This is a genomic window from Microbacterium lacus, from assembly GCF_039531105.1.
In the GTDB taxonomy this organism is placed as follows: domain Bacteria; phylum Actinomycetota; class Actinomycetes; order Actinomycetales; family Microbacteriaceae; genus Microbacterium; species Microbacterium lacus.
In genome coordinates this window covers 1-114665 of sequence record NZ_BAAAPK010000002.1, presented here as the reverse complement: position 1 = coordinate 114665, position 114665 = coordinate 1, and the positions used below count along the sequence as shown (strand labels likewise).

Below are 114665 nucleotides of genomic sequence, written 5' to 3'. Positions count from 1 at the left end.
CCGCCGTCTCCCGCGTCGCCGGTTCGATGGAGCTCTGGTGGGTCGGCGCCCGCGGGTCGATCGAGAGTGCCTTCTGGTACGAGGGCGGCTCGTGGTCGCGGTACCAGCTCGCACCCGACGGATCAGCGGATGCCGCGACCGGCGTCGCGGCGGTGTCGCGCATCCCGAACTCGATGGAGCTGTGGTGGGCGGGTCCGGCCGGTTCGGTGGAGGCAGCGTTCTGGTACGAGGGCGGCTCGTGGTCGCGGTATCAACTCGCACCCGAGGGTTCGGCGGGCCGCGGCTCGGAGTTCGCGGCGGTGTCGCGCATCCCGGGCTCGATGGAGCTGTGGTGGACGGGGCCCGCCGGTTCGGTGGAGGCGGCGTTCTGGTATGACGGCGGAGCGTGGGGGCGGTATCAGCTGGCGCCGGCCGGGTCTGCCGCCGTCGGAGGGGGGATCGCCGCGGTGTCGCGTATCGAGAACTCGATGGAGCTGTGGTGGACCGGGCCTGCCGGTTCGGTGGAGGCGGCGTTCTGGTACGAGGGCGGCGAGTGGTCGCGGTATCAGCTCGCCGGCCCCGGCGCCGCGCTCCCCTCGAGCGGGATCGCCGCCGTCTCGCGGATTCCTGGATCGATGGAGCTGTGGTTCGCCGGGGCCGACCAGTCGGTCCAGGGTGCGTACTGGTACGAGGGCGGTTCCTGGTCCCGGTACACGCTGGAGGGCCCGCAGCAGTCGGCGAACCCGTTCGCGGTGGCGGCTGTCAGCCGTGTCCCGGGGTCGATGGAGCTGTGGTGGAGCGCCGCGGGCGGCGCGATCCGCGACTCGTTCTTCTACGAGCTCTGACCCCCGGCCTCTCCCGTGCAGAACTCCTCAAACTCGGTGCGCGTGGGGCCGTATTCCGCGCCGTGGGTGTGCGGACCGGGCAGATCTGAGGAGTTCTGCACACGCGTCGCTGCGGCCCCGGGTCGATAGCCTCGCATCATGCCCTTCGCCCTCGGCCTGACGGTCGTCCTCGCCCTGCTCGCCGCCTTCCAGATCGCGCTCGCGCTCGGAGCGCCGCTCGGCCGGTTCGCGTGGGGTGGACAGCACCGGGTGCTGCCGCCCCGGCTCCGGGTCGGCAGCGCGGTCTCGGTCCTGATCTATGTGCTGATCGACCTCATCGCCTGGGACCGCGTGGGTGCGATCGCCCTGTTCCCCGCGGGCTTCGCCGAGGTCGCGATGTGGGTGATCTTCGCCTACTTCATGCTCGGCATCCTGATGAATGCGGTTTCGCGCAGCAAGCCTGAGAGGTTCACGATGGTCCCGGTGACGATCGTGCTCGCCGTGCTCAGCTTGTTCATCGCGCTGGGTTACGGCGCGCTCGCCGCCCCGGCCTGATCGACGCGAAGGGAAGCGCCCATGGACATGAAGCTCGAACTCGTACCCCTGCCGGTCGCCGATATCGATCGTGCCGTGGCGTTCTACCGCGACCGGCTCGGCTTCGTGCTGGACGTCGACGTGTCCCCGGCGCCGGGCGTGCGCTTCGTGCAGCTCACCCCGCCGGGATCGGCGTGTTCGATCTCGCTCAGCCGCGGCGCGCTCGGCATGGATCGGATGCCGCCCGGCAGTGTCCACGGCGTCCACCTGGTCGTCGCCGACATCGTCCGCGCCCGCGCTCAGCTGCAGGAGGCGGGTGTGGACGTGTCGGAGATCATGGAGGTCGGCGGTGGCGTGCGCTATGCCGGGATCACGGACCCGGATGGCAACACCCTCCTGCTCCAGGAGATGGCCTGGCGCACGGGCGAGGACTTCTGACCGCCGGTACGCCGAGAACGCGGAGCGGTTCAGGCGCCCTTCGCGGCCGCCTTCATCGCGCGCTTGTGCTCACGGACCTTCGCGAGGGACTCCGGTGAGACGATGTCGGCGACGGAGCGGAACGAGCCCTCCTCGCCGTACGCGCCGGCCGCTTCGCGCCACCCGGCGCCCGTGAAGCCGTACTGCTTGCCCAGGAGCGCGAGGAAGATCTTCGCCTTCTGCTCGCCGAACCCCGGCAGCGCCTTCAGGCGCTTGAGGACGGTCGCGCCGTCCGGGTCGTCCTGCGTCCAGATCGCGGCCGCGTCGCCGCCCCAGTCCTGCTCGATCGCGGCGCACAGCGACTGCACGCGTCCCGCCATCGAGCCCGGATAGCGGTGCACGGCGGGCGTCTCCTTGAACACCTCCACCAGCGCGTCGGCGTCGTAGGACGCCAGGGTCGCGGCATCCACCGATCCGACCCGCTCCCGGATCTTCAGCGGCCCGGCGAACGCGGTCTCCATCGCGACCTGCTGGTCCAGCAGCATGCCGATCAGCAGGGCGAGAGGGTCGTCGGTGAGCAGGCGGTCGGCATCCGAGTCGCCGGTGATGTGCAGCGTCATCCCGCCAGTCTCCCACTCCCTTCGGGGCTCGGGCAGAGGGCCGGGTTAGGTTGAGATGGCCGCACCCGACCCCCCGGAGGACGCCCATGCCTGCTCGCGCGCTCAGCACGGGACGGCTCGTCCGTGCCCGCGCGGGTGCCCGGCGCGGCTTGCTGCTCACCACGACCGCGACGCTGTCGGTGGCGGTCGCGACGGTGTACGCGATCCTCGCGTCCCTGACGGTCGCCGTCGAGCGTTCGGGGGATGCCGCTCCTCCGGGCGTGCCGCGCGATGAGGTCGCCGCGCAGGTGGCTGCCGGCGTCGTCGCCCTGCTCTCCGCCGCGCCCGCGCTCATCGTGCTCGTTCTGCTCCTGGCCTCCACCGCGGTGCTCCAACTCGGGCGGCTGCTGGCCGCCGCCCGCGAGCAGGACATGGCGAACCTGCGGGCGCGGGGCTTGTCCGGACGCCAGGCGACGGCGCTCGGCGCGATCGAGGCCGCCGCGATCGCGGTGACCGCCAGCGTGTTCGGCCTCGTGTCCGGCGTCGCGCTCACCGTGCTGCTCTTCGGTGCGCAGGCGGCGCTCGAGGCGCTCCCGCTCGGCTGGACGGCGCCGCTCACGGCCCTCGTCCTCGCCGCGGTCCTCGTCGCCGCGCAGCGCCGCCGCTCGGACTCCCGCCGTCGCGGCGCGCGCATCGCGACGGCCGCCGCGATCGGGGTCGTCGCGCTCACCGGCGCCTTCGCGGTCTGGCAGCTGCCTCAGGCGCGTCCCGGGGGTTTCGATCCGATCGTCGCGATCGCGCCGAGCGCGGTACTCCTGGCCGCGGCGCTCCTCGTACTCGCGGTCTTCGCCGCCGGCGCGGCCGCGGTCGCCCGCGCCGGCGCCGCAGGACCCGGCCCGGCGCTCGCACCGCGCCAGGTCGCCCGGCGGCTCCCGGTGTACGCGGTGGCCGTGCTGCTGGTCGCACTCACCTTCGCGCAGGCGCTCTTCGCCGCGGCGTACAGCGCCACCTGGACCGCCGCGGCGACCGACTCCGCCGCCGTCCGGGCGGGCGCCGATCTGCGCGTCGACCTCCCACCGCAGACCGCGAGCCCCGCGACGGTGGCGGACGCCGCAGCCGTCGAGGGTGTGGATGCCGCCGCCGGTGTGCTCGTGGCCCCCATCGAGATCGGCAGCACGGTCGCGGAGATCATCGCGGTGCCCTCCGTCGCGATCCCCACGGTCCTCTCCCCGGCCGGTGGGGCGGTCGATCCGGAGGCCCTCGCGGCCACCGTGACCCCGACCCCCGACTCCGTCGCCGGCGCGCCCGTCGCCCTGGGACAGGAGGCGACCGGCATCCGCGTCACCGTCGAGATCGCGTCGTCGCGCCCGAACGTGGCCGCCGCGTTCCAGCTGAGCGCGACGTTCGTCGACGCGCTCGGTACGCCGACCTCGGCCCGTCTCGCGCTCGATGAGGTCCTGGCGGGCACGACCGCGGTCACCGCGACCGCCGATGTCCCCGCCGGCACCGGCCCCTGGAGCCTTTCCGCGCTGACCGCGGCGATCCCGCCGGCATTCTCGACGGCCGACGTCGGTGTCCGGATCGACACGGTCCAGCCGCTCGCCGGTGACGCGGCCGGCGAGGCCCTCGCCGTCACCGGGGAGGCCGTCCTCGGGGAGAGTGCCGAGGCGGTCCTGTGGGTCGGTGCGGAGCCGGGCGACCCCGCTCCCGTCCGCGCGGCGATCGGGTCGGCCCTCGCGGCGCGCCTCGGCATCGGCCCGGGCGACGGGGTCGAGTTCCGCTACGCCGGCACCGGCCGTCGCGGTGAGCTCGAGGTAGCCGCCGTGGTCGACGCCGTCCCGGGGGCGCAGTCCGGGCTCGCCGTCTTCGTCCCGCTCGATGCGCTCACGGCGTCCGCGCTGCAGCGGGGGACGTCCTTCGTGCCGCCGAACGCGGTCTGGGCCGCCGGTGATCCGGATGCCGATCGCGCGTTCAGCGAAGCACTGGGCGATCGCCCGGTCACGACCGCGGCGCCCGGCGTGACGGCATCCGTCGTCGGCTCCCTCGTCTCCGGCTGGTGGATCGCGGCGGGCGGCTCCGGCGCGCTCGCGCTGCTGGCCGCATTCGCGATCATCCAGACCCTGAGCCTGGACCGGCGCCGCGACCTCGGCGTGCTCCGGGCTCTCGGCCTCACCCCCGGCGCGCAGGCGCGCTCCCGGGCGGGCGAGGTCGCTGCGGTGTTCGCCGCGTCCGCGGTCCTCGGCACGGTCGCCGGAATCGCGGTCTCGTGGCTGGTCGCCCCCGCGCTCGTGCAGGCGGTGACCCCCGGAATCCTCGCCCTCGGCGCGGGGGTCGCGATCGCGTGGCCGCCGTTCGCGATAGCGGCCGCCCTGCAGCTGATCGGTCTGAGCGTCGTCACCGGGATCGCCGCCGTCGGTGTCCGCCGCGCCGCGATCGGCGCGACCGTCGGGGAGGAGGCGCGGTGAGCGCGCGCAGCATCCCGGCGCTCGTGACCCGGCACGTGCGCGCCCGCTCCGGCGGGTCGACCGTCGCTGCTCTCGTGCTCGTGCTGGCCCTCGTGGCAACGCTCGCACCGCTCGCACTCGCGACGCTCGCCGACTCCGCGATGCGCGACCGGCTGGCCGGCCTCGGCGCGCTGGACCGCGACGTCGAGGCGACCGTCGCGGGGCTCCCGCAGGCGGCCGCGCGTGCGGTCGATCCGGCGCTCACCGTCGACGACGTGTGGGGCGGCTTCGAGGCGAGCCTAGAGCAGATCCGTACGCAGGCCGACGCGCCGCTCCCCACACTCCTCGGCCCTGCGCGTGCCGTCGGGATGAGCCTGGACCTGCCTCTGATCGAGACCCCGCGGACCGGATTCGTCACGATCGCGTTCGACCCCGGGTACGCCGAGGAGATCCGCATCGTCCAGGGGCGCGCCCCGGCGCCGGCGACGGACGGCCTCGTCGAGATCGTGCTCTCCGAAGACACGGCCACCGAGATGGACTGGCCGATCGGGCAGACCCGCACGACCGTGGCGGGCGACCTCCGCACATCGATCGTCCTGGTCGGCACGTTCGAGGCGGTGGATGCCGGCAGCGACTACTGGCAGCACGTGCCCTCGGTCCTCCAGCCCAACGTGTTCGACGACGGCAATCAGCCGCGCCGTGTCACGGGCATCGGCTACGCCGATCCTGCGTCGGCCCCGATCTCGTTCTCGCTCCCCGGACCCCAGCGGAGCACGGTCTGGTACCCGTTCGACACGAGTTCGATCGACGCGGGCACGGCGCCGCAGACCGCGGCCGCGCTGCGCAAGCTCACGGCGGTCTCGCACACGATCGGCTCCTCCGCCGACGGCGTCGGCATCCTGAGTCTGCGCTTCACCGCCGACGTCACCGCCACGATCGAGCGCGCACTCGCGCAGGAGCGGGCGACCGCGGCCCTCCTCGCGATGATCGTCGCGGGACCGGTCGGCGTGGCGGCGGCGGTACTGGTGCTCGGATGCCGGCTCGTGCTCGAGCGACGCCGTTCCGCCCTCCGCCTCCTGTCGGCGCGGGGCTCGTCTCCGGGGCAGCTGCGCGCGATCCTCGGCCTCGAGGGGGTGCTGCTGGGCCTCGTTCCGGCGGTGATCGGCGCCCTGCTGGCGGTGGCGATCGGCGCGGCGGTGTGGTCCGCGCCGGTCACGCCCGCGATCTTCGTCCCGGCGCTCCTGCTCGCCCTCGCCCCGCCCGTCATCCTCGCGGTGCTCGCGGGAACGGCATCCGAGCGTCCCTCACGCGCCGACCTCGGGCGGCGCGGCTCCCGCGTGCGGCTCATCGTCGAAGGCGTCGTGCTCGCGCTCGCCGCGGCCGCGGTGGCGCTGCTGTTCCTGCGTGGCACGGAAGCCGCGCAGGGGGTCGATCTGCTGCAGGCCGCCACGCCGCTCCTGCTCGCGCTCGTCGCGTGTCTGATCACCCTGCGCGTCTACCCGCTGCCGCTGCGTCGCGTGTTCGATGCGGCGCGCCGCCGCTCGGCGCTCGGGCCGTTCCTCGGCGCAGCGCGGGCGCTGCGTGAACCGGCGATCGGGCTGACCCCCGTGCTCGCCCTCGTCGTGGGGGTGTCCGTCGCGGTGTCCTCCGGTGTCCTCCTCTCTTCGCTGCAAGAGGGGGTCGCCCGCTCGGCGCAGGCCCAGATCGGTGCGGACCTGAAGATCACCGGCGGCTCCTTCACGGCCGAGCAGCTCGAGGGCGTGCGCGGGATCGAGGGGGTGGATGCCGCGACCGGCGTCTCGGGAGCCGAGACCGCGACGCTCGATGTGGGCGGCCAGAAGCGCCCGACGTCGGTGTTCGTCGTCGACGCCGCCGACCTGCGCACCGTGCAGGGAGACGGACCGGGACTGCTGCCCGCCGGCACCGATCTGACGCCCGGGAGTGCGGCGACGCCGGTCGTCGTCGCCGCGGCGACCGCGGACCTGATCGGCGATTCGACCGAGGTGCGGGTGAACGCGGTCCCCGTCCAGGTCGCCGGGGTCTCCAGCGGTCCGAGCCCGATCGGATCCCGAGAGAACTGGGTCGCGATCGACTCGTCCGCGGCCGTCGAGGTCACCGGACGCGACCCGGCGGATCGCACTCTCCTGCTGAGGCTGGAATCTGCGGCATCCGTCGACGAGGTCTCCGCGGCGGTGCGGGCGCAGCTGGGGGATGCCGTCCGCATCGAGTCGGTCGACCGGATCGTCGCCGGCATCCAGTCCAGCCCCTCCGTGCAGGGCGTGCGCATCGCGCTGTTCGCCGCGACGACGCTCGCGGCGCTGCTGAGCGCGCTCGCGATCGTGATGACCCTCACGCTCGCCGCGCGGCCCCGCGCCCGGGTCCTCGCGCTCCTGCGGACGCTCGGCGCTCCGCCGCGGTCGGCCACCGCGCTGGCCTTGTGGGAAGTCGGCCCACCGGCGATCGCGGCGATCGTCGCCGGGACGCTCTTCGGGGCGCTCGTGCCGGTCGTCGTCCTCGCGGGGGTCGACCTCCGCTCGTTCACGGGATCGACGATTCAGCCCGGCTATCACGTGGATGCCGTCACCCTCGCGATCACGCTCGGCGGCTTCGTCCTGCTGGCGGCGCTGTTCACCGCGATCGCCCTGTGGGTGTCGCGCCGGGCCCGCGCCGCGAGCGCCCTGCGCACCGTGGAGGAAGGATAGGACCATGGCACACGCCGTCACCGATTCGGGAGCCGACATCCTGTGCGTCGATCTGGTGCGCATCTTCAAGGTGCTCACCGGGACGGGCCAGGGCGTCGAGGTGCAGGCGCTGCAGGGACTCAACCTGCGGGTCGACCCGGGCGAGCTCGTCGCGGTCGTCGGCGCCTCGGGGTCGGGCAAGTCGACGCTCCTGTCGATCCTCTCGAGCCTCGACCAGCCCACCGCGGGCGTCGCGTGGGTCGCCGGACACGATCTGCTCACGATGACGGATAAGGAGCGGGTCGTCTTCCGCCGCCGGAGCGTCGGATTCGTGTGGCAGCAGACCTCGCGCAACCTCCTGCCGTATCTGGACGCGAGCGAGAACGTCGCCGCGGCGCTGGCGATCACGGGCGCGCCGAAGGGCGCCGCCGCGCGCCGCGCGCGCGTGGCCGAGCTCCTCGACCTCCTCGAGGTCACGCACTGCGCCGGGCGCCGGCCGGCCGAGATGTCCGGCGGCGAGCAGCAGCGCGTCGCGATCGCTGTCGGGATCGCGAACAATCCGCGCGTCCTGCTCGCGGACGAGCCGACCGGCGAGCTCGACGACGCCACGACCGCGCACGTGCTCGAGTCGATGCGGGCGGTCAACCGCGAACTGGGGGTGACGACGCTCATCGTCACGCACGACCCGAGCGTGTCCGAGCACGTCGCACGCACCGTGCAGATCCGCGACGGGCGCACTTCGACCGAAGTCCTGCGCTCGACCCGGGTCGACGCGGACGGTGCGGAGGAGCACGTGGCCGAGGAGTACGCCGTGCTCGATCGCGTGGGCCGGCTGCAGCTGCCCGACGACTTCGTACAGGCCCTCGACCTCCGCGAGCGTGTCCGCCTCGCGCTCGAACCCGACCACGTCGCCGTCCGGCCGGCACCGCGGACGAGCGACGACGAGGACGCGTCATGACCGCTGTGCGCGCGGAGGCGCTCACCCGCACGTTCTCGACGTCGGCCGGCGAGGTGCACGCGTGCGTCGACATCGACATCGCGGCAGATCCCGGCGAGCTCGTCGTGATCCGCGGGGCCTCCGGCGCCGGCAAGACCACTCTGCTGAACCTTCTCGGCGGCCTGGACCGGCCGACCTCGGGCCGGGTCTGGATCGGTGGGACCGAGGCGACGGCGCTCGACGAGGACGCCCTCGCGTTGCTGCGCCGCGAGCAGCTCGGCTTCGTCTTCCAGTCCTTCGGGCTCATCCCGGTCCTGTCGGCTTCCGAGAACGTCGAGCTCCCGCTGCGGATCGCCCGCGTCGCGGCCGCGGAGCGCGACGCGCGGGTCGCGGAGGCCCTCGCGCTGGTCGGGCTCGCCGATCACGCCGCCCAGCGCCCAGGGGAGCTCTCCGGAGGTCAGCAGCAGCGCGTCGGCATCGCCCGCGCGATCGTCGCGCGGCCCCGCGTGCTGATCGCCGACGAGCCGACCGGGCAGCTGGATTCCCGGACCGCGGCGACCGTGATGGACCTGATCGGCGACCTCGTCCACAGCCAGGGCATCGCCGCCGTGGTCTCCACGCACGATCCGCTGCTCGTGCAGCGCGCCGATCGGGTGGTCGAGCTGCACGACGGCCGCGTCGCCTGACGCTGAGACGACTTCTGCACGTCGAGACCATGGGTGAACCCCACCGTCTCGACGTGCAGATGTCGTTTCACGGAGGAGAGGCCAGCGTCGAAGATAGAGGGGTGGATGCCGACACCTCAGCCCTGGACGACCTCGCCGCGCACGCGCACGACTCCCACGTCGTCGTGATCGGCGGCGGGATCGGCGGACTCGTCGCCGCGCTCGAATGCGCGAAGGTCGGCATCCGCGTCACGCTCCTCGAGGAGGACACGGCGCTCGGCGGCGCGATCCGCACGCACGAGCTCGCGGGTGTCCGCGTCGACCTGGGCGCCGAGGGGTGGGCCACCCGCGGCGGAGCCGTCCGCCGCCTCGTCGACGAGCTCGGTCTCGGCGGGGCCGTCGTGCCCACCGCCCCGCGCGCGGAGTGGATCGCGGGACTGCCGGACGGCGCCGCCCCGGTGCCGGGGGCGACGCTGCGCGGCATCCCGGAGAACCCGTGGGACGAGAGCGTCCGCCGCATCATCGGGTGGCGCGGAGCGTGGCGCGCCTACCTCGACCGCGTCCGGCCCCCGCTGACGATCGGGCAGGAGCGCAGCCTCGGGAAGCTCGTGCGCACCCGCATGGGCGAGGCCGTCCTGGAGCGGATCGTCGCGCCGTTGAGCGTCGGCGGGTTCGCGATCGACCCCGACGACGTCGACGTCGAAGCGGTCGTCCCGGGCCTGAACGCCGCCCTCACCCGCACGGGATCCCTCGCCGGTGCCGTGATGCAGCTGCGCGCCGACCGGGCGAGCGCTGCGAAGAAGGGCCGGCCCGCGGATGCCGGGCTCGAGAGCCTGGACGGGGGCATGAGCCGGCTCGTGGACGCCCTGGAGGAGCGGTTGCGCGCCCTCGAGGTGCGCATCGGCACGGGCACCCGGGTGCTCGGCGTGCAGCGCGCTGCCGGGCAGTGGATCATCGAGACCGACGCGGGAGAGGACGACGATCCCGTCGGGCCCGCCGACCAGATCGTGGTCGCCACGGGCGCCGCCGACGCGCACCGCCTCCTCGGCGCGCTCGTCCCGGAGCTCGCCGAGCCGGCCACGACCGAGCTCGAGGTCGTCACGCTCGTGGTCCGCTCGCCCGCCCTGACAGCTGCTCCGATCGCGACGGCGGTCTACTCGGTTCCGGGTCGCGAGGGTGCGGCATCCGTCACCGATTCGACCGCGCGCTGGCCGTGGATGCAGACCGGCCCCGACGTCCACGTGCTCAAGGTCTCGTTCGGCGGGCCCGGTACGCGTCCGGCGACGGCGGACCTCGATGACCGCGCCGCGGCCGCCCTCGCCCTCGCGCAGGTCTCGGCCGCGCGCGGCGTCGCACTGGACGGCGACGCGCTCCTGGCGTCGCATCGCGGGCGCTACCGCCAGCCCGACCCTGTCTCCGCGCTCGGGCACGCCGAGCGCACCGAGGCGGCGCGTTCGGCGATCCACGGGGTGGACGGACTCGCCGTCGTCGGCGCGTGGCTCGCGGGGACGGGGCTCGCGCAGGTCGTTCCGGATGCCGCGCACGAAGCGGAGCGCGTGCGGCGCACCGCGCTGTGGGGATCCCCGGACGAGCGACCCCTCACCTGACGCCGGTCAGGCCTCGCCGGGCCGGGGAAGCCGCACCGACCAGCCGACCCGCTCGAGCGCTTCGGCCAGCCGCGCGGCCGCTGCGGCCGCGTGCGCGGGTGAGACGTCCGAGCACACGTCGACGGCGAACGGCGGCGGATCGCCGAACTTCGGGATCTGCACCTCCGCCCACGCGTTCGGCTCGAGCGGCACCCGCGGGAAGGCCGTCTGTGCGTTCTCGACCGTGCTGTCGGCGACGAACGCGATGACGTCGAGGGCGTCGAGCTTGGCGATCGGCAGGTCGACGACGAGCATGGCCGAGAACGGCCCGCTCGCGGTGTCGCGCCCGTCGATGCTCACGCGTCCAGTCTGGCAAACGGCGAGACGCCCGGGGCCGCCGACCTATCACAGGGCCCTTCGGATGACCACCGGATGTCGGAATCGGCATACGGCGATAGCCTGGTCGCAGTCATCCAAGGATCCATCCACCGTGAGGAGACCCCATGAGGGGCAAAGTAGGGCTGGTCATCGGACTCGCCGCAGGCTACGTGCTCGGCACTCGCGCGGGTCGCGAGCGCTACGAGCAGATCAAGGCGCAGGCCGAGAAGGTCTGGAACCTCGATCCCGTGCAGGAACAGGTCACGAAGGTGAAGGAGTTCACCAAGTCCACGGCGATGGCGCTGCCGAGCACTCTCTGGGACAGCGCGGTCAAGGTCACGAAGGCGGCCACCTCGAAGGGCACGCCCGGCCAGAAGCTCGATTCGGCGATCAAGACCGGTCGCGCACAGGTCGACGATGTCAGCCGAGCCGCCGAGAAGAGCACGAAAGCGGTGAAGGACGCCGCCGACGACGCGTTCGACGACATCGCGAAGGCCGCAGGCGACTCCCGCAGCGGAGCCTGATCATGACGACTCCGCGGGGTTACCGCGACCGGAACGACGACAGCCTGTTCACCCTGATCGGCGAGATCCCGGAGCTCATCCGCAATCTCGTGATCGCCGAGGTCGACGCCGGCAAGGCGTGGGTGCGCCGGACGTCGAAAGACGCGGGCATCGGCGCGGCCTGGCTCGCCGTCGCGATCTTCCTCCTGTTCTGGGCGCTCGGCGTCATGGTCGCCTTCGCGATCATCGGCCTCGGCAGCTGGATGCCGTACTGGCTGTCCGCCCTCATCGTGCTCGTGTCGCTGCTGCTCGGGACGGCGCTGTTCGTGCTGCTCGGCATCCGGCGCTTCCGCAAGGTCGCGCGCTCGCAGAACCCGGTGCAATCCATCGTCCAGGACGTCCAGGAGGTGCGCGATGAGCTCTGACTCTCCCGTTCCCGTATCGCGCGCGACGGTCGCCGTGCCGCGCACCGCAGTCCCGATCGGCATCACCGACCCGGTCGAACAGGCCCGCGCCGAGCTGAAGGCCGCGCTCGCCGCGATCGAGGAGAAGGCCAACGTCCCCAAGCGGGTCGCGCTGGCCACGGATCGCGGTGTCGTGAAGGCCCGGGCGTTCTCGCGCAAGAATCCGGGTGCCGCGACGGCCGCGGTCGTGGCCGGAGCCGCGGCGGTCGGCCTGATCGTCTGGGCAGCCGTACGCCTCTACGCCCGCTGATCAGGCCCTTCGCGTCGTGCGCCGGCGCGGCCGACCACCGCCCGGAGTATGCTCGAACGGTCAGGCAGTGCAATGGTGCGAATGCTGCCGACGGCGTTGACCACAAGACCCGAGGTCTGAATTCGTCTGTCGGTTGCTCGATCTTGGGGCGGCTGACCGCGCACCACGAGAGCCCAACACCATGAACCACGTTCCACAGCAGCCCAAGCCCCTCGCGGGATGGCGCGTGCTGGTGCCGCGCGGGGGCCCGTGGGGCGACGGTGTCGCGGCGAGTCTGCGCAACCAGGGGGCCATTCCCGTCGTCGCGCCGCTCATCAACTTCGCGCCGACGAACGACCAGGAGTCGCTCGACCGGGCGCTCGCCGATCTCGAAGCCGGCGCGTTCGACTGGCTCACGGTGACCAGCGCCACCACCGTCGACGTCCTGTTCGCGCACCGGGCGTCGATCCCGGCCCAGACGAAGGTCGCCGCGGTGGGCGAGACGACCGCCGCCGCGCTCCAGGCGGTCGGGTATCGCGTCGATCTCGTCCCCGAGCGCGACAACTCCGCCGCGGGCATGGCCGAGCAGATGATCGCGATCGAGCCGGAGGCGCGCGACATCCTGACGCTCCGCAGCGAGATCGCCAAGCCTGTCCTGACCCGTCTCCTCGTCGAGGCCGGCCACCGCGTCCGCAGCGTCGTCGCCTATCGCACGGTGGGTGTCCCGGTGACCGAGCGCATCGGGCACGACGTCCGCAGCGGCCGCATCAACGCGATCCTCGTCACGAGCGGCTCGGTCGCCGAGCAGGTGCGCCTGCAGTTCCCCGAGATCCCCGATTCGACAGTCATCGCCGCGATCGGACCCCGCACTGCGAAGGACGCCCGTCGCGCCGGGCTCTCCGTGGACGTGATCGCCGCCACGCAGACCGTCGACGCCCTGATCGATGCGGTCGCCCGCTTCACCCTTCCGCACGCCGCGGACGAATTCGCGCCTTGACCCGCGTCGTCGTCCTCGCCGGCGGTGTCGGGGGCTCGCGGTTCTGCCTCGGCATGCGTGCCGCGCTGCAGGGGCGAGCGGATGCCGGGAGTGCAGCATCCGCCCCGTTCACGATCGTGGTGAACACCGGTGACGACCTGTGGCTGTCGGGCGTGCGCCTGCAGCCCGACGTGGACTCGATCGTGTACGCGCTCGCCGGCGTGAACGACACCGAGCGCGGGTGGGGCCGCGCGGGCGACAGCGAGCGGGTCAATCACGAGCTGCAGGCCTGGGGCGCCGGGTGGCCGTGGTTCACGCTCGGCGACCTGGACCTCGGCACGCACCTCGCCCGCACCGGGTGGCTGCGCGACGGACTCACCCCGACCGAGGTCGTCGCCCGCCTGTCGGCGCGCTGGCCGCTCGGAGCCCGGCTGCTGCCGATGACCGACGCCGAGGTCGACACGTACGTGACGGTCGCCGATCCCGGCGAGCGCACGATGCACTTCCAGGAGTGGTGGACCCGGCATCGGGCCGCGCTGGCGCCTGTGCGGTTCGAGAACCCCGGAATCGCCGCGGCGGTGCCGGCACCGGGCGTCGCCGAGGCGATCGCCGAGGCCGACGTCGTGGTCCTCGCGCCGTCGAATCCGGTCGTCTCGATCGGCCCGATCCTCGCCGTCCCCGGCATCCGCGAGGCGCTGCGGTCCACCGCCGCCCGCGTCGTCGGGGTCTCGCCGATCATCGGCGGCCGGGTGGTTCGCGGCATGGCGGACGTGTGCCTGACCGCGATCGGGGTCGAGACCTCCGCGTCCGCGGTCGCCGCGCACTACGGCGCGCGCGCCGCGGGCGGCGTTCTGGATGCGTGGCTCCTCGCCGAGGAGGACGCGGCCGACGCCGATGCGGTGCGGGGGCTCGGCATCCACCCCGTCGTCACGCCGCTCTGGATGCGCGATCTCCCCACGTCGGCGGCCCTCGCGGATGCCGCCCTCGCGGCCGCGCGCGCGACGAGCTGATCGAGCCGATGTTCGAGCTGACCTGGTTCGCGTGGGCGCTGCTCGGCGTCGCGGCGGTCGTGATCGGCCTCTCCAAGACCGCCGTCCCGGGAGCGGGGACCGTCGCGGTGGCGATCTTCGCGGCGATGCTCCCGGCGAAGCAGTCCACCGGGACGATCCTGCTGCTGCTGATCCTCGCCGACCTCTTCGCCGTCTTCACGTATCGGAAGCACACGAACTGGCGGGCACTGCTGCGCCTCGCGCCCGCCGTGGTCGCCGGCATCCTGCTCGGCGTCGTGTTCCTGTTCTTCGCCGATGACGTATGGGTGAAGAAGACGATCGGGGTCATCCTGCTCGTCGTGATCGCGATCACGCTGCTGCGCCGGCGCATGGGCGCGCAGGTGTCGGATGCCGGTCCGCACCGCGTCGCGGCGGCGACCTACGGCACGATCGGGGGGTTCACCACGATGGTCGCGAACGCCGCCGGACCGGTGATGTCGATGTACTTCCTCGCCGCGCGCTTCCCGGTGAAGGAGTTCCTCGGCACGGCCGCGTGGTTCTTCGCGATCGTGAACATCGGCAAGGTGCCCTTCTCGATCGGGCTCGGCCTGATCACGGTGCCGGGGCTCGTGGTCGACCTCGTGCTCGCCCCGCTCGTGATCGGCGGTGCCCTGTTCGGCCGCTGGCTCGCCGGTCGCCTGAATCAGACGGTGTTCGAACGGCTCGTGATCGCCTTCACGGTGATCGGCGCGGTCTACCTGCTGATCTGATCATCGGCCCGACAGCACCCGGGCGGTGCGGGGACCGAGGCCGAGGGTCATCGCGTCCAGCAGCTGGTCGGCGGTGTCGACGTCGCGGCGGAGCGTCGAGGTCTCGTCGACGTCCAGGGGCGTGCATCCGAGGCCGACGTGGCGCACGAAGGACCCTTCGCCGAACGACGAGCGGAACGGGACGCCGGCCGCTGCCGTCACGAGGGTGGTCCCGGTGCCCTCCTCATCGGCGACGACGGCGCGGGGTACCGCCGAGGAGTCGCGGAGGGCCGTCGCGAGATCCTCGGCGCGCAGGGCGGGGAGGTCTCCGAGAAGCGCGGCGCGCGGCATCCCCTCTCCGGCCGCGGCCGCTCCCGCGGCGACCGCCGCATCGATGCCGCGCAGCGCTCCGTTCCCCTCCGGCACGAACCGCAGGCCGGGGATGTCGAAGGCGAGCGCCGGGAGGGCGCCGTCATCGGTCACGACGAACACCTGCGCGACCTCGGAGCAGGACGCTGCGGCCGCGATCGTGTCCAGCGCGATCGCGCGCGCGAGGGTGACCCGGTCGACATCGGCCAGACGCAGGCGGGACTTGCCGACCGCGCCGGGCTTGACCGGGATGACGACCGCCCAGCCGGAGCCGGGCCCGGTCACTCCCCGAACCGCGCCCGCAGCCGCGGAAGCACCTCGGTGCCGTACATCCGGAGGAACTCCTCCTGGTCGTGCCCCGGGTCGTGGAAGACCAGGTGACGGAAGCCCAGGTCGACGTACTGCGCGATGCGCTCGACGTGCTCCTCGGGGTCGGTCGAGACGATGAAGCGCGACGCGGCGCGCTCGATCGGCAGCTCCGCCGCGCGGCGCTGCATCTCGATCGGGTCGTGGATCCCCATCTTCTCCTCCGCCGACAGCGCGAGCGGGGCCCAGAAGCGGGTCTTCTCCAGCGCCACCTCCGGGTCGGGGTGCAGCGAGACCTTCACCTCGATCAGCGTGTCGACCGCGCCCTCCTCGCGCCCGGCCTTCTGCAGGCCCTCCGCGAGTGCCGGCAGCAGCGTGTCGGTGTACAGCGCCGGGTCCTTTCCGCTCGTCGTGATGTAGCCGTCCGCGATGCGTCCGGCGAGACGGGTCGCGGCGGGGCCGGAGGCGCCGATGTAGATCGGCACCTTCTGGTCCGCGGGCGGGCGGTCGTAGATCGTCGCGTCGTGCGTGGAGTAGTAGGTGCCGTCGAACGTGACCCGCTCCTCGGCCCACAGCTTCTCGATCAGGCCGATCGACTCCTTGAGACGCTGGAAGCGCTCCGGCGGGTCGGGCCAGTCCAGTCCGAGGGTCACTTCGTTCAGGGCCTCGCCGGTGCCGACGCCCAGGATGATCCGGCCCGGGTACATCACGCCGAGCGTCGCGAACGCCTGGGCGACGACGCCCGGGTGATAGCGGAACGTCGGGGTCAGCACCGAGGTGCCCAGCACGATGCGCGACGTCCGCGCACCGACCGCCCCCATCCACGGGATCGCCGCGGGGGCGTGCCCGCCGTCGTGCATCCACGGCTGCAGGTGGTCGGAGACGAACACCGAGTCGAAGCCGACCTCTTCGGCCAGCACGGCGAAATCGGCGAGCTCGTTGGGTCCGAACTGCTCGGCGGAAGCCTTGTAGCCCAGACGCAGGGGGAAGGTCATGATGCTCCTCTCGGCGCGCCCGATGCGGGGGCGTGCACCTCTCGGGGGTCGGCGGTGATGAATTCGGAGCCGTCGGCGCGCGCGAGCCGGGCGCGGAACGCGTCGACGGTGCCCGGCCACAGCAGGGTGAGGCGACCGGAGCGGTCGTCGACGTACCAGTTGCGGCATCCGCCGGTCATCCACCGCGTGGACGCCGCCGCCTCGGCGATCTCGGCGGTGTACGTCCGCTCGGCTGCGGGGTCCACGTGCAGGGTGCGTCCCGCGCGCCCGTCCAGTACCCGGCTGACGTAGGCCGCCTGCTCCTCGATCATCAGGACCGACGACGAATGGCCGAGCGAGGCGTTCGGGCCGTTGAGGACGAACATGTTGGGGAACCCGGCCACGACGGTGGAGGCGAAGGAGGTCATCCCCTCCGACCAGTGGGCCGCGAGCGTCCGGCCGCCCGTCCCGCGCACGAGGTCTGCGTACGGCTGGCGGGTCGAAGCGAACCCCGTCGCGAGCACGAGTGCATCGACGTCGTGCCGGGAGCCGTCCGAAGCGACCAGCGTCGACCCCTCGACGGCGGACAGCGCTCCCCGCACGAGTGTCACGGCGTCCGATGCCACTGCCGGATAGAAGTCATCCGAGAGCAGCACGCGCTTGCAGCCGAATGCGTAGTCGGGTGTGAGCGCGGCGCGCAGCGCGGGGTCGGCGACCTGCCGTTCGAGGTGCGCGCGTGCCACGGCCTCGGCCTCGGCCGCGGCTGCGGAGTCGCCGGAGCGAGAGGCGAAGCGCGCCTCGCCCTCGGCGTAGAGGTCGGCCCTCAGCGCTTCGAGCGCCTGCGGGGTGGCAGCGAACCGTGCGCGATCGGCGTCCGAGTAGGAATCGCCGCCGCGCGGCACGATCCACGCCGGGGTGCGTTGGAGGAGCGTGACATGCGCCGCCGTGCGGGCGAGCTCGGGCAGGATCTGGATCGCACTGGCACCCGTGCCCACGAGAGCCACGCGCGCGTCGGCGAGATCGGCCGTGTGATCCCAGCGGGCCGAGTGGAAGAGGGGTCCGGGGAAGCTCTCGAGCCCGTCCACGTGCGGGATCGACGGCTCGGTGAGGCGCCCGCACGCGAGGACGAGGACGTCGGCGGTGAACGACTCCTGCGCGCCACCGGTGCGGATCCGCCAGAGCGATGCCTCGGCATCCCAGCGGGCGTCGAGCACCGGCGTCTGCAGGCGGAGGCGCTCGCCGAGGTGCTCGCGCTCGGCCACGTCCTCCAGGTAGCGGCGGATCTCGGGGCCGGTCGCGAAGACCTCGGACCAGTCCGGGTTCGGGTGCGCGGCGAATCCGTACAGGTGCGACGGCACGTCGCACGCGACGCCCGGATACGTGTTGTCGCGCCAGGTGCCGCCGACCGAGGCGCCGCGCTCGAGGAGGACGAAGTCCTCGCGACCGGCGCGGCGCAGCGCGATCGCCATGCCGAGACCGGCGAAGCCCGCCCCGACGATCGCGACCTCGACCCGGGTGGCGGTCATCGCAGCCCCGGTTCGCGGTAGTCGGTCGTGCGCACGCGGAACGGGCGGAACATGCCGGCGGCCAGGCGGGCGGCATCCGCCACCGGCAGTTCGAGCCCGTGCTCGATGCCCGCTTCGGGCAGCACGCGGCCGTCCAGCAGCGTGCCGCCGAGGTCGTCGCCGCCGGAGCGCAGCAGCGTGGTCGCAACGTCACGCCCGACGCGCGTCCACGGGATCTGGACGTGCGGGATGCTGCCGCTCAGCAGCAGGCGCGACACGGCGACCATCGCGCGGTGCTCGTCCAACGCGGAGCGGCCGGCGACGAGCGGTGTGCCGCCGAACGGACCGGGCAGCGGAATCGGGACGAACTCGGTGAATCCGCGCGTCTCCTCCTGGATCCCGCGCAGGCGCCGCAGGTGCGCGATGCGCTCCTCGGCGCTCTCGACGTGTCCGTAGAACAGGACGCTCGTCGAGCGGAAGCCCGCCCGGTGGGCGGCCGTGACGCCCTCGACCCAGCGGTCGATCTCGAGGTCCGTCGGCGCGATCAGGGCGCGGACGCGCTCGCTCAGGACCTTGACGCCCGTCCCCGGGACGGTGTTCACCCCGGCCTCGCGCAGGGCGTCCAGAGCGCCCGCCAGACCCAGGCCGCCGCGGTCGGCGAGGTCGCGCACGTCCTGCGGGCGGTAGGCGTGGAGGTGGATGCCGGGGACGGCGTCGCGGATCGCGCGGGCGATCTGCAGGTAGGCCGCCGGGTCCTCGGTGTCGGGGAGGAGGCCCTGCACGCAGATCTCGGTGGCACCGAGGTCTGCGGCATCCGTCGCGATCGCCGCGACGTCGTCGAGTCCGAACGTGCCGGGTTCGCCCGTCGGAGTGCTGCGGAAGCCGCTGGAGGTCAGGTTGCGGTTGACCACGAGCGTCACCGCCTCGCCGACGGTGTAGCGCCGCACGTCATCGGCCGTGGCGGTCAACGCGTCGAGCTCGGCGCCCGTCGCACCGAGCAGCCGCGCCCATTCCTCGTCGTCCAGGCCGAGCGGGTCGGCCGCCGCGCGCTCCGCGTCCCGGCTCCCGCGACTGCTCCCGCGAGAGGGCACAAATGTACGCGACACGCCGGGAGAACCGGTCGTTTCTGCCCTCTCGCGAGCGGCAGGGGCGGCCAGACCCGTCGCGGGGTCGGCGACGGCGGCGACCGCGGGGTGCAGGGCCTCGTCGATCCAGGTCTGCGCGCCGAGCACGAACTCCGGCTGCGCGGTCAGCCGCTCGCGCAGCGCGAACCCGAGCTCGGCGGTCCGCGCCTCGAGGTCGGACAGGTGCGGCCAGGGCCGCTCGGGGTTCACATGATCGGCCGTGAGCGGCGAGACGCCGCCCCAGTCATCGGCTCCGGCGCGGACGAGGAGCGCGAACTCGGCGGGATCCGACAGGTTCGGCGGCACCTGCACGCGCATGCGGGGACCCAGGACGAGCCGGGCGACCGCGACCGCGGCGACATACTCCCGCACGGAGGCGTCGGGGGCGGACTGCATCGCGGTGCGGGGCTTCGCGCGGAAGTTCTGCACGATCACCTCCTGCACATGCCCCTGCCCTTGGACGGCATGACGCTCGTGCGCGTCGCGGATCGCGACGAGCGATTCGGCGCGGTCGCGGAGGGTCTCGCCGATGCCGACCAGGATGCCGGTCGTGAACGGCACGCGCTCCCGTCCGGCGTCCTCGATCACGGCGAGCCGCACGTCGGGGTCCTTGTCCGGCGAGCCGAAGTGCACCTGGCCCGGCTCCTCGTACAGCCGACGCGACGTCGTCTCGAGCATCATGCCCATCGACGGCGCGGTGGGGCGCAGCATCCGCAGCTCGTCCCGCGTCATGACACCGGGGTTGAGGTGGGCGAGCAAGCCGGTCTCGGCCGTGATGAGCCGCGCCATCGCGCCGACGTAATCCAGCGTCGAGGCGTACCCGTGCTCGTCGAGCCAGGCGCGGGCCTCGGGCCACCGGTCCTCGGGCCGGTCGCCGAGGGTGAGGAGGGCCTCCTTGCATCCGAGCGCCGCGCCCTGCCGGGCGACCGTGAGCACCTGCTCCGCCGACATGTACGTGGGCTTGTGCAGCTTCTGCAGCTGCGCGGGCGTGTCCACGAAGATGCAGTAGTGGCAGCGGTCGCGGCACAGCGTCGTGAGGGGGATGAAGACCTTGCGCGAGTAGGTGATCACGCCGGGCCGATCGGATGCCGCCAGCCCGGCGTCGCGGACGGACCCGGCGATCTGCAGCAGGCGCTCGAACTCCGCGCCCCCCGCGCCGAGGAGCGCTTCGGCGTCATCGGCGGTCAGGGCGATTCCCGCGGAGGCTCGGTCGAGGGCGGCGCGGACCTGGGAGCGGTCTGCGGCTCGCGCGGGTTCGAGCAAGGTCACCGGTCCAGTCTTGCACCGCGCGCCGTCGACGGGCTCCGCGATCGTTGCCGGTCCGTAAGCAAAACCCTCTGTGAGCGCCGGGAGCCGCTGGCAGACTAGAGGCCATGGTGACGCTCCTGCTCGACTCGACGCAGCTCGAGATCGTGCTGTCGGGCGCTGAGAAGGCACTCTCATTCCGCCGTGGGAATGTGCGGATCGACCGCTCCACCATCGCGAAGGTGCAGCTCACCGACGACGCGTGGACGTGGCTGCGAGGCGTGCCCAGCCCCGGAACGCACGTCCGCGGCGTCATCGCGATGGGCACGTGGCGCTCTGCGGGCGGCGACGACTTCGCGATCATCCGCCGGCACCGGCCGAGCGTGGTGATCGACCTGAGCGGCGGCGCCGAGTATCAGCGCATCATCCTGACGACGCGCCACGGACTCGCGCTCGTGCAGGCGCTCAACCTCGACGTGGGCGACGGTGCGCCGACCGACGTGGTCGACATCGCGACCGGCACGATCCCGGTGCTGCCCGAGCCCGAGAGCGGCGTGGCCGCACCGGCGAAGAAGCGCCGGCCGCGGGCTGCGCCCGCGCTCTGATCCGGTCAGGTGACGTCGCGGCGCCAGCTCACGAGGTGTCCGAGCACGACGAGCACCACGGCGTAGCCCAGCAGGACGAGCCCGCCGACCCACCACTCCAGTGTCCCGCCACCCGCGGCACCGGGGGTCGCGGCGGTGAAGACGCTCGCGCCGACCAGCGCGTCGCTCGCGGCTCCCGGCAGGAACCGGGTCACGTCCGACAGCCCTTCCACGAAGGCCGCCGCGGCGCGTCCGACGGGTTCGAGGAACTGCGTGAACACGAGGACGCCCACGATCGCACCGACCTGGTTGCGTACGAGCGCGCCGACGCCGATGCCGACGAGGACCCAGAGCGCGAACGCGATGATCATGCGGCCGAACAGCGCCCACGTGGCGGCGGAGCCCAGTTCGGTCGGCACGCCGTATGCGGCGAGCAGCCCTGCCGCCGGTACGACCGACGCGAGGACGCCCAGTGCCCCGAACAGCACGCCGACGCCGATGCCGACGATCACCTTCGCGACGAGCACCGACCCGCGTCGCGGGGTGGCCAGGAACGTCGGAGTCAGGGTCTTGTGCCGGAACTCGGTCGTGACCATGAGCGTCCCGATCAAGAGGGGGAACACGTAGCCCACTGACGTGGCCGTGCTGTAGAGCACGCTCGCGAGTCCGTCCGCGGGGATCGCCGGTGCGTTCCCCGGAAGGCTGCCGCTGGAGGACGCCGCGAAGACGAACCCGAGGATCGCCGCGGTGAAACCCACGTACGCGACGAGCACGATCGCAAGGATCCACCACAGTGACGTGGAGAACTGCTTCGTCGTCTCCGACCGCACCAGAGCCGACACGCTCATCGCTGCGCACCGCCTTCGTCGTCCGGGCGCGGATCGTCGCCGGCCTCCGCATGAGGATCGAACGCCGCGAAGAACGCGTCGGCTTCGCGGTCGGCATCCGTCTTCACGTACGTCTCCCACGGTCGATCGTTCGGGGCGGCCTCGAGCTCGTCGTCGATCTCGCCGAGGGCCTCCACATCGGCATCCGCGTCGAGGGGGCGGTCGTCGGCGAACGCGTCGGTCGCCGGGTTCCCGGCCGCCGGGATGATGTCGATCACGCCCGTCGCCGCGACCTGGTACACCGGGGGCGGAGCCGCCTCTTCCGCTCCGGCGGGATCGAGGTCGTCGGGATCGGGCCCGGCCGGTGCCGGTGCCGCCGGGATCACGGCGATCGCGGTCGACACCGGTGCGGGCTCGGCGGAGGCGGCGGACTCGGGCTCGGCGACCGGCGGAACTCCGGCCTCCGGCTCGGCGACCGGCGGAAGCTCGGGCTCGGGCTCGGCGACCGCCGGAGCGGCAGCGACGGCCACGGCCTCCGGCGCGGCATCCGCCATCGTCGCGTGCACGCGCGCGCCGCTCACGAGATCGAGGAACACCTCCTCGAGCGCGGGACCCTTGCGCTGCAGCGCCGAGAGGGCCACTCCCGCGGATGCCGCCACCGCCCCGATCGCGGCGGCATCCGCGCCCCGCACGGTGAGTCCGGAGCGCAGCACGTCGAACGGGATGCCGGCGTCGGCGAGCGCGCGGGTGAGCGCGGCCCGATCGGGCGCGTCGACGACCGTGGCGTACTCGGACGCGTCGGCGAGGTCCTCCAGCGCGCCCTGATAGACGAGTCGGCCCTGCGCGATGATCAGCACCGAATCCACGGTCTGCTGCACTTCGGCGAGCAGGTGCGAGGAGATGAAGACCGTGCGTCCCTCGTGCGCGAGCTCGCGCAGGAACCCGCGCATCCACTTGATGCCCTCGGGGTCGAGGCCGTTCGCGGGCTCGTCCAGCACGAGCACGCCGGGGTCGCCGAGCAGCGCATACGCCAGACCCAGGCGCTGGCGCATGCCGAGCGAGAATCCGCCGACCTTGCGGCCGCCGACGTCCGCGAGGCCCACGAGCCCCAAGGTCTCCTCGACGCGTCGCACCGGCAGGCCCGCCGCCTGCGCGTACACCTTCAGGTGGTTCGCGGCGGTGCGTCCGGGGTGGAAGCTCGACGCCTCGAGCACCGCCCCGACACTCTGAAGCGGACGCTCGAGCGCGGCGTACGGCACGCCTCCGATCGTCGCGGTGCCGCTCGTGGCTCCGACGAGGCCGAGCAGGATGCGCAGGCTCGTGGTCTTGCCCGCGCCGTTGGGTCCCAGGAATCCGGTGACGACACCGGGTTCGACGCGTGCCGACAGGCCCGAGACGGCGGTGACGGCGCCGAAGCGCTTCGTGACCCCGGAGAATTCGAGCACGTGTCCTTCGGGCATGCCGAACCTCTCGTCGTCGTGGGGGCGTTCCGTCCATCCTGGCAAAAAAGCCCCGCATCTCCCAGCGGGCGGCCCGGCACGCGATCCGGTGGCCGCCCGGTAACGTGTCGGGCGTGAGCGAAGCTGCAGAGCGCGAACCGAGTGTCCTGATCCGTCGGTCCGGCGGACTCGGGCACGTGCGGCTGAATCGCCCTCGCGCACTCAACGCGCTGGACCTGACGATGATCCGCCTGATCGCGGCGGCGCTGGAAGATTGGGAGCACGATCCCGACGTCGGCATCGTGCTGCTGGACGGCGCCGGTGAGCGGGGACTCTGCGCGGGTGGCGACGTGCGCGGCCTGTACGACCAGATCGTCGGGGGCGACGCGGCGGCGACGGCGGCGTTCTTCCGCGAGGAGTACGCCCTGAACGCCCGGATCGCCGAGTATCCGAAGCCCGTCGTCGTCTTCGCGGACGGCATCACGATGGGCGGCGGCATCGGGCTCGCCGGGCACGCCGCGGTGCGGGTGGTCACCGACCGCTCGCGGCTGGCGATGCCCGAGACCCGCATCGGCTTCACGCCCGACGTGGGCGGCACATGGCTCCTCGCGCACGCGCCCGGACGCCTCGGCGAGTACCTCGCCCTCACCGGCGCGTCAATGGATGCCGCCGACGCGGTCGCCGCCGGGTTCGCCGATCATCTCGTGCGCGCCGAGCACCTCGCGGATCTGCACGACGCGCTCCTCACCCGCGCCGATCCCGCCACCCCGACCGAACTCGTCCTGCTGTTCGACGAGACCCCCGAGGCCTCCGCGCTGGCGGCGCAGCGCCCGTGGATCGACGAGGCGTTCGCGGCCGGCACGGTGCCGGAGATCATCGACCGGCTGCGCGCGCGAGGAGAGGACGCGGCATCCGCCACCGCCGACCTGCTCGGGACCCTGTCGCCCACCGCGCTCACCGTGACCCTCGAGGCCGTGCGGCGGGCTCGAGCCCTGCCGAACCTGCGCGCGGCGCTGGAGCAGGAGTACGGCCTCGTGCTCTGGTTCGCCACGACCCAGCCCGACCTGCGGGAGGGCATCCGCGCGCAGCTCGTCGACAAGGACCGCAATCCGTCGTGGCGGCCGGCCACACTGGACGAGCTGCCGACGGATGCCGCGGCATCCGCTTTCGCCTACACCCCGCCGACGGCCCTCTGGGACTGACGGGACGATCATGAGGAACCGAGCCCGCAGGCGCTACTCGATCGGAGTGGCCGTGGACTGGTTCTTCTTCGTCTTCGCCGGGCTCGCCGCGATCTGGCTCGCGTATCTGAGCTTCACCGAGACCTTCAAGGTGGGCTGGTGGGGTGTGCTGTTCGCGATCGCGTTCTGGGTGCTCCTTGCCTACCTCGTCCTGCCGCGCCTGCACCGGATCCTCACGACGATCTACGTGCCCGAGTACTTCATCGGCCGGGCGCGCACGAGCGACGGACTTCTCGGTGACCCGGTGAACCTCGCGCTGTTGGGCGATGCCGACCAGATCCATCACGTGATGCGCGCCGCGGCGTGGACGCGAGCCGACCCCGTGACCCTCGCCTCGTCGTGGCGGATCGTGACCTCGACGCTCACCCGGCGCAGCTACGACGAAGCACCGGTCAGTCCCCTGTTCCTCTTCGGGCGGCAGCAGGACTTCGCCTACCAGCAGGAGGTCGACGGCAATCCCGCCCAGCGCCACCACGTGCGGTTCTGGAAGTGCCCGGACGGGTGGCTCCTCCCCGGCGGCACGCGCGTGGAATGGCTCGCGGCGGGGACGTTCGACACCGCGGTCGGGCTTTCGCTGTTCACGCTGCAGATCACCCACCGCATCGACGCCGACACCGATGTCGAGCGCGACCACATCGTCCGCACCGTCACCGGCGCGGACCCGCGGGTCGCGCTGACCGTGCTGAAGGACTTCTCCACGGGCTATCACGCCCGCAACGGCGGGGGAGACAGCATCCGCACGGACGGCGACCTGCCGATCATCGACGTCCGCGCCGTCGACAGTCCGCGGACGGTGACGACGTGACCGGCACCCCCGCGAAGCGCCCCGCCTACGAGCCCGCCGCCGACCTGCTCCAGCGGCAGCGGTACGACCCGGACATGGCTCGCCCCGGCACGATCGTGGCGGGCGCCGTGCTCGTGCTGCTGCGGGTCGTCGCGGGCCTGATCACCATCCTGATCGTCACGCTGGATGCGCCGCAGTGGTCGCAGGACATCGGACTGGTGGTCGACGACGCCGAGGTCGTCCCGGGCGCGACCGGCGCGGTGCTGGCGGTGCTGGCCTCGGTCGTCGGGATGTTCCTGCTCGCCGACCTGATCTTCGCGGTCTTCATCCTGCGCGGGCGCAATTGGGCGCGCGTGGCCGTCATGGTCTTCTCGACCCTGTCGATCACGTCCGTGTTCGCCCAGTGGTGGAGCGAGGACCAGGAGATCACGATCAACACGAGTCTGCTGTCGGTCGGCCTGGACATCCTGATCCTCCTCGCGCTGTCCAGCCGCAGTGCGGCCGCGTACGCCCGCCGGAATGAGCGACCGCCCAGCGCCAGCGATTAGCCTGGATCGCGCCGTGCCCGCCCGCGCGCGGCGCCTGCGAGGGGAGCTGGAGTGTTCGACAGCCCGCTGTCCGCGTCCGCGTACGACGTGCTCGGCGTCGACCCGGCGGCCGACGAGGAGACGCTCCGCAAGGCGTACCGACTGCGGCTGCGCCAGACGCACCCCGACACCGGCGGCGACGCGGCGGTCTTCATCCAGGTCCAGCGGGCGTGGGAGCTCGTCGGAACCGCCGAAGCCCGCACCGCATACGACCGCGGTCACGGTTTCGGTGACGCACCCGCCGCCGAGTGGTCCGGCTGGCGCTCGACGCCGCGGCCGGCCGACACGCGGCCGCGCGCGAAGTCGTTCGGCCAGCCGGGCGGATGGCGCCGCGAGCGCTACCTCGACCTCATCCGCGAGTGGGTCGGCCGCGGTGTCGCCGTGGAGGATCCGTATGACCCGGTCCTCGTGCGCCGTGCGCCGCGGGAGCTGAGACGGATGCTGGCGGATGCGCTCGCCGAAGAGGCCACGGCGCGCGTGGTCGCCGACCTCGGCATCGGCTACACGGTGTGGCACGACGTGGCGGCCCCCGTGCGCGGCGGGACCGGCGACGACAAGCTCGATCACATCGTGCTCAGCCCGTCCGGCCTGTACGCCGTGCTGTCGGAGGACTTCGGCGGCCCGGTGACCGTGCGGCGGGGCGAGCTGACCGGCGACGTCGTGCCCGGCACCCCCGTCGCCGACCTGCTCGCGCGGGTGCGGTCGATCTCGCGTTCGGCGGGGGTCCGCTTCGGCGGCGTGATCGTCGTCCTCCCCGATGAGGACCTGCTGCAGCCCGTCACCGACCTGGGCCGGACGCGCGGCATCCCGGTCGTCCTCGTCGCGCGCGGGGCGCTGTCGAACCTGCTGCGGCAGGGTGTGCCTGGTGCCCGCTCGATCGGCGGGAACGAGATCTTCGACGTCCGTACCCGCCTGCAGCAGGCCGTCCGTTTCGTGTGAGAGCGGTTCCGCCCTGAGCGGACAAATCCGGACGGCGGGTGAGCGTGTCCGGAGTTGGTGGCAGTGTGGAGCGGTGGCGCCGCCGCGCCGCGTCGGTCGACCCTTCTCGGAGATCCCGTGCTCGGCAAACTCCTCTTCAGATATCTCAAGACCTATCGCTGGCTCCTGCTCGGCGTCCTCGTCTTCCAGTTCATCGCCGCGATGGCCTCGCTCTACCTGCCGAGGCTCAACGCCGACATCATCGACCAGGGCGTCGCCACGGGCGACACCGCCTACATCTGGTCGACGGGAATGCTCATGCTGGTGATCTCGCTCGGCCAGATCACGGCATCCATCATCGCGACCTACTTCGCCGCGCGCGCGGCGATGGCGGCGGGCCGCGACATCCGCTTCGACGTGTATCAGAAGGTGAGCGCCTTCTCCGAGCGCGAGGTCTCCGCGTTCGGTCCCGGCTCGCTCATCACCCGCAACACGAACGACGTGCAGCAGGTGCAGATGCTGGCGATGGTCGGGTCGACGATGCTCGTGACCGCACCGCTCCTGGCGATCGGCGGCATCTTCATGGCCGTGCAGCAGGACATCGGCCTCAGCTGGCTCATCGCCGTGTCGGTGCCGCTGCTGCTGGTCTTCGTGCTGTTCATGATCAGCCGGATGGTTCCGCTGTTCCGCTCGTTCCAGAAGAAGCTCGACGCGGTGAACCGTGTGATGCGCGAGCAGCTGACCGGCGTGCGCGTCGTCCGGGCGTTCGTCCGGGAGGACATCGAGGAGGAGCGCTTCGCGGTCGCCAACACCGACATCATGGTCGTCGGCCGCAAGGTCGGCTCCCTGTTCGTGCTGCTGTTCCCCGCGGCGATGCTCGTCCTCAACCTCACCGTCGTCGGCGTGATCTGGTTCGGCGGCATCCAGGTCGATGAGGGCACGATCCAGATCGGCACGCTGTTCGCGTTCATGCAGTACGTGGGTCAGATCCTCATGGGTGTGCTCATGGCGAGCTTCATGGTGATCATGATTCCTCGCGCGGCGGTCTCGGCCGAGCGCATCGGCGAGGTGCTCGCGAGCGAGTCCACCCTTGCGCGCGCCGAGAACCCGGTGCGCGACTTCGCCGCTCCCGGCTCCGTCGAATTCGACGACGCCGAGTTCACGTATCCCGGTGCGGAGTCCCCGGTGCTGCAGGGCATCTCGTTCGCCGCCCGGCCGGGTGAGACGGTCGCGATCGTCGGTTCCACCGGATCGGGCAAGACGACGCTGGTCTCCCTGATCCCGCGCCTGTTCGACGTCACCGGCGGCGCCGTGCGCGTCGGCGGCGTCGACGTGCGCGAAGCCGATCTCGACTACTTGTGGAAGGGCATCGGCCTCGTCCCGCAGCGGCCGTTCCTGTTCTCCGGGACGATCGCCTCGAACCTCCGCTTCGGCCGCGAGGAGGCCACCGACGAAGAGCTGTGGAAGGCGCTCGAGATCGCGCAGGGCAAGGACTTCGTGCAAGAGATGGAGGGGCAGCTCGACGCGCGCATCGCGCAGGGCGGCACGAACGTCTCCGGCGGTCAGCGCCAGCGGCTCGCGATCGCGCGGGCGATCGTGCATCAGCCCGACGTCCTGATCTTCGACGACTCGTTCTCGGCACTCGACCTGTCCACCGACGCCCGATTGCGCCAGGCGCTGTGGCGGGAGCTGCCCGAGGTGACGAAGATCGTCGTCGCGCAGCGCGTGTCCACGATCACGGATGCGGACCGCATCGTCGTGCTCGAAGACGGTCGCATGGCCGGAGTCGGCACGCACGAGGAGCTCCTGGAGCAGAGCGAGACGTACCGCGAGATCGTCGAATCCCAGCTGGGGGTGGAGGCATGAGCGTGCCCGACACCCTGACAGAGGAGGAGCGGGCCGAACTCGAGCTCGCCGAGCAGGCCCGGCAGAGCTCCGGCGACTGGGACAGTGTCAAGCCCGGCAAGGCCGACAACTTCGGCAAGAGCTTCGCCCGCATGGTCGGGCTGCTCAAGCCCCACGCCGTCGCGTTCGTGTTCGTGTCGATCCTCGGCGCGATCGGCGTGTTCCTCGCCGTGATCGCCCCGAAGATCCTCGGCGAGGCGACGAACATCATCTTCGAGGGCGCCGCCTCGAACGCGCTCGCCGCGCAGTTCCCGGCCGGAACGTCGCAAGAGACCGTGGTCCGTTCGCTGAACGCCGCGGGCCAGACCGATCTCGCAAACATGATCGGCGCGATGAGCGATTTCACCGTCGGCACCGGCGTCGATTTCGACGCCCTCCGCATGGTGATCGTCGCGGTGCTCGCGATCTACGTCGTGTCCTCGTTCCTGAGCTGGATCCAGGGCTACGTGATCAACATCATCATGGTCCGGACGATGTGGCGCCTGCGCGAATCCGTCGAGACGAAGATCAACCGTCTGCCGTTGTCCTACTTCGACAAGGTGCAGCGCGGCGAGCTCATCTCCCGCGTCACGAACGACATCGACAACATCACCCAGACGATGCAGCAGTCGCTCTCGAGCGTGGTCACCTCGGTGCTGACCGTGATCGGCGTCCTGATCATGATGTTCTCGATCTCGTGGCAGCTCGCGCTGGTCGCGCTGATCTCGCTGCCGCTCATGGCCGTGATCTTCGGCGTGATCGGACCCCGCTCGCAGAAGGCGTTCGGCACCCAGTGGCGCAAGGTCGGGCGACTCAACGCCCGCGTCGAGGAGTCGTTCTCGGGTCACGCGCTCGTGAAGGTCTTCGGTCGCGAGGCCGACTCGCGCGAGAAGTTCCAGGTCGAGAACGAGGAGCTCTACCAGGCCAGCTTCAAGGCGCAGTTCCTCTCCGGCATCATCATGCCGGGCATGATGTTCGTCGGAAACCTGACGTACGTCGGCATCGCCGTGCTCGGCGCGCTCATGGTCGCGAACGGCCAGCTCCGGCTGGGTGATGTGCAGGCGTTCATCCAGTACTCGCAGCAGTTCACCCAGCCGCTGTCGCAGCTGGGCGGCATGGCCGCGGTGATCCAGTCCGGCACGGCGTCCGCAGAGCGGGTGTTCGAGCTGCTGGATGCCGACGAGCAGGAGCCCGACGCGGTCGATGCCCCGAAGCCGGTCGACGGCGACGGCGTGATCGAGTTCGAGAACGTCCGGTTCTCCTACTCTCCCGATCACCCGCTCATCACCGACCTGTCCTTCCGGGTGGAGCCGGGCCAGACCGTCGCGATCGTGGGACCGACCGGTGCGGGCAAGACGACGCTCGTGAACCTGATCATGCGCTTCTACGAACTCGACGGGGGGCGGATCCTGCTCGACGGGCAGGACATCGCCGAACTCACCCGCAACGACGTGCGCTCGCGCACCGGCATGGTGCTGCAGGATCCGTGGCTGTTCGCCGGGACGATCCGCGAGAACATCCGGTACGGGCGCGAGACCGCGACCGACGAGGAGGTGATGGCGGCCGCCGTCGCCACGCGCGTCGACCGCTTCGTGCACTCGCTTCCGGACGGGTACGACACCGTCCTCGACGAAGAGGCGTCGAACGTCTCGGCGGGCGAGAAGCAGCTCATCACGATCGCCCGGGCGTTCGTGGCGCAGCCCTCGGTGCTGATCCTCGATGAGGCGACATCCTCCGTCGACACCCGCACCGAGCTGCTGCTGCAGCACGCGATGGCGGCGCTGCGCGAAGGACGCACCTCGTTCGTGATCGCGCATCGCCTGTCCACGATCCGGGATGCCGACCTCATCCTCGTGATGGAGCACGGCGACATCGTCGAGAAGGGCACGCACGACGAGCTGATCGCCGCGCAGGGTGCGTACTGGCGCCTGTATCAGTCGCAGTTCGAGCAGGCAGCGTCCGACATGGGACCGGCCGTGGCCGAGGCCGCCGAGGTGCCGGCGCCCTAGGCTCTACGCTGGCCTGCATGGAGGATCAGGCCTCGCCACGCCCGTCCCACAGCTCGACGCACGAGCTGATCGCGGTGATCCTGCTCTCCCTGGTCGCGGTGCTCACGGCGTGGTGCGGCTTCCAGTCCACGAAATGGGGCGGGGACTCGTCGGTGGCGTTCTCCGAGGCGTCCGCGGCGCGCACCGAGGCCTCCGATCTGGAGGGTCAGGCGCGGGACGCCCGCATGATCGACATCAACCTCTACACGCAGTGGGTGCTCGCCGGCGCGGACGACGACCCCGCCCTCGCGGACTACATTCAGGAGCGCTTCTCGCCGGAGCTCGCGGTCGCCTTCCAGGCCTGGCAGGCCGACGGGATGCAGGAGCGCGGCCCCTTCGCGATGGACGAGTACGTGGCGCCCGGCAGCACAGAGGCGGCCGCGAAGACGAAGAAGGCCGATGAGCTCCAGGCCTCCGCGCTCGAGCTCAACGACAAGGGCGACAGCTACTCGCTCATGACGGTGCTGTTCGCCCTCGTGCTGTTCCTCGCCGCGATCGCCCAGCGGGGCATCTCGCTCCTCGCGTCACGCATCGTGCTGGGTCTCGCCGGCGCGATCGCGCTCGGCGGACTCGTCGTGCTGTTCACTTTCCCGGTGCGCTTCTGACCCGCCGGGCCGGGACGGCTCAGAGGCCGGGCTCGGCAGCGAGGCGGCCCGAGTCGATCGCAGCGATGAAGGCGGCGTAGTCCGCCTCGTTCTGGTCGGCGTAAGCGGTCGCGAACGACACCATGGCCTCATCGAACGTCGTCGCCGCGCCGAGGTACGCGGCGATCTCGACCCGGTCGCCGGCGCGGGCGTGCGCGCGGGCGAGTGTCTCACCGCACAGGCGCGCATACAGCTCGAGTCCGCGTGGCACGGCCTTCTCGGGGTCGAAGGAGCCCTTCCAGTCGCGCAGCTGCCGGATGTAGAAGTCCCGCTCGATCCCGCCCTCGCCGCGGACGCGCTGCCAGCCGAGGAAGATGTCGCTCGAACCCTGCATGAGCCTCTGCCCGCGCACGACCCGCTCGCCCTGGTTCTCGTACGCGCACGGCGCCAGGAAGCGCTCGAGCACGGACGCCTGCGCCTCTTTCGCCTGCAGGAACAGCGGATCCTCGTCGTCGCGTCCTTTCAGCAGCACGATCCACGCGCGAGTGCCGACGCTGCCGACCCCGACGACCTTGCGGGCCATGTGCACGTACGAGAACTCGGCGAGCGGGTGCTGCCCCCTCGGCAGCGTCTGCCGATAGGCGTCCAGGATCTCCCGCATGCCGGCCTCGGTGGCCTCGATGTTGCTGTCGGCGTCGTACAGGTCCTCGACCGGCACGATGAGCGGCGGGTCGGCGATGATCCGCATCCGACCGTCCTGCACCGACACCAGCTTCGAGAACGCCTGCATGCTGTCCCGCGTGCGCGCCTTCGCGACCACCGCATCGAATGTCTTCAACTGCCGCTTCTGCGCCGGCTGCTCCTCGGCGTGGTCGCGCAGCCACTCCTGCACGCTGTCCACGTCGAGGTGGTCGTACCAGGCGTCGAGGACCTTGGATGCCGCCGAGATCGCCATCCGCTCGCGATAGCCGCGTGCAGCGGCGGCGACCGCGGTGCGGCGCTCGTCCTCCGTGAAGCCGCGATCGCGTCCCGCGATCTCGATGCTCGTCACGAGCCGCTTCACATCCCACTCGAACGGCCCCGGATGCGTCTCGTCGAAGTCGTTGATGTCGAACACCAGCCGCCGCTCGGCGCTGGCGAACAGACCGAAGTTCGACAGGTGCGCGTCTCCGCACAGCTGGGCCTGGAGCCCGCTGCGCGGGGTCCGCGCCAGGTCGGCTGCCATGAGCAGGGCGGCACCGCGGTAGAACGTGAAGGGCGACACCATCATGCGCCCGTGGCGGATCGGAACGAGGTCCTGTACGCGGGAGGTCGCCTGCTCCTCCAGCAGCGAGATCGGATCGGTCCGATCGGGCGGTGCCTCCCAGACTGCGTGGCTGGAGCGCGGGGTGTGCACGCGCGCGGCCCGTCCATAGGCGCGGCGGCCCGCGAAATCTGTCGCCGCCGGTGGGGTGAGCGCGGTGGGGGACGAATCGTCGGCCATGGTGTCTCCTTCTCGTGCGTCGCCCCGTGCGAGAAGGGGGCGATCTCCGAGTGCTCGACAGTCTGCCCGCTCGGTCTCCGCGGGGGAACACCGCTGCCGTCGCCGAGGAGAAAGATCACCCGAAAAGGGTGCTCTCCGGGGCCGCGTCGCCCTCGTGCGCGGCCCCGCGGTGGTGCCAGACTTCCCGGATGAACGATCGTGCACGCCCGGCGCGGCGCCAGCTCACCTCGCCGCGGGCGGCCGCCCTCGCCGGGGTGATCTTCGCCCTGCTCTTCGCCATAGCCCTCGTGCTCCTGCGCACCTCGCTGCCCGAGACGCTTGCCGCCCATGCTGACTGGTCCGACTCCGCGATCACGACCCGGTTGACGATCGGTCTCGCGCTCATGCCGTTCGCAGGCATCGCGTTCCTGTGGTTCATGGGCGTCGTCCGCGATCGGTTCAAGGACGCGGAGGATCAGCTGTTCTCGTCCGTCTTCGTCGGATCGGGTCTGCTGTTCCTGGCGATGGTGTTCGTCTCGTCGGCGATCGCGGGCGGCATCGTCGCCAGCGCGCCCCTCATCGCCGACGATCAGAGCCGGCTGGAGCTCACCACGTTCGGTCGCGCGGTCATGCTGCAGGTCAGCAACATCTACGCGCTGCGGATGGCGGGTGTCTTCCTCATCTCACTCGGGACTATGTGGCTGCGCACGGGCGTCATGCCGCGCTGGCTCGCCGTCATCACCTACGCCGTGGCGATCGTCCTGCTGTTCGTGACGTCGCTGAGCCTCTGGGTGACGCTGATCTTCCCGGCCTGGGTGCTCGCCGTCAGCATCCTGATCCTCGTCCAGAACTTCCGGCGGCGGACGGGGCGCGTCCTCAGTTGAGGCCGAACAGGTCCAGCGGGTGCGTCAGGCGCCACCATGCGCTCGGCGGCTCGATGTCCTCGGCGAGCTCGAGCGCCGTCGTGGCCGATCCGAGCGGACCGGTCACCGTCAGGCTGCCGACATCAGCGCCCTTCTCCCGCGCGTCGCCGAGCGAGAACTCCGTTGTCACGGTGCCGCTCGCGCCGTTCCAGAGGATCAGATCGGCGTCATCCGCCGCGACGATCGGGACGTCCTGGCCCCACAGCGTCGTCACCCGACCGGCGACGGTGTCCGCGGCGACCGAGGGCGTCGGCTGCAGCGCCGCTTCGAGTTCGCTGTACAGGGTGCGCGACGCCGCGAGCCGGGCGTCGTCGTCGGGCTGACCGAGCACGGCGGCGTAGGTGCGGACGACGGTGTCGCCGATCGTCAGATCCTTCGCCGACAGCAGGTTCCACGTGTCCAGGGACCCGGTCTTGATGCCGACGACACCCGGATCGGCGAGGAGTCCGTTCGTGTTGGTCACGACCCCCGCACCGGGCAGCTCGACCGAGGGCTTCGCAACGATCTCCGCGATCACCGGGTTCGCGAGCGCCCGCTTGGCCAGGGCGATGAGCGCTTCCGGACTCGCGGTGTTGCGGGCGTCGATCCCGGTCGGCTCGACGACCGTGATACCCGGCACCCCGTGAGCGGCAAGCCAGGCGTTCGCGGCGCTCGCGTAGACGGCATCCGTCGGCCAGAGGTTGCCCGCCAGGCGGTCGGCGTAGTTCCCCGCCGACCCCATGAGCATGCCCTCGAGCAGCTGGTACTGCGTGAGCGTGCCGCCGACCGGCACGTCCAGGGCGGACTCGTTGTTGCGCAGGTAGCTCCAGTATTCGTCGCTGTCGCGCGCGGTGAACCGGAACTCCGGTCCCTGCTCGCCGAGCGCGAGCGGCATCTGATCGAGGACGACGAGCGCGGTGACGACCTTCGTGATGCTCGCCATGGGGACGGCATCCGGAGCGGACGCGACGACCCCGTTCATGCCCTCGACCGCGACGGAGGCGCTGCCCGCGCCCGGCCAGGTGAGGGCGGCCGCGGGGGCGGGGATCGGATCGACCTGCGCGGGCTCGACAGTGGGAGCGACCGCGTGCAGCGGCCAGAGCAGCGTGACGGCGGCGTACCCGCCGAACAGCAGCGCGATGATGATCACCGGGACCAGGACACCGGCTCGCCACGGTGAACGGCGCGGCGCGTCGCTCAGCAGATCGGCGCCGACCGGGAGGAACGGCGTCTCGGCGGCGGCGAGCGTCGTCGCCGCGGGCGCCGTGCGCGTGAGGGCTTCCTCGTCGACCCACGTGAACGCGACCGGGCCGGAGCGAGCGACGGGCTGTTCGATCAGCACCTGTTGGGCACGCTGCGCGCGACGAGACGCGGGCGGGGCCTCGTCGACGGTCATCCGCCCAAAATACCGCCTCGCGGCTGGGCTATGATCATCGGGTCAACACGGGAGTCCGGTGTGCCGGGCTGAGAGGAAGCGAAAACGCTTCGACCGTCGAACCTGATCTGGGTCATGCCAGCGCAGGAAGGAGTCCATTGTGAGCACGTCCATGTCCACATCCCCCGTCACGACCACCCGGTCGCGGCCCGCCCGGTGGCGCGTCGTCGACATCGTCGTCGCCAGCGTGATCGGTGTCGCCTCAGGCCTGGTGTTCCTCGCCTGGAACGTCCTGTACCGCGGTCCGAGCGAGCTGCTCTCGCCTCTGCTCCCGGGCCTGCAGGGACTTCTGGACGGACCTTGGCTGTTCGCCGGTGTGCTCGGCGCGCTCATCATCCGTAAGCCCGGCGCCGCGGTCTACACCGAACTGCTGGCCGCGGCCGTGTCCGCGCTCACGCTCGTCGGCAACACGTGGGGCGCGGTCCTCACGCTCGAGGCGGGGCTCGTGCAGGGTCTCGGCGCGGAACTCGTGTTCCTCGCGTTCTTCTACCGGCGCTGGAACCTGCCGGTGGCGATCCTCGCCGGGGTGGGCGCCGCGCTCGCGGGTGGCATCAACAACCTGATCCTCTGGTACGCCGGGGCCGACGTCACGTTCGTCGTGGTCTACCTGGTCAGCACGATGCTCTCGGGCGCGGTGATCGCGGGTGCGCTGTCCTGGCTCCTCGCCCGTGGCCTTGCCGCGACCGGCGCCCTCGACCGCTTCGCCTCCGGCCGCGACGCCCGCCGCCGCGTCTGAGCGCGGTGCCTGCCGCCGCACCGGGCCCGGCCGCCGTCACCGCGAGCGGATGGGGCTGGCGCCACGCGGGACGCTCCGCCTGGGCGCTGCGCGACGTCAGCCTGCGCATCGAGCCGGGGGAGCGCGTGCTGCTCCTGGGCGCATCGGGATCGGGCAAGTCGACGTTCCTGAAAGGCCTGGCCGGCGTCCTCGGCGGCGATGAAGAGGGCGATCGGGCGGGCGAGCTGACGATCGACGGGATGCCGCCCGCGGCCTCCCGCGGGCGCGCCGGGCTCGTGCTGCAGGACCCCGACGCGCAGGTGATCCTCGCCCGGGTCGGCGACGACGTCGCGTTCGGCTGCGAGAACCTCGGCGTCCCGCGCGCGGAGATCTGGCCGCGCGTGCGCGATGCCCTCGACCGGGTCGGGCTGGACGTCGCCCTGGACCGTTCGACGAGCGCGCTCTCCGGCGGGCAGAAGCAGCGGCTCGCGCTGGCCGGGGTGATCGCGATGCGGCCCGGACTCGTTCTGCTGGACGAGCCGACCGCGAACCTCGACCCGGGGGGCGTCGCGGAGGTGCGCGCGGCGGTCGCCGCACTGGTGGGCGCCGGGGAGACGACGCTCGTCGTGGTCGAGCATCGCGTCGAGGTCTGGCTCCCCCTCGTGGATCGGGTGATCGTGCTCGGCGAAGGTGGGGTGGTGGCGGACGGCTCGCCCGATGCGGTTCTCGGGGCCCGGGGGACGGAGCTCGCCGCGCACGGGGTCTGGGTGCCCGGCATCCCGCCCGCTCTGCCGTCGCCGCCGGCGCATGCTCCCGCCGAGATCCTCGTGCGAGCACGAGGTCTCGCCGTGGAGCGGGTCCGTGCTCAGCCGGTCGCCGCGGGCATCGAGCTGGACGTACGGGCCGGGTCGGCGCTCGCGATCACGGGGCCGAACGGCGCCGGCAAGTCGACACTCGGGCTGACCCTCGCGGGGCTCCTGCCCCCGGCATCCGGTGTCCTCGAGGCGACCCCTGCGCTGGCCGGAGGCGTCGGAGCGCAGCCGATCCGCTGGCGCTCGCGGGACCTCCTCACCCGGATCGGCACGGTATTCCAGGACCCGGAGCATCAGCTGCTCGCGCGCAGCGTCCGGGAGGAGCTCGCGGTCGGTCCCGCAGCCCTCGGGCTGCCCGCGACGGAGACCGCCGCCCGCGTGGACGAGCTGCTGTCCCGGCTGCGGCTCGCGCATCTCGCCGACGCGAACCCGTTCACGCTCTCCGGGGGCGAGAAGCGGCGACTGACCGTGGCGGCGATGCTCGCGACGAGACCCCGGATGCTGGTCCTGGACGAACCGACGTTCGGTCAGGACGCCCGCACGTGGGGCGAACTCGTCGCTCTCCTTGCAGAGCTGCGGGACGCCGGCTCTGCGGTCGTCGCGGTGACGCACGACCTCGATGTCGCTGCGGCCCTCCACGCCGAGCGGTTCGCGCTGGGGGTGTCCTGATGCGCGGCGTCGCGCGGATCAACCCCGTCGCCAAGCTCGGGGCGGCCGTGCTCATCACGGTCCCGCTCGTGCTGACGCTCGATGTCGTCTCGGCGGCGGTCGCGCTCGCGCTCGAGCTGCTGCTCATGCCGTTCGCCGGTCTCGGCTGGCGCGAGTTCTGGCGCCGCACCTGGCTCGTCTGGGTCCTCGCTCCGCTCACCGGCCTCACGATCGCGCTCTACGGCCGCACGTCCGGACAGGTGTACGTCGAGTGGCTCGCCGTGCGGGTGAGCGACGGGTCGCTCGAGCTCGCACTCGCCACGACGCTGCGCGTGCTGGCGATCGCCCTGCCGTCGGTCGTGCTGTTCGCCACGGTCGACCCGACGGATCTGGCCGACGGGCTCTCGCAGATCCTGAAGCTGCCGGCGCGGTTCGTGCTCGGCGGCCTCGCGGGGCTCCGCATGGTGGGGCTGTTCCTGGATGACTGGCGAGCGCTCGAGCTCGCCCGCCGGGCGCGCGGCGTCGCCGACCGCGGGCGGCTGCGCCGGTTCCTCGGGATGGCCTTCGCGCTGCTCGTGCTGTCGATCCGGCGGGGGTCGAAGCTCGCGACGGCGATGGAGGCGCGGGGCTTCGGTGCGCCGGGCGCACGGACGTGGGCGCGGCCGTCGACGTTCGGCGCCGCAGAGTGGGGCCTGATGGCCGTCGGCGCCGCGATCGCCGCCGCGGCCCTGTCCGCCGCGGTGGTCTCCGGCTCGTGGAACTTCATCCTCGGCCCGGGGTGATCCCGTCGTGGCCGCGAGACTGCACGGGAGCGCCGAAACCTAGGGGATTCGCCTGCGTCTCGGCGTGCAGATGCAGTTTCGCGGTGCGGGAGCGGGCGTACCCTGGGCGACGGATGCCGCGACGCCGGTGCCGGACGCGGCCGGGTTCACGGTGGAACTGAGTCCCATCTAAGCTGGGATGCAGTCGCACGTTCGAAGGAGAGCACATGGACATCAGCGGAGCTTCCGCGCTCGTCACCGGCGGCGCCAGCGGCCTGGGACTCGCGACCGCCCGCCGGCTCGCCGCCGCGGGCGCCCACGTCACGATCATCGACCTGCCCTCCTCATCCGGAGCCGATGTCGCGGCCGAACTGGGCGGCACGTTCGCGCCCGCCGACGTCACGAGCCCCGAACAGGTCGCCGACGCGGTGCGCCAGGCGGCGGCATCCGGCCCCCTGCGGGTCGTCGTGAACTGCGCCGGGATCGCCCCGCCCGCCAAGGTGCTCGACCGCGACGGCAACCCCTCGCCTCTCGACGGGTTCGAGCGCATCGTGCGCGTCAACCTGATCGGCACGTACAACGTGATCTCGCAGGCCTCCGCCGTCATGGCCCGCACCGACCCCGATGCCGACAGCGGCGACCGCGGACTCGTCGTCAACACGGCGAGCGTCGCGGCGTTCGACGGGCAGATCGGCCAGCCGGCGTACTCGGCGAGCAAGGGCGGCGTGCACGCGATGACGCTGCCGATCGCGCGCGAGCTCGCCCGGTACGGCATCCGCGTCCTCACGATCGCCCCCGGGATCATGGAGACCCCGATGCTCGCCGGGCTCCCGCAGGCGGCGCAGGACTCCCTCGGCGAGCAGGTGCCCTACCCGGCGCGGCTCGGCCGTCCCGACGAATACGCGTCGCTCGTGATGGAAGCCGTGCGCAACGGCTACCTGAACGGCGAGACCATCCGACTCGACGGTGCGATCCGCATGGCGCCGCGCTGACCCCCACCCAGGAGACTCCATGAGCGACTCGATCCTCGTCACGCGCGAGGGCCCGCTGGCCCGCGTGACCTTCAACCGTCCGGCATCCCTCAACGCGATGGATTTCGAGATGGGCACCCTCTGGCGCGACATCGCGCATGAGGTGACCGGCGACGCATCGGTGGGCGCCGTGATCCTGGATGCCGCCGGCCCGGCATTCTGCGCGGGCGGCGATGTCGTCGCGATGGCCGGCGCACCCGCGGGCGGCGACGATGTCACCGCGATGGCGCACGTGATCCACGAGGGGATCCGTGCCTGGGTGCTCTCGGACAAGCCGATCGTCGCGGCCGTGCAGGGCGCGGTCGCGGGCGGTGGGCTCGGGCTCATGCTGAGCGCCGACTACATCGTCGCGTCGGAGTCGGCGAAGTTCGTCAGCAAGTACGCGAACATCGGGCTGACCCCCGACCTCGGCGTCTCGACACTGCTCCCGGCCGCGATCGGTCAGCGCCGTGCCCTCGCCCTCCTCCTGCAGGACCGGACGATCGACGCCGAGACCGCGCTCGACTGGGGCTTGGTCGCCGAGGTCGTCGCACCGGGCGAGCTCGCCGCGCGCGCCGAAGCGGTCGCGCGCTTCTGGCTCGACAACGCAACGGCGGCGTTCGGGCAGGCCAAGCGCCTGGTGCGCGTCGGCGCGCACCGCAGCTTCGAGGAGAACCTGGCCGACGAGGCCGCGAGCATCGGCGCCCGCTTCGACACCGAGGAGTCGAAGCTGCGCATCGCCGCCTTCGCCGCGGCATCCCGCAAGCAGTCCGCACCGAAGGAGAACGCATGAGCACTCTGGCCGGCAAGACCATCCTGATGTCCGGTGGCAGCCGCGGCATCGGCCTCGCGATCGCGCTGCGTGCCGCGGCCGACGGCGCCAACATCGCGCTGCTCGCCAAGACCGACTCGCCCCACCCGAAGCTCGAAGGCACCGTGCACTCCGCGGCCGAGCAGATCCGCGCGGCGGGCGGCAACGCCCTCCCGATCGTGGGCGACGTCCGCAGCGACGACGACATCACCGCGGCGGTCATGAAGACCCAGGGCGAGTTCGGCGGCATCGACATCGTCGTGAACAACGCCTCGGTGATCGACCTGTCGCCCTCGCTGCAGCTGGCCGCGAAGAAGTACGACCTCATGCAGGACGTCAACGTCCGCGGCACGTTCATGCTGTCGCAGGCGGCGGTGCCGATCCTGAAGGATGCCGAGAACCCGCACATCCTGTCGCTTTCGCCGCCGCTGAACCTCGACCCGAAGTGGCTCGGCGCGCACACCGGCTACACCCTCGCCAAGTACGGCATGACGATGGTGACGCTCGGGTTCGCCGCGGAGTTCGCGAAGGACGGGATCGCCGCGAACACGCTGTGGCCGCGCACGACGATCGCGACCGCAGCGGTGCAGAACCTGCTCGGTGGCGACCGGGTGATGGCCGCGAGCCGGACCCCCGAGATCTACGCCGACGCCGCCTACGAGGTGCTCACCCGCCCCGCCCGCTCGTACACGGGTCAGACCCTCATCGTCGAAGACGTGCTGACGGATGCCGGAGTGACCGACTTCTCGCGCTACGCCGCCGTCCCCGGCACCCCCGACGACCGTCTGTTCCCCGACATCTTCCTCTGACGCCGGCGGCGCTCTTCTCGCTTTTCGCTGAAACGACATCTGCGCGACGAGACCATGGGGTTTCCCCACAGTCTCGACGTGCAGATGTCGTCTCACGGGTGCGAGGGAGGCGCTGAGGCGGCGCTGGGCAGTTGTCCAGGCGTGTCGGCTTGACTGGAGGGATGTCTTTCTCCGTTCACCGGCCCGGCCGCATGGGCTCCGACGGCCGTATCGAGTTCGACGTCGCGGACCAGGACGAGCCCCAGTACCTCAGCGACGTGCTCACCGAGCGCGCCGACGAGTCGGTCGAGGCGCAGCCGGATGCCGATCCCGAGCACGGCCCGGAGTCCGAGCCGGCCGCTGAGCCCGCGCCCGCCGCCGCTGTCGAACCGGCGGCCGAGCCCGAACCGGCGGCCGAGCCCGAACCCGATCCTGAACCGGCAGCCGAGCCGGCGGTCGCCCCGACCCGGTCCGCGCGCTCGGGCCGCCGCATCCGTCGTCGCCTGCCTCTCGCGACGCAGCTCGCCGTGCACGGCGGCGCCGACGCGGACGTGCTCGAGGCGGTGCCGGAGGAGACATCCCGCTTCGTGCAGATGTTCTTCGTGCTCGCCGGGACCGCGCTCGTCTCGGCGCTGTCGATGATGTTCGCCCTGATCACCGGTGTCCGCATCTCGATCTGGATCGCGGTGCCGCTCGCGCTCGTGTGGGCGCTCATCATCTTCAACCTCGACCGGTTCCTCACCTCGACGATGCGCTCGACGCGCAACATCTGGAAGCTCATCGGGCTCGCGATCCCGCGCATCTTCCTCGCCGCGCTGATCGGCATCGTCGTCGCGGAGCCGCTCGTGCTCCAGGCGTTCCAGAACGACATCGCGCGCGAGGTCAACTCGACGAACGTCGTCCAGGCGCAGGCGGATCAGGATGCCGTCACGAACGGCCCCGAGAAGCAAGCGCTCGACGAGGCATCGGCGCGGGTCGCGACACTGGAGAACCAGGCCGCGACCGGCATCGTCGAGGGGACGTCCTCGACGTCGGCCGAGACGGTGGCCGCGCAGCAGACGGTGGACCAGCTCACGCAACAGCTCGCCGACCAGCAGGCCGTGATCGATCAGGCGCGCGCTCTGTACCAGTGCGAGCTCACCGGCGAGGGCGTCGGCACGGTGCCCGGCTGCACCGGCGTCGTCGGCGACGGCGCGAGCTCGGATGCCGCGCAGGCGCAGCTCGCCCAGGCCCAGTCCGGATACGACGCGCTCGCCGTGCAGCTCCAAGACGCGACCGCGGCGCTCACCGCCGCGAACGCCGCGGGGACGGATGCCGCAGCCTCCTCCGCCGAGCAGAACAAGCAGCTCGCCGAAGACCAGCTGCCGGCCGCCCGCGCGCAGTACGACGCTGCTCTGGCGGCGTACGACGCCCGAGCCGCGCAGGTCGCCGGCGGCAACGCCGAGGCGATGGGCCTGCTCTCGCAGATGAGCGCGATGGAGCGGCTCGCCGCCCGCGAGCCCGCCCTCGCCATGGCGCACTGGCTCATCGCGCTGCTGTTCTTCATGATCGAGCTGCTCCCGGTGCTGGTCAAGGTGCTGACCAGCTACGGCGATCCGTCGCTGTACGAGCGGGCCGACGCGATGAAGAAGCAGGTCGCGCTGGATCGGGTGACCGCCGCGACCTGGCGCGAGCGCGCGGCGATCGTCCGCACCTGACCCGTCGCGCCGCGTCACCTGGACGCGCCTTCAGCCCCGCCGCAGCGCCCAGAACAGGAGTTTCGGCGCAGGCAGGTGGTTCGACGCTCAGATCCTCCTGTGTCCGCCGAAACGCCTGTTCTCGGCGGGGCGCTGTCCGCCGGAACGCCTGTTCTCGGCGGGATGCTGAGTGCCGGAGAGTCTGTTCTCGGCGAAGGAGCACCGCCCCTGGAGCTCAGTGTTTGCTGCCGGAGAGCAGCAGGATCCCGCCGAGCCCGATCATGAGCCCGCCTCCGGTCGCCGAGAGCACCGAGATGCGTCGCGGCGACTTGCCGAACCAGGCGCGGGCGCCCGCGGCCGCGAGCGCCCAGACTCCGTCCGAGATGAGAGCGATCACGAAGAAGACGAGCCCGAGCTCGACCATCTGCAGCGGCACCGAGCCCGAATCCAGGTCGACGAACTGCGGCAGCACCGCGACGAAGAACGCGATCGTCTTCGGGTTCGTGATGCCGACGACGAACCCTTCGCCGAGCTGACGCCAGTGCGAGCGGGGGAGCGCGCCCGACAGCGCCGCCTCGGCCGCGCGTCCGCGATGGCGGATCGCCTGGATGCCGAGGAACATCAGGTACAGCGCGCCGGCTACCTTCACGATCGTGAACAGCACGACCGAGCGCGCCACGATCCCGCCGACCCCGAGTGCGACCAGGCCGATGATCGGCAGGAGCCCGAGCGCGTTCCCGAGCACGCTCAGAAGGCCCCCGATGCGGCCGAGGGCGAGTGCGCGACCGATCGTGAAGAGCACGCTCGGCCCCGGGATCACGATCAGCACGAGCGACGCGAGGACGAACGCGAGGAGATTGTCGACCGGGACCACACGGTCACCCTAGTCCGGCGCCCGCCCAGGCTCATCGCCTACCCTGAGAGCATGACGACCAGGCCCGAAGCGACGCCCGTGCGACAGGTGCGGCCGCGCACCGAGGGCTGGCAGCAGAAGAAGGATGCCGAGGGCAGGCCCCTGCTGCAGTTCGCGAGCCCGAAGCGGGGCAAGCCCCCCGTGCACCTGGCCGATCTCACCCCGGAGGAGCGGGTCGCGAAGGTCAAGGACCTGGGCCTGCCCGGATTCCGCGCGAAGCAGCTCGAGAAGCACTACTTCCAGCACTGGACGCACGACCCCGCCGCGATGACCGACCTGCCGGCATCCGGTCGCGAGGAGTTCGTCCACGGCATGCTGCCGCCGTTGCTCACCGAAGTGCGCAGGCTCGAGACCGATCGCGGCGACACGATCAAGTTCCTGTGGAAGCTGCACGACGGCGCGCTCGTCGAGTCGGTCCTGATGCGCTACCCGGGCCGGATCACGCTGTGCGTCTCCAGTCAGGCCGGATGCGGCATGAACTGCCCGTTCTGCGCGACCGGGCAGGCGGGGCTGACCCGCAACATGTCGGCGGCCGAGATCATCGAGCAGATCGTCCGCGCCAACCGCCTGATCGCCGACGGCGGGCTCGGCGGCAAGAAGCGCGATGACCACAGCGCCGAGCGCGTCAGCAACATCGTATTCATGGGCATGGGGGAGCCGCTCGCGAACTACGCCCGCGTCATGCAGGCCGTGCGCGTCATGACAGACAAGGAGCACGGTCTCGGGATGAGCGCGCGCGGGATCACCGTCTCGACGGTGGGGCTGGTCCCGGCGATCACGAAGCTCGCGAACGAGGACATCCCGGTGACGTTCGCGCTGTCGCTGCACGCCCCCGACGACACGCTCCGCGACGAGCTGATCCCGGTGAACTCCCGCTGGAAGGTCGACGAGGCGCTGGATGCCGCACGGGCGTACTTCGACAAGACCGGGCGCCGGGTCTCGATCGAGTACGCCCTCATCAAAGACATGAACGATCACGCGTGGCGGGCCGACCTCCTCGCGGACAAGCTCAACGCGCGCGGTCGCGGCTGGGTGCACGTGAACCCGATCCCGCTCAACCCGACTCCCGGGTCGGTGTGGACGGCGTCCGAGGTCTCGGTGCAGAACGAGTTCGTCCGCCGGCTCAACGATGCCGGCATCCCGACGACCCTCCGCGACACCCGCGGCAAGGAGATCGACGGCGCGTGCGGCCAGCTCGTGGCGACGACCGAGGACGAAGCGGCCGCCGCGGCCACCCCGAACGAGGACTGACCGCGCGCCGGCGAGCCTGACAGAATCGGCTCATGCCCGCCTGGCTCGTCTTCGCGCTCGTCGCACTGGCCTTCTCGCTGGTCGCCGCGTGGATCGTCCGGCGTCTTCTGGATGTCGAGGTCGGGTGGCTGCGCGCCTGGGTGACGGCGATCGTGGTGTTCGTCATCGCATCACCTGTCGCGGTGTGGTCGTTGACGCAGGCGCAGGTCTACGAGAACGGTCGCCTGGTCGCCGACGGTGCGATCGCGATCGCGTTCGTCGCGCTCACCGTCGGCTGGATGCTGGCCGCCGTCGTGATCGCAGTGCTGACGCTCGAGTTCCTCTGGCCCTCCCGTCGCTGGCGCAACCCGATCTCGGTGGTGCGCGACGCGATCCGCCGCCGGGACCGCGCACGGCGCTACGCGCAGATCCTCGCGATCGGCTCGCGGCATGGACTGACGTTCTACGAGAGCAGGCGACGCGGCGAGCAGGACGAGGAGCTGCCCGCGGCGCTCGTCTCGGCGATGAACGAGGCCGGGGTCACGTTCGTCAAGCTCGGTCAGGTGCTGTCCTCCCGCGAGGACGTGCTGCCGCCCGCGCTCATTGCGGCGTTCTCGACGCTGCAGATGGATTCGACGCCGATTCCCTGGGCCGAAGCCGAGACCGCGATCCGCGCGCAGCTGGGATGCCCCATCGAGGAGGTCTTCGCCGAGATCGACCCGGTGCCTCTGGCCGCCGCATCCGTCGCTCAGGTCCACGCGGCCCGACTGCGCTCCGGCGAGGACGTCGTGGTGAAGATCCAGCGGCCGCGGGCCCGTGCGCAGGTGACCACCGACCTCGACATCCTCGAGCGCCTCGCCGCGCAGGCTGAGCGTCGCACGGACTGGGCCCGTGCATACGGCGCGCGGGCACTGGTGGCCGAGTTCTCGCGCGCGCTGCGCGAAGAGCTCGACTACAGGATCGAGGTCTCCAACACCGAGATGCTCCGCTCCGCGATCCCGAGATCGGAAGCGACGCGCCTGCATGTTCCCCGCGTGTACCCGCAGTACTCCACCGCGCAGATGATCGTGCAGGAGCGCGTGATCGGCACGCCGTTCGGTCGGCTCGCACCGGGTGCGGTTCCGGAGGAAGAGGCTCGACGGATCGCCGACGATCTGCTCGACGCGGTTTTCGAGCAGATCGCGGTGCGCGGCGTGTTCCACGCCGACCTGCATGCCGGCAACGTGATCCTGGGGGAGGACGGGGCTGTCACACTCATCGACTTCGGGGCCGTCGGGGTGCTCGAACGCAGCATGCGGCGGCTCCTGATCCCGATGCTCATCGGGATGGCCAACGAGGATGACGTGGCCGTCACCGACGTCGCGCTGCTCATGTGCGAGCCGCCCGGCGGCGAGTTCGACACGACGACGCTGCAGCGGGATATCGGCGTGATCCTGACCCGCGTGCACAACGCGCGTGCCGACGAGAACATCTTCCGTTCGTTCCTGGACGCTCTCCGGCGCAATCGCATGGCGCTGCCGCCGTCGCTTCTGCTCGTGTTCCGCACGCTCGCGTCGCTCGAGGGGACGCTGCGCCGGCTGGTGCCGGACTACGACATGGTCGGCCGCGCCCTCGAGGTCGCGCCGCGGATGGCGCGATCGCTCGTCTCGCCGCGCACGGCCCTGCTCAGCGCGCAGACCTGGTCGACGCTCATCGCCGAGCAGATGCGACGGATGCCGCGTCGTATCGAGAGCCTGACACGCTCGCTGGATGAGGGGACGCTCTCGGTGCGGCTGCGCGCGCTGGAGAGCCCGGATGACCGCTCGTACATCGACGGCATCATCGGCCGCCTCACGACCACCGTCATCGGCATCACTCTCGTGATCGCCGGCATCATGCTCGGCGTCGACGACGGTGGCCCGCTGCTGACCGGCGACGTGCCCGCCTTCTCCTTCCTCGGCAGCATCGTCGGCCTCGGCGGCCTGCTCCTGCTGCTGCGGAGTCTGCGCGGAGCGCTGCGCCGGCGCTCCTGAGTCCACCGCTGTCAACCGCCGCCCGGGACACTCCCCGCGCGAGTAGCGTTATCGGATGGTCAATTATCGATATCTCGGAAACAGCGGACTCAAGGTCTCGGAGATCACGTACGGCAACTGGGTGACGCACGGCTCGCAGGTCGACGACACCGACGCGATCGCCACGGTGCACGCGGCCCTGGATGCCGGCATCACCACGTTCGACACGGCCGACGCGTACGCGAACACCGCCGCGGAATCCGTCCTCGGCAAGGCGATCCAGGGGCAGCGTCGCGAGTCGCTCGAGATCTTCACGAAGGTCTACTGGCCGACGGGTCCCGGTGGGGCGAACGACAGCGGCCTCAGCCGCAAGCACATCATGGAGTCGATCAACGGCTCGCTGAAGCGACTCGGCACCGACTACGTCGAGCTCTACCAGGCGCACCGCTACGACTACGAGACCCCGATCGAGGAGACGTTCACGGCGTTCGCCGACATCGTCCGCCAGGGCAAGGCGCTGTACATCGGCGTCTCGGAGTGGACCGCAGAGCAGCTGCGCGAGGGTCACGCGCTCGCCAAGGAGCTCAACTTCCAGCTCATCTCGAACCAGCCCCAGTACTCGATGCTGTGGCGGGTCATCGAAGACAAGGTCGTTCCGGCCTCCGAAGAGCTCGGGATCTCGCAGATCGTGTGGTCGCCGATGGCGCAGGGCGTGCTGAGCGGCAAGTACCTGCCGGGGCAGCCGGCGCCCGAGGGCTCGCGCGCGACCGACGAGAAGAGCGGCGCGAACTTCATCAAGCGCTTCATGGACGACGACGTGCTGACCGCCGTGCAGAAGCTCAAGCCCATCGCCGAGCAGGCGGGCCTGTCGATGCCGCAGCTCGCGATCGCGTGGGTGCTGCAGAACCCGAACGTCGCCGCCGCCCTCGTGGGCGCCTCGCGTCCGGAGCAGATCGCGTCGAACGTGGCGGCGTCGGGTGTGACGCTGGATGCCGACACCCTGGCCGCGATCGATGCGGCCGTCGGCGGGGTCGCCGTCACCGACGCGGAGGAGACGTACTCCGTCTCGCCGAAGACGCGTCCCTGACCTCCTCGTCCTGACATGCCGACCTCCAGCGCGGGCATCCTCCTCTACCGGCTCGAGGAGGGTGCCCCGCCGGAGGTGCTGATCGCCCATATGGGCGGACCCTTCTGGGCGCGCAAGGACGCCGGGGCGTGGTCGATCCCGAAGGGCGAATACGACCCCGACGAGGAGGGCGCGCTGGACGCGGCGCTTCGCGAGTTCCGCGAAGAGCTCGGCGTCGCGGCCCCCGATGCCGACTACGCCGAGCTCGGCACGTTCGCGTATTCGTCCGGCAAGCGCGTCACGGTCTTCGTCTCGGACGGATCGGGCTTCGCGCTGGACGGCCTCGCCTTCGGCGAGTTCGAGATGGAGTGGCCGCCGCGGTCCGGCCGGGTCCAGTCCTTCCCAGAGGTCGACCAGGTGGAGTGGGTGAGGATGGATGCCGCCCGCGAGCGGCTCGTGAAGGGTCAGCGACCCGCGATCGATGCGCTCGAGCGGCACCTGGCGGATGCGCAGCGCTGACCCCGGCATCCGCTGACGACACGAAGGAGGACGGCGTGCGCGCGCTGGTGTACTACATCGCCACCACGATCGACGGATTCATCGCCGACGCGGACGGTGACTTCTCGCAGTTCCCGGTCGACCCCGCCACCCTTGCGGACCTGTTCGCGAGGTATCCCGAGACGTGCCCGGCGCATGTGCGAGCAGCCCTCGGGGTCTCCGCACCTCCGCGACGCTTCGACACGGTGCTCATGGGCAGGCGGACGCACGAGCCCGCCGTGCAGGCAGGCCTCGTCGACGGCGCCTATCCGCATCTGCGGCAGATCGTCGTGACCCACCGCGAAGTGCCCGCCTCGGCGCACATCGAGACGATCTCCGGAGACGTCGCCGCCCGCGTGGCGGAACTGAAGGCGGAGCCGGGCGCCGACATCTGGCTCTGCGGCGGAGGCGACCTCGCCGGGCAGCTCGCGGACCAGATCGACGAGGTGCAGCTGAAGATCAACCCGCTCGCCCTGGGGCGCGGTGTCCCGCTCTTCGGCGGCGCAGGCGTCCCTCGCGCACTGGACCTCGAGCCGGTCGGTGTCGAGCCGCTGTCCGGAGGCGTGATCCTCGCGACCTACCGGCGTGCGGGTCAGTTGTAGCCCGGGGGCGGTGTCGCGGTCGGCGTCGGACCGGGGTTCTCCACGACCGGGATGTCGTCGGCCGGAAGCGACGCACCGGCGGGCACCGCGACCACGACGCCGCCCGGCAGCAGCGTGTAGTCGATCTGCTCGCCGAGGCCCGTGAACAGATCGCCGTCGGCCTCGGAATACCAGGCGGGCAGTGAGACCGTCGCCTGCACCGCGGACGCCTTCTCGATCGGGATGCAGACGATCTGGGCGGAGGGGAGATCCGCGATGATCATGCAGAACCGCTGGTCCGTCGTCGGCCCCGCCCCGACCGTCCGGCCGTACAGGATGCCGTAGGGAGTGAGCTGCTCCCAGATCAGCTGGTCGGCGACCGCCTCCGCACCCGGCAGAGCCAGGATGTCTTCGCGCAGACCCGCGAAGTAGGCCGCGTACTGCGCGTCATAGCCCGCCGCGCGCTGCTCCGCGGCGATCGCCGCTGCCCGTGCCTGCGCCGACGGGCGCTGCGGATCGCCCGACCGGGAGATGCTCCAGGCGGTGCCGCCGAGGAGCAGCGCGACGACCGCCGTCGCCGCGATCGCGGCGACGTGGCGGCGCGAGGCCCGGACAGGCGCGATCGGGGTCGGTGTGCGCCGCTCGGCCGCCGGCTCCGCAGCCTCCTGTTCGTCATCGGGCGCGCCGCTCTCGGTGAGGGCGGGCGTGATCTCGGGCGCGGGAAGTCGCGCGCCGCGCGCGGCACGTGCCCGCTCTTCGAGCTCGTCGAGCCGGCTCACGGCCTCCGCATCGTCGACGATGTCGGCGTCCGGTCCGTACGCACGTGCGCGCAGCGCCTCGAGCTCTGCACGCTCGAGGGCGGTCAGGGCGCCGGGCTGGTGTTCGGGCACGCGTTCAGGCTAACCCCGGTCGCGCTCGGCGTCCCATTCGTCCAAGAGGCGCGGCATCCGCTCGCCGAGGAAGCGGAAGAATCCCGACATGTCGCGGGCGCGCGCGACCGACTGGGGAGCGTCGGCGTTGTCATCCGCGACGCGGTCCACGAAGTCGGCGAGGCGCTCGTACAGCGGCAGATTGGCGGTGAGGACCACGCGCCAGCCGTCGTCGGCGATGTCGTAGCGGTCCCGTCGGTCGCCGTGGTGGGGGAGCCGATGGATGATGTGGATCGCCTGCAGATAGCGCACGGCGCCCGAGACAGCAGCCGCCGACACTCCGAGCCGATCGGCGAGCTCCGCCGCCGTGTAGCCTGCGTCGGGCGAGCCGACGAGCGCCATCATCACACGGGCGGGCATGCGCGGCATCCCGGCCGCCGTCATCATCGCCGCGGCCTGTTCGGCGGCCTCCGTTCCGCGGTGTTCCACAGTCCTCATCCTGCCGGAGCCAGCTCGCGTCGGCGCATGAGCGCGGCCGTCGCGCCGCCGATCACCGCGATCGCCACGAGGAGCCCCCACAGTCCCTGCAGATCCACGCCGTCGCCGTTCACCGTGGGTGCGGCGGCGATCGGCGCCGCATGGACCAGCCAGTCGGGGAAGCCGAAGAGCGGACCGAAGAGTCCGAGCACCATCGCGAGCATCACGAGCGTCCAGCCGAGGGGGATCGTCACGCGGGGAGCCAGCACGAAGACGAGCGCTGTCAGCACCAGGAACACGCTCGCCGCGACGACCTGTCCCGATCCGACGACCGCGACATCGCCCATCAGCGACCAGTCGCCGTCGCGGCCCGCGATGCCGAGGGCCGCGCCGACGACGGCGGAGGCGACGACGATCACGATCGCCGCGAACCCGACGACGACGTAGCCGGAGAGCCAGCGCACCCTGTCGACCGGTGTCGCGAGCACTGCCTCGGCCGTGCCGTGGGCCTCCTCCGAGCGCGCGCGGCAGACCGTCTGCACGGCGGCGCACGCGGCGAGGATCCCGAGCATCTCGAAGAAGATGATGACCGCGCCCTGGGCGATGCTGCCGTTCGCGCTGATGACCTCGAGGATCGCCTGCACCGACGGCAGCTCGGTCACCACGTCGGCGAGGACGCCCGCGAGACTCGTCGCGAGCAGCCCGGTCAACAGTCCGCCGGCGGCCCAGCCCAGGATCGACCCGCGCGTGAGCCGCCACACCAGACCCGTCGGTCCGGCCAGGGAGGCCGAGGCGTCGGGGCGGCCGCGCCGCTCGGGGACGAGGCTTGCGCCGAAGTCGCGGGTGCTCTGGATCGCGACGGATGCTGCGGCGAGTGCGAGCCCGAACACGACGCACAGCACGAGCGGCCACAGCGCGTCGTCGGCGAACGGACGCGACTGCTCACCCCAGCCGAACGGCGAGAGCCACGTCAGCCACGAGCTCTCGATGCGCTGGAGGTCCGCGGTCGGCGTCCCCAGCGCGTTGCCGAGGCCCGCGAGCAGGAAGGTCAGCAGCAGGATCCACACCGCGAGCGCATTGGCGCCCCGCGACGTGCGCATGAGCTGCCCGGCGATGAGCCCGATGCCGAGGAAGGTCACTCCCACCGCACCGGCTCCGAAGCCTGCGACGAACGATCCGCCGGCGGCGAGCCCTGTACTGAGCAGGGCGAGCGAGGTGAGAAGCGCCAGTCCGAGGTTGGCGAGCAGTCCGTGCGCGACCGTGGCCAGAACCGGCACCGTCCGCCCAGCGGGTGTCGCGGCGACCAGCTCGGTCCTGCCGAGCTCCTCGTCCATGCGGGTGTGCCGGACCGCCAGGAACGAGCTCATGAAGGCGGCGTCGATCGCGAGGAACGGGAAGATCAGGAACAGCATGAATGCGCCTTCGTCGGCGCCGGACGGCAGTCCGCGGAACAGCATGATGACCGGGTTGGCGATCGCGGTGGCCAACAGCGCCTCGCGGTCCTGCTGCGTGCCGTACGACTGGGTGACTCCGACGTACGTGAGGTACGCGAGCAGCGCCGTCCCGACGATCCACATCAGCAGCTGCCAACGGTCTCGACGGATCCGCTCCCGCAGCAGGGTCGCGAACGCGTTCATCGGCCGGCTCCGCTCGGCGCATCCTCCGGTTGCGGCCGGTCGCCGTAGTGACGGAGGAACAGCTCCTCCAGGGACGGCGGCTCGATGCGCAGCCCGCTGACGTTGCGCCGGGCGAGCTCCGGCAGTGCCGCCGCGACGCGATCGCTGTCGATCGTGACGTGCGCGCGGCCCTCGGAGATCCGCGCGTCATGTGCGCCGGGGATGCCGTCGGCCGCGGCGATCTCCGCCGCCTCGAACGAGATCTCCGTGCGGGTAAGGTGCCGCAGGTCTGCGAGGGTGCCGGATTCGACCACTCGGCCGGCGCGGATGATGCTGACGCGATCGCACAGGAGCTCGACCTCCGACAGGATGTGGCTCGACAGCAGCACCGTGGCCCCGGCATCCTTCACCCGGGCCATCTCGCGGCGGAACACCACCTCCATCAGGGGATCCAGACCGCTCGTGGGCTCGTCGAAGATGTACAGCTCGGCGGGCACCGCCAGGGCTGCGATCAAAGCGACCTTCTGCCGGTTGCCCTTCGAGTACGCCCGTCCCTTCGTGCGGGGATCGAACTGGAACTCCTCCATCAGCCGTCGCTTCTGCGCACGGTAGGCGGCGTCACGGCTGCCGGCACCCCGCAGCCGGGCGAGCACGTCGATCGACTCGCCGCCGGACAGGTTGGGCCAGATGCTCACATCCCCCGGGACGTACGCGATCCGCCGGTGCAGCCCCACTGTTTCCCGCCACGGGTCCTCGTCAAACACGCGCACCTGGCCGGATGTCGCCCGGGCGAGTCCGAGCAGGATGCGGATCGTGGTCGACTTCCCGGCGCCGTTGGGTCCGAGGAAGCCGTGCACCTGTCCCGCCTCGACCTGCAGGTCCAGTCCGTCCAGGGCGTGGACGGTTCCGTAGCGCTTGATGAGGGATGTCGTGCGGATCACGCTGCTCATGCGACGAACGATACGCCTGTTTCAGTAATTTGTGAATGCAGTGACGGTCTTCTGCGGTGTATACCGAAACCCCGACTCAGGCAACTTCGTGGCCTCCTTCGCGTCATTGTGTATACAATCAGGGGGGAAGGGTGACTATGAGAGCAAGTGATCGCGCGTACGCCGCGCTCCTGGACCAGATCCAGTCCGGCGATCTCGCTCCCGGCACCGTGCTCGCCGAGGTCGAGCAGGCCGCCCGACTCGGGGTGAGCCGGACGCCGCTCCGCGAAGCGCTCGGGCGTCTTGCGGCCGACGGCCTCGTCGTCCAGCAGTCCCCGCGCGTGACCGTCGTCAGCGACATCGACGTCGCCGACATCCGCGCGCTGTTCGAGGTGCGCCGCGCCCTCGAGGAGACCGCTGCGCGCCTGGCCGCCACCCGCGCCGACGCCGACGTGTTCGCCGCGCTCGCCGTCGAGTTCGCCGGCGTCGGCGCCCTCGACCGCGACGAGGGGCGTGACGCGTACTACGCGCTCATCGCCCGTTTCGACGCGCAGCTGGACGCCGCGATCGACAACGACTACCTCACGTCGGCTCTGCGCGGCATCCGCACCCACCTCGTGCGGGTGCGGCGCCTGGCGCGCGACATCCCCGAGCGACTGGCCGCCTCGGTCGCCGAGCACCGGCTGATCGCCTCCGCGATCGCCGATCGGGATGCCGACCTCGCCGCCCACGCGACCCACGTGCACCTGCACAACGCTCTGACCACGATCCTCGCGTCGCTCGACGCACCGTCCGCTCTGAAAGGCACGGCATGACCACCACGCACCACCTCCGCGTCCACCGCAGTGACGAGCACCTCTCCCGCGAGGGACAGCTCGCCTGGCGCATCGCCGAGATCGCCGCCGATCCCGTCGAGGTCGACCAGGACGTCGTCGACATGATCATCAACCGGGTGATCGACAACGCCGCCGTGGCCGCGGCATCCCTCACCCGCGCGCCCGTGAGCGCCGCCCGCCAGCAGGCGCTCGACCACGCGGTGTCGATCAGCGGCAAGGGGGCGACCGTCTTCGGCTGCAGCGTCGAGCGGCGGACGAGCCCCGAGTGGGCGGCGTGGGCGAACGGCGTCGCCGTGCGCGAGCTCGACTACCACGACACCTTCCTCGCCGCGGAGTACTCGCACCCCGGCGACAACATCCCGCCCATCGTCGCGGTCGCCCAGCACGTCGGCGCCGACGGCCGGGCGCTCGTGCGCGGAATCGCCACCGGCTATGAGATCCAGATCGACCTCGTGCGCGCGATCTCGCTCCACAAGCACAAGATCGACCACGTCGCCCACCTCGGCCCGTCGGCCGCCGCCGGGATCGGCACACTCCTGGACCTCCCGGTCGAGACGATCTACCAGGCCGTCGGCCAGGCGCTGCACACGACGACCGCGACCCGGCAGTCCCGCAAGGGCGAGATCTCCACGTGGAAGGCGCACGCTCCCGCGTTCGCCGGGAAGATGGCCGTGGAGGCTGTCGACCGCGCGATGCGCGGCGAGACCTCGCCGAGCCCGATCTACGAGGGCGAAGACGGCGTGATCGCATGGCTGCTGGACGGTCCCGACGCCTCGTACGAGGTGCCGCTGCCGGCGACCGGGGAGTCCAAGCGCGGCATCCTCGATTCGTACACGAAGGAGCACTCCGCGGAGTACCAGGCGCAGGCCTGGATCGACCTGGCCCGCAAGCTCCACAACGAGCACCCCGATGCCTTCGCCCCGGACAACATCGAGTCGATCGTGCTGCACACGAGCCACCACACGCACTACGTGATCGGCTCGGGCGCGAACGACCCGCAGAAGTACGACCCGCACGCCTCACGCGAGACGCTGGACCACTCGATCCCGTTCATCTTCACCGTCGCGCTGCAGGACGGCACGTGGCACCACGTCGACTCCTACGCTCCCGAGCGCGCGACTCGCGAGGACACCGTCGCCCTGTGGCACAAGGTCACGACGGCGGAGGACGCCGAGTGGACTCGCCGTTACCACTCGGAGGACCCGAACGAGAAGGCATTCGGAGGCCGCGTCGTGATCCGCTTCACCGACGGCACCGAGCTCGTCGACGAGATCGCGGTGGCCGATGCCCACCCGCTCGGTGCGCGTCCGTTCGCACGCGAGGACTACGTCCGCAAGTTCCGCATCCTCGCCGAGCCGGTGCTCCTGCCCGAGGAGATCGAGCGGTTCCTGGACCTCGCCCAGCGCCTGCCCGATCTCACCGCCGAAGAGGTCGGTCAGCTCACGATCGTCGCGAAGCCCGGTGTGCTCGCGACCGCGCCCGCCCCGAAGGGGCTGTTCTGATGCTGTACGCGCAGACACCGGCGGCCGAGAAACGGCGGCTGTTCCGTGAGCGGCTGGCGTCGGGGGAGCTGCTGCGCTTCCCCGGGGCGTTCAACCCGCTGAGCGCGAAGCTCATCGAGCGCAAGGGATTCGAGGGCGTCTACATCTCCGGTGCCGTGCTGTCCGCCGACCTCGGTCTGCCCGACATCGGCCTGACGACCCTCACCGAGGTCGCCGGTCGCGGGCAGCAGATCGCGCGGATGACCGAGCTGCCGGCCCTCATCGACGCCGACACGGGGTTCGGCGAGCCGATGAATGTGGCGCGGACGATCCAGACGCTCGAGGACGCCGGCCTTGCCGGCATGCACATCGAGGATCAGATCAACCCGAAGCGCTGCGGTCACCTCGACGGAAAGGCCGTCGTCGACCAGGACACCGCGATCAAGCGCATCCGCGCGGCGGTCGACGCGCGTCGCGATCCGAACTTCCTGATCATGGCGCGCACCGACATCCGCGCGGTGGACGGTCTCGAGGCGGCGCTCGACCGCGCGAAGGCGCTCGTGGATGCCGGTGCCGACGCGATCTTCCCCGAAGCGATGCGCTCCCTCGAGGAGTTCGCCGCGGTGCGCGCCGCAGTCGACGTGCCGATCCTCGCGAACATGACCGAGTTCGGAAAGAGCGACCTGTTCTCCGTCGATCAGCTCCAGAGCGTCGGCGTGAACATCGTGATCTGGCCGGTGTCGCTCCTGCGCATCGCGATGGGGGCCGCCGGCCGGGCGCTGGATACGCTGATCGACGAGGGGCACCTGACCTCGAAGCTCGGCGAGATGCAGCATCGCGCCGACCTCTACGACCTGATCGACTACGAGGATTACAACCACTTCGACACTTCGGTGTTCAACTTCCAGATCGCCCGCTGAGCCTCCCGAGGAAGAGAGAGATGACAGACATCGAGATCAAGAAGGGCCTCGCCGGGGTCACCGTCGACTACACCGCCGTGTCGAAGGTCAATCCCGAGACGAACAGCCTGCTCTACCGCGGCTACCCGGTCCAGGAGCTCGCCGCGACGCAGTCGTTCGAGGCCGTCGCGTACCTGCTCTGGTACGGCGAGCTGCCGGATGCCGACCAGTTGGCGGCGTTCACCGCCGAGGAGCGGGCGAACCGGGCGCTGGATGACAACGTCCGCGAGGCGATCGACCTCACGCCGCTGGACGCCCACCCGATGGACGTGCTGCGCACGGCCGTCTCCCTCGTCGGGGCTTCCGACCCCGCTGCGTTCGACAGCTCGCGCGAGTCCGATCTGGCGAAGTCGCGGCGTCTGCTCGCCAAGCTCCCCGCGATGGTCGCCTACGACCAGCGCCGACGCCACGGGCTCGGTATCCTGGATCCTCGGGAGGATCTGGACTACTCGCAGAACTTCCTCTGGATGACGTTCGGCGAAGAGCCGGACCCCGTGGTCGCGCAGGCGTTCAACGTGTCGATGATCCTGTACGCGGAGCACTCGTTCAACGCCTCGACGTTCACGGCCCGCGTCATCACGAGCACGATGTCCGACCTGTACTCCGCGGTCGTCGGGGCGATCGGGGCCCTCAAGGGACCGCTGCACGGTGGCGCGAACGAGGCCGTGATGCACATCTTCGACGAGATCGGCTCGGCGCAGAACGTCGGACCGTGGCTGGACACCGCGCTCGCCGAGAAGCGCAAGATCATGGGCTTCGGGCACCGCGTGTACAAGCACGGCGATTCGCGCGTGCCGACGATGAAGGCCGCGCTGGACACCCTGGTCGAGCACTACTCGGCGCAGGGTGACAGCGCCCGCGACCTCGCCGCGCTGTACGACGCGCTCGAGGCCGACTTCGTTGCGCGGAAGGGCATCTACCCCAATCTCGATTACCCGTCGGGGCCGGCGTACAACCTGATGGGCTTCGACACGCTCACCTTCACACCGCTGTTCGTCGCGGCGCGGGTGACCGGGTGGACGGCGCACATCATGGAGCAGGCCGCCTCGAACGCCCTCATCCGGCCGCTGTCGGCGTACAACGGTCCCGACGAGCGTCACATCGACGGCTACGTTCCGGATGCCGCGCTCGATGCCGCAGCAACCTTGGACCGCCCGGAGGAGGCCGCCGGCTGACCCTGCCCCCCAGCAGCCGGCGGCCTCGCCTTCTCAACCGGCGAGGATGCGCTCGCCGTGGTGCCGACTCGGGTGCAGATCGAGGTCTTCGGCTTCGCGCTGGTAGCGCGGATAGCTGAGCCTGCCGCGGGTCGCGAGCAGCACGATGGTCGCGATCACGAAGTATCCGATCGTGGCGCCGAATCCGACGAGCATGGCCGACGTGTCCGCCGCGATCGTTCCGCCCGCCGCCAGGCGCTGGAAGTACGTCACGGAGCCGTCGATCGAGCCGTGCAGGAGGATGCAGAGCGCGAGGCTCGCCTGCGTGTTGTTGGAGAGCCAGGTGAAGATGAACGTCATCCCGATCACGGTGAGGGTGAAGAAGCCCAGTCCGAACATCCCCTGGCCGATGTCGCCGCTGCCGAACCAGGACGGGATGTACAGCGAGAAGTGCCACGTCGCCCACAGCAGCGAGAGGTAGAACGTGCCCCGGAAAGGACCGTACTTGTTCTGCATCCGCGGGAGGGCGAATCCGCGCCAGCCGGTCTCCTCGAAGAGCGGTCCGAAGATGAAGTGCGCGGCGTACGAAGCCGGGTAGATCACGAGTGACGTCAGCGCGAAGGCGGCACCCGCGTCGGTCGCGCCGAGGATGAGCGTCACGATCACCGCGGTGCCCGGAAGCAGCAGGATCGCCACCAGGTACCACTGGATTCCGTGCCGGAACGAGATGAGGCGGCTCGCGAGACGCCGGATGCCGGGCTTGCCGTCGATGAGCCCGACCATGAGGAACGCGGTTCCGGTCACACCGATCGCGATCCCCGGGAGCACCCAGATCGTCGGGGCGAATGTGTCGGGATTGAACGCCGGCACACCGAGGAGGATGAGCGGGCTCCACAGCAGCCATGTCACCGCGTAGGCGATGACGAAGAACATCGTCAGGGGGCGCCGGCGGGCGAGGCCCCGGATGCCGGGCTCGCGGGTGGCGTCGGTGCGGGGTTCGGTCGCCGTGGTCATGATGATCCTTTCGCCGTGCTCACTGCTGGAACGGCTGCTTGTCCTGCGCGCAGAACGTGCCGGCCTCGGGAAGCGTGCCGTCCAGGATGTAGGCGGCGATCAGGTCGTCGGCGCAGGTGCTCCGGTTCAGCAGCGACGTGTGCCCGTATCCGTTGACGGTCAGCAATACGGATCCCTCGAGAAGATCGGAGTTCTGCACCGCGTTCTTGTAGGGCGTCGACGGGTCGTGGGTCGTGTTGACGACCAGGGCGGGCTGAGAGGTCTTCACCTTCCACGGGCCCGTGTAGGGATCGGCCGCCTTCACCTGCCAGAAGCTGCACGGCACGTCGAAATACAGCGTCGCCAGACCGCTGTATCCCGCCTGCTGCTGCACTTCCACCGCGAGCGTCGGGATGCGCTCGGGTGCTACGGCGGCAGCATCCCCGCAGGCGATGCTGAGCGCCTGCTCGGGTCCGACATACGTCGTCGCCGGTGGCTCCGGCGCAGCATCCGACGACGCGTCCCCGTCCGGCTGCGCGGGAGCGGGCGCGGGGTTCGTCGCCGCCTCGTAGATGGTCTGCAGCGCGGTGGCCGTTCCTACCCACCCTTGCGCCCCCGGGATGGGAGCGCTGACGTCCATGCCGTTGTCGACGTCCGTCACCAGGTCGGTGAGGGTGATCGTGCGTGGTCCGGCGGCCGACGAGAAGGTCACCGGACCTGCCGCCAGGATGTTCTGAAGGTCCGTCCACTTCTGGCGCGTCTGCTGGACCGTAGGCGCGGCGAACGCGCACTGGTCAGGCCCTGCGGTCGCGCAGAGGACGAAGAACTGATCGAGCACCTCGGCGTTGTCCAGCGATCCGATGCGCACGCCGAGTGTCTGCTGGGCATCGGGATCGCCGTCGTTCGTCCAGTTCTGCGGGCTCAGGTTGCCGTCGAGGACGAAGGAGCGGATCTGATCGGGGAACATGTTCGCGTAGGTCATGCCGAGGAACGTGCCGTACGACACGCCCCAGTAGTTCAGCGGTTCGCCGCCGGTGGCCCGGCGCAGCTGTTCGAGGTCCCGCGCCGTGTCTCCGGTGGAGACGTGTGCGGCCAGATCACCGGCGTTCGACGCGCACGCCTCGCCCAACTCCGCGTACGCCTCGTTCCAGGCCTGCTGCTCGTCGAAGGTGAGGGGGAAGTCGCCCACCGGGCCGATGACCTCTCCCTCGGCATCCGCGTCGGGATAGCACTGCACGGCGGTGGACTCGCCGACCCCGCGGGGGTCCCAGCTGACGAGGTCGAAAGCGTCGCGCACCGTCTGAGGGAAGAGCTCGTACCAGGCCGGGAACTGTCCCGATCCCGTGCCACCCGGTCCGCCGGGGTTGAAGAACAGCGTGCCCTGGCTCTCTCCGGAGGCGGCGGGCATCCGGCGCAGAGCGAGCGAGATCGTCTCACCGCCCGCATCGGCGTAATCCAGCGGCACCTCGTAGGTCGCGCACTCGAGCCCGTCGATCACGGCATCGTCTCCCGCGCACGCGGCCCAGGAGACCGGAGCGTCCGAGAAGGTCCACTCGGAGTCGTCCGTCCCCTCCTCGGCGGTGCATCCCGCCAACGCGAGTGCGATGACCGCGATCGGAACGGCGATGAGTCGGACGAAGCGAGGACGGCTGGGCAGCGGGCGCGGCGACATGGAACTCCTTGGCGTAGGGGAACGGTTCATTCCATCGAGGCCCCGGTGCCCGCCACTTCCCCCAGAATGGGGGAATCCGCGGATGGGGGGCCGTCCGCAGAAGGGGCGATGTCGTGCGCGATCTGGATGATCTCGACCGGGACCTGCTTGCCCGGCTCGCGCTCGTGGAGGTGATCACACCGCTGTTGGCGGCCGTGCTCGCCGAGGACGACGACGATCCCGCGGATGACGCCGTGATGGCGGTGGCCGGTCAGCTCGATCGCCTGAGGGCGAGCGGCGCCGTGGTCATCGACCCCGGGAGCGGTCAGACGGCCGTGGAGCCGGGTCTGCGGTCAGGGGCATTGACGCAGTGGGAGCGGCGCCCGGCGATGCGGCGCGGCCTGCTCGCACGGGCAGCCGTCTGGTACGAACGCGAAGGCATGCTGCTGCTCGCGATTCGCTGCGCGGCCGATGCGGGTGAGTGGCTCTTCGTCGGCGCACTCCTCATGCGCAGCGTCGCACTGCTGTTCGCGGGTCGTGATCGGGAAGCGCTGCTGATCGAACTCGATCGCATTCCGCGGCATCTAGCGCCCAGTGATCCCGCCCTCGCGGCGGCGCTGTCGGCGCTGGCGTTCTGTCGCGGCCAGCGGGAGGCGTTCCGCAGGGAGCTTCGCGTCGCCGTGCAGGCCGTGCGGGCCGCCGTCGCCCCGGTCCCGCCGCCGACGATCGCGGCCGTGCACATCCTGACCGCCGAGCGCGCTCTTATGGACGGGCAGCCGGAGGCGATGCTGATGAGTGCCCGCGCCGCCGTGGAGGCGGTGCGGATGCTGGATCCGGCCACGACGCCCGCCTGGCCGATCTACGTCGACGTGGCCGAGACGCTCGCGGGGCACGCCGAGCTGTGGGCGGGGTCCCTGGAGCGGGGCGTGCGGATGCTCGCGGACCGCCGTGGCGTGCCGCAGGCATCGGAGTTCGTCGCCGTGCGCGCAGACGGCTTCCGAGCGATCGGCTTGGCCCTGCTCGGCGAAGCGCGCAGCGCCGCGCTCGCGGCCGAGACCGCTCTCGCCCCCGCGCGAGCCCTCGGCTGGGACGATCAGCCGGTGACCGCGCCCGCGTGGGCAGCGAGTGCTCTTGCGGCCGCCGATGACGAGCGCGATGAGGACGCGCGCGTCGCGCTCGCCGCGCTCGCGCCCATGCGCGAGATGGGCGGGGTCGATCCACTGGTGGCTGTCGTCGCGGATCTCGCCGAGATCGAGCTGCTCCGTCGCAGCTCCGGGGAGGCGTCAGCGCGGTTGCGGATCCTCGCCATCGATTCGGAGGCGGCCCGATGGCGCGGCTCTGCGGAGCGGATCGCCGCATTGCAGGCCGCGCTGCGCCCTCGCCCCGACGCGCCCACCGTCGTCTTGACGGCCCGCGAGCGCGAGGTCCTCGCCCTCCTTCCCTCGCTGCTGACGATGGCTGAGATCGCTGCGCGCCTGTACCTGAGCTTCCACACCGTCAGACAGCATGCGAAGTCGGTCTACCGCAAGCTCGGGGTGAGTCGCCGCAGCGACGCCGTGCGCGTCGCCCGTGAGCGAGGGCTGCTCATCGCCGGCGACGGCGACGACGCCTCCCCGCGATCCATGTCGGCTCCGTAGGCTGGACACGGCGATGCCGCCGACCCGGCTCGCCAGGAGGCAGCGCCATGAGCCGCACCGCCGTCATCGTCGACGTCGTCCGCACCCCGTCCGGTAGAGGCAAGCCCGGGGGAGCGCTGTCGGGCGTGCACCCGATCGACCTCGCGGCGCTCGTCCTGCGGTCGGTGCTCGAGCGGAACGGGCTGGAGTCGACACAGATCGACGACGTGCTGCTGGGCTGTGTGAGCCAGGTCGGCGATCAGGGTATGAACGTCGCCCGGCACGCGGTCCTTGCCGCCGGGTTCGATGAGTCGGTGCCGGCCACGACGATCGACCGGCAGTGCGGGTCGAGCCAACAGGCCGCGCATTTCGCCGCGCAGGGGGTGATCGCCGGGGCCTACGACATCGTGATCGCCGGCGGGGTGGAGTCGATGAGCCGGGTGCCGCTCGGGTCGTCGCGCGCCGGTGGCACGCGCTCGCCGCTCCTTCGGGAGCGGTATCCCGAGGGGCTCGTGAACCAGGGCGTGTCCGCCGAGCTGATCGCCCAGCGCTGGGGCCTGTCGCGCGAGGTGCTGGATGCCTACGCGATGGAGTCTCATCGGCGGGCGGCGGATGCGGCATCCGATGGTCTCTTCTCGTCGCAGCTCATTCCCGTGGAGGTGGACGGCTCGCTCGTCACGGCGGATGAGACCGTGCGGGCGGAGACGACGATGGAGGGCCTGTCCGGTCTCGCGCCAGCGTTCCGGACGGAGGAGATGGCCGCCCGATTCACGGACGTCGACTGGCGGATCACCCCCGGCAACTCCTCACCGCTGACCGACGGGGCCTCCGCGGCGCTCATCATGAGCGAGGAGAAGGCCATCGAGCTGGGCCTCCGGCCGCGGGCGCGGTTCGTGTCGTTCGCCGTCGTGGGCGATGACCCGCTCATGATGCTGACCGGCCCGATCCCGGCGACGCGGCGTCTGCTGGAGCGCAGCAAGCTCACGATCGACGACCTCGACGCGTACGAGGTGAATGAGGCGTTCGCCTCGGTGCCGCTCGCGTGGGCGCATGACCTGCGCGCGGACCCCGAGCGGCTGAACGCGTGGGGCGGCGCGATCGCGCTCGGGCATGCGCTGGGGTCGTCCGGCACGCGCCTTCTCGGGACGCTGTTGGCGAGCCTCGAAGAATCCGGCGGTCGGTACGGACTGCAGACGATGTGCGAGGGCGGCGGGATGGCGAACGCGACGCTGATCGAGCGGCTGTAGCTGCTTCGCTCGGCGGTTCCCGCGCCCTCACGCTCACGCGCTCTTGCCCACGCGCTCGCGGCCCACGCGCGCTCCCGCCTCGCTGGTGCCACCGGCGGCCTCGCTCAGGCGGCGTAGTCGTATCAGGCGGCGTAGTCGTATTTGGCGCGGCCGCCGAGGCGCGGCGTGCGAGCCGGATCGACGTGGGGCGGAGGGATGAACCAGACTTTCGCGCTGATGCCGATTCCGTCGATCCGAATCTCCCACCCATTGTCGTGGATGCGGTGGTGACAGCTTTCGCAGAGACAGACGCCGTTGGCGAGGTCGGTGGGTCCAGCATCCCGTGCCCACCAGCGGATGTGATGGACCTTGACGTGTCCGGGTGGGACGCCGCACATCGCGCATCCGCCGTCTCGTTCGAGCAGGGCGAGGCGTTGGTTGCGGGAGAAGAGCCGTCGGGTGCGGCCCCAGTCGAGGATCTGCCCGGTGCCGTCGAGCACGCAGGAGATGATCTCGCCGGCGGCGGCCATCCGGCGGGCGGTGGCGACTGAGACCGGGGCGGTGATGCCGTCGATCGTGGCGTATCCGGTGCCGTTGATGAGGTTGTCGTGGTCGATGCGCACGATGACGGCGGCGCCCTGGAGCGGGAGGTCGGTCTGCGAGCATCCGAGCGCGTGTTCACACAGCCGCACGAGCGCATCGGCGTGCATCTGCACGACGGACCGGCGTGGGGCATCCGAGTCGGCGGTCCCGTCCCGCGGGTCATCCCGCGTGGCCCGCATCTCGGCCGACACCAGTGCTTCGATCGCGACCTTGACCGGGGCGCCGTGCTCGGGCGTGAGTCGCCCGGTGATCTCGAACATGCCGTCCACCTCGCGCATGATCAGCTGCTCGAGTCCGCGCTTCTCGTCCTCCCGCGGAGCAACCCCGTCGGGGTCGAGCCATGCGTCGGCGTGCACGAGCAACCGGTGCAGCTGATCCATCGAGAGCCCTGGCGCCTGCTCGGCCAGCGTCTTCTCGGCGACCTCGATCGCCTCGTGCCCGGCCCGCAGGGCGACACGGTCGAGAATGCCGATGATCGCCCCTGCGGCCTGCGCAGTCAGGCCCGCCTCCTGCAGTGCCGCGGCCACGTGCGGGTGGCGGGCGGGGGCCTTCTCACCCGAGAGGAGCTGCCGCGGCGCGGTCGCCTCACCGACCTTGACCAGTCGGGCGGCGTCCCCGGTCGACGTGCCCGCGGTCGCCGCGATCAGCGCGGTCGGGTTTCGGAATCCTTGCGTCTTGGCCAGACTCCCAGGTCCGAGCTCGGGACGGGACCGTCGCGCGATCTCGGCGGCCAGCTGCGCCCGGTCCGCGTCGAGCATCCGCTGCATGCGGCAGTACCGTTCGTTCACGGCCACGAGGTCACTGTCGCTGAGCGACGCGGCATCCGGCCCGCTCCACACGGCGCGCACGCCCTCGACCTCTGCGGGGAGGAGATCGAGCGCCCTGTTCATAGAACAAATGTACGAGGGGCCACCGACATCGCACGGGGCGCGGCGGCGGGTACCGTTGCGACATGTCCCTCGATGATCCGCTGCCCGACCGCCCCGCTCCGGACAACCCCCAGGGCAACCTCGTCCTGATCCGCCACGGCGAGACGGAGTGGTCGAAGTCGGGTCGTCACACCGGGCTCACCGACATCCCGCTCACCGCCAGGGGGGAAGACCTCGCCCGCGGCGCCGGTCGTCTCGTGGCCCGTTACGACTTCTCGCTCGTGCTGACCTCTCCGCTGGAACGCGCACGCCGCACCGCCGAACTCGCGGGTCTCGACGCCCAGATCGATCCGCTGATGGTCGAGTGGGACTACGGCGGGTACGAGGGGCGCACGACGCGCGACATCCGCGCCGAGCTCGGGTACAACTGGAGCGCGTTCACGCACGGCGTCATCCGCGGCGCGACGCCCGGCGAGACCGTGGAAGAGGTCGCCGACCGCGCATCACGTGTGCTGAACCGGGTTCTGCCCGCGATGGTCGAGGGCGATGTCGCGCTCGTGGCGCACGGGCACTTCCTGCGCATCCTCACGGCGGTGTTCCTCCGCATGGCACCGCGGTTCGGCGCGCAGATCACCCTGGACGCGGGCTCCGTCTCGGTGCTGAGCTACTACCGCGAGCAGCCCGCCATCGTGTCGTGGAACTACGGGCTGGTTCTGCCGCTGGAGCCCTCCGAGTCCTGACCCTCACGGCGTCGGCGTGCCCGGGGACTGCTGAGCGGGGCTGAAGGAGGTCGAATTCGGCCCGTAGTGACGACACTGGTCACGACCAGCAGTCTTTCGGCACCTCGGCGACCTCGGACACGGCAGATCCGAAACGACGGCGGCGCGCACGACCGTCGCGGCGTTGGGGCGGCCGGCCCTGCAAGCGCTTACACGTAACGCTGTAAGCGCTTGCAATCCTGTGGATCTCCTGTTACCTTCGGCTGAATCGCGCCGGGTACGCAGCCGTGCCCACTCCATCCCCCCAGGAGCCCCCCGTGTCGAAGAAGACCCCTGTTGTCCGCGCACGCCGGTTGATCGCCGTCCTCGCCTCCGCCGCACTGATCCTCACCGGAGCGGTCGCCGTCACCGCTCCGGCCGCCGCTGCCGACCGCACGTTCGCGCTCGTCGGCAGCCTCCAGAGCGAGCTCGGGTGTTCGGCCGATTGGCAGCCGGACTGCACCCAGACGAGCCTGCAGCCCACCGGCACCGAGGGCGTCTCCGCCGCTGAGTTCGAGGTTCCGGCCGGCTCCTACGAGTACAAGGTCGCCGTGAACGGCACATGGGACGAGTCGTACGGCCTGGACGGCGGTGGCGACAACATCCCGCTCACGGTCAACGGTCCCGCCACGCTGCGCTTCGTGTTCGACGACAACATCAAGCGCGTCGGCGTCGAGGCCACCAGCCTCGCCGCCGGTTACTCCGCCGCCGACGACGCCCTCGTCGCAGCCCCCGCCCGCCAGGCCGGCAGCGAAGAGCAGTTCTACTTCGTGATGACCGACCGCTTCGCCAACGGCGACGCCACGAACGACCTCGGCGGCCTCGAGGGCGACCGGCTCACCACCGGGTTCGACCCCACCGACAAGGGCTTCTACCAGGGCGGCGACATCGCGGGCCTGCGCAGCAAGCTCGACTACATCGAGGGCCTCGGTACCTCGGCGATCTGGCTGACCCCGAGCTTCAAGAACCGTCCCGTGCAGGGCGAGGGCGCGAACGCGAGCGCCGGATACCACGGCTACTGGATCACCGACTTCACCCAGATCGACCCGCACCTCGGCACGAACGCCGAACTCGAAGCCCTGATCGACGAGGCCCACGCCAAGGGAATCAAGATCTACTTCGACATCATCGTGAACCACACCGCCGACGTGATCTCCTACGAGGAGAACCAGTACACGTACGTCGATCAGGCGACGAGCCCGTATCGGGATGCCGCCGGCAACGTCTTCGACCCGGCCGAGTACGCGGGCGGCGACACCTTCCCCACGCTCGACGCCCAGACGAGCTTCCCGTACACCCCGGTCGTCGCGCCGGAGGACCAGGACCTCAAGGTGCCGGCGTGGCTGAACGACCCGACGCTCTACCACAATCGCGGCGACTCGACGTATTCCGGTGAGTCCACCACCTACGGCGACTTCAGCGGGCTCGACGACCTCATGACCGAGAACCCGACGGTCGTGAACGGTTTCGTCGACGTCTACAAGACGTGGGTCGACCTCGGCATCGACGGATTCCGCATCGACACCGCCAAGCACGTGAACTTCGAGTTCTGGGAGCAGTGGTCGCAGCAGGTGCTCGATTACGCCCACGCGTCCGGCAAGCCCGACTTCTTCATGTTCGGCGAGGTCTACGACGCCGACCCGGCGAAGCTGTCGCCCTACGTCCGCGACACCGACATGAACTCGGTCCTGGACTTCACGTTCCAGTCCAACGCCGCCGCGTACGCGAAGGGCGGCTCGGCTGCGCTCCTGCAGTCGCTGTTCGCCGGTGACGACATGTACACGACGCCCGATTCGTCCGCCACGGCGTTGCCGACCTTCCTCGGCAACCACGACATGGGGCGCATCGGCTACTTCCTCGGAGGTTCCGGCACCCTCGAGCGCGATGAGCTCGCGCACGAGCTCATGTACCTGACCCGCGGTCAGCCGGTCGTCTACTACGGCGACGAGCAGGGCTTCGCCGGCACCGGCGGCGACAAGGACGCCCGCCAGAGCATGTTCGCGACGCAGACGGCCGAGTATGCGAACCAGCCGCTCGTGACCGGCGAGCAGCTCGGCTCGACGGACCGGTTCGACACCGCCGCCCCGCTGTACACGCAGATCGCCGAGCTGTCGGCGCTGCGCAGCAGCCACACCGCGCTGCGCACCGGCGCCCAGATCGAGCGCTACGCCGATGACGGCCCGGGCGTCTACGCGTTCAGCCGTGTCGACCGCGACGAGAAGACCGAGTACCTCGTCGCCACGAACAACTCCGCCTCAGAGAAGACGGTGCAGATCCCGACGCTGACCGCCGACGCGACCTTCACCCCGCTCTACGGCGCGAGCGCTTCGGTCGCCTCGGGCGCCGACGGTGCGGCATCCGTCACCGTTCCGGCCCTGTCCGCGGTCGTGTTCACCGCCGATCGCACCGTCAGCGCACCGGCCGAGGCCGGCCCGATCACCGTGACCGCCCCGACGGCGGGCGCCGGGCTCAGCGGACTCGCCCCGGTCAGCGCGGACGTCGCCGACTCGACGTGGGCGGAGACGAGCTTCGCGTGGCGGGTCGTCGGCGACGCCGACTGGACCCCGCTCGGCACGGCGGAGGACACCTCCCCCCGCGTCTACCACGACGTCCGTGGCCTGGCTGCCGGCACCCTGATCGAGTACCGTGCGGTCTCGACGGATGCCGCGGGGCACCGTTCTGCGGCATCCACGTACGCGTCCGTCGGCAACGCCGTCACCGCGAGCATCCCCGAAGAGCCCGAGGTGCCGAACGAACCCGAGCCGCAGGAGCCGACCGTGTACGGCGCCGTGAGCGTCCCCGGCAGCTTCAACTCCGAGGCGGGGTGCCCGGGTGACTGGCAGCCCGATTGCGATCAGGTGCAGATGACCCAGGTCGACGGCATCTGGACCCTGACCCTCGACGACCTTGCCGCCGGCACGTATGCCTACAAGATCGCGACCGAGAAGAGCTGGGACGAGAACTACGGCGCGGGAGGCGCTCAGAACGGCAGCGACATCACCCTCACGCATGCCGGGGGCAAGATCACCTTCTACTTCGACCCGCGCACGAAGAACATCCGCTCGACGGCCGACGGCCCGATCATCACGCTCGCCGGCAACTTCCAGAGCGAGCTCGGCTGCGCGGGTGACTGGGATCCGTCGTGCCTGACGGCGATGATGTTCGACAAGAACGCCGACGGCACCTTCCAGTTCACCACCGACGACCTCCCGACCGGCTCGTACGAGGTCAAGGTCACGCACGGCCTGAGCTGGGACGAGAACTACGGCGCCGGCGGAGTCTCGAACGGCCCGAACATCGCCTTCACGGCGAGCGCAGGCAAGGTCGTGACCTTCCGCTACGTGCTCGCGACGCACGTCCTCACCGTCACGACGGTGGATCCGCCGCTCGCGGGCCTGGGCGAACAGCGCGCGCACTGGATCGACGCCGAGACGATCGCGTGGCCGGCCGACCTCGGCAGCACCGCCGCGGGCGCGACCTGGCAGCTGTACGCGTCGCCCGACGCGGGCCTGACCGTGACCGACGGCGAGGTCACGGGCGGCGACCCGATCGAGCTCACCCCGATCGACGGTGGCCTGACCGACGCGCAGAAGGACGAGTTCCCGGCGCTGTCGTCGTACCGCGCGCTGCGCGTCGAGGGGGCTGATGCCGCCACCCTGGTGAAGGGTCAGCTCGCGGTCGCGCAGCGCAACGCCGACGGGGGCCTGACCGCCTTCACCGGCGTGCAGATCCCCGGGGTGCTGGACGACCTGTACGCCGACGCGCTCGCCGATGCGAAGCTCGGCGTGACGTTCCAGGGCAACAAGCCGACCTTCCGGCTGTGGGCGCCCACCGCGCAGACGGCGACGCTGCTGACGTGGGATGCCGGTGCCGCCGGCGACCCGGTGCGTCACGAGGCGACGTGGGATGCGGCATCCGGAACCTGGTCCGTCGCCGGAAATCGCGACCTCAAGGGTGACGAGTATCTCTGGGAGGTCGTGGTGTACGCCCCGACCACCGGGAAGATCGAGACGAACGCGGTGACCGACCCGTACTCGGTGGCCCTCACGGTGAACTCCGAACGGTCGGTCGCCGTCGACCTCGCCGACAAGGCCCACAAGCCGAAGGCGTGGGAGAAGGCGAAGTCCCCGACGATCGACAAGCCGGTGGACCGTTCGATCTACGAGCTTCACATCCGCGACTTCTCGTTCACCGACGAGACGGTGCCGGCCGAGGAGCGGGGTACCTACAAGGCGTTCACGCACAAGGACAGTGCGGGCATGACCCAGCTGGCCCAGCTCGCGGATGCCGGGATCAACACGATCCACCTGCTGCCCTCGTTCGACATCGCCACGATCGAGGAGGACCGCGCCGCGCAGGCCGTCCCGGGTTGCGATCTGGCCTCCTTCGGCCCGGCGTCGCCGGAGCAGCAGGCGTGCATCAACGCGATCCGCGACGCGGACGGGTTCAACTGGGGCTACGACCCGTTCCACTTCTTCGCGCCCGAGGGCTCGTACGCGGTGGATCCGAACGGCGGCGCACGCGTCGCGGAGTTCCGTTCCATGGTCGGGGCGCTGCACCAGACCGGCCTCCAGGTCGTGCTGGACGAGGTGTTCAACCACACCGCCGAGTCCGGGCAGGGCGAGCGTTCCGTGCTCGACCAGGTCGTGCCGGGCTACTACCAGCGGCTCAACGCGGCCGGCGGTGTCGAGACCTCGACGTGCTGCCAGAACGTGGCCACCGAGCACGCCGCCGCGCAGAAGCTCATGGTCGACTCGGTGGTGATGTGGGCCCGCGACTACAGGGTCGACGGCTTCCGCTTCGACCTCATGGGTCACCACTCGAAGGAGAACCTGCTCGCGGTGCGCGCGGCGCTGGATGAACTGACCGTGAAGAAGGACGGCGTCGACGGCAAGGCGGTGTACCTGTACGGCGAGGGCTGGAACTTCGGCGAGGTCGCGAACAACGCGCTGTTCGAGCAGGCGACCCAGGGGCAGCTCGGCGGCACCGGGATCGGCACGTTCAACGACCGTCTCCGCGACGGGGTGCACGGCGGCAGCCCGGTCGACGGCTCGTCCACCCTCGAGCAGGGCTTCGGCACGGGGCTCGGCACCGACCCGAACGGGTCGCCCGTGGACCCCGCCGACCGCACGCTCGGCGAGCAGACCGACCTGGTGAAGCTGGGCCTCGCGGGCAACCTGCGCGACTTCGCGTTCGAAGCCTCGGACGGGACGGTCAAGACCGGCGCCGAGGTGGACTACAACGGCTCGCCCGCCGGCTACGCCGACCAGCCCGACGAGGTCATCAACTACGTCGACGCGCACGACAACGAGACGCTGTACGACCTCGGTGTCTTCAAGCTGCCCACGGACACGCCGATGGCCGATCGGGTGCGCATGAACACCGTGTCGCTCGCGACGGTGACCCTCTCGCAGTCGATCTCGTTCTGGCACGCCGGGACCGAGCTGCTGCGCTCGAAGTCGCTGGATCGCAACAGCTACAACTCCGGCGACTGGTTCAACCGGATCGACTGGACCGGGCAGGAGTCCACGTTCGGCTCCGGCCTGCCGATGGAGGCGGACAACGGCGAGAAGTGGCCCCTGATGGCGCCGCTCCTGGCGAACCCGGCGCTCAAGCCGGCGGCATCCGACATCGCCTCTGCCGAGGCGCAAGCGCTCGACCTGTTGCGGGTGCGCTCGGAGGTCGACCTGCTGCGCCTGGGCTCGGCGGAGCTGATCGAGCAGAAGGTGTCGTTCCCGAACGGGGGGACGGATGCCGCTCCCGGCGTGATCGTCATGGTGATCGACGACCTGCTCGGTGAGAACGTGGACCCGGAGCTGGAGGGCGCGCTGGTCGTCTTCAACGCGTCGCCGGATGCCGTCACCCAGACCGTCCACGCGCTCGAGGGCCGCTCGTTCGCCCTCACCCCGGCGCTGGCGAATGGATCGGACCCGGTCGTGAAGACGACGACGTGGGATGCCAAGACCGGCACGGTCACCGTGCCCGCCCGCTCGGTGGCGGTCCTCGTGGACGTCGAGGACGTCGACACGGCGGTCTTCACGGTGCCGAACAAGGCGCTGGTGAAGGCCGGGACCCCGGTGAAGGTCACCGGGCGGGTGCTCGCCGACGACGGCAGTGCTCCGGTCGGCACGGTCACGATCACCGATCGCGGCACGGTCATCGCGACGGCTGAGCTGACGGCCTCCGCGAAGGGCAAGGTCGACATCGCGCTGCCGAATCTGGGGCGCGGCATCCACCTCCTGCGGACGACCTTCACGGGAGCCGACGGCTGGCGCGACTCGCAGTCGCTGTTCGCGGTGCCGGTCGTGGTGTTCTAGCCCGGCGCCCGCCTCTTACGGGTCCCCCCGCCCGCCGAAAAGGCGCCTTCTCGCTCGAGAAGGCGCCTTTTCGCCGAGGTGGTCCCTTTTCCGTCGAGGTGGTCCCTTTTCCGCCGAGGTGGTCCCTTTCCGGCCGAGGTGGTGGGCACCTTCTCGGCGGGAAACCCACCTTCTCGGCGGGAAACCCACCTTCTCGGCGGGAATCCCACCATCTCGGCGGGCGGGCGGACAGGTGCGGGAGCTACCGGGTCGCGGTGACCGAGAACAGGGTGGTCGTGCCCGAGACCTCGTTCGCGACCGCCAGGAGCGGCTTTCCGGTCGGCGAGGAGGCTGCCGGGATGAACGCGAGGCCCTCGGGGCCGAGGTCGCCGGCGTCCGACAGCACCGCCGCGGGGTCTGCGGCGTCGCCGACGGACACCGAGAAGTCGCGGTTGTTCACGTACGTCACGAATCGGGATGCCGCAGGGTCGGTGATGTCGTAGACCATGACACCGCCCACTCGCTCCAGGCCGATGAACGCGTAGGTGCGGCCGTCGACCTGCCCGATCGCGAGGTTCTCCGGCTCCGGCCCCTTGTCGTCGCTGCGATTCTCCAGCGACGACGTCGTGTGGTTCGAGTTGAAGAACGCGGGGACGGCGGCGTGGGTGATGCGCTCGAACTGGTCGCCGGAGTCGAAGACCTGCTGCCCCTCGGTCGTCCAGATCGAGAACGAGCGACCCCCGAACGCGTACAGCGCGTCGTAGCAGCCCCGTGTGGCGTCGAGACCGAGTTCGCGGGTCACGTTCAGGCGGCCGAGATCGGCATCCTTCGTCAGCGCCGCCAGCGGGCTGTCCGCGCACACGGGCGCGACACTCGACTTACCGAGGTCCTTCACGCGCACCGGCTCCACGTACGAACCCCACTCGCGGGCGTCGCCTTCGTTCGCGGTCACGAGGAATGTCCGACCGGCGGCCGTGTACGCATTCAGACCGTCGGGCTGGTACATCCCCCAGAGGCCGGGGTAGGTCTTCACGGCGAAGCTCGGCGCACCGTTCGGGTCGCGGTCGCTCGCGTCGATCCCGTTGCCCGCCAGGCTCAGATCCTTGAAGCCGAGCGGCTGCACGGCCGTCACGATCGCACGGTTGAGGTCGACCACCGCGATCGCGTTCGCCTCCTGCAGTGCGACGTACGCGCTCCGCCCGTCGATGGCGACGTACTCCGGCTCGAGGTTGCGGCTCACCGGAAGGTCCGCGCCGTGCGGCGTCGGCCCGAAGACTCGCACGCTCTCCGGCAGCGTCTTCGATCCGCCTGCTTCGAACGCGTGGAAGTCCGCCGTGCGCACGTCCTTCTGCTGCGCCGCGCGCTTCTGGGCGGGGTTGAGCTTGACCACGCTGACCGACCCCTCGGGATCGACCGAGAAGTCATCCGCCGGCTCGCCCTCGTTCGCGACCACGGCGTACTTGCCGTCAGCGCTGATGGTCACCATGTCCGGCAGTGCGCCGACCGTGACCTCGCCGAGGACGGCGGACGCGGCATCCGGGGCGCCGGCGTCGAAGAACACGAGGTGACCCGGGTCGGTCTTCACGGGCGCCTCGAAGGCCACGACGCCCAGTCCGTCGGGACGGACGGCCACGGAGTTCGCGACGCCCGCGGAGGACAGGGAGAACTCCTGAGTGATCGCGGTGGGGTCGGAGGAGTCCAGGACGCTCACGGATCCGGCGCGCGCGTTCACGACGAACAGGCGATCGCGATACGCCGCGACGATCTCGGCCGCCGACTCGTCGAACACCCCCGTCTCGAAACTGCCGAGCGGCGACAGGCTCAGCGTGCTGCCGTCCGCGGAGTACGAGATCGGATCGGGCACGACGGCAGCGGATGCCGCGACCGGCGTCAGAGCGAGCACGCAGGCGATGGCCAGGCCGGTCGCCGGTGCGAGACGCCGGCGCGAGCGCAGGGCAGGAGAGGGAGAAGGCATCGGAATCCTCTGTGGGGACGAAGGGGGCACACGCGGACACGCGTTCTCCACTTCGTAGCGAGGACACGTGACCGTCGCGTGAACGGTCCTCGAACGAACGGAAGGCTGGATATCCTCGGATATACTCGGAAGTCCAGCTAAAGTGATCAACGTGCCAAAGGCGGTGCGAAGGGAGGCGGCAGAGTGTCGCAGCAGGCGGTCATCACACCGAGCGAATCGGTCACAGACGTGCTCACGATGAGTCCGGACGAGCGCGCCGCGATCATCGAGGCGGTGCGTGACTTCGCACAGTCCGAACTCGCGCCGCACGCGCTCGAATGGGATGAGCACAAACACTTCCCGCGTGAAGCGCTCCGCCACGCCGGCGAGCTCGGCCTCGGCGGCATCTACGTCCGCGAGGACGTCGGCGGCTCCGCCCTCAGCCGTACGGACGCCGTCGCGATCGTCGAAGAGCTTGCGAAGGCCGACCCGGCGGTCGCGGCGTTCATCACGATCCACAACATGGTCGCGTGGATGATCGACACGTACGGCACCGACGTGCAGCGCCACGAGTGGCTCCCGAGCCTCACGGCGATGACCGGCTTCGGCAGCTACTGCCTCACCGAGCCCGGTGCGGGGTCGGATGCCGCGGCCATCACGACCAGCGCGATCAAGGACGCCGATCACTACGTCCTCACCGGCGTCAAGCAGTTCATCTCCGGCGGAGGCGAGGCGGCGGTCTACGTCGTGATGGCCCGCACCGGGGAGCCCGGAGCACGTGGCATCACCGCGTTCCTCGTGCCCGGCGACGCCGAGGGGCTGTCCTTCGGACAGAACGAGAAGAAGATGGGCTGGAACGCCCAGCCCACCCGTCAGGTCATCCTGGACGAAGTGCGCGTGCCGGCGACTTCGATCCTCGGCGCCGAGGGCCAGGGCTTCAAGATCGCGATGTCCGCCCTGAACGGCGGCCGCATCAACATCGCGGCGTGCTCGCTCGGAGGCGCGCAGTGGGCCCTCGACCGTGCCGTGCAGTACGTGCAGGAGCGCTTCACGTTCGGCGAACCGCTTGCCGAGAAGCAGTCGGTCGTCTTCACGCTCGCCGATATGGCCACCGACCTCCGCGCCGCACGCGCGCTCGTCCGCGACGCCGCGCGGGCGATCGACGAGAAGGCCCCCGACGTCGCCTTGCAGTGCGCGATGGCCAAACGCTTCGCCACCGATGCCGGCTTCCGCGTCGCGAATGAAGCCCTGCAGTTGCACGGCGGGTACGGGTACCTGCATGAGTACGGCATCGAGAAGGTCGTCCGCGACCTGCGCGTCCACCAGATCCTCGAGGGCACGAACGAGATCATGCGCGTCATCATCGGCCGCGAGCTGCTGGGATCCGGGCGATGACCCGCGTCGCGTTCCTCGGCCTCGGGCACATGGGCCTGCCGATGGCCCTCAACCTGGCGAAGGCCGGCCATGAGGTGATCGGCTTCGACGTCGTGCCCGCCGCGATCGACGCCGCGCGCGCCGGCGGCCTGGTCGTGGCCGACGCGGGGACGGATGCCGCGGCATCCGCTGACGTCGTCATCACGATGTTCCCGAGCGGGAGGCACGTGATCGACGCGTACCGCGACGGACTGCTCGCCGCGACGGCACCGGGGACGCTGTTCATCGACTGCTCCACGATCGCTGTCGACGAGGCCCGGGACGCCCACGCGCTCGCCGAGGCCGCCGGGCATCGGAGTCTCGATGCCCCCGTCTCGGGTGGGGTGGTCGGCGCGGAGAACGCGACGCTCGCGTTCATGGTCGGCGGCTCGGATGAGCATTTCGAGGCCGCCCGCCCGCTCCTGGAGGCGATGGGGCGCCGCGTCGTGCGCTGCGGCGGCGCCGGCCTCGGGCAAGCGGCCAAGGTCTGCAACAACATGATCCTCGCGGTCTCGCAGATCGCGGTGGCGGAGGCGTTCGTGCTCGGCGAGCGGCTCGGGCTGAGCCACCAGGCTCTGTTCGATGTCGCTTCGAACGCGTCGGGACAGTGCTGGGCGCTCACCACGAACTGCCCCGTGCCCGGACCGGTGCCGACGAGTCCCGCGAACCGCGACTACCAGCCCGGTTTCGCCGGCGCGCTCATGTCGAAAGACCTGGGGCTCGCCGAGCAGGCGATCGATCTCACCGGCGTCGACGCGCGGATGGGCCTGCTCGCGCGCGAGATCTACAAAGAGTTCGCGGACGGCGCGGGGGCCGGGCAGGATTTCTCGGGGATCATCACCACGATCCGCGCCGAGAGCCGAGGAGCAGCATCCGCATGACGACCCACACGTACGAGACGATCCTGGTCGAGACCCGCGGCCGGGTCGGGTGGATCACCCTGAACCGTCCGGAGGCGCTCAATGCCCTCAACTCCCAGGTGATGCACGACATCGTCGCCGCGGCATCCGCCTTCGACGCCGATCCGCGCATCGGCGCGATCGTCGTCACCGGGTCCGAGCGAGCCTTCGCCGCCGGCGCCGACATCAAGGAGATGGAGTCCAAGACCGGTCTGGACATGGTCATGGACGATCACTTCGGCGGTTGGGCGCGCTTCGCCGCGGTGCGCACGCCCGTGATCGCCGCGGTCTCCGGCTACGCGCTCGGCGGTGGATGCGAGCTCGCGATGATGTGCGACATCATCCTCGCCGCCGACTCCGCGAAATTCGGTCAGCCCGAGATCAACCTGGGCGTCATCCCGGGGATGGGCGGCACGCAGCGGCTCGTCCGGGCGGTCGGGTACTACAAGGCCGCCGAGCTCGTGCTCACCGGTCGTCTCATGGGCGCCGAAGAGGCCGAGCGCGCCGGACTCGTGTCGCGGGTCGTTCCTGCCGCCGAGCTGCTCGACGAGGCCGGTAAGGTCGCGGAGACGATCGCGGCGAAGTCCCTCCCGTCCGTGTACGCCGCGAAGGCGACGCTGGATGCCGCGCTCGAGTCCACGCTCGCCGAAGGTCTGCGCCTGGAGAAGCACGCCTTCGCTGCGCTGTTCGACACGGCGGACCAGAAGGAGGGCATGGCCGCCTTCCGCGAAAAGCGCTCCCCCGACTTCCAGAACCGCTGACTCTCCCCCCGATGGCAGTCTCGCGGGTGGGTGCGGCACCGGGCTACAGGGGGTCGGGCAGCGGGCGCGGCTCGGCGAAGTCGCCGGCATCCTTGCGCAGGCGCGCGATGATCGCCACCAGTTCGGCGGTGTCCTCTGCGCTCAGGCCCGGCTCGGCGAACACCTGCTCGTTCAACGCCAGGGTCGCGCGCTCGACGAGATCACGACCGGATGCCGTCAGCACGAGCATCGCGGCACGTCCATCGACCGGGTGGGGGCGTCGCTCGACGAAGCCGTCGCGCACGAGCCGGTCGACCGTGTTGGTGACGCTCGTGGGGTGCACCTGCAGCCGCGCGATCGCGCTGGCCATCGGCATCCGTCCCTCTCGAGTGAACCCCAGCAGGCGCAGCATCTCGTACCGCGCGAACGACAGGCCGAAGGGCTTGAGCGCCGCATCGATGCGCGCGAGCATGAGCTGCTGCGCGCGGATGATCGAGGTCACCGCGGACATTCCCGGTGCGGCATCCGTCCATCCGTGCGCCGTCCACTGGCGCTTCGCCTCGGCGATCGGGTCGACGGGAAGCGGTCCTGACTTGGGCATCCCGGGCCTCCCTTCCGGCGATGTCCACGGTAGCCGTTCGAGGCCGCCACGAGCGCGATCGCGGCTGTGCGCGCGCCATAGACTCGAAGCACGAAGGAGCGGAGCGCAATGAGAATCGTCGTCTTGGTCAAAGAGGTCCCGGACACGTGGGGTGATCGCAAGCTGAACCTGGAGACGGGGCTTGCCGATCGGTCCGCGAGCGAGCGGGTGCTCGACGAGATCGGGGAGCGTTCGCTCGAGGTGGCGCTGAGCTACGCGGATCAGAATGCCGGCACCGAGGTGATCGTGGTGTCGATGGCGCCGGCGGAGTCCGCGGCGACGGTGCGGAAGGGTCTCGCGATGGGCGCGCATTCGGCGGTGCATATCGCGGATGAGCAGCTGGTCGGGGCGGATCTGGGTCTGACGGCGGAGGTGCTGGCCGCGGCGGTTTCGCGCACCGGGTTCGATCTGGTGATTGCCGGGAACCTGTCCACGGACGGGTCCGGTGGGGTGATGGGGGCGATGGTCGCCGAACTTCTGGACGTACCGAACCTGACGGCGTTGACCTCGGTGCAGATCGAGGACGGTCGGGTGTCGGGGGCGCGGGCGAGCGACGGCGCGACGATGCGGGTGTCGGCGGAGCTGCCGGCGGTGATCTCGATCACGGAGGCGCTGCCGGACGCGCGGTTCCCGAACTTCAAGGGCATCATGGCGGCCAAGAAGAAGCCGTTCGAGACGCTGACCCTCGCGGACCTCGGTGTCGAGCCGGAGGATCACTCCGCGTCGCGCTCGATCGTGCTGGCATTGAGTGAGAAGCCGCCGCGTCAGGCGGGGACGAAGATTGTCGATGAGGGCGACGCGGGCGAGAAGCTCGCGGAGTTCCTCGTGCAGAACAGGCTGGTGTGATCATGGGGTTCGCAGAGGATTCGGTCCTGGTGCTCCTGGATGTGACGCCGACCGGCGAGCTGGCCAAGTCCGCGGCCGGGCTTCTCGGGGCGGCGGCGGAGATCGGCACGCCCGTCGCGGTGATCGTCGGCGACGAGAAGCTCGCGGCGGATGCCGGCGCTCTGGGCGCGGCATCCGTCCTGGTGGTGGCGCCCGTGGCGGGGGAGTTGACGGTGCCGGTAGTGGATGCGCTGGCCGCGGCGGCGGATCTGGTGCGCCCGGACGCGATCCTGATCTCGAACTCGATCGAGGGACGTGATGTCGCGGGCCGGTTCGCAGCGCGGACCCGGTCGGGTCTGTGCGTGGATGCCGTCGGTGTCTCGCGGGATGCCGAGGGTGTGGTCGCGCAGCACTCCGTATACGGGGGTGCGTACAACGTCGACGCCGCGGTGACGTGGGGGGCGCCCGTGATCACCGTGCGGCAGGGCGCGGTCGAGGCCCGCGCGGCCGCGGTCGACGCACCGGCGGTGCAGACTCTCGCCGTGACCGCGTCGGGCAAGCGGGCAGCGTCGGTGGATGCGGTGGAGCCGGCCGCGGTGACGTCGTCGCGGCCGGAGCTGCGCGGAGCGAAGGCGGTCGTCTCGGGAGGCCGGGGGCTGGGGTCGGCGGAGAAGTTCGCGCTCGTCGATGAGCTCGCCGACGCGCTGGGAGCTGCGGTGGGTGCGTCGCGCGCGGCGGTGGACGCCGGGTATGTGCCTCAGTCGTACCAGGTCGGGCAGACGGGTGTGTCGGTGTCGCCGCAGTTGTATGTCGCTCTGGGAATCTCCGGCGCGATCCAGCACAAGGCCGGCATGCAGACCGCGAAGACGATCGTCGCGATCAACAAGGACGCCGACGCGCCGATCTTCGAGATCGCCGATTTCGGTGTCGTCGGCGACCTGTTCACGGTGGTGCCGCAGCTGATCGAGGCGCTGCAGGCGCGGAAGGTCTGACCCCGGTGGCGACGTACGGGCAGACCCTGCGACGCGGGTTGCCGCGCACCCCGGGCGGGCAGCCGTGGCCCGCGGATGCCGCATCTCCGCTCGCCGCATCTCCCGAGGTGCCCGCCGCCGAGGCGCCCGCCGTTGATGCGCACGGCGCGGTTGTCGTGCAGTCGGCGCTTCCCGCAGCCGTGCCCGCGGATATCGCGGCCGGGGCCCTGACGCCGGATGCTGTCCGTGTGGACGGGGATCGGCATCCGATCGCGCCCGCGTCGGCCGCCGCGGCCGGTGGTGCCCGGACGATCCGCCGCGGCCTGCCGCGCGTGCCGGGCGGGGAGCCCTGGCCCCCGGCATCCGCCGTCGTCGCCTCGGCGGAGCCTGCCGCCGCGCCCGTTCATCTGTCACCCGTGAACGCCGACGCCCCCGAAATCCGTGCACAGGTGTCGGACGAACCTCGAGCGACCGCGCCGGCCGCGGCAGTGCGGGCCGCGGCAGCGCCCGCCGCGGCGGCGCCGAGCACGGACGGTGCGCGCCCGCTCCGGCGCGGGCTGCCCCGCACGTCGGGCGGTGACCCGTGGCCGCCCGCCGGGTTCGCGCCGGAGCAGCGCGCGGAAGTGGCAGCACCGGTCGCCTCCGCGCCACCTACCCGGCACGACGCGACACCTTCGCACCCGGCCGCCGATGCCGACGTGGCAGTTCCGGTCGCGTCCGCGCCGCTGACCGGGCACGAGGTCACACTTTCGCGGGCGGATGCCGCCACCGATCTGTCGGTGCCTCTGCCGTTCACGCGCACGGTGTACCCGGGCAGAGCCGCGCGCACCCGCCCCGCACCGCGCCCCGAACCTGCGCGGATCGGCCCGTTCACGAGACTCCAGTGGGCGGGGGCCGTCATCGTTGGCGGGGCCGGGCTGCTGTTCGCGGCGGGGATGGCCGTGGTCGCGGTGCGTTTCCTGCTGAGCCTGGAGCCGTTCCAGGACTTCCTGACCACCTATCCGGGCGAGTACGAGCTGCCCGAGGGGGCGCCGGTCGGGTTCCCGGCGTGGCTGGGGTGGCAGCACTTCTTCAACGTGTTCCTGATGGTGCTGATCATCCGCACCGGCCTGCAGGTGCGCCGTGAGAAGCGGCCGAGCGTGTTCTGGTCGCCGCGCGGCGCGAAGAAGCGCAAGATCAGCCTGAACCTGTGGTTCCACCAGGCGCTGGATCTGCTGTGGGTGACGAACGGCGTGATCTTCATCGTCCTGCTGTTCACCACCGGGCAGTGGATGCGGATCGTCCCGACCAGCTGGGAGGTGTTCCCGAACGCGATCAGCGCAGCGCTGCAGTACGTGTCATTGGACTGGCCGACCGAGAACGGCTGGGTGAACTACAACTCGCTGCAGCAGTTGGCGTACTTCGCGACCGTCTTCCTCGCCGCGCCGCTCGCGATAGCGACCGGTGTGCGCATGTCGGGGATCTGGCCCAAGAACGCGACCGCGCTGAACAAGGCGTACCCGGTCGAGTGGGCCCGGAAGATCCACTTCCCGGTGATGCTGTACTTCGTCGCGTTCATCATCGTGCACGTCGCACTCGTCTTCGCCACCGGGGCCCTGCGCAACCTCAACCACATGTACGCCGCGCAGGACGCGGTCAACTGGGTCGGGTTCTGGATCTTCGCCGCGTCCATGGTCGTGATCGCCGCCGGGTGGATCGCCGCGCGGCCGCTCGTCCTCGCCCCGATCGCGCGACTCTTCGGGGCCGTCAGCGGCCGGTGACGGATGCCGCACCCGCGGCGAACCCGTCGGCGTAGGCCTCGTCCGCCCCGCGGTGGAACATGTCGCGCTCGGGATCCCGGACGATCGAGCGGGCCCCGGGCAGGTCGAGGTCGCCGACCAGATCCGCTCTGCCCCGCACCACCGCGACGGGCAGTCGGGTCGCCTTGCCCTTCACGAGATCGGTCGCGGCGGCCAGCTCGTCGGCGACGCACGGCATCGTGACGACCAGGGGCCGGCCCTCGGCATCCGTCGCACCGCGCAGGTCCTCGAAGACGTGGACGCCCGCCGCGCCGATCGCGGCGTCGGTCTGCCCCTCGCGCCACGCCCGACCGAGGGTGTCCGAGACGATCACGCCCACCCGCACGCCGAGACGGGCGCGCAGCCCGGTGGCGATCTCCCGCGCCGATGCATCGGGGTCGACCGGCAGGAGCAAGACGGTGCCCTGCGGGGTGTTGGACGCATCCACACCGGCGGCGGCGGCGACGATCCCGAGCTTGTTCTCCACGATCCTCGTCGTGTGACCGCTCTCGGACGTGCGGGATGCGACGACCCTGACCGTCTCCGCGGTGATCGCGTCCTCGCGGTCGTCCGCGGCGATCATGCGGCCTTCGGCCTTCGAGACGATCTTGGAGGTGACGACCAGGATGTCGCCGTCCGCGAGTGTGTCGCCGGCGGCGTCCGCGATCAGCGCGACGAGATCCGACTGCGCGGTGACCTCGGGAATGCCGCGCAGCGGCCAGATCTGCAGCACCGAGACCGTGTCAGCGGACGAACCGCACCTCGGTGAGCGTCTCGCCGAGGAAAGGCTCGGTGTGCGCGGCACCGTCGAGGCTGAACCCGTTGCGGGTGTAGAAGCGGTGCGCGCGAGGGTTGTCCTCGGCGACCCAGAGGTACACCTCTTCGTCGGAGCCGACGACGGCGTCGAACAGACGCTGACCGATGCCGGTGCCGTGCCACGCGTCGAGCAGATAGATGAAGTACAGCTCGCGGAAGCGCGGGGCGTCCTTGTCGCGGGCGGGGCCGGAGCCCGCGAAGCCGACGATCTCACCGTCGGCGAGCGCGGCGAACATCTTGAAGTCGGGACCCTGTGATGCCCAGTGGGTCCACAGCTCGGCCATCCGGCGCGGCGAGATCTTCTCGAGCGCCGCCTTGCTGATCAGGTGGTCGTACGTCTCGTGCCAACAGGTCGCGTGTACGCGGCCGAGGGCTTCAGCATCGACGTCTCGCACTGGACGGACGACGATGTCGGTCTGCAGTTCGGCTTCCATGGGGCTGACTCTACGCTCGGCTCTGCGGCGGCCAAAATCGGCGCCGGCGCTTGACAATCGGGGTGTCGCGAACGGCGGATGCCGCCTCCGAAGCATGTCGGAATCCGACAACGGAATCGCCCGAGCGGTCGTCGATGGCTACCATCGCTCCTCGTGAACGTGATCTGGCGGACCCTGCTGACGATCTGGCGCGCGAAGATCCAGCTGCGCCGCAAGGGCACCCTCCCCCCGACGGCCGTGGGGCGCGTGTCGGTGCGGACGCTTCCGACCGACATCGACCTGCTCGGGCACATGAACAACGGCCGCTACGGGTCGCTGTTCGACCTCGGCCGCTTCGACCTGCTGATCCGTACGGGTATCTGGGACGTGTTCAGCCGCAAGGGCTGGTACGCGGTCGTGGCCAGCGAGACCATCACGTTCCGCAAGTCGCTGCAGCTGTGGCAGCGCTTCACGGTCGAGTCGCGCCTGCTCGGGCACGACGACAAGTCGGCGTACCTGATGCATCGCGCCGTCGTGGACGGCGAGGTGTTTGCCGAGATGATCGTGCGCGCGCGCTTCCTGCGGCGCTCGGGCGGGATCGTGCCGCATGAGGAGCTGTTCCAGGAGCTGCACCGCCCCGACAACCTCCCCGAGCTCGCCCCGTGGGTCGTCGAGTGGGCGGCGGCGTCGGCCCTGCCGTCGACGCGGGTTCCGGCGCCGAGCACCTGGCAGTAGGCCCCGGTAGCGTGGACGCGTGATCGCCGTCCTGCGCCTGGCCGGCCGGCTGCTGTGGCGGCACTGGCCCGCCCTTCTCGCGCTCTACCTCGCGGGCACGCTCGGGCGGTACCTCGCGATCCAGATCGCCGGTTTCGTCGGTGCCTACAGCGCGATCGGCGGTGCGCTGCTCTTCCCCCTCGCGATCCTCGCGCGTCTGGTCGCCCTCGTCGCGATGCTCCTGGTGCTCAGGGACGGCATGGTCGCCCTCGGCGCGATCGCGCCGGTGCCGGTCGATCGGGCCGGGCGGCGCCGGGCGTTCGTCGATGCGCTCATGGCCGGCATCCTGCCCTTCGTGGCGTTCTACGCCGCATGGGGCTATCTGAAAGAGGATGCCGCCGCCTACTTCGCGCGCCTCCTCGACGTGAACACCGGGCTGATCGCCGACGAGATCTTCGGCGGTCGGGAGCGGGCCGGTGACGCGGCGGTCGGGGAGTTGAGCCTCGGCCCGATCACGATCGCGATCATCGTCGCCGCCTTCGCCGGGCGCTGGCTGTGGAAGCGCCATCGCGCGCGACTGCCCCGGGCGTTCGCGGTCGCCGCGGTGTATCTCGAGATCCTGTGGGTCTATCTGTCGGTGACCCTGATCGCGGACGCGCTCGGGATCGTGACCGGCTGGGTGCAGACCCGGCAGGGCATCGTCTGGCTCGCGGAGGCGCGCGCCTGGGTCGCCGATCAGCTCGTGCCGATCGCGTGGATCTGGGACGGCGTGGAGTGGCTCCTCGGCGAGGTCGGAGGCATCGTCCTGTTGCCGATCGCGTGGCTCACGATCGCCGGCGTCATCTACGGGCAGGCGGTCGCGCCGCAGAGCGCGCAGCTCGGCGGTGCGGTCTACACCCGTGCCCGCGCCCGCCTGGACACGCTGCCGGGCAGACTGCGCGCGCGCCTGAAGGACATCTGGTCGGACCTGATCGCCCGCTTCCAGCCGATCGGGCGCGCGATCCTGCTCATGTGGCGCGCCGGACCGGTGCTGATCGGTTCGTACGTCCTGCTGTTCACCGTGCTGCTGTCGCTGGATGCCGCGCTCGAGCTCGGGATCTCCCGCGTCGTCGGCCCGAACGAGCTCGCGTCGTTCTGGATGGTCAACGCGCCGCTGATCTTCCTCGCGGTGCCGCTCGTGATCGAGCCGCTGCGGGTCGTTCTGGTCGCCGGTGCATACGACGCGGTGATCGCGCGGCTGGCGCCCGCCGCGGCGAGCGACGAGGCGGCGCCGGTTCAGGGCGAGACGATCAGCCGCACGTAGTTCGGATACTCCGCAGCGGTCTCGAGGTCGACCGTGAAAGGACCCTCCGCATCGGCCGGGACGATGTAGGCGAGGGTCAGCGAGTAGCGGATCGGGAGCGCGGAGTCGCACGAGGATCGACGCTCGGGGTCGTAGGGCAGATCGAGCTCGAGTGACGCCTCGTTCCACTGACGCTGAGTCCCGCCGATCTCGCGCAGGACGGGCGGGGAGCACGCGATGGGCTCGGCACCGGGATCCACCAGGACACGGGCCATGACGACCTTCGTGCCGGGGGGAGCCGAGGACTCGTCTTCGACGCCCGCACGGGCCGGGCCCACGGTCGCGCCGGCGTAGACCGTCGAGTCGCCGCTGTGCACCGTGACGGGTCTGGTGGCATGCCCCGCGTCGAACTCGGACCACTCGTTCACCGCGACGACTCCGGCCGTGAGCGGCAGCAGGACCGCCACCGCGCCGAGCGCGACCGCATTGCGCCGCCACCAGCCGGTCATCGGGCGCTCCAGACGGTCGGATCGAGCTCGACGTCGGCGGCGGGCTCGACGGTGCCGAGGTCGACGTTCACCGCGATGAGGGAGTCCAGACGCGGGTCGGTGGTCTCTCCGAATCGCAGCGTGGCATCGCCGCCGGTGACGTCGTCGGCGAGCTCGAAGGCGACGCTCCCGGACTGCGGAACTCCCACCGAGAGCGATTCACCCAGGAACGACTCCGGCCGCTCGCTGGCGCGGTAGGTTCGGCCGTCCACCTCGAGGGTCGCCAGGGCGAGGAGGCACCCCTTCTCCGAGACCACGGCTTCGGCATCCAGGTCGACGACGACCCAGTTGCCCTCCGCTCTCCACTCGCCCGCACGAACATCACTCGCGCGCGTCACGTCCGTGACGGTGATCGCGATGTTGCGCCCGACCGCGCGCTCGCCGACGGCCGCGGCCACGACGAACGGCTCCTCCTCGGCGTCCGGCGCGGGAGTGATCGCCGCGACGCCCCACGCCGCGGCGACGAGTCCCGCGCCCGCCGCCCAGGCGAGGACGCGCCTCATGCCCCCGCCCCCACGTCCTCGATGACGACCGTCGTGGTCGCGGCGGGCACCGGATCCGTCCACCACTGCCCACTGGTCACGAACGACCCCGTGTACAGCGTGAGATCGTTCAGCGTCACCGTGAGCTTCTGGTCGGCGTCGAACCGATCGGCATCGACGGCCCACGTCACGACGATCTGCGCGGGGACACCGGGCTGGAGCCACGGTCCCACCGTCGCATCGTCCAGGCGAGCCGTCGAGTCGGGTCCGGCGCTCAGCCCCTCGATCGTGAAGGACTTCGCCACGCTCGTGCCCGGGCTCGTCGGTAGCGGCTGCGTCCATTCGTTCTCGACCGTCACCACGAGCGCGAGGACCCGCTCGCCGTCCTCGACGTAGACGCCGGCATCCGGGAATTCGTCGATCAGCACCGCCCGCTCGACCCGGATCGACAGCTGGTCGTTGCGGTGCGTCGCACCGTCCGCGAGCACCGCGGGCTCGTGCTCCGCGGCGGTCGCGAGTCCCCCGAAAGCGGCGGTCGCAGCGAGGAAGAGTCCTGTTCCGATCGCCGCGAACCAGCGGGTGGGCACCCGATCGGATGCCGCGCGCAACCATCCGAAGCGCGTCCGGGCGCGCGTCACCGGGCTCTGGTCGGGGGGCGTCACCACTTCACCCTACGAAACGTCGTCCTGTCGGCGTACCCCACGGCGCCCGACCGCGCAAGCGGATGGCGCGGCGCGCGCAGGTGCGGTTGCCTTCGGAGGTGCGGTCGTCCCACCCGGGCGATCCCGAAACCTCGAAGGAGTGACCTCATGGACACTGCCACCCTCATCTGGATCGGCATCGCGGTGATCGTCGTCGCGATCATCGTCGTGATCGCGATCATGGCTTCGCGGCGTGCGTCGGCGAAGCGGCTCGAAGCCCAACACGCGAAGGCGGAGGAGCTGCGCGCGGACGCGCGGCAGACCGAGCTCGCCGCGCGCGAGCGCGAAGCGCAGGCCGCCCAGGCGCGGGCCGATGCGGCGACCGCCGCTGCGGAGGCGGAGCAGGCGAAGGCCCGTGCCGCTCAGGCCGGCATCGAGGCGGAGCGCGCCTCGGCCACGATCGGCGAGCACAGCTCGGACGCCGAGCGGCTGCGGGCCGAGCAGGCCGAGAAGCTGCGCAAGGCCGACGAGCTCGACCCGCAGGTCCGCACCGAGCGGGCGGATGCCCGACAGGGCGATGCGCGTCACGCGGACGCCGACGGCGACGGCATCCGGGACGACCGGGAGGGCGACGTCACTCAGGGCTACGTGCCCGCGCCGCGACGCAGTGCCGGGGACGTCCCCGCCGCGCGAGACGGTGTGCCGGGGGACCCCGACGCGGTGCGGGCAGCGCGGGAGCAGCGCCCGCCGGCCTGACCTGCGGTCACACCGGCCGGGCGGCGAACGCGTCGCGCAGCGCCGCCCGCACCGCCCGGATGCCGACCCTCGACGCCGAGGAGGCGCGGGCGGCGCTGAAGATCTCGCGAACCGGCTGACCGGGCAGGTCGACGAGTCGCACCGGCGGATCGATGTCGGTCCACACCAGATCCGGCAGGACTCCGACCGCCCGGCCCGCGGCGATCAGGCGCACGGCGGCGGTGAGGTCGGCGATCTCGAAGCGCACGTCGGGCTCGAATCCCGCGGCGCGGCATTGCTGCACCGCCCACTGACGGGCGGCCGTTCCTGCGGGCTCCATGACCCAGGCGCGGTCGCGGAGGTCGGCGAGGGAGCGGGCGGAGTCCGCCGGTGGCAGGGCGAGCCGGATCGGATCGCTGCCGAGCACGTCGCGCTCGAGCCCGGCTCGATGCGCGCGGGTGTGCCCGGGATACTGCTCCGCGATCACCAGGTCGAATCCGCGGGCGGACAGTTCGAACAGACCCTCTTCCGGCGGCACCTCGGCGATCTCCACCCGCAGGCCCGGTTCGCGCTCGGCCAGCAGGGACAGCGCAGCCGGCAGCAGGGCGTGCGCCGCGGTCTGCAGCACCGCCACGCGCACCGGCGCGATGCCCGGCTGCAGGCTCTCCAGCTCGGCGCGGATCCGCTCTTCGAGCTCGAGCGCCCGCGCCGCGTGCGCGGCCAGCAGGATGCCGGCATCCGTCAACCGCACCCGACGACCGTCGGCGATCAGGAGCGCGACGCCCGCGTCCTTCTCCAGCTGCGCGAGCTGCTGCGAGATCGTCGAGGGGCTGTAGGAGAGCGCCTCGGCGACCGCGGCGAGCGTGCCGCGGAGCGAGAGTTCGTGCAGGAGACGGAGTCGTCGAAGTTCGAACACGGCACCCCCTCGGACCTCGTCTCGGCATTCATCGATGAGATCGAACGGTACCGATCATAGATGGTTGCTTTTCTCGAACGTTCGGATGCCGCATGCTGGAGGCATGTCCGCCTCTTCGACTGCGCTCCCCGACACGTTGACCGATGAGGCGATCGACCTCGCCCGTCGCTGGGTCGCCGAGAGCGCGGGGGTGCAGGGCGACGCATCCGCGCAGCGCCTCGCCGGCGTGCTGAAGGACCCGGACGGGCTGCCCTTCACGATCGGCTTCGTGGACGGGGTGATGCGTCCGGAGAGCCTGTCCGCGGCGGCATCCAACCTCACGCGGGTCGCCCCGCTCGTGCCGAAGTTCCTGCCGTGGTACCTGCGTGGCGCCGTACAGGTCGGCGGCGTCGTCGCCCCCGTGCTGCCCTCGCCGGTCGTGCCGATCGCGCGGCGCGTCCTGCGCGAGATGGTCGGGCATCTGGTGGTCGACGCCCGCCCGGACAAGCTCGGCCCCGCGATCGCGAAGATCCGCGAGAGCGGTGCGCGGCTCAACCTCAACCTGCTCGGCGAAGCGGTGCTCGGCGAGAAGGAGGCGCTGCGCCGGCTCGAGGGGATCCACGACCTCGTCCGCCGGCCCGACGTGGACTACGTCTCGGTCAAGGTCTCGGCGATCGCGAGCCACATCTCGATGTGGGCGTTCGACGACGTCGTCGAACGGGTTGTCACGCGACTGTTGCCGCTGTACCTCACGGCCGCGACCGACGGCACGTTCATCAACCTCGACATGGAGGAGTACCGCGACCTCGACCTCACGATCGCCGTCTTCACCCGACTGCTCGAGGACCCCCGCCTTCAGCAGCTCGAGGCGGGCATCGTGCTGCAGGCCTACCTGCCCGACGCCCTGCCCGCACTCGAGGAGCTCACCGCGTGGGCGCGCGTTCGCGTCGCCGCGGGCGGGGCGCGCATCAAGGTGCGCCTGGTGAAGGGCGCGAACCTCGCGATGGAGCGCGTGGACGCCGTGATGCACGACTGGGCGCTCGCGACGTACGACCGCAAGCTCGACTCGGACGCGAACTACGTGCGGTGCCTGCAGAGCGCACTGGATCCCGCGCACACCGCCGCGGTGCGGATCGGCGTCGCCGGCCACAACCTCTTCGACATCGCGTACGCGTGGCTGCTCGCCGGTGAGCGCGGGGTGCGCGCCGACGTCGAGTTCGAGATGCTCCTGGGGATGGCGCAGGGGCAGGTCGAGGCCGTCGCGCGCGAGGTGGGACACGTGCTGCTGTACGTGCCGGTCGTCCGTCCGGATGAGTTCGACGTCGCGATCAGCTACCTCGTGCGGCGCCTCGAGGAGAACGCGTCGAGCGAGAATTTCCTCTCGGCGGCATTCGAGCTCGCCGACGACTCCTCTCTGTTCGACCGCGAGCGCGACCGCTTCACCGCCTCGATCGCCCGCGCAGCCGACCCGGCGCTGCCGACGGGGCCGAACCGTCGGCAGGACCGCATTGTCGATGGGGCGCCCCCGGCGCTGGTGCGGCCCGCGGACGGTGAAACGCCGGGGAGAAAAGCGCCCGTCGGGTCCCTCAGCGACGCGAATGGTGCGGATTCTCCCCAGGGTTTGACGCAGGCTGTTCTCGGCATCGCCCGCGGGTCGGCCGGCGAGGGGGACACCGTCCCGATCGAGCCGACGGCCGCTGAGCAGATGTTCGCCGGTGATGCCTACGTCGAGACCGCGGTGTTCGCCGTCCGGCAGGCCGATGACCGCGCCGAGGGTGCCCCCGGATTCCGTAACGCCGCCGACACCGACCCCTCGCTTCCGGCGAACCGGGAGTGGAGCCGCGGCATTCTGCAGCGCATCGACTCCTCGACCGCCGGCGACGCGACGATCGCCGCGGCGCTCGTGAGCGATCCGGACGAGCTCGAGGTGATCATCGCCCGGGTCCGTGCCGCCGCCGAGCCCTGGGGACAGCGTCCCGCGGCCGACCGGGCGGCCGTGCTGCAGGCTGCCGCGCGAGCCCTGGAGGCGCGGCGCGGCGAGCTGATCGAGGTCGCGGCGTCGGAGACGGGCAAGGTCTTCGCCGAGGCGGATGTCGAAGTGAGCGAGGCGGTCGACTTCGCGAACTACTACGCCGCGACCGCGCGCGAGCTCGATCGGGTGAGCGGCGCGGTGTTCGTCCCGGCCAGGCTCACGGTCGTGACGCCGCCGTGGAACTTCCCCGTCGCGATCCCGGCGGGCGGCGTTCTCGCCGCCCTCGCCGCCGGGTCGGGTGTCGTGTTCAAGCCGGCGCCACAGGCCCGGCGGTGCGCCGCCGTGCTCGCCGAGGCGCTCTGGGAGGCCGGTGTGCCGCGCGATGTGCTCGCGCTCGTCGACCTCGACGAAGGCGCGCTCGGACGGCACCTCGTCTCGCACCCCGACGTCGACCGGGTGATCCTCACCGGCTCGTGGGAGACCGCCGCACTCTTCCGCTCTTGGCGTCCCGATCTGCCGCTGCTGGCCGAGACGAGCGGCAAGAACGCGATGATCGTGATGCCCTCCGCCGACCTCGATCTCGCCGCGGCCGACCTCGTCAAGAGCGCGTTCGGCCACGCCGGACAGAAGTGCTCCGCCGCGTCGCTCGCGATCCTCGTCGGGCCGGTCGCGCGCTCGCAGCGCTTCGCGCGACAGCTCGTGGATGCCGCGACCTCGCTGCGCGTCGGGCCGCCGACCGATCCGACCGCCGAGGTCGGGCCCGTGATCGAACCACCCCACGGCAAGCTCGCGTGGGCGCTCAGCACACTCGACGACGGCGAGAAATGGCTCGTCGAGCCGCGTCCGCTCGATTTCGGACGCGAGTACGAGGGCAGGTTCTTCAGCCCCGGCATCCGCACCGGCGTGCGCCCCGGATCCCGGTTCCACCGCGAGGAGTTCTTCGGCCCGGTGCTCGGCGTGATGCACGCGCACTCGCTCGCGCACGCGATCGAGCTGCAGAACGCCGTCGCATACGGGCTCACCGCGGGTCTGTACACCCAGAACCCCGACGATCTGGAGGTGTGGCTGGACGAGGTGCAGGCCGGCAATCTCTATGTCAATCGTGGGATCACCGGCGCGATCGTGCAGCGGCAGCCGTTCGGCGGGTGGAAGCGCTCCTCGGTCGGCGCCGGCACGAAGGCCGGTGGCCCGAACTACCTCGTCGGTCTCGGCGCGTGGCGACCGTCCGCGGGGGGTGCCGCCTCGACGACGCTGCACCTGCGCGGGCTCGACTCGCGCATCACGACGCTGATCGAGGCGGCGCAGCCGTCGCTGGACTACGAGGCGTTCGAGTGGCTGCGGCGTGGAGCGCTGTCGGACGCGCTCGCGTGGGACCGCGAGTTCGGGCAGGTGCGGGACGTGTCGCGCCTTGGCGTCGAGCGGAACCTGTTCCGCTACCGCCCCGTCGAGGTCGCTGTGCGCGCAACGAAGGACGCGTCGTGGCAGGCCCTGCTGCGGGTCGTGGTGGCCGGCATCCGGGCGGGGTCGTCCTTCACGCTCAGCGCGCCGGTGGGTCTTCCCGCGTCCGTTCGCCGTGCGCTCGGTGACGAAGGGGTCGCGGTGTTCGTCGAGTCGGACGAGGAATGGCTCCAGCGCATGACCGCGACCGGTGAGGGGGCCGGCCCCCGTCCGCCGCGTGCCCGACTCGTCGGCGCGCCGGACTCCGTCGCCGAGCTGCACCGCGCGCTCGCCGACGCCGTGGCGGGCGACCCCGATCTCGCCGTGTACTCGAACGAGGTCACGACCGCCGGCCGCGTCGAGCTCCTGCCGTTCCTGCACGAGCAGTCGATCACGATCACCGCGCATCGCTTCGGCAACCCCGATCCCTGGAGCGCCTCCGTCATCTGAACTCGCCGACCGTGGGCTCGCGCCCGATGTAAAGAAAGTTTGACACGCACGACTCGCGTCGCGTACCGTGATGTCAAACATTCTAGACATCGGGGGATGCCGTGGGGTACGAGGAACGCAACACCTGGGTCGGCCTGGTCGGCAGCGTGATCGCGATGGCGGTCTACACGATCGCCGTCCTGCAGCAGGCCGACGGCGGGCCGCTGACGGAGGTCGTCTGGTGGCCGATCATGCTGTGGACGATCGGCATCGGCGTCGTCGTGATGATCGTGAGCAGCATCCTGTGGGGGATCGTCGCGGGCATGCGCGACCCCGAGGGCGCGACCCGCTCCGATCTGCGTGACCGGGACATCTCGCGGATGGGGAGCCGGGTCGGTCAGGCGTTCCTGGCGATCGCGGGTGTCGGGGTGATCGTGCTCTGCGCGATCGGGGCCGACCGGTTCTGGATCGCCAACACGATGTTCTTCGGCTTCGCCCTGTCGGCGTTCGTCGGCGGGCTCGCCAGCGTGATCGCCTACCGGCGGGGACTCGTCTGATGGTCAAGCCGACGCGGGTCACGAACCGCATCCGGGCACTGCGGGAAGCCACGGGGATCACGCAGGCCGAGCTCGCCCGCCGCATCGGCGTGACGCGCCAGACCGTCATCGCGATCGAGCAGGAGCGCTATTCGCCCACGCTCGAGCTCGCGTTCCAGATCGCCCGCGTCTTCGGGGCCGGCCTCGACGACGTCTTCCAGTACCCCACCGAAGGAGAATCCGCATGAGCACGTATACCGCCACGACGAAGACCATGACCGCCTGGCGCCAGCATCGGTACGGCGGTGCGGACGCCGTCGCCGCCGAGACCGTCCCGGTGCCGGTTCCCCGCGCCGGTGAGGTCCTCGTCCGGGTCGACGCCGTCTCGATCAACTCCGGCGACATCCACCTCATGCAGGGCGAACCCCGCCTCGTCCGGCTCTTCCTCGGCCTGCGCCGCCCCCGCGTCGCCGGTCGGGGGATGGACCTGGCCGGCACCGTCGTCGCGCTCGGCGCGGATGTGACCGGGTTGCGGGTCGGCGACCGCGTGGTCGGCGCGCACCAGGACACGCTCGCCGAGTTCGTCGCGGTCCCGCAGAAGCGGCTGTCGGCGATCCCCGCCGAGGTGTCGACGACGGATGCCGCAGCCCTGCCGATCGCGGGCAACACGGCACTGACCGTCCTGGACCGGTACGGAGTCGGCAAGGACTCGCGGGTGCTCGTGGTCGGCGCCGGCGGCGGCGTGGGCACGCTCACGGTGCAGCTGGCCGCGGCCCTCGGCGCCGAGGTCTGGGCGACGTGCGGGGCACGGGCGGAGGAGACCCTCCGTCGGCTCGGCGCGGCCCGGACGTTCGACTACCGCACGACCGACCTCGCCGATCTGCCCGCCGACCACTTCGACGTCGTCGTGGACATCGCGGGCCTGCAGCCCCTCACGCTCTTGCGTGGACTCCTCCGCCGCGGCGGGAAGGTCGCGCTCGTCGGCGGCGACGGCGGTCGCGTCCTCGGCCCGGTCGGTCGCATCCTCCGGTCCCTCTTCGTCGGGCGGCCCGGCCGCCGCTTCGTCCCGATCACGGCGGTGACGAAGACGCCCGTCACCGAGCGACTGCTCGCGGAAGCGGCATCCGGTCGCCTCACGCCGGTGATCGAGCGCACGTTCGCGTTCGAGGACGCGAGCGCCGCGCTCGCCCACGTCGAAGCCGGTCGCACGGTCGGCAAGGTCCTCGTGCGCGGGGCGCACGCGGGTTGACCGACCCTACGGCTGGACGAGCACCCCGGCGGTGTCGGCGGCCTTCGTCGCCCGGATCAGCTCGTCCTCCTGCGCGTCGTCCGCCGCCTCCTGCAGCGCGGACTTCGCGCGCAGCGGCGGCGTGCGGAAGAACAGCGACAGGATGAACGCCACGATCACGACCCACATCGCGACGCGGTACACCAGCACCGCCGAAGCGTTGAAGGCGATGAGGATCGGCGCGGTCAGCGCGGGAGCCGCGCCCGTGAGGAACGACGTGTCGTCCAGCGCCGCGGAGTCCATCTCGCTCGTGCCGCCGCCCGAGGCGAATCGGTCCTCGATCACGGGGACGGCCGATTCCACGTAGGCCGTGCGCGCGGCGTCGTCGGAGAAGTCGAGCGTCACCGTGCCGTCCTCGGAGATCTGCGCGACCGGGATCTGCTGCTCGAGCTGGCTCGCCGGCACGCCCTGCGCGAGGGCGTCCTCGATCTGGGTGGTCGTGGCGGTCGTGAGCTGGGTGATGATCGGCGCGTAGATCTGGTCCATGATCGCGGCGTTCTCGGGGGCCTCGGCGACCGCCGGGTCCAGCGCCGCATCCAGAGCCGTCGTGAGCGTCTCGGTGTCGGCGAACGAGGTCTGCACGTTCGCGGGCAGCACGGTGAACAGCAGCGAGAGCAGCACCGCGGTGCCGAGCGTCCCGCCGATCTGCCGGAAGAACGTCGATGAGCTCGTCGCGACGCCCATATCGCGGATGCCGACCGAGTTCTGGCTCGCGATCGTGAGGGTCTGCATGAGCTGGCCGAGTCCGAGACCGATGAGCAGCATCCCACCGGCGATGTACCAGTACGAGGTGTCGTACTGCAGGAAGGTCAGGGCGAAGAAGCCGAGGGAGAGCAGCGCCGTGCCGAGGATCGGGAACATGCGGTACCGCCCGGTGCGGGCGATGATCTGTCCGGATCCGATCGAGGCGATCATGAGGCCGAGGATCATCGGCAGCATCTGCAGACCGCTCTCGGTCGGCGTCGCGCCCGTGACGAGCTGCAGGTAGAGGGGCAGGGTCAGCATCGCGCCGAACATGCCGAAGCCGATGAAGACGCCGATCACGGTCGCCATCGAGAACGTCGAGGAGCGGAAGAGCTTCAGGGGGATCAGCGCGTCGTCCTTCATGAGGACCTCCGCGATCACGAAGCCGATCACACCGAGGATGCCGACCACGTAGCACGTGATCGCGAGGGGCGACCCCCATCCCCACTCCCGGCCGAGTTCGGCGACGAGCAGCAGCGGGACGAGTGCGATCACGACGAGCGAGGCGCCCCACCAGTCGATCCGCACGGAGTGCGCGGGGTGGCGGGGGATGTGCAGGAAGCGCAGCACGATGCCGAGCGCGACGAGGCCGATCGGGACGTTGATGAGGAAGACCCAGCGCCAGCCCGCGATCCAGAGGATCTGGTCGGCTCCGGCGAACAGGCCGCCCACGAGCGGGCCGATCACGCTCGAGATGCCGAAGACCGCGAGGAAGTAGCCCTGATACTTCGCGCGCTCGCGCGGCGCGAGGATGTCGCCCATGATCGCGAGCGGCATCGACATCAGGCCGCCGGCGCCGAGGCCCTGAATCGCGCGGAACGCGGCCAGCTCGATCATCGAGGTGGAGAAGCTCGCCAGGAGCGAGCCGATCATGAACACGACGATCGCGAAGATGAACAGCGGGCGCCGGCCGAAGATGTCCGAGAGCTTGCCGTAGATGGGTGTGGAGATCGTGGAGACGATCAGGTAGGCCGTCGTGACCCACGCCTGCTGGCTCAACCCGTTCAGGTCGTCGCCGATCGTCCGGATCGCCGTGCCGACGACCGTCTGGTCCAGCGCGGAGAGGAACATCCCGGCCATCAGGCCGAAGATGACGAACATGATCATGCGGTGCGTCATCACCGGTTCCGCGCCGCGGGTGCGGATGCGACCGGTGGCCGTCGTAGCGTCAGACATCGAGACCTCGGAGCGAGAAGAGGAGCACTCAGCGACGACGGTAGTTGTCGCAGGTCAACTACCTTAGCGCGGATATCGCTGTGCGAGAATGAAATCGGCGTGCCCGAGTCGCCGGCTTCCGCAGCTCCGCCGGGCCCCGAGGACAGCGTCCGCCGCCCCTCTGCACAGGAGCTCATCATGACGCAGAACATCGCGCCGGCATCCACCACCGCCGGCACCACCGCCCGCACCGCGCACCACCGCCGCTACCTGATGTGCCGCCCCGAGCACTTCACGGTGAGCTACACGATCAACCCGTGGATGGAGCCGGCCAACCCGACGGACACGGCGCGCGCCGTCCGGCAGTGGCAGGACCTGTACGACACGTACATCGCGCTCGGCCACGAGATCGAATTGATCGACCCCGTCGAGGGGCTGCCGGACATGGTCTACACCGCGAACGGCGGGTTCCTGATCGACGGGATCGCCTACGGGCCGAAGTTCCGCTTCGCCGAGCGCGCCGGGGAGGCCGGTCCCTTCATCGACTGGTTCCGGGCGGCGGGTTTCGACACCCGTGAGCCGGTCGAGGTCAACGAGGGCGAGGGCGATTTCCTCCTCGTCGGCGACGTGATCCTCGCCGGCACCGGCTTCCGCTCCACCGGAGACAGCCACCGCGAGGTGGGCGAGGTCTTCGGCCGCGAGGTCATCTCGCTCACGCTCACCGACCCCCGGTTCTATCACCTGGACACGGCGATCGCGGTGCTCGATCCGATCGAGGGCATCGAGAACGGCGGACCCGAGCGGGCCAACATCGCCTATCTGCCGTCGGCGTTCGACGAGGCGAGTCAGGCGATCCTCGCCGCGCGCTACCCCGATGCGATCCACGTGTCGGATGAGGACGGCGCGGTGTTCGGGCTCAACTCCGCCAGCGACGGCTACAACGTCATCATCTCGCCGCGCGCGAAGGGCTTCGAGGCGCAGCTGCGCGAGCGCGGCTACAACCCGATCATGGTCGACCTGTCCGAACTCCTCCTCGGCGGCGGCGGCATCAAGTGCTGCACGCTCGAGCTGCGCGGGGCCCGGGCATGACGACCCCGCAGGTTCTCGACGCGAACTCGGCGGCGATCATCGCCGCCGAGGACGAGCACGTCGCGCACAACTACCACCCGCTGCCCGTCGTGATCGCCTCCGGGGAAGGTGCATGGGTGACCGACGTCGAGGGTCGGCGCTACCTCGACCTGCTCGCGGCCTATTCCGCCGTGAACTTCGGCCACTCCCACCCGGCCATCCTCGCCGCGGCGCGCGAGCAGCTGGGCCGCATCACCCTCACGAGCCGGGCGTTCCACAACGATCGGCTCGGCGGGTTCGCCGCCGCGCTGGCCGAGCTGTGCGGCAAGGACCTCGTGCTGCCGATGAACACCGGCGCCGAGGCGGTCGAGACCGGCATCAAGGTGGCCCGCGCGTGGGGCTACCGCGTGAAGGGCATTCCCGCCGATCGCGCGACGGTGATCGTGGCGGGAGGCAACTTCCACGGTCGCACGACGACGATCGTGGGCTTCAGTGACGACCCGCAGGCGCGCGACGGCTTCGGGCCGTACGCCCCGGGCTTCGTGACGGTGCCCTACGGGGATGCCGCAGCCCTCGAGGCAGCGATCGACGAGAACACGGCAGCGGTGCTGCTGGAGCCGATCCAGGGAGAGGCCGGGGTCGTCATTCCGCCGGCGGGGTACCTGCGCGCCGTCCGCGAGATCACTTCCCGGCACGGCGTGCTCATGATCGCCGACGAGATCCAGTCCGGGCTCGGCCGGGTGGGCGAGACGTTCGCGTGCGACCGTGAGGGCGTGGTTCCCGATGTGTACCTCCTCGGCAAGGCGCTCGGCGGCGGCATCCTGCCCGTCTCCGCCGTGGTGGCGAACCGCGACGTGCTCGGCGTGATCCGGCCGGGCGAGCACGGGTCGACGTTCGGCGGCAATCCGCTGGCGGCGGCCGTCGGGACGCGGGTGGTGGAGATGCTCGCGACCGGAGAGTTCCAGCGACGCGCCGCGGCGCTCGGCGAGCACCTCGAGACGGGGCTCACCGAGCTCGTCGGAGACGGCGTGACCGGCATCCGTGTCGCCGGCCTCTGGGCGGGTGTGGACATCGACCCGGCCCGCGGCACGGGGCGGGAGATCGCCGAGAAGCTGCTCGCGCGTGGGGTGCTGGTCAAGGACACGCATGGACAGACGATCCGCATCGCGCCGCCGCTCGTGATCCGCGGCACCGAGCTGGACTGGGCGGTCGAGCAGCTCCGGGTGGTTCTCGCCGGCTGATCGCCCCGGCGGGCCGGCCCGCCGGCCCGCCCGTTCGGCCTGCGCCGCACCGCCGAGGGCCGTCCGCTCGCCCGGACACTCGGCCTGCGCCGCGCCGGCTGGCCCGTTCACCCGCCCGCCGTCCGGCGCGGCGCCGTCCGGGCGGCCGCTCGCCGGCTCGCCCGTGCGCGGCCGCTCACCCGTGCCGAACGACTGCTGAGAGTGACGGGCGGGGCGGTTCGGGGCCGCCCGTGGCGACAGCTGCCCCACTCAGCCGTCTTTGGGCACCGCTCGCCGGGGAGATGGCCGTTGACAGGGCCGCGAAGCGCGCACTAATCTGTGAGAGCGCTCTCTGGGAGCGCTCTCACGCGTTCGCACCGAAGACGAGGAAGTCTGTCTTGACCCGACCACACCCCAGCCGCCGGGCCATCGCCGCGGCGACCCTCGCGGCTCTCGCCGCGACAGCGCTCGTTCCCACCGCGGCCGCGGTCGCTGAGGAGACCGTGACGACCTTGTACGACTTCGAGGACGGCACGACCTCGCACATCCAGTGGGGTGCCGCCGGCGCAGGGGTGCAGTCCGTGGCCGACTCGGGCGTCGGCTCGTGGTCGGATTCGGTGCCGAACGCGAACGTGCTCTCGTACGGCTTCGACCTCACCGCCGACCCGTTCTACGGAGGAATCGGCTTCGAGTACACGGGCGGGCAGCCCGCGCAGGACTGGAGCGCGTACGACGGCGTGCAGTTCTGGATGTACAGCGACGGCAGCGCCTCGTCGGTGCAGGTCGAGCTTCTCGATGCGGTCACGGCCGACTCCACAGTCCACGACCGCTGGGACGTCGTGGTGCCGCTCGGCCCCGCGGGCTGGAACCTCGTGAAGCTCCCGTTCGCGAGCTTCGGCTACGCCACCGACTACCAGGACGGAGGGGCGCCGAACGACGGCACTCTCGACCTCGACTTCGTCCGCGGACTCCTCTTCCCGGCGAACGCGGGCAAGGCCGTCGTCAAGCTCGACGAGATCGGCCTCTACGCCGGCACGGTCGTCGCTCCCTCGGTCGGCGTCACGACGATCGCCCTCGATGTGGTCGAGGGCTCCGACGCGGTGATCCCCGTGCGCCTGTCAACCGCGCCGACGAGCGACGTGACCGTCGACTTCACGACGGCCGACGGCACGGCGGTCGCCGGAACCGACTACACCGCGACCAGCGGCACCCTCACGTTCGCCGCCGGCGTGCGCGACGCGCAGATCGTCGTCCCGACGACGGCGAACGAGACCGTCGACGGCAACCGCACGTTCACCGTCGCGCTCTCCGGCGCGGCCGGCGCCACGGTCGGCGCTGCCGCGACGACCGTCACCGTGCGCGACGACGATTCCGCACCGGCCGGCGCGATCGGCGTGCTGACCGATACCGTGGAGGACTTCGAGGCGGAGCTGGTGCTGGGGGATCCGGCGGCGGTGCCGCCGGTGGGGTGGTTCGCGGCGCAGGGTGCGGGCAACGTGCCGTCGTTCGAGCGGGTGGCGGATGCCGGTCGTCCGGGTGCGGCGGAGGGCAACGACGCGCTGGCGCTGGGCTTCGACACGTCGTCGTGGGCGGTCGTGATCGACAACTTCACCACGGACGGGTCCACGTGGGTGCCGCAGGACTGGTCGGCGTACCGGGGTGTCGGGTTCTGGATGCGCGGGTCGAACTCGGGTGCGCCGATGTTCGTGGACGTCCTGGACAACCGCACGCCCGGTTCGACGGTCGATGACGCGGAGCGGATGTCGGTGCGGTTCACGGATGACTTCACCGGGTGGAGGTTCGTGGAGTTCCCGTTCTCGGACTTCACGCGCAAGAACATCGGCAACGGCGCCCCGGATGACGGGTTCACGTTGACCGAGGTCCACGGCATCGGCATCGGTGTCGAGCAGACCTCCACCCCCGTCCAGCCCGACCTCCTCATCGACGACATCTCGCTCGTGAAGTACCAGGACGTCGTGGAGGACTTCGAGGCGGAGCTGGTGCTGGGGGATCCGGCGGCGGTGCCGCCGGTGGGGTGGTTCGCGGCGCAGGGTGCGGGCAACGTGCCGTCGTTCGAGCGGGTGGCGGATGCCGGTCGTCTCGGTGCGGCGGAGGGCAATGACGCTTTGTCGTTGGGTTTCGACACGTCGTCGTGGGCGGTCGTGATCGACAACTTCACCACGGACGGGTCCACGTGGGTGCCGCAGGACTGGTCGGCGTACCGGGGTGTCGGGTTCTGGATGCGCGGGTCGAACTCGGGTGCGCCGATGTTCGTGGACGTGCTGGACAACCGCACGCCCGGTTCGACGGTCGATGACGCGGAGCGGATGTCGGTGCGGTTCACGGATGACTTCACCGGGTGGAGGTTCGTGGAGTTCCCGTTCTCGGACTTCACCCGCAAGAACATCGGCAACGGCGCCCCGGATGACGGGTTCACGTTGACCGAGGTCCACGGCATCGGCATCGGTGTCGAGCAGACCTCCACCCCGGTCCAGCCCGACCTCCTCATCGACGACATCTCGCTCGTCGGTCAGGCGGACGCCAACCGGCCGCTCATGATCAACACCGCCCGGGCGATCTTCACGGTCGCGGAAGGGGATGACGCCGAGGTGCTCGTGCGCCTGACCCGTGCCGCGGACCAGGACGTCACGGTGGCGTACCGCACCGAAGAAGCGGTCGACCGCACGTCCACCGAGGACCCGCCGGCCACGCCCGACGTGGACTACGTGAGCACGGGCGGCACCCTCACGATCCCTGCGGGCTCCCGAGACGGTGTCATCACGGTCCCGACGCTCGCCGACGGCAAGGCGGAGGTGGATGAGACCTTCCTCGTGCGGCTCTCCGACCCCGTGGGCGCCGAGCTCAACCCGCTCGCGGTGGCTCGGGTCAGCATCCAGGACAGCGATGCACCGTTGCCGGGCCTGCTCGACGACTTCGAGAACGGCACCGCGGGCCTGGACCCGATCGGCGACGCCGCGCTGTCCACGCGCCTCGTGGCGGCATCCGACGACGACGCGTACGAGGGGCAGGACCTCTTCGAGAACGTGCTCGACATCGACGGCACCGGCGGGTACGCCCGCAGCTTCGCCCAGCCGCAGGACTGGAGCGCACAGGAGGGCATCGGCTTCTGGTACGACGGGCAGGGCGACGGCCGCGGCGTGACGCTGCGCGTCCACGACACGACGCCGGTCGACGCGGGTCCTGAGGACTGGACGCTCGCGTGGTCGGATGAGTTCGACGCACCGGCCGGTACCCGGGCCGACTCCCGCTACTGGTCGTACGAGACCGGCGGCTGGGGCTGGGGCAACGACGAGTTGCAGTACTACAGCGACTCGACCGACAACGCGGCGCACGACGGCGAGGGGAACATGGTGATCACGACCCGCGCGGTCGAGGAGCCCGCGGCTTCGGGTCTGGAGTGCTGGTACGGACCGTGCGAATACACCTCGGCGCGCCTGATCACCGAGGGCAAGCTCGAGGTGCTGCACGGCCGCATGGAGGCGCGTGCGCAGATGCCGGACGGCGAAGCGGGCATCTGGCCGGCCATCTGGTCGCTGGGCAACGACTTCCGTGACGTCGGATGGCCGCGTACCGGCGAGATCGACATCATGGAGTACGTCGGCAAACTCCCCGAGGAGATCTTCGGCACGATCCACGGCCCCGGGTACAGCGGCGGCCAGGCCTACGGCGACACATACGACTTCGGTGAAGACCTGAGCAACGAGTGGCTGACGTTCGCGGTGGAGTGGGAAGAGGGCGAGATCCGCTGGTACGTGCAACGCGACGGCGGCGAGGAGATCCTGTTCCACACCGCGACGCCCGAGGACATCGCGCCGAACGACTGGGTGTACGAGCACCCGTTCACCCTCCTGATGAACATGGCGGTCGGCGGCAACTTCGGTGGCCCGCTTGCGGACACCCTCGCCTTTCCGCAGCGGCTGAAGGTCGACTACGTACGCGTCTACCAGGCGCCGCAGGAGACCGAGAAGTTCGAGGCGACGTTCACGGACGATGAGGCGGGGTGGCGGTTCGTGCAGCTGCCGTTCGCCGACTTCGCGCGGTCGGCTCAGCAGCAGGAGGGCGCCGCGGACGACGGCTTCGGTCGCACGGCGGTGACCGGCTACGAGATCGAGGTCGCCGGTGCTCCGCTGCCGGACGCCACGAGCCTGTCGCTGTTCGCCGCGCCCGAGGGCGCAGTGAGCCTGGACAAGGTACAGGTGCTCACCGAAGTCACCGACCCGACCACCGGCGGCGGTGGCGACGGTGACGGCGACGGAAACGGGAACGGTGACGGGACCGGGACCGGTACGGGCTCCACCGGCGGCGCGTCCGGTGGTCAGGCCTCCGGCGGTGCGGGCGGTCTCGCGACGACGGGCGGAGTCGATGTGACGCCGCTCGCCGGGCTCGCCCTGCTGCTCCTGGGACTGGGCGCCCTGCTCATGCGACGCCGACGGAAGACCCGCGCCGAGCACTGACAGCACCCGTGCGGCATCCGTTCTTCCGGGGACGGATGCCGCACCGCTGCGTGCGGCCGGTCAGGCGAAGACCGAGATGAAGCGCTCGTGCCAGCCGGTCGCGCCGTCGGGATCGACGCGCGAGACGTCGGCGGTCTGCACCTCACCCGTCGCGCTGACGGCCCGGCAGCGGATCAGGTGATCGCCGACGGTCGCCGTCCACGGGATGCTCCACTGCACCCACGTGTCGTTCGAGATCGCGGTGGCGAGCGTCGCCTGCTGCCACTCGCCCTCGTCGATCTGGACCTCGACCGCGGAGATGCCGACCTGCTGCTGCCACGCGACGCCGGCGATCACCGAGTCGCCCGCGCTCATGCCCTGCTGCTTCTTGGGGACGTCGATGCGCGACTGCAGCTTGATGGGTCCCCGCTCGGACCACCCGCGGGTCGTCCAGTACGCGGTGGCCTTGTCGAATCGCGTGACCTCGAGCTCGGTGACCCACTTCGTCGCCGAGACGTAGCCGTACAGGCCCGGCACGACCATCCGCACCGGGAAGCCGTGCTCGGGCGGGAGCGGTTCACCGTTCATCCCGACCGCGAGGATCGCATTCCGCTCGTCCGTGAGCGCCTCGATCGGCGAACTCGCGGTGAAGCCGTCGATCGAGCGGGAGAGCACCATGTCGGCATCCGCCTGCGGCACGGCCCGGGCCAGGAGCTCGCGGATCGGGTACCCCAGCCACAGCGCGTTGCCGATCAGGTCGCCGCCGACGGGGTTCGACACGCAGGCGAGGGTCGTGTGGCTCTCTTCGAGCGGGAGCGCGAGCAGTTCGTCCCACGTGAGGGTCACTTCGTTCTCGACCATGCCGTGGATGCGCAGGCTCCACTCCGCCGGGTCGATCTGCGGCACGATCAGCGCGGTGTCGATCCGGTAGAACCGGTCGTTCGGGGTGACCACCGGGTCGAGCCCCGTGATGCCGAGCTCGGCACCTGCCGGGACGGGGGCTGCTGCGACGGCGGGCGTCGGCAGGGTGAGCGCTTCGCGCACCGCCGTCACCGCGCGCGAGCCCGCCCGCGCGACGCTCGAGCCGACGGTCGCGAGCACGCCGACCGCGGCGGTGCCCACGGTCCACAGCAGGAAGGTGCGACGGGATGCCGCCGCCGGGCGGACCGCCGTCTCCTCGGCATCCGATCCGACGTCCTCCGCCGGTGCGGTCGCGCGTTCGGGAAGACGGGCGATCAGCAGGTTCAGCGCGAGCGCCGCGGCCACGCCCGCGGAGAGCGAGGGGACCCAGTCGAGCTGGCCGGGATTCGCGCGCGTCATGGCCGCGAGCACCCCGACACCGCCGAAGACGATCATGAGCGCGAGCCCGAACGGCGGACGCGCGCGTTCGATCAGCCCCGCGATCGCGGCGACGAGGACGAGCACGATGCTGATCCCGACGATGAGCGCGATCTTGTCGGCGGTGCCGAACAGGGCGATCGCCGTCTCCTTCGCCCACGCCGGTGCGAAGTCGATCAGGGCGGAGCCGATCACCGCGACCGGGCTCGCCGCCGGGGCGACGAACACCGCGACGATCTCGCCGACACCCGCGCCGAACAGGGCCGCGGCGATCCCCGCGACCGCCGCCGCGGCGGGAGAAGTCCTCGTTGCACGCGCCACGTCACGAGCCTACGACCGCGCGGGCGCGTGCGGCCGGGAATGGCCCGGATCCGCCCGTGCAGGCGAAACACGCGGGCAACAAGCCCCGGACTAGAGTCGTCGCATGGGTGATCTCTTCGACGGCTACGGCTCCACTCTGGCGCCCCGAAAGACGGCGTCCGGCATCCCCGCGTTCGACGAGATGTTCGGTGCGCCGACGCATCCCGGCGACCCCGCGGAGTCGCGCGCGGCCTACCGCGAGCTGTACCAGGCCCTCGCCCAGATGACGCAGGAGGAGCTCCGCGGACGCACCGAGTCGCTCGCCAGCTCCTACCTCGCCCAGGGGGTCACGTTCGACTTCGCGGGCGAGGAGCGGCCCTTCCCGCTGGATGCCGTACCCCGGGTCATCACGTACGACGAGTGGTCGCGCGTCGAAGCCGGGGTGAAGCAGCGCGTCAAGGCGCTCGAGGCGTTCCTCGACGACGCGTACGGACGTCAGCACTGCGTCCGCGACGGCGTGCTGCCCGCGGGTCTCATCGCCTCGTCGCAGTACTTCTACCGGCAGGCGGCGGGCATCCAGAGCGCGAACGGCGTGCGCATCCAGGTGTCCGGCATCGATCTGATCCGCGACGAGCACGGCGAGATGCGCGTGCTCGAGGACAACGTCCGCGTTCCGAGCGGCGTGAGCTACGTGATCTCCAACCGCCGGGTGATGGCTCAGACGCTCCCCGAGCTGTTCGTCTCGATGCGCGTGCGTCCGGTCGGGGACTACCCGAACAAGCTCCTCGCCGCCCTGCGCGCTTCGGCGCCGGCGGGCATCGAGGACCCCAACGTCGTCGTGCTGACCCCGGGTGTCTACAACTCCGCCTACTTCGAGCACACCCTGCTCGCCCGCCTCATGGGCGTCGAGCTCGTGGAGGGGCGCGACCTCCTGTGCGTGGGCGGCAAGGTGTTCATGCGCACGACCCGCGGACCCCAGCGCGTCGACGTGATCTACCGGCGTGTCGACGACGAGTTCCTCGATCCGCTGCAGTTCCGCGCCGACTCGATGCTCGGAGCGCCGGGGCTCATGCTCGCCGCGCGCTTGGGCAACGTCACGATCGCGAATGCGGTCGGCAACGGCGTCGCCGACGACAAGCTCCTCTACACCTACGTCCCCGATCTCATCCGCTACTACCTGGCGGAGGAGCCGATCCTCAAGAACGTCGACACATGGCGGCTGGAGGATCCGGGCGCTCTGGAAGAAGTGCTCGACCGGCTGCCCGAACTCGTCGTGAAGCCCGTCGACGGCTCCGGCGGCAAGGGCCTGGTCGTGGGCCCCGACGCATCGCCCGCCGAGCTCGAGGCGCTGCGGCAGCGCCTGCTCGCCGATCCGCGCGGCTGGATCGCGCAGCCGGTCGTGATGCTCTCCACGATCCCGACGCTCGTCGAGGACGGCATGCGCCCGCGTCACGCCGACCTCCGCCCGTTCGCGGTGAACGACGGCGAAGACGTGTGGGTGCTTCCCGGCGGTCTCACCCGCGTCGCGCTGCCGGAAGGACAGCTCGTCGTGAACTCCAGCCAGGGCGGCGGCTCGAAGGACACCTGGATCGTCGGAGGTTCCGCGCCGAGCCATGTCGAATACGGTCAGGGCAGCGGCCTGGCCGGCCTCGTCGCCGATCAGGCGGCCACGGTCACCGCCGCCATCCCGATCATCTACGACGGGCAGCCCCCGCCGGCGCATTCTCCGCAGGACCGCTCGGCTTCGCGCACCGAGCAGCAGGAGCAACAGCAGCAGCAGGCCGATTCACCCGCGAGACCGCATCCGGACGCCGAGACGCAGGGGAATCCCCGTGGTCTCGGCGCGCCGCTGCAGTCTCGCGGACAGAGTGAGGACCGTTCATGCTGAGCCGCATCGCCGAGAGCCTGTTCTGGATCGGCCGCTACATCGAGCGCAGCGACGGCACCGCCCGCATCCTCGACGTGCACCTCCAGCTGCTGCTGGAGGATCCCTGGATCGACGAGGACACCGCCTGCCGGTCGCTCCTGCTCGTCATGGGATCCATCCCGCCTCCGCCGGGCGAGATCGTCCGCCGCGAGGACGTGCTCGCCCGGCTCGCGGTCGACCGGAACAACTCGGCATCCATCGCCTATTCGCTCACGTCGGCCCGCGAGAACGCGCGCCGCGCGCGCGAGATCGTCTCGACCGAGCTGTGGGAGACGCTCAACACGACCAATTCCCGGATGCCGCGACGCCTGCAGACCGACAAGGTGCACGGCTTCTTCCAGTGGGTCAGGGAGCGCTCCGCGCTCGCGGTCGGCATCGTCGACTCTTCGACCAGCCGCGACGAAGCCTGGCAGTTCTTCACGCTCGGCCGGAGCATCGAGCGTGCGGACATGACCGCGCGCCTGCTCGCGACCCGGTCGCTCACCGAGGCCTCCGGTCCGTCCTGGACGACGATCCTCCGCTCGTGCGGCGCGTACGAGGCGTACCTGCGGACCTACCGCGGGATGCCGAGCGCGACCAACGCGGCGGAGTTTCTGCTGCTCGACCGGCTCTTCCCGCGGTCGATCATCTACTCGATCTCGCGCGCCGAGGACTGCATGAGTGCGATCGACCCGCGCGCGGACCGTGTCGGCCACTCCAACACGGTGCTCCGCGCGCTCGGTCGCATCCGCAATGACCTGGAGTACCGACCGGTGAGCGAGATCCTGAACGAGCTGCCCGAGCACATGGACCGCGTCCAGAAGGTGACGCGCGAGGCGTCCGAGGCGATCAGGGCGCGCTTCTTCCCGACGCAGGCCGAGCCGAACTGGATCGGAGAGACCTCATGAGGCGCCTGAGGATCGAGCATCAGACCGGGTTCACGTACCAGGGCGACGTCTCGGCGTCGTACAACGAAGCGCGGATGCTGCCCGGATCGACCGACAGCCAGTTCGTGCTCAGCTCATCGCTGGACATCGAGCCGTCGGCATCCGTCAACCACTACGTCGACTACTTCGGCACGCGCGTGGCGTCCTTCGACGTCCTCTCTCCGCACTCGTCGCTCACGATCACCGCGCGCTCGCTCGTGGAGGTCAGGCCGCGCCCTCTCGCGCACCCCGACATCACGTGGGACCAGCTGCACGCCGAGGCGGCGCGCTCGATCGAGACCGTCGAGCAGCTCGGTCAGAGCGCCCGCACCCGTCCGCACGCCGAAGTGGCCGAGATCGCGCGGGCGATCGCCGCCCAGCACGATCGGCCGGCGGTCGCGGCGCACGAGATCGCGATGGCGATCGGCAACGCGGTGGAGTACATGCACGGCATCACCGGTGTGCACTCCACGGCCGCAGAGGCGTGGGAGGCGCGCAAGGGCGTCTGCCAGGACATCGCGCACATCACGCTCGGCGCACTCCGCGAGGTCGGCATCCCGGCCCGCTACGTGTCGGGCTATCTGCACCCGCGCCCCGAGGCGGACGTCGGGGTTCCGGTGACCGGGGAGTCCCACGCGTGGGTGGAGTGGTTCGCGGGCGACTGGCAGGGCTTCGATCCCACGAACAACCTCGACATCGGCGACCGTCACGTGCTCGTCGGGCGCGGCCGGGACTACAACGACGTGCCGCCGCTGCGGGGCGTGTACGCGGGTCCGTTCAAGTCCCAGCTGCACGTGAAGGTCACGATCACGCGCGAAGCGTGACCGACATCGAGATGGCGCGCATCGCGCCGGGACGCGTCACCCTGCACGATGCGCGGCGCAAGCGCCGGTGGACCGTCGAGCTCGAGGGCTTCGAGATCGGCGTGTATCCGGTCACGCAGGAGCTGCAGGCGGAGCTCCTCGGCGAGCCGGCGCGCCACCCGCGGCGTCCCGCGACCGATGTCAGCTGGCTCCGCGCGGTCCGACTGTGCAATGCGGCCTCCGAATGGGAAGGCCTCGACGCGGCGTACACGTTCGACGGCGAGGAGGTCACGTGGCATGTCGACTCCGACGGCTACCGCCTGCCGACCGAGGCCGAGTGGGAGTACGCGTGCCGCGCGGGGTCGACCGGGCCGCACTACGGTCCGCTCGCCGAGGTCGCCTGGACCGCGGCGGACGGGGTGAGCGCGCCGCAGGAGATCGGCGGCAAGCTCCCGAATCTCAACGGACTGTTCGACACGCTCGGCAACGTCTGGGAGTGGTGCTGGGACCTCCTGGACCCCGCCCGGTACGACCAGTACCGCGTCTTCCGCGGCGGCGGATACGCAGATGACGCGTGGAGCGTGCGCGCCTCCACGCGGCGGGGCGGGGCTCCGCGCATGCACCATGACGACGTCGGCGTGCGGTTCGCACGCGGCGGCTTCGACGGGACGGATGCCGCGCAGGGCTGGTCGGCTCGGGCCGACCGGGAACGCGCCGATCCGGACGGCCCGTTGCCGTCCGGATGGACGCCGAGACGCTGAGGGCGCGCCTGGCCGAAGCCGGACGCGCCCGTGTGCGCGGGACCGCTCAGGCGGTGACGCGGTTCTTGTCGTACGTCGCCGAGCCGAACCCCAGGATCAGGTAGCCGATCGCGGAGAGGAGCCACAGCAGGAAGATCGAGAACACCGCACCCTGGCCGAACCCCTTGCCGACGCGGAGCGAGACGATGATGTGGAAGATGATGTTCACGATCGGGATCAGGTACAGAAGCCCGAGCCACGCCGAGAAGCCGGCGATCTTGACCAGGACGAACGCGTTCACGATCGGGATGATCGCGAGCCAGCCCGGGTAGCCGGCCTTCGTGAAGACCTTCCACAGCGCGATGACGATGATGATGTAGATGACGAGGCCGAAGAAGCCCTGCACCGCGGTGAGGCCGGTGACATCCGCTTGCTGAGTGATTGATGTGAGAGCAGTCATGGCGCTCAGCATAGGGGTCGGTATCCGCACGCCCAGGCCACGTGACGGCGGACGTCAGGGTCGTGTCGACCCCAGGCGGTCGGCAACGTCATCCAGCACGGCCTCGTCGCCGGCGTACAGTCCGCTCTCGCGCGGCCAGTGCGCGACGACGTCGGTGAAGCCCAGCTCGGCCGCCCGGGCCACCTCGTCACGGTACGCGGCGGCACTGCGCAGCGAATACGCCACTTCGTTGTCCAGGGACAGGACGCGGGCGATATGCGGCCGGCCCACCGCTTCGGCGGCATCCTCGAAGCGGCGGGCGAGGTCCGCGACACCGCGCCACCAGTCCTCGCGGTCCTCTTCGGGCCCACCGGTCGTGATCCACCCGTCGCCGCGGGCGGCGGCGTAGCGGATCGCCTTCGGACCGTTGCCGGCCAGCCAGAGCGGTGCGCGCGGCTCCTGCGCCGGCGCGCCCACCATGCGTGCGGCGTCGGCGGTGAACCAGTCGCCGCGGAACCAGATCCCGCCCGAGCCGGGCTCCTCGAACCGCAGGAGCGTGTCGAGCGCGTCGGCGAACTCGACGTATCGGTCGTGGCGTTCGCGGGGGGTCAGCATCCGCTGTCCGAGCACCGTCGCATCGAATCCGGTCCCGCCCGAGCCGACCCCGACGATCAGGCGGCCGCCGGCGATGTCGTCGAGGGTCGCCAGCTCCTTCGCGAACGGAACGGGATGCCGGAAGTTGGGGCTCGCCACGAACAGGCCCAGGCGCATGCGCCCCGTGACGGTCGCGGCCGCGGTGAGGGTCGGGATCGTCGCGTGCCAGCGCTGGTTTGCGAGACTCCGCCAGGACAGGTGGTCGTACGTCCACGCGTGATCGAAGCCGTACTCCTCCGCTCGCCGCCACTTCTGTGCGGCATCCGGCCAGTCGGTCTGGGGGAGGATGACGATTCCGTGTCTCACCCGGGCCACGCTACGCCTCCGGGTGCGCGCGTAGGGTGAGGGGATGCCGCAGAACTGGGCCGGAACCCACGTCTACACCGCTCCGCGCATCGTGAGCGCCTCCAGCGTCGAGGAGGTCCGGCGCGCGGTCGCCGGCGACGGTCCGGTGCACGCCCTCGGCACGCGCCATTCCTTCACCGACCTGCCGGACACGACCGGCACCCTGATCGACCTCGCCGGGCTGTCGGGCGGGTTCGTGCTCGATGAGGACGCCCGCACCGTCGAGGTGGCAGCCGGCACACGCTACGGCGAGCTCGCGCTCTGGCTCGACGGGCGCGGGTGGGCGCTGCACAACCTCGGCTCCCTCCCGCACATCTCCGTGGGTGGGGCGACCGCGACGGGCACGCACGGGTCGGGTGATCGCAACGGCGTCCTCACGAGCGCGGTGCGCGGCATCCGTTTCGTCGGCGCCGACGGCGACGTGCACGACGTGCGGCGCGGGGAACCCGACTTCGCGGCGCTCGCGGTCGGGCTCGGCGCGTTCGGCGTCGTCGTGGCGCTCACGCTCGCGGTGCAGCCGTCCTACCGCGCGCGGCAGGACGTCTACCAGAACGTGTCGTGGGATGCCGCGCTCGAGCGCTTCGACGAGGTGACCGGCGCCGGCTACAGCGTGTCGGTGTTCACACGCTGGGAGCCGGAGCTTCTCGGCGATGTGTGGGTGAAGACGCGCCTCGAGGCAGACGACGACGCGGTCGCGGACGTGCTGCTGGACGGGACGCGCGTGATCGAGGCGAACCCGCTCCAGGGGCTCCCCGATCTCACGGTGCTCGGTGGTGTCCCGGGCCCGTGGATGGAGCGGCTCCCGCACTTCCGGCTGGATGGGAAGCCGTCCTTCGGCGACGAGATCCAGAGCGAGTACTTCGTGCCACGGTCCTCTGCGTCGGCGGCGCTGCAGGCGATGCGCGAGCTCGCGCCGCTCGTGCAGCCGGTCCTGTTCGTGTCGGAGCTGCGGACGGCGGCATCCGATGATCTCTGGCTGAGCGGCGCGTACGAGCGCGACTTCCTCGCGATCCACTTCACGTGGCACAACGACGACGCCGGCGTCCGCGCCGTGCTGCCGGCGGTCGAGCAGGCGCTCGCGCCGTTCGATGCGCGCCCGCACTGGGGCAAGCTGCACCTGTTCGACGCCGCCGACATGGCGCGCGTGCATCCGCGCCTGGCCGACGCACGCGCGGTCTTCGAGGCCCGCGACCCCGGTCGCCGCTTCGCGAACGCGCACCTCGAGCGCATCGGGGTGCGCTGAGCCGCTCCTTGTGCGCGTCGAGTGCACGAACCCGCGCCGAGCGCACGGGTTCTTCGCGCACGGACGTCGTGCTCTGGTGGCGAAGCCGTGCGCTCGGCGAAGCGAGCGCGAGGCTCAGCCCGCGCGACGCAGGGGTGGGGGAGGAAGGCGCAGCGGGGTGGTCTCGGCGACCTGATCCGAGAACTCCTCCGGTGCCGGCGCGATCACCGCGATCGGCAGGGTCTCATCGATCGTGAGCCGGAACCGCCGGTTCTCGCTGCGGCGTACGCGCCCCGACGCCAGGAGCCAGGTCGCGCCGATCGCGAACGCCACCAAGGCGGCCGCAGCGCCCAGGAGGATCGCCATGCGCGGGCCGTACTCCGCCGCGACCCATCCGACGATCGGCGCGCCGATCGGGGTGCCGCCCATCAGGATCGCCATGTACAGCGCGAGGACTCGACCGCGCAGCGCCGGATCGGTCGTGGTCTGCACGTAGCCGTTCGCGGTCGTGAGCATCGTGACCACCGCGAATCCGGTGAACATGAGGGTGGCGGCATACGCCCAGTACCCGGGCATGAGCGCCGACACTCCGGCTGCCGCCGCGAACAGGATCGTCCCGCCGACCACGACGCGCAGGCGCGCCCGGTCGCGGCGCGCGGCCAGCAGGGCGCCCGCGAGGGACCCGATCGCAAGGATCGAGCTCAACAGCCCGAACCCGTCGGCGTCGCGGCCGAACTCCAGTGCCATCGTCGAGGCGAAGATCGGGAAGTTCATTCCGAACGCGCCGACCAGGAACACCATCGCGAAGATGACGATCAGGTCGGGGCGCTTGCCGACATAACGGAAGCCGTCCGCCAGGCGCGAGGCGCCCGCCGTGTTCACCCGCGGCATGAGCTCGTGGGGACGGATCAGCATGAGGGCGATGATCATGCCGAAGAACGTCACGGCGTTGACCAGGAACACCCAGCCCGTCCCGACGGCCACGATGAGCACGCCCGCGACGGCGGGGCCGATCATGCGGGCGCCGTTGAAGGATGCCGCGTTCAGAGCGACCGCGTTCGATGCGTTCTCGCGCGTGACCACGTCGGAGACGAACGCCTGCCGCGCCGGGTTGTCGAACGCCGTCACGACGCCGAGCGCGAGGGCGAAACCGTACATGATCGGGAGCGTCATCGACCCGGTGAGGATCATGACGCCGAGCGCGATCGCGAGGAGCAGCAGCACACCCTGCGTCACCATGAGGAGCTTGCGCCGTTCGAACCGGTCCGCCACCCATCCCGTCACACCGACCAGCAGCAGCGGCGGGGCGAACTGGAGGGCCATCGTGATGCCCATCGCGGCCGCGTCGTTGTCGGTGAGCTCGGTGAGCACGACCCAGTTCTGCGCGGTGGCCTGCATCCACGCGCCGATGTTGGACACGAGCGCGCCGATGAACCACACGCGGTAGTTGAAGACCGAGAAGGACCGGAACATGGCGCTCATCGGTTCACCATCCGCCCCATGATCTCGGCGGCCTTCGCGAGGGTCTCGCGCTCGCCGGGTTCGAGCTCGGCCAGCGCCTCCTCGACCCACGCGTCGCGGCGTCGGGCGGTCTCATCGACCACGGCGCGGCCCGATGCGGTCAGGTCGATCACGACCTTGCGGCCGTCGCTCTCATCCGCGCCGCGGGTGATGTAGCCGGCATCCTGCAGGCAGTTCACGGTGCGGGTCATCGCCGGCGCCGACACACGCTCGCGGTCGGCGAGCTGGGTGAGCGTATGCGGGCCGTGCAGGAACAGCACGGCGAGCACACCGAACTGGCCGTCGCTCATCGAGTCGACCGCGCGCTGCGTGCGCATGCGGCGGGCGAGGCGGAACGTGGCGATACGCAGATCCGACGCCTCCTGGGAAAGGTCGTGGGGGGATGCTGCGCTGTCGGTCATTGATCCTTAGCTTAGTTCATTATCCTTGCTAAGTAAATTCGCCTCGGCCTCCGTCGACGCCTCGGCGTCCTGCTGCTCCCGTGTCTTGTGCGCCCCGCCGAGGGAGAAGGTCGCGATGAGCCCGATCACGAGGAACCCGGTCGCGGCGAAAGCGGACAGGCGGGTGCCGTCCGAGAACGCCGTCTTGGCGGCATCCGCGATGTCAGCCGTCTGCGGGTTGGCCTCGAGGCCTGCGATCGCGCCGCCCGCGGAGTCGACGACGGCGCTCACGACCTGGTCGATCTGGTCGGCGGGCAGGTTCTGCTCCTGCAGAGACGACGTGAGGATGCCGGCGGTGCTGGTGAACAGGATCGTGCCGAGGATCGCGACGCCGAGCGCGGAGCCGACCTGACGGGCGGTGGACTGCGTGCCCGAGCCCTGGCCGGACATCTCGACCGGGACGTCCTGCAGGATGACGCCGGTCAGCTGCGCGGTGGCCAGGCCCACGCCGAATCCATAGACGAACAGCGCCGGGATCAGCCATCCCCACACCGCGTCCGGACCGATGATGAGGCCGACGGAGGCGACGCCGATGATCTCGGCGACGAGGCCGACGCGCACGATCGTGACCGGGGAGATCTTGCCCGACGTCGCTCCCGCGAACCCGCTGGCCATGAACGACCCGATCGCGAGGGAGAGGAGGAGGAAACCGGTCTGCAGGGCGTCGAATCCGAGGACGAACTGCAGCCACAGCGGCAGGGTGAGGATGATGCCGAACTCGCCGAGCGAGATGAGCATCGCGGCGATGTTGCCGTTGCGGAAAGACGAGATGCGGAAGAGCGAGAACTCCAGCAGGACGGACTTGCCGGTGCGCTTGCGGTGCAGTTCCCACGTGATGAACCCGACGAGCGCGAGGAGGGAGATCGCGAACGCGATCGGCACGGGCGACAGGTCGAACGGCCAGGTGAATCCGCCGATCTCCATGGGCGTGTCGGTGAGCCACCAGCCGTATGTGCGGCCTTCGATCAGGCCGAACACGAGCGGGCCGAAGACGAGGACCGACAGGACGGCGCCGAGGTAGTCGATCTTCCCGTAGGTCGGCTCGCGGGACTCGGCGACCGTGAGCAGCACGCCGATGAAGATGATGATGCCGAGGGGCACGTTGATGCCGAACGCCCACCGCCACGAGAACGCGGTCGTGAGCCATCCGCCCAGGAGCGGGCCGACGGCGACCATGCCACCGATCGTCGAGCCCCACACCGCGAAGGCGATGCCGCGCTCGCGGCCCCGGAAGGTCGCGTTGATGAGCGACAGGGTGGTGGGGAGCACCATCGCACCGCCGACTCCCTGGATGAGTCGGGCGAGGATCAGCAGGTCGCCCGAGGGGGCGAGACCTGCCATGACCGAGGCGATCGTGAAGAGGATGATGCCGAGGAGCATCATCCGGCGTCTGCCGAACTTGTCGGCCAGGCTTCCGAAGAGCAGGAGCAGCGCGGCGAAGACCAGGGTGTAGGCCTCCTGCACCCACTGGACCTGGGTGGAGGAGATGCCGAGGTCGTCCACGATCGCGGGGATCGCGACGTTGACGATCGTCGAGTCGACGATGATGAGGGCGACGCCCAGGCTGATGAAGACGAGCCCGAACCAGCGGACGCGGGACGACGATGCGGTCATTTAGCTAGTCTATCTAGCAATCTCCGGATGTCGAGAGGTGCGGCAGTCGACGAGGGCGGATGCCGGCGGGCGCTGTCTAGACTCGCACCATGCCCGAGTTCATCGATGCGCACGGCATCGCGATCGTCTACGACGTCCATCCCGCGCAGGGCACACCTCGGGGCGTGGTGCAGCTCGCTCACGGGGTCGGCGAGCACGCGGGCCGCTACAGCGACCTGATCGCCGCGCTCACCGCCGCCGGATTCGCGGTGTACGCGGACGACCACCGCGGCCACGGTCGCACGGGTCTCAAGCAGCACAGCGAGGATCCATCACGGTTGGGCCGCCTCGGCAAGGGCGGACTGCCCGCGACCGTGGACGCGGTGTGGCAGTTCACCGAGCTGATCCGCGCCGAGAACCCCGACCTGCCGCTCATCCTCCTCGGACACTCGTGGGGGTCGTTCCTCGCGCAGATGCTCGTGAACGACCACGCCGAGGCGTACGACGCGCTCGTCCTGAGCGGCTCGGCGCTGCGCTGGCCCGGCTCGCTGAACTCGGGCGACCTGAACGCGCCGTGGAAGCACAAGGACGCCACCGGCACGGAGTGGCTCTCCACCGACGCCGCGGTCGGTCAGGCGTTCCTCGACGATCCGCTGACGACATCCACCCCGCTGCTGAAGCTGTTCGGGCCGATCGACGCGGCGCGCCTCATGGGCAAGCCGAAGCGCAACCTCGGCCGCGACATCCCGACGCTCCTCATGGTGGGGCGCGATGACACCGTGGGGGGTCCCGTCAGCGTGCACAAGCTCGCCGACGCCTACCGCACCCGCTCCGGCTTCACGGATGTCACGACGTTCGTCTACCCGGACATGCGGCACGAGATCTTCAACGAGGTCGATCGGGCGCGCGTGTTCGCCGACCTCCTCGCATGGCTCGACGCGCGCTTCCCCGCCCGGGACTGACGGCCCTTACTTGGTCGAGAAGGCGGCGTCGAACGCGGCGGCGGGCGGCGTGATCTCGTTGAGTCGGCGGACGAAGGCGAGGGCTTCGGGGGCGCCGATGAGGCGGTCCATTCCGGCGTCTTCCCACTCGACGCTCGTGGGGCCGGTGTAGCCGATCGCGTTGAGCGCGCGGAAGAGGGGCTCCCAGCGCACCGCGCCATGACCGGTCGAGACGAAGGTCCACCCGCGGCGCGGGTCGGCCCATGGCCGGTGCGAGCCCAGCACACCGTTGCGGCCGTCGAGGTTCGTGATCGACTCCTTCACGTGCACGTGGAAGATGTGCTCGGCGAAATCCAGGACGAACGCGACGTAGTCCAGCTGCTGCCAGACGAAGTGCGACGGGT

At 70.9% G+C, this 114665-nt stretch carries 99 protein-coding genes and 1 riboswitch (1 of these 100 running past the window's edge); of the genes, 65 read left to right on the top strand and 34 right to left on the bottom strand.

Annotated features, from left to right (window positions below; all coding sequences use genetic code 11):
- From ABD197_RS16025 to ABD197_RS16015, 3 genes are all read left to right on the top strand, one after another.
- Positions 1-824, top strand: the 3' portion of a protein-coding gene (locus tag ABD197_RS16025) for a C1 family peptidase (protein WP_344055982.1). Its footprint begins 1693 nt before the window's first position; only the last 824 of its 2517 coding nucleotides appear in the window; its start codon lies off the left edge, out of view; the stop codon is at positions 822-824.
- A gap of 138 nt (positions 825-962) precedes the next feature.
- Complete coding sequence (locus tag ABD197_RS16020; protein ID WP_344055981.1) at positions 963-1358, top strand: hypothetical protein; 396 nt, start codon at positions 963-965, stop codon at positions 1356-1358.
- Positions 1359-1379: 21 nt separating this feature from the next.
- Positions 1380-1775, top strand: coding sequence for a VOC family protein (locus tag ABD197_RS16015; protein ID WP_344055980.1), 396 nt, complete (start codon positions 1380-1382; stop codon positions 1773-1775).
- Positions 1776-1804: 29 nt separating this feature from the next.
- On the opposite strand, the gene ABD197_RS16010 is transcribed toward ABD197_RS16015, so the two are convergent.
- Positions 1805-2374, bottom strand: a complete 570-nt coding sequence (locus ABD197_RS16010; protein ID WP_344055979.1) for an HhH-GPD-type base excision DNA repair protein — start codon at positions 2372-2374, stop codon at positions 1805-1807.
- Between the two features lie 86 nt (positions 2375-2460).
- Between ABD197_RS16010 and ABD197_RS16005 the strand changes: the two genes are divergently transcribed.
- The 5 genes from ABD197_RS16005 (at position 2461) to ABD197_RS15985 (ending at position 10687) form a co-directional block, all read left to right on the top strand.
- Complete coding sequence (locus ABD197_RS16005) at positions 2461-4818, top strand: FtsX-like permease family protein (RefSeq protein ID WP_344055978.1); 2358 nt, start codon at positions 2461-2463, stop codon at positions 4816-4818.
- Positions 4815-7499 carry an FtsX-like permease family protein gene (locus tag ABD197_RS16000; RefSeq protein WP_344055977.1) on the top strand — a complete coding sequence of 895 codons (2685 nt, stop codon included), beginning with the start codon at positions 4815-4817 and terminating at the stop codon, positions 7497-7499. Before ABD197_RS16005 ends, ABD197_RS16000 begins: the two co-directional genes overlap by 4 nt.
- A gap of 4 nt (positions 7500-7503) precedes the next feature.
- Positions 7504-8436: an ABC transporter ATP-binding protein gene (locus ABD197_RS15995; protein ID WP_344055976.1), complete on the top strand. Its 933-nt coding sequence runs from the start codon at positions 7504-7506 to the stop codon at positions 8434-8436.
- A complete protein-coding gene (locus tag ABD197_RS15990) occupies positions 8433-9101 on the top strand; it encodes an ABC transporter ATP-binding protein (RefSeq protein ID WP_344055975.1) in 669 nt (222 codons plus the stop codon). The genes ABD197_RS15995 and ABD197_RS15990 overlap by 4 nt, the downstream gene beginning before the upstream one ends.
- A gap of 101 nt (positions 9102-9202) precedes the next feature.
- A complete protein-coding gene (locus tag ABD197_RS15985; protein ID WP_344055974.1) occupies positions 9203-10687 on the top strand; it encodes a protoporphyrinogen/coproporphyrinogen oxidase in 1485 nt (494 codons plus the stop codon).
- A gap of 6 nt (positions 10688-10693) precedes the next feature.
- On the opposite strand, the gene ABD197_RS15980 is transcribed toward ABD197_RS15985, so the two are convergent.
- A complete protein-coding gene (locus ABD197_RS15980) occupies positions 10694-11026 on the bottom strand; it encodes a hypothetical protein (RefSeq protein ID WP_344055973.1) in 333 nt (110 codons plus the stop codon).
- 143 nt (positions 11027-11169) lie between these two features.
- Between ABD197_RS15980 and ABD197_RS15975 the strand changes: the two genes are divergently transcribed.
- The 6 genes from ABD197_RS15975 to ABD197_RS15950 all read left to right on the top strand — a co-directional run bounded on the left by ABD197_RS15975 (position 11170) and on the right by ABD197_RS15950 (position 14975).
- Entirely contained in the window at positions 11170-11568 is a 399-nt protein-coding gene (locus tag ABD197_RS15975) for a hypothetical protein (RefSeq protein ID WP_344055972.1), read from the top strand.
- A gap of 2 nt (positions 11569-11570) precedes the next feature.
- Positions 11571-11972 (top strand): phage holin family protein, encoded by a 402-nt coding sequence (locus tag ABD197_RS15970; RefSeq protein ID WP_344055971.1) that lies wholly within the window; start codon positions 11571-11573, stop codon positions 11970-11972.
- Entirely contained in the window at positions 11962-12261 is a 300-nt protein-coding gene (locus ABD197_RS15965; RefSeq protein ID WP_344055970.1) for a hypothetical protein, read from the top strand. Before ABD197_RS15970 ends, ABD197_RS15965 begins: the two co-directional genes overlap by 11 nt.
- Before the next feature lie 181 nt (positions 12262-12442).
- On the top strand, positions 12443-13237 hold the full coding sequence (locus ABD197_RS15960) for a uroporphyrinogen-III synthase (RefSeq protein ID WP_344055969.1): 795 nt from the start codon (positions 12443-12445) through the stop codon (positions 13235-13237).
- Positions 13234-14226, top strand: a complete 993-nt coding sequence (gene cofD / locus ABD197_RS15955; RefSeq protein WP_344055968.1) for a 2-phospho-L-lactate transferase — start codon at positions 13234-13236, stop codon at positions 14224-14226. The genes ABD197_RS15960 and cofD overlap by 4 nt, the downstream gene beginning before the upstream one ends.
- 8 nt (positions 14227-14234) lie before the next feature.
- Positions 14235-14975 carry a sulfite exporter TauE/SafE family protein gene (locus ABD197_RS15950; protein ID WP_344055967.1) on the top strand — a complete coding sequence of 247 codons (741 nt, stop codon included), beginning with the start codon at positions 14235-14237 and terminating at the stop codon, positions 14973-14975.
- Here ABD197_RS15950 and cofC read toward each other — a convergent pair whose 3' ends face one another.
- Genes cofC through cofG form a run of 4 tightly spaced genes read right to left on the bottom strand, consistent with a single transcriptional unit; the run spans position 14976 to position 20501 of the window.
- The gene (gene cofC, locus ABD197_RS15945; protein WP_344055966.1) at positions 14976-15608 is read right to left on the bottom strand and encodes a 2-phospho-L-lactate guanylyltransferase; all 633 of its coding nucleotides are present in this window, start codon (positions 15606-15608) and stop codon (positions 14976-14978) included.
- Positions 15605-16624 carry a glucose-6-phosphate dehydrogenase (coenzyme-F420) gene (gene fgd / locus ABD197_RS15940; protein ID WP_344055965.1) on the bottom strand — a complete coding sequence of 340 codons (1020 nt, stop codon included), beginning with the start codon at positions 16622-16624 and terminating at the stop codon, positions 15605-15607. Before fgd ends, cofC begins: the two co-directional genes overlap by 4 nt.
- Positions 16621-18129 (bottom strand): flavin-containing monooxygenase, encoded by a 1509-nt coding sequence (locus ABD197_RS15935; RefSeq protein WP_344055964.1) that lies wholly within the window; start codon positions 18127-18129, stop codon positions 16621-16623. The genes fgd and ABD197_RS15935 overlap by 4 nt, the downstream gene beginning before the upstream one ends.
- Positions 18126-20501, bottom strand: a complete 2376-nt coding sequence (gene cofG / locus ABD197_RS15930; protein ID WP_344055963.1) for a 7,8-didemethyl-8-hydroxy-5-deazariboflavin synthase CofG — start codon at positions 20499-20501, stop codon at positions 18126-18128. The genes ABD197_RS15935 and cofG overlap by 4 nt, the downstream gene beginning before the upstream one ends.
- Positions 20502-20605: 104 nt before the next feature.
- Between cofG and ABD197_RS15925 the strand changes: the two genes are divergently transcribed.
- Positions 20606-21082 carry a hypothetical protein gene (locus ABD197_RS15925; protein ID WP_344055962.1) on the top strand — a complete coding sequence of 159 codons (477 nt, stop codon included), beginning with the start codon at positions 20606-20608 and terminating at the stop codon, positions 21080-21082.
- A 5-nt stretch (positions 21083-21087) separates the two neighbouring features.
- On the opposite strand, the gene ABD197_RS15920 is transcribed toward ABD197_RS15925, so the two are convergent.
- Both ABD197_RS15920 and ABD197_RS15915 read right to left on the bottom strand, forming a co-directional pair.
- Complete coding sequence (locus ABD197_RS15920) at positions 21088-21909, bottom strand: ABC transporter permease (RefSeq protein ID WP_344055961.1); 822 nt, start codon at positions 21907-21909, stop codon at positions 21088-21090.
- Positions 21906-23348, bottom strand: coding sequence for an ABC transporter ATP-binding protein (locus ABD197_RS15915; RefSeq protein WP_344055960.1), 1443 nt, complete (start codon positions 23346-23348; stop codon positions 21906-21908). Before ABD197_RS15915 ends, ABD197_RS15920 begins: the two co-directional genes overlap by 4 nt.
- A gap of 113 nt (positions 23349-23461) precedes the next feature.
- Between ABD197_RS15915 and ABD197_RS15910 the strand changes: the two genes are divergently transcribed.
- From ABD197_RS15910 to ABD197_RS15880, 7 genes are all read left to right on the top strand, one after another.
- Positions 23462-24529: an enoyl-CoA hydratase/isomerase family protein gene (locus ABD197_RS15910; RefSeq protein WP_344055959.1), complete on the top strand. Its 1068-nt coding sequence runs from the start codon at positions 23462-23464 to the stop codon at positions 24527-24529.
- 10 nt (positions 24530-24539) lie between these two features.
- Positions 24540-25373 carry an LssY C-terminal domain-containing protein gene (locus ABD197_RS15905; protein WP_344055958.1) on the top strand — a complete coding sequence of 278 codons (834 nt, stop codon included), beginning with the start codon at positions 24540-24542 and terminating at the stop codon, positions 25371-25373.
- On the top strand, positions 25370-25900 hold the full coding sequence (locus ABD197_RS15900; RefSeq protein WP_344055957.1) for a hypothetical protein: 531 nt from the start codon (positions 25370-25372) through the stop codon (positions 25898-25900). Before ABD197_RS15905 ends, ABD197_RS15900 begins: the two co-directional genes overlap by 4 nt.
- 51 nt (positions 25901-25951) lie before the next feature.
- Positions 25952-26878 (top strand): DnaJ domain-containing protein, encoded by a 927-nt coding sequence (locus ABD197_RS15895; RefSeq protein WP_344055956.1) that lies wholly within the window; start codon positions 25952-25954, stop codon positions 26876-26878.
- 117 nt (positions 26879-26995) lie between these two features.
- Positions 26996-28723: an ABC transporter ATP-binding protein gene (locus ABD197_RS15890; protein WP_344055955.1), complete on the top strand. Its 1728-nt coding sequence runs from the start codon at positions 26996-26998 to the stop codon at positions 28721-28723.
- Positions 28720-30750, top strand: coding sequence for an ABC transporter ATP-binding protein (locus ABD197_RS15885; protein ID WP_344055954.1), 2031 nt, complete (start codon positions 28720-28722; stop codon positions 30748-30750). Before ABD197_RS15890 ends, ABD197_RS15885 begins: the two co-directional genes overlap by 4 nt.
- Before the next feature lie 17 nt (positions 30751-30767).
- The gene (locus ABD197_RS15880) at positions 30768-31394 is read left to right on the top strand and encodes a hypothetical protein (protein WP_344055953.1); all 627 of its coding nucleotides are present in this window, start codon (positions 30768-30770) and stop codon (positions 31392-31394) included.
- A 19-nt stretch (positions 31395-31413) separates the two neighbouring features.
- Here the strand turns inward: ABD197_RS15880 and ABD197_RS15875 are convergent, their stop codons facing one another.
- A complete protein-coding gene (locus ABD197_RS15875) occupies positions 31414-32856 on the bottom strand; it encodes a DUF2252 domain-containing protein (protein WP_344055952.1) in 1443 nt (480 codons plus the stop codon).
- A 188-nt stretch (positions 32857-33044) separates the two neighbouring features.
- On the opposite strand from ABD197_RS15875, the gene ABD197_RS15870 reads away from it, so the two are divergent.
- A complete protein-coding gene (locus tag ABD197_RS15870; RefSeq protein ID WP_344055951.1) occupies positions 33045-33719 on the top strand; it encodes a hypothetical protein in 675 nt (224 codons plus the stop codon).
- Here ABD197_RS15870 and ABD197_RS15865 read toward each other — a convergent pair.
- Positions 33712-35133 carry a D-alanyl-D-alanine carboxypeptidase family protein gene (locus ABD197_RS15865; RefSeq protein ID WP_344055950.1) on the bottom strand — a complete coding sequence of 474 codons (1422 nt, stop codon included), beginning with the start codon at positions 35131-35133 and terminating at the stop codon, positions 33712-33714. The two genes, ABD197_RS15870 and ABD197_RS15865, sit on opposite strands and share 8 nt — an antisense overlap.
- A gap of 37 nt (positions 35134-35170) precedes the next feature.
- A riboswitch (TPP riboswitch) is annotated at positions 35171-35279 on the top strand.
- A 5-nt stretch (positions 35280-35284) separates the two neighbouring features.
- Between ABD197_RS15865 and ABD197_RS15860 the strand changes: the two genes are divergently transcribed.
- The 7 genes from ABD197_RS15860 (at position 35285) to ABD197_RS15830 (ending at position 42414) form a co-directional block, all read left to right on the top strand.
- Positions 35285-35908 (top strand): ECF transporter S component, encoded by a 624-nt coding sequence (locus ABD197_RS15860; RefSeq protein WP_344056031.1) that lies wholly within the window; start codon positions 35285-35287, stop codon positions 35906-35908.
- A 5-nt stretch (positions 35909-35913) separates the two neighbouring features.
- Positions 35914-37368: an ABC transporter ATP-binding protein gene (locus ABD197_RS15855; protein WP_344055949.1), complete on the top strand. Its 1455-nt coding sequence runs from the start codon at positions 35914-35916 to the stop codon at positions 37366-37368.
- A complete protein-coding gene (locus ABD197_RS15850; RefSeq protein WP_344055948.1) occupies positions 37368-38129 on the top strand; it encodes an energy-coupling factor transporter transmembrane component T family protein in 762 nt (253 codons plus the stop codon). Before ABD197_RS15855 ends, ABD197_RS15850 begins: the two co-directional genes overlap by 1 nt.
- Before the next feature lie 206 nt (positions 38130-38335).
- Entirely contained in the window at positions 38336-39100 is a 765-nt protein-coding gene (locus ABD197_RS15845; RefSeq protein WP_344055947.1) for an SDR family NAD(P)-dependent oxidoreductase, read from the top strand.
- A 19-nt stretch (positions 39101-39119) separates the two neighbouring features.
- The gene (locus ABD197_RS15840) at positions 39120-39911 is read left to right on the top strand and encodes an enoyl-CoA hydratase/isomerase family protein (protein WP_344055946.1); all 792 of its coding nucleotides are present in this window, start codon (positions 39120-39122) and stop codon (positions 39909-39911) included.
- Positions 39908-40738, top strand: a complete 831-nt coding sequence (locus ABD197_RS15835) for an SDR family oxidoreductase (RefSeq protein ID WP_344055945.1) — start codon at positions 39908-39910, stop codon at positions 40736-40738. The genes ABD197_RS15840 and ABD197_RS15835 overlap by 4 nt, the downstream gene beginning before the upstream one ends.
- Positions 40739-40899: 161 nt before the next feature.
- Positions 40900-42414, top strand: a complete 1515-nt coding sequence (locus ABD197_RS15830; RefSeq protein WP_344055944.1) for a DUF4407 domain-containing protein — start codon at positions 40900-40902, stop codon at positions 42412-42414.
- Between the two features lie 214 nt (positions 42415-42628).
- Here the strand turns inward: ABD197_RS15830 and ABD197_RS15825 are convergent, their stop codons facing one another.
- Positions 42629-43267 (bottom strand): LysE family translocator, encoded by a 639-nt coding sequence (locus ABD197_RS15825; RefSeq protein ID WP_344055943.1) that lies wholly within the window; start codon positions 43265-43267, stop codon positions 42629-42631.
- Between the two features lie 51 nt (positions 43268-43318).
- Here ABD197_RS15825 and rlmN point away from each other — a divergent pair, with 51 nt between their 5' ends.
- Genes rlmN through ABD197_RS15800 form a run of 5 tightly spaced genes read left to right on the top strand, consistent with a single transcriptional unit; the run spans position 43319 to position 48732 of the window.
- A complete protein-coding gene (rlmN, locus tag ABD197_RS15820; protein ID WP_344055942.1) occupies positions 43319-44557 on the top strand; it encodes a dual-specificity RNA methyltransferase RlmN in 1239 nt (412 codons plus the stop codon).
- A gap of 32 nt (positions 44558-44589) precedes the next feature.
- Positions 44590-46548: an ABC1 kinase family protein gene (locus ABD197_RS15815; protein WP_344055941.1), complete on the top strand. Its 1959-nt coding sequence runs from the start codon at positions 44590-44592 to the stop codon at positions 46546-46548.
- Between the two features lie 55 nt (positions 46549-46603).
- Entirely contained in the window at positions 46604-47614 is a 1011-nt protein-coding gene (locus tag ABD197_RS15810; protein ID WP_344055940.1) for an aldo/keto reductase family protein, read from the top strand.
- Positions 47615-47629: 15 nt separating this feature from the next.
- Complete coding sequence (locus tag ABD197_RS15805; RefSeq protein ID WP_344055939.1) at positions 47630-48112, top strand: NUDIX hydrolase; 483 nt, start codon at positions 47630-47632, stop codon at positions 48110-48112.
- Positions 48113-48147: 35 nt separating this feature from the next.
- Complete coding sequence (locus tag ABD197_RS15800; protein ID WP_344055938.1) at positions 48148-48732, top strand: dihydrofolate reductase family protein; 585 nt, start codon at positions 48148-48150, stop codon at positions 48730-48732.
- On the opposite strand, the gene ABD197_RS15795 is transcribed toward ABD197_RS15800, so the two are convergent.
- From ABD197_RS15795 to ABD197_RS15780, 4 genes are read right to left on the bottom strand one after another with little or no spacing between them, the layout of a single operon-like run.
- The gene (locus tag ABD197_RS15795) at positions 48723-49601 is read right to left on the bottom strand and encodes a hypothetical protein (RefSeq protein WP_344055937.1); all 879 of its coding nucleotides are present in this window, start codon (positions 49599-49601) and stop codon (positions 48723-48725) included. The genes ABD197_RS15800 and ABD197_RS15795 overlap by 10 nt on opposite strands.
- 9 nt (positions 49602-49610) lie before the next feature.
- Positions 49611-50069 (bottom strand): GbsR/MarR family transcriptional regulator, encoded by a 459-nt coding sequence (locus ABD197_RS15790; RefSeq protein ID WP_344055936.1) that lies wholly within the window; start codon positions 50067-50069, stop codon positions 49611-49613.
- Between the two features lie 5 nt (positions 50070-50074).
- Complete coding sequence (locus tag ABD197_RS15785; RefSeq protein ID WP_344055935.1) at positions 50075-51694, bottom strand: ABC transporter permease; 1620 nt, start codon at positions 51692-51694, stop codon at positions 50075-50077.
- The gene (locus ABD197_RS15780; RefSeq protein ID WP_344055934.1) at positions 51691-52623 is read right to left on the bottom strand and encodes an ABC transporter ATP-binding protein; all 933 of its coding nucleotides are present in this window, start codon (positions 52621-52623) and stop codon (positions 51691-51693) included. The genes ABD197_RS15785 and ABD197_RS15780 overlap by 4 nt, the downstream gene beginning before the upstream one ends.
- Positions 52624-52760: 137 nt before the next feature.
- Between ABD197_RS15780 and ABD197_RS15775 the strand changes: the two genes are divergently transcribed.
- The 4 genes from ABD197_RS15775 to ABD197_RS15760 are packed head-to-tail and all read left to right on the top strand — an operon-like array spanning position 52761 to position 57053.
- Complete coding sequence (locus tag ABD197_RS15775) at positions 52761-53417, top strand: GntR family transcriptional regulator (RefSeq protein ID WP_344055933.1); 657 nt, start codon at positions 52761-52763, stop codon at positions 53415-53417.
- Positions 53414-54940, top strand: coding sequence for an MmgE/PrpD family protein (locus tag ABD197_RS15770; RefSeq protein ID WP_344055932.1), 1527 nt, complete (start codon positions 53414-53416; stop codon positions 54938-54940). Before ABD197_RS15775 ends, ABD197_RS15770 begins: the two co-directional genes overlap by 4 nt.
- The gene (gene prpB, locus ABD197_RS15765; RefSeq protein WP_344055931.1) at positions 54940-55839 is read left to right on the top strand and encodes a methylisocitrate lyase; all 900 of its coding nucleotides are present in this window, start codon (positions 54940-54942) and stop codon (positions 55837-55839) included. The genes ABD197_RS15770 and prpB overlap by 1 nt, the downstream gene beginning before the upstream one ends.
- 20 nt (positions 55840-55859) lie before the next feature.
- A complete protein-coding gene (locus ABD197_RS15760) occupies positions 55860-57053 on the top strand; it encodes a bifunctional 2-methylcitrate synthase/citrate synthase (RefSeq protein ID WP_344055930.1) in 1194 nt (397 codons plus the stop codon).
- A 33-nt stretch (positions 57054-57086) separates the two neighbouring features.
- Here ABD197_RS15760 and ABD197_RS15755 read toward each other — a convergent pair whose 3' ends face one another.
- Together ABD197_RS15755 and ABD197_RS15750 are read right to left on the bottom strand one after the other, a co-directional pair.
- Positions 57087-58046 carry a CPBP family glutamic-type intramembrane protease gene (locus tag ABD197_RS15755; RefSeq protein ID WP_344055929.1) on the bottom strand — a complete coding sequence of 320 codons (960 nt, stop codon included), beginning with the start codon at positions 58044-58046 and terminating at the stop codon, positions 57087-57089.
- A gap of 19 nt (positions 58047-58065) precedes the next feature.
- Complete coding sequence (locus ABD197_RS15750) at positions 58066-59697, bottom strand: alpha/beta hydrolase (RefSeq protein WP_344055928.1); 1632 nt, start codon at positions 59695-59697, stop codon at positions 58066-58068.
- Positions 59698-59810: 113 nt separating this feature from the next.
- On the opposite strand from ABD197_RS15750, the gene ABD197_RS15745 reads away from it, so the two are divergent.
- Together ABD197_RS15745 and ABD197_RS15740 are read left to right on the top strand one after the other, a co-directional pair.
- Complete coding sequence (locus ABD197_RS15745; protein ID WP_344055927.1) at positions 59811-61313, top strand: LuxR C-terminal-related transcriptional regulator; 1503 nt, start codon at positions 59811-59813, stop codon at positions 61311-61313.
- Between the two features lie 47 nt (positions 61314-61360).
- Positions 61361-62539: a thiolase family protein gene (locus tag ABD197_RS15740; protein ID WP_344055926.1), complete on the top strand. Its 1179-nt coding sequence runs from the start codon at positions 61361-61363 to the stop codon at positions 62537-62539.
- 122 nt (positions 62540-62661) lie between these two features.
- On the opposite strand, the gene ABD197_RS15735 is transcribed toward ABD197_RS15740, so the two are convergent.
- Complete coding sequence (locus tag ABD197_RS15735; RefSeq protein ID WP_344055925.1) at positions 62662-64011, bottom strand: HNH endonuclease; 1350 nt, start codon at positions 64009-64011, stop codon at positions 62662-62664.
- Between the two features lie 62 nt (positions 64012-64073).
- Here ABD197_RS15735 and ABD197_RS15730 point away from each other — a divergent pair, with 62 nt between their 5' ends.
- On the top strand, positions 64074-64730 hold the full coding sequence (locus tag ABD197_RS15730) for a histidine phosphatase family protein (RefSeq protein WP_344055924.1): 657 nt from the start codon (positions 64074-64076) through the stop codon (positions 64728-64730).
- A gap of 296 nt (positions 64731-65026) precedes the next feature.
- Positions 65027-71065, top strand: a complete 6039-nt coding sequence (gene pulA, locus ABD197_RS15725) for a pullulanase-type alpha-1,6-glucosidase (RefSeq protein ID WP_344055923.1) — start codon at positions 65027-65029, stop codon at positions 71063-71065.
- A 241-nt stretch (positions 71066-71306) separates the two neighbouring features.
- Here the strand turns inward: pulA and ABD197_RS15720 are convergent, their stop codons facing one another.
- Entirely contained in the window at positions 71307-73019 is a 1713-nt protein-coding gene (locus ABD197_RS15720; RefSeq protein WP_344055922.1) for a choice-of-anchor I family protein, read from the bottom strand.
- A 237-nt stretch (positions 73020-73256) separates the two neighbouring features.
- On the opposite strand from ABD197_RS15720, the gene ABD197_RS15715 reads away from it, so the two are divergent.
- From ABD197_RS15715 to ABD197_RS15705, 3 genes are read left to right on the top strand one after another with little or no spacing between them, the layout of a single operon-like run.
- Positions 73257-74393, top strand: coding sequence for an acyl-CoA dehydrogenase family protein (locus tag ABD197_RS15715; RefSeq protein WP_344056030.1), 1137 nt, complete (start codon positions 73257-73259; stop codon positions 74391-74393).
- Complete coding sequence (gene mmsB / locus ABD197_RS15710) at positions 74390-75292, top strand: 3-hydroxyisobutyrate dehydrogenase (RefSeq protein ID WP_344055921.1); 903 nt, start codon at positions 74390-74392, stop codon at positions 75290-75292. The genes ABD197_RS15715 and mmsB overlap by 4 nt, the downstream gene beginning before the upstream one ends.
- A complete protein-coding gene (locus ABD197_RS15705) occupies positions 75289-76071 on the top strand; it encodes an enoyl-CoA hydratase (protein WP_344055920.1) in 783 nt (260 codons plus the stop codon). Before mmsB ends, ABD197_RS15705 begins: the two co-directional genes overlap by 4 nt.
- Before the next feature lie 43 nt (positions 76072-76114).
- On the opposite strand, the gene ABD197_RS15700 is transcribed toward ABD197_RS15705, so the two are convergent.
- Positions 76115-76651: a MarR family winged helix-turn-helix transcriptional regulator gene (locus ABD197_RS15700; RefSeq protein ID WP_344055919.1), complete on the bottom strand. Its 537-nt coding sequence runs from the start codon at positions 76649-76651 to the stop codon at positions 76115-76117.
- A 108-nt stretch (positions 76652-76759) separates the two neighbouring features.
- Here ABD197_RS15700 and ABD197_RS15695 point away from each other — a divergent pair, with 108 nt between their 5' ends.
- Genes ABD197_RS15695 through ABD197_RS15685 form a run of 3 tightly spaced genes read left to right on the top strand, consistent with a single transcriptional unit; the run spans position 76760 to position 80246 of the window.
- Complete coding sequence (locus ABD197_RS15695; protein ID WP_344055918.1) at positions 76760-77536, top strand: electron transfer flavoprotein subunit beta/FixA family protein; 777 nt, start codon at positions 76760-76762, stop codon at positions 77534-77536.
- A gap of 2 nt (positions 77537-77538) precedes the next feature.
- Positions 77539-78507, top strand: a complete 969-nt coding sequence (locus tag ABD197_RS15690) for an electron transfer flavoprotein subunit alpha/FixB family protein (protein WP_344055917.1) — start codon at positions 77539-77541, stop codon at positions 78505-78507.
- 5 nt (positions 78508-78512) lie between these two features.
- Positions 78513-80246 carry a cytochrome b/b6 domain-containing protein gene (locus ABD197_RS15685; RefSeq protein WP_344055916.1) on the top strand — a complete coding sequence of 578 codons (1734 nt, stop codon included), beginning with the start codon at positions 78513-78515 and terminating at the stop codon, positions 80244-80246.
- Here ABD197_RS15685 and cofE read toward each other — a convergent pair.
- Both cofE and ABD197_RS15675 read right to left on the bottom strand, forming a co-directional pair.
- Positions 80233-80997 carry a coenzyme F420-0:L-glutamate ligase gene (cofE, locus tag ABD197_RS15680; RefSeq protein ID WP_344055915.1) on the bottom strand — a complete coding sequence of 255 codons (765 nt, stop codon included), beginning with the start codon at positions 80995-80997 and terminating at the stop codon, positions 80233-80235. The two genes, ABD197_RS15685 and cofE, sit on opposite strands and share 14 nt — an antisense overlap.
- Positions 80998-81007: 10 nt before the next feature.
- Complete coding sequence (locus ABD197_RS15675; RefSeq protein ID WP_344055914.1) at positions 81008-81514, bottom strand: GNAT family N-acetyltransferase; 507 nt, start codon at positions 81512-81514, stop codon at positions 81008-81010.
- Between the two features lie 153 nt (positions 81515-81667).
- Here ABD197_RS15675 and ABD197_RS15670 point away from each other — a divergent pair, with 153 nt between their 5' ends.
- The gene (locus tag ABD197_RS15670) at positions 81668-82228 is read left to right on the top strand and encodes a thioesterase family protein (RefSeq protein ID WP_344055913.1); all 561 of its coding nucleotides are present in this window, start codon (positions 81668-81670) and stop codon (positions 82226-82228) included.
- A gap of 19 nt (positions 82229-82247) precedes the next feature.
- Complete coding sequence (locus ABD197_RS15665) at positions 82248-83510, top strand: hypothetical protein (RefSeq protein WP_344055912.1); 1263 nt, start codon at positions 82248-82250, stop codon at positions 83508-83510.
- Here the strand turns inward: ABD197_RS15665 and ABD197_RS15660 are convergent.
- The 3 genes from ABD197_RS15660 to ABD197_RS15650 are packed head-to-tail and all read right to left on the bottom strand — an operon-like array spanning position 83483 to position 85181.
- Entirely contained in the window at positions 83483-83998 is a 516-nt protein-coding gene (locus tag ABD197_RS15660) for a hypothetical protein (protein WP_344055911.1), read from the bottom strand. The two genes, ABD197_RS15665 and ABD197_RS15660, sit on opposite strands and share 28 nt — an antisense overlap.
- Positions 83995-84540, bottom strand: coding sequence for a hypothetical protein (locus ABD197_RS15655; protein ID WP_344055910.1), 546 nt, complete (start codon positions 84538-84540; stop codon positions 83995-83997). Before ABD197_RS15655 ends, ABD197_RS15660 begins: the two co-directional genes overlap by 4 nt.
- Positions 84537-85181 (bottom strand): hypothetical protein, encoded by a 645-nt coding sequence (locus ABD197_RS15650; RefSeq protein WP_344055909.1) that lies wholly within the window; start codon positions 85179-85181, stop codon positions 84537-84539. Before ABD197_RS15650 ends, ABD197_RS15655 begins: the two co-directional genes overlap by 4 nt.
- A gap of 147 nt (positions 85182-85328) precedes the next feature.
- Between ABD197_RS15650 and ABD197_RS15645 the strand changes: the two genes are divergently transcribed.
- Positions 85329-85916 carry a hypothetical protein gene (locus tag ABD197_RS15645; protein WP_344055908.1) on the top strand — a complete coding sequence of 196 codons (588 nt, stop codon included), beginning with the start codon at positions 85329-85331 and terminating at the stop codon, positions 85914-85916.
- Positions 85917-85923: 7 nt separating this feature from the next.
- On the opposite strand, the gene ABD197_RS15640 is transcribed toward ABD197_RS15645, so the two are convergent.
- Positions 85924-86811, bottom strand: a complete 888-nt coding sequence (locus tag ABD197_RS15640; RefSeq protein WP_344055907.1) for a LysR family transcriptional regulator — start codon at positions 86809-86811, stop codon at positions 85924-85926.
- Positions 86812-86914: 103 nt separating this feature from the next.
- Here ABD197_RS15640 and ABD197_RS15635 point away from each other — a divergent pair, with 103 nt between their 5' ends.
- From ABD197_RS15635 to ABD197_RS15620, 4 genes are all read left to right on the top strand, one after another.
- Positions 86915-90649: a proline dehydrogenase family protein gene (locus ABD197_RS15635; RefSeq protein ID WP_344055906.1), complete on the top strand. Its 3735-nt coding sequence runs from the start codon at positions 86915-86917 to the stop codon at positions 90647-90649.
- A 101-nt stretch (positions 90650-90750) separates the two neighbouring features.
- A complete protein-coding gene (locus ABD197_RS15630; RefSeq protein WP_344055905.1) occupies positions 90751-91185 on the top strand; it encodes a hypothetical protein in 435 nt (144 codons plus the stop codon).
- Positions 91185-91412, top strand: coding sequence for a helix-turn-helix transcriptional regulator (locus ABD197_RS15625; protein ID WP_344055904.1), 228 nt, complete (start codon positions 91185-91187; stop codon positions 91410-91412). The genes ABD197_RS15630 and ABD197_RS15625 overlap by 1 nt, the downstream gene beginning before the upstream one ends.
- On the top strand, positions 91409-92413 hold the full coding sequence (locus ABD197_RS15620) for an NAD(P)-dependent alcohol dehydrogenase (protein ID WP_344055903.1): 1005 nt from the start codon (positions 91409-91411) through the stop codon (positions 92411-92413). Before ABD197_RS15625 ends, ABD197_RS15620 begins: the two co-directional genes overlap by 4 nt.
- A gap of 6 nt (positions 92414-92419) precedes the next feature.
- On the opposite strand, the gene ABD197_RS15615 is transcribed toward ABD197_RS15620, so the two are convergent.
- Positions 92420-94372: an MDR family MFS transporter gene (locus ABD197_RS15615; protein WP_344055902.1), complete on the bottom strand. Its 1953-nt coding sequence runs from the start codon at positions 94370-94372 to the stop codon at positions 92420-92422.
- Positions 94373-94549: 177 nt separating this feature from the next.
- Here ABD197_RS15615 and ddaH point away from each other — a divergent pair, with 177 nt between their 5' ends.
- The 3 genes from ddaH (at position 94550) to ABD197_RS15600 (ending at position 101114) form a co-directional block, all read left to right on the top strand.
- Complete coding sequence (ddaH, locus tag ABD197_RS15610; RefSeq protein ID WP_344055901.1) at positions 94550-95440, top strand: dimethylargininase; 891 nt, start codon at positions 94550-94552, stop codon at positions 95438-95440.
- Positions 95437-96660, top strand: coding sequence for an ornithine--oxo-acid transaminase (gene rocD, locus ABD197_RS15605; protein WP_344055900.1), 1224 nt, complete (start codon positions 95437-95439; stop codon positions 96658-96660). The genes ddaH and rocD overlap by 4 nt, the downstream gene beginning before the upstream one ends.
- Positions 96661-97037: 377 nt before the next feature.
- The gene (locus ABD197_RS15600) at positions 97038-101114 is read left to right on the top strand and encodes a carbohydrate binding domain-containing protein (RefSeq protein ID WP_344055899.1); all 4077 of its coding nucleotides are present in this window, start codon (positions 97038-97040) and stop codon (positions 101112-101114) included.
- Positions 101115-101174: 60 nt separating this feature from the next.
- On the opposite strand, the gene ABD197_RS15595 is transcribed toward ABD197_RS15600, so the two are convergent.
- Positions 101175-102752 carry a molybdopterin-dependent oxidoreductase gene (locus ABD197_RS15595; protein WP_344055898.1) on the bottom strand — a complete coding sequence of 526 codons (1578 nt, stop codon included), beginning with the start codon at positions 102750-102752 and terminating at the stop codon, positions 101175-101177.
- Between the two features lie 103 nt (positions 102753-102855).
- On the opposite strand from ABD197_RS15595, the gene ABD197_RS15590 reads away from it, so the two are divergent.
- From ABD197_RS15590 to ABD197_RS15575, 4 genes are read left to right on the top strand one after another with little or no spacing between them, the layout of a single operon-like run.
- A complete protein-coding gene (locus ABD197_RS15590; RefSeq protein ID WP_344055897.1) occupies positions 102856-104619 on the top strand; it encodes a circularly permuted type 2 ATP-grasp protein in 1764 nt (587 codons plus the stop codon).
- On the top strand, positions 104613-105545 hold the full coding sequence (locus tag ABD197_RS15585; protein WP_344055896.1) for an alpha-E domain-containing protein: 933 nt from the start codon (positions 104613-104615) through the stop codon (positions 105543-105545). Before ABD197_RS15590 ends, ABD197_RS15585 begins: the two co-directional genes overlap by 7 nt.
- Positions 105542-106387 carry a transglutaminase family protein gene (locus ABD197_RS15580; RefSeq protein WP_344055895.1) on the top strand — a complete coding sequence of 282 codons (846 nt, stop codon included), beginning with the start codon at positions 105542-105544 and terminating at the stop codon, positions 106385-106387. Before ABD197_RS15585 ends, ABD197_RS15580 begins: the two co-directional genes overlap by 4 nt.
- On the top strand, positions 106384-107127 hold the full coding sequence (locus ABD197_RS15575) for a formylglycine-generating enzyme family protein (RefSeq protein ID WP_344055894.1): 744 nt from the start codon (positions 106384-106386) through the stop codon (positions 107125-107127). The genes ABD197_RS15580 and ABD197_RS15575 overlap by 4 nt, the downstream gene beginning before the upstream one ends.
- Before the next feature lie 46 nt (positions 107128-107173).
- Here the strand turns inward: ABD197_RS15575 and ABD197_RS15570 are convergent, their stop codons facing one another.
- Both ABD197_RS15570 and ABD197_RS15565 read right to left on the bottom strand, forming a co-directional pair.
- Complete coding sequence (locus tag ABD197_RS15570) at positions 107174-107566, bottom strand: DUF5684 domain-containing protein (protein ID WP_344055893.1); 393 nt, start codon at positions 107564-107566, stop codon at positions 107174-107176.
- 54 nt (positions 107567-107620) lie between these two features.
- Positions 107621-108505 carry an LLM class flavin-dependent oxidoreductase gene (locus ABD197_RS15565; RefSeq protein WP_344055892.1) on the bottom strand — a complete coding sequence of 295 codons (885 nt, stop codon included), beginning with the start codon at positions 108503-108505 and terminating at the stop codon, positions 107621-107623.
- 43 nt (positions 108506-108548) lie between these two features.
- Between ABD197_RS15565 and ABD197_RS15560 the strand changes: the two genes are divergently transcribed.
- Positions 108549-109787 carry an FAD-binding protein gene (locus ABD197_RS15560; protein ID WP_344055891.1) on the top strand — a complete coding sequence of 413 codons (1239 nt, stop codon included), beginning with the start codon at positions 108549-108551 and terminating at the stop codon, positions 109785-109787.
- A 114-nt stretch (positions 109788-109901) separates the two neighbouring features.
- Here ABD197_RS15560 and ABD197_RS15555 read toward each other — a convergent pair whose 3' ends face one another.
- From ABD197_RS15555 to ABD197_RS15545, 3 genes are read right to left on the bottom strand one after another with little or no spacing between them, the layout of a single operon-like run.
- Positions 109902-111239 carry an MFS transporter gene (locus tag ABD197_RS15555; protein WP_425561043.1) on the bottom strand — a complete coding sequence of 446 codons (1338 nt, stop codon included), beginning with the start codon at positions 111237-111239 and terminating at the stop codon, positions 109902-109904.
- A 5-nt stretch (positions 111240-111244) separates the two neighbouring features.
- The gene (locus tag ABD197_RS15550; RefSeq protein ID WP_344055889.1) at positions 111245-111688 is read right to left on the bottom strand and encodes a MarR family winged helix-turn-helix transcriptional regulator; all 444 of its coding nucleotides are present in this window, start codon (positions 111686-111688) and stop codon (positions 111245-111247) included.
- A 6-nt stretch (positions 111689-111694) separates the two neighbouring features.
- Entirely contained in the window at positions 111695-113341 is a 1647-nt protein-coding gene (locus ABD197_RS15545; protein WP_344055888.1) for a DHA2 family efflux MFS transporter permease subunit, read from the bottom strand.
- 89 nt (positions 113342-113430) lie between these two features.
- On the opposite strand from ABD197_RS15545, the gene ABD197_RS15540 reads away from it, so the two are divergent.
- The gene (locus tag ABD197_RS15540) at positions 113431-114282 is read left to right on the top strand and encodes an alpha/beta hydrolase (RefSeq protein WP_344055887.1); all 852 of its coding nucleotides are present in this window, start codon (positions 113431-113433) and stop codon (positions 114280-114282) included.
- 6 nt (positions 114283-114288) lie between these two features.
- Here ABD197_RS15540 and ABD197_RS15535 read toward each other — a convergent pair.
- Positions 114289-114665, bottom strand: a 377-nt coding sequence (locus tag ABD197_RS15535; RefSeq protein WP_344055886.1) for a sugar phosphate isomerase/epimerase family protein, incomplete at its 5' end; no start/stop codon positions are given.

Excerpts from the sequence above, each read along its gene's own strand:
- ABD197_RS15775 (WP_344055933.1), top strand. The coding sequence starts at position 52,761 with ATGAGAGCAAGTGATCGCGCGTACGCCGCGCTCCTGGACCAGATCCAG.
- ABD197_RS15735 (WP_344055925.1), bottom strand. The coding sequence starts at position 64,011 with ATGAACAGGGCGCTCGATCTCCTCCCCGCAGAGGTCGAGGGCGTGCGC.
- ABD197_RS16015 (WP_344055980.1), top strand. The coding sequence starts at position 1,380 with ATGGACATGAAGCTCGAACTCGTACCCCTGCCGGTCGCCGATATCGAT.
- ABD197_RS15720 (WP_344055922.1), bottom strand. The coding sequence starts at position 73,019 with ATGCCTTCTCCCTCTCCTGCCCTGCGCTCGCGCCGGCGTCTCGCACCG.
- ABD197_RS15885 (WP_344055954.1), top strand. The coding sequence starts at position 28,720 with ATGAGCGTGCCCGACACCCTGACAGAGGAGGAGCGGGCCGAACTCGAG.
- ABD197_RS15635 (WP_344055906.1), top strand. The coding sequence starts at position 86,915 with ATGTCCGCCTCTTCGACTGCGCTCCCCGACACGTTGACCGATGAGGCG.
- rocD (WP_344055900.1), top strand. The coding sequence starts at position 95,437 with ATGACGACCCCGCAGGTTCTCGACGCGAACTCGGCGGCGATCATCGCC.
- ABD197_RS15875 (WP_344055952.1), bottom strand. The coding sequence starts at position 32,856 with ATGGCCGACGATTCGTCCCCCACCGCGCTCACCCCACCGGCGGCGACA.
- ABD197_RS15545 (WP_344055888.1), bottom strand. The coding sequence starts at position 113,341 with ATGACCGCATCGTCGTCCCGCGTCCGCTGGTTCGGGCTCGTCTTCATC.
- ABD197_RS15870 (WP_344055951.1), top strand. The coding sequence starts at position 33,045 with ATGAACGATCGTGCACGCCCGGCGCGGCGCCAGCTCACCTCGCCGCGG.
- ABD197_RS15960 (WP_344055969.1), top strand. The coding sequence starts at position 12,443 with ATGAACCACGTTCCACAGCAGCCCAAGCCCCTCGCGGGATGGCGCGTG.
- ABD197_RS16020 (WP_344055981.1), top strand. The coding sequence starts at position 963 with ATGCCCTTCGCCCTCGGCCTGACGGTCGTCCTCGCCCTGCTCGCCGCC.
- ABD197_RS15850 (WP_344055948.1), top strand. The coding sequence starts at position 37,368 with ATGCGCGGCGTCGCGCGGATCAACCCCGTCGCCAAGCTCGGGGCGGCC.
- ABD197_RS15835 (WP_344055945.1), top strand. The coding sequence starts at position 39,908 with ATGAGCACTCTGGCCGGCAAGACCATCCTGATGTCCGGTGGCAGCCGC.
- ABD197_RS15935 (WP_344055964.1), bottom strand. The coding sequence starts at position 18,129 with ATGACCGCCACCCGGGTCGAGGTCGCGATCGTCGGGGCGGGCTTCGCC.
- fgd (WP_344055965.1), bottom strand. The coding sequence starts at position 16,624 with ATGACCTTCCCCCTGCGTCTGGGCTACAAGGCTTCCGCCGAGCAGTTC.
- ABD197_RS15785 (WP_344055935.1), bottom strand. The coding sequence starts at position 51,694 with ATGAACGCGTTCGCGACCCTGCTGCGGGAGCGGATCCGTCGAGACCGT.
- ABD197_RS15550 (WP_344055889.1), bottom strand. The coding sequence starts at position 111,688 with ATGACCGACAGCGCAGCATCCCCCCACGACCTTTCCCAGGAGGCGTCG.
- ABD197_RS15730 (WP_344055924.1), top strand. The coding sequence starts at position 64,074 with ATGTCCCTCGATGATCCGCTGCCCGACCGCCCCGCTCCGGACAACCCC.
- ABD197_RS15915 (WP_344055960.1), bottom strand. The coding sequence starts at position 23,348 with ATGCCCGAAGGACACGTGCTCGAATTCTCCGGGGTCACGAAGCGCTTC.
- ABD197_RS15950 (WP_344055967.1), top strand. The coding sequence starts at position 14,235 with ATGTTCGAGCTGACCTGGTTCGCGTGGGCGCTGCTCGGCGTCGCGGCG.
- ABD197_RS15830 (WP_344055944.1), top strand. The coding sequence starts at position 40,900 with ATGTCTTTCTCCGTTCACCGGCCCGGCCGCATGGGCTCCGACGGCCGT.
- ABD197_RS15690 (WP_344055917.1), top strand. The coding sequence starts at position 77,539 with ATGGGGTTCGCAGAGGATTCGGTCCTGGTGCTCCTGGATGTGACGCCG.
- ABD197_RS15845 (WP_344055947.1), top strand. The coding sequence starts at position 38,336 with ATGGACATCAGCGGAGCTTCCGCGCTCGTCACCGGCGGCGCCAGCGGC.
- ABD197_RS15970 (WP_344055971.1), top strand. The coding sequence starts at position 11,571 with ATGACGACTCCGCGGGGTTACCGCGACCGGAACGACGACAGCCTGTTC.
- ABD197_RS15860 (WP_344056031.1), top strand. The coding sequence starts at position 35,285 with ATGTCCACATCCCCCGTCACGACCACCCGGTCGCGGCCCGCCCGGTGG.
- ABD197_RS15805 (WP_344055939.1), top strand. The coding sequence starts at position 47,630 with ATGCCGACCTCCAGCGCGGGCATCCTCCTCTACCGGCTCGAGGAGGGT.
- ABD197_RS15660 (WP_344055911.1), bottom strand. The coding sequence starts at position 83,998 with ATGACCGGCTGGTGGCGGCGCAATGCGGTCGCGCTCGGCGCGGTGGCG.
- ABD197_RS15655 (WP_344055910.1), bottom strand. The coding sequence starts at position 84,540 with ATGAGGCGCGTCCTCGCCTGGGCGGCGGGCGCGGGACTCGTCGCCGCG.
- prpB (WP_344055931.1), top strand. The coding sequence starts at position 54,940 with ATGCTGTACGCGCAGACACCGGCGGCCGAGAAACGGCGGCTGTTCCGT.
- ABD197_RS15750 (WP_344055928.1), bottom strand. The coding sequence starts at position 59,697 with ATGTCGCCGCGCCCGCTGCCCAGCCGTCCTCGCTTCGTCCGACTCATC.
- ABD197_RS15705 (WP_344055920.1), top strand. The coding sequence starts at position 75,289 with ATGACGACCCACACGTACGAGACGATCCTGGTCGAGACCCGCGGCCGG.
- ABD197_RS15810 (WP_344055940.1), top strand. The coding sequence starts at position 46,604 with ATGGTCAATTATCGATATCTCGGAAACAGCGGACTCAAGGTCTCGGAG.
- ABD197_RS15770 (WP_344055932.1), top strand. The coding sequence starts at position 53,414 with ATGACCACCACGCACCACCTCCGCGTCCACCGCAGTGACGAGCACCTC.
- ABD197_RS15925 (WP_344055962.1), top strand. The coding sequence starts at position 20,606 with ATGGTGACGCTCCTGCTCGACTCGACGCAGCTCGAGATCGTGCTGTCG.
- ABD197_RS15780 (WP_344055934.1), bottom strand. The coding sequence starts at position 52,623 with ATGAGCAGCGTGATCCGCACGACATCCCTCATCAAGCGCTACGGAACC.
- ABD197_RS15990 (WP_344055975.1), top strand. The coding sequence starts at position 8,433 with ATGACCGCTGTGCGCGCGGAGGCGCTCACCCGCACGTTCTCGACGTCG.
- ABD197_RS15620 (WP_344055903.1), top strand. The coding sequence starts at position 91,409 with ATGAGCACGTATACCGCCACGACGAAGACCATGACCGCCTGGCGCCAG.
- ABD197_RS15975 (WP_344055972.1), top strand. The coding sequence starts at position 11,170 with ATGAGGGGCAAAGTAGGGCTGGTCATCGGACTCGCCGCAGGCTACGTG.
- ABD197_RS15995 (WP_344055976.1), top strand. The coding sequence starts at position 7,504 with ATGGCACACGCCGTCACCGATTCGGGAGCCGACATCCTGTGCGTCGAT.
- mmsB (WP_344055921.1), top strand. The coding sequence starts at position 74,390 with ATGACCCGCGTCGCGTTCCTCGGCCTCGGGCACATGGGCCTGCCGATG.
- ABD197_RS16010 (WP_344055979.1), bottom strand. The coding sequence starts at position 2,374 with ATGACGCTGCACATCACCGGCGACTCGGATGCCGACCGCCTGCTCACC.
- ABD197_RS15880 (WP_344055953.1), top strand. The coding sequence starts at position 30,768 with ATGGAGGATCAGGCCTCGCCACGCCCGTCCCACAGCTCGACGCACGAG.
- ABD197_RS15715 (WP_344056030.1), top strand. The coding sequence starts at position 73,257 with ATGAGTCCGGACGAGCGCGCCGCGATCATCGAGGCGGTGCGTGACTTC.
- ABD197_RS15590 (WP_344055897.1), top strand. The coding sequence starts at position 102,856 with ATGGGTGATCTCTTCGACGGCTACGGCTCCACTCTGGCGCCCCGAAAG.
- ABD197_RS15570 (WP_344055893.1), bottom strand. The coding sequence starts at position 107,566 with ATGACTGCTCTCACATCAATCACTCAGCAAGCGGATGTCACCGGCCTC.
- ABD197_RS15540 (WP_344055887.1), top strand. The coding sequence starts at position 113,431 with ATGCCCGAGTTCATCGATGCGCACGGCATCGCGATCGTCTACGACGTC.
- rlmN (WP_344055942.1), top strand. The coding sequence starts at position 43,319 with ATGACGACCAGGCCCGAAGCGACGCCCGTGCGACAGGTGCGGCCGCGC.
- ABD197_RS15580 (WP_344055895.1), top strand. The coding sequence starts at position 105,542 with ATGAGGCGCCTGAGGATCGAGCATCAGACCGGGTTCACGTACCAGGGC.
- ABD197_RS16005 (WP_344055978.1), top strand. The coding sequence starts at position 2,461 with ATGCCTGCTCGCGCGCTCAGCACGGGACGGCTCGTCCGTGCCCGCGCG.
- ABD197_RS15920 (WP_344055961.1), bottom strand. The coding sequence starts at position 21,909 with ATGAGCGTGTCGGCTCTGGTGCGGTCGGAGACGACGAAGCAGTTCTCC.
- ABD197_RS15760 (WP_344055930.1), top strand. The coding sequence starts at position 55,860 with ATGACAGACATCGAGATCAAGAAGGGCCTCGCCGGGGTCACCGTCGAC.
- ABD197_RS15695 (WP_344055918.1), top strand. The coding sequence starts at position 76,760 with ATGAGAATCGTCGTCTTGGTCAAAGAGGTCCCGGACACGTGGGGTGAT.
- ABD197_RS15965 (WP_344055970.1), top strand. The coding sequence starts at position 11,962 with ATGAGCTCTGACTCTCCCGTTCCCGTATCGCGCGCGACGGTCGCCGTG.
- ABD197_RS15615 (WP_344055902.1), bottom strand. The coding sequence starts at position 94,372 with ATGTCTGACGCTACGACGGCCACCGGTCGCATCCGCACCCGCGGCGCG.
- ddaH (WP_344055901.1), top strand. The coding sequence starts at position 94,550 with ATGACGCAGAACATCGCGCCGGCATCCACCACCGCCGGCACCACCGCC.
- ABD197_RS15815 (WP_344055941.1), top strand. The coding sequence starts at position 44,590 with ATGCCCGCCTGGCTCGTCTTCGCGCTCGTCGCACTGGCCTTCTCGCTG.
- ABD197_RS15740 (WP_344055926.1), top strand. The coding sequence starts at position 61,361 with ATGAGCCGCACCGCCGTCATCGTCGACGTCGTCCGCACCCCGTCCGGT.
- ABD197_RS15560 (WP_344055891.1), top strand. The coding sequence starts at position 108,549 with ATGCCGCAGAACTGGGCCGGAACCCACGTCTACACCGCTCCGCGCATC.
- ABD197_RS15840 (WP_344055946.1), top strand. The coding sequence starts at position 39,120 with ATGAGCGACTCGATCCTCGTCACGCGCGAGGGCCCGCTGGCCCGCGTG.
- ABD197_RS15865 (WP_344055950.1), bottom strand. The coding sequence starts at position 35,133 with ATGACCGTCGACGAGGCCCCGCCCGCGTCTCGTCGCGCGCAGCGTGCC.
- ABD197_RS15555 (WP_425561043.1), bottom strand. The coding sequence starts at position 111,239 with ATGTTCCGGTCCTTCTCGGTCTTCAACTACCGCGTGTGGTTCATCGGC.
- ABD197_RS15675 (WP_344055914.1), bottom strand. The coding sequence starts at position 81,514 with ATGGAAGCCGAACTGCAGACCGACATCGTCGTCCGTCCAGTGCGAGAC.
- ABD197_RS15645 (WP_344055908.1), top strand. The coding sequence starts at position 85,329 with ATGGACACTGCCACCCTCATCTGGATCGGCATCGCGGTGATCGTCGTC.
- ABD197_RS15625 (WP_344055904.1), top strand. The coding sequence starts at position 91,185 with ATGGTCAAGCCGACGCGGGTCACGAACCGCATCCGGGCACTGCGGGAA.
- ABD197_RS15905 (WP_344055958.1), top strand. The coding sequence starts at position 24,540 with ATGAGGAACCGAGCCCGCAGGCGCTACTCGATCGGAGTGGCCGTGGAC.
- ABD197_RS15700 (WP_344055919.1), bottom strand. The coding sequence starts at position 76,651 with ATGCCCAAGTCAGGACCGCTTCCCGTCGACCCGATCGCCGAGGCGAAG.
- ABD197_RS15585 (WP_344055896.1), top strand. The coding sequence starts at position 104,613 with ATGCTGAGCCGCATCGCCGAGAGCCTGTTCTGGATCGGCCGCTACATC.
- ABD197_RS15755 (WP_344055929.1), bottom strand. The coding sequence starts at position 58,046 with ATGACCACGGCGACCGAACCCCGCACCGACGCCACCCGCGAGCCCGGC.